The organism is Rhodococcus sp. PAMC28707 (assembly GCF_004795915.1).
GTDB lineage: Bacteria > Actinomycetota > Actinomycetes > Mycobacteriales > Mycobacteriaceae > Rhodococcoides.
This window is the reverse complement of record NZ_CP039253.1, coordinates 2,588,962-2,704,304: the sequence shown is the minus strand read 5'-3', so window position 1 is coordinate 2,704,304 and position 115,343 is coordinate 2,588,962. Positions and strand designations below refer to the sequence as shown.

The 115,343-nt window shown below is 62.7% G+C and carries 102 protein-coding genes, 2 tRNA genes, 2 pseudogenes and 1 riboswitch (2 of these 107 only partly in view); of the genes and pseudogenes, 31 read left to right on the top strand and 75 right to left on the bottom strand.

Annotated elements, in window-relative coordinates:
- The 17 genes from E5720_RS12230 to E5720_RS12150 form a co-directional block, all read right to left on the bottom strand.
- Positions 1–778, bottom strand: partial view of an iron ABC transporter permease gene (locus E5720_RS12230; protein ID WP_136170877.1) — the 5' portion only. The gene continues 311 nt to the left of window position 1, outside the view; 778 of the gene's 1,089 nt are visible here — the first part of the coding sequence; its start codon is at positions 776–778; its stop codon lies off the left edge, out of view.
- Entirely contained in the window at positions 778–1,773 is a 996-nt protein-coding gene (locus E5720_RS12225; RefSeq protein WP_136170876.1) for an ABC transporter substrate-binding protein, read from the bottom strand. Before E5720_RS12225 ends, E5720_RS12230 begins: the two co-directional genes overlap by 1 nt.
- A gap of 98 nt (positions 1,774–1,871) precedes the next feature.
- A riboswitch (cobalamin riboswitch) is annotated at positions 1,872–2,021 on the bottom strand.
- A 41-nt stretch (positions 2,022–2,062) separates the two neighbouring features.
- Positions 2,063–3,364: a GAF domain-containing protein gene (locus E5720_RS12220; RefSeq protein WP_136170875.1), complete on the bottom strand. Its 1,302-nt coding sequence runs from the start codon at positions 3,362–3,364 to the stop codon at positions 2,063–2,065.
- 45 nt (positions 3,365–3,409) lie between these two features.
- Positions 3,410–4,261, bottom strand: coding sequence for an IclR family transcriptional regulator (locus E5720_RS12215; protein ID WP_136170874.1), 852 nt, complete (start codon positions 4,259–4,261; stop codon positions 3,410–3,412).
- 278 nt (positions 4,262–4,539) lie between these two features.
- Positions 4,540–6,156 carry an NAD(P)/FAD-dependent oxidoreductase gene (locus E5720_RS12210; RefSeq protein ID WP_136170873.1) on the bottom strand — a complete coding sequence of 539 codons (1,617 nt, stop codon included), beginning with the start codon at positions 6,154–6,156 and terminating at the stop codon, positions 4,540–4,542.
- 60 nt (positions 6,157–6,216) lie between these two features.
- Complete coding sequence (locus E5720_RS12205; RefSeq protein ID WP_136170872.1) at positions 6,217–6,933, bottom strand: SDR family NAD(P)-dependent oxidoreductase; 717 nt, start codon at positions 6,931–6,933, stop codon at positions 6,217–6,219.
- Entirely contained in the window at positions 6,930–7,730 is an 801-nt protein-coding gene (locus tag E5720_RS12200; RefSeq protein ID WP_136170871.1) for a mycofactocin-coupled SDR family oxidoreductase, read from the bottom strand. The genes E5720_RS12205 and E5720_RS12200 overlap by 4 nt, the downstream gene beginning before the upstream one ends.
- 15 nt (positions 7,731–7,745) lie before the next feature.
- On the bottom strand, positions 7,746–8,168 hold the full coding sequence (locus tag E5720_RS12195; RefSeq protein ID WP_136170870.1) for an OB-fold domain-containing protein: 423 nt from the start codon (positions 8,166–8,168) through the stop codon (positions 7,746–7,748).
- Between the two features lie 2 nt (positions 8,169–8,170).
- Entirely contained in the window at positions 8,171–9,373 is a 1,203-nt protein-coding gene (locus tag E5720_RS12190) for a thiolase family protein (protein WP_136170869.1), read from the bottom strand.
- Positions 9,373–9,813, bottom strand: a complete 441-nt coding sequence (locus tag E5720_RS12185) for a MaoC/PaaZ C-terminal domain-containing protein (protein WP_136170868.1) — start codon at positions 9,811–9,813, stop codon at positions 9,373–9,375. The genes E5720_RS12190 and E5720_RS12185 overlap by 1 nt, the downstream gene beginning before the upstream one ends.
- A gap of 29 nt (positions 9,814–9,842) precedes the next feature.
- A complete protein-coding gene (locus E5720_RS12180; protein WP_136170867.1) occupies positions 9,843–10,349 on the bottom strand; it encodes a MaoC family dehydratase N-terminal domain-containing protein in 507 nt (168 codons plus the stop codon).
- Between the two features lie 43 nt (positions 10,350–10,392).
- Positions 10,393–11,664, bottom strand: a complete 1,272-nt coding sequence (locus E5720_RS12175) for a CoA transferase (protein ID WP_136170866.1) — start codon at positions 11,662–11,664, stop codon at positions 10,393–10,395.
- The gene (locus E5720_RS12170) at positions 11,661–12,857 is read right to left on the bottom strand and encodes a CoA transferase (RefSeq protein ID WP_168708342.1); all 1,197 of its coding nucleotides are present in this window, start codon (positions 12,855–12,857) and stop codon (positions 11,661–11,663) included. Before E5720_RS12170 ends, E5720_RS12175 begins: the two co-directional genes overlap by 4 nt.
- Positions 12,847–13,992, bottom strand: a complete 1,146-nt coding sequence (locus tag E5720_RS12165; RefSeq protein WP_136170864.1) for an acyl-CoA dehydrogenase family protein — start codon at positions 13,990–13,992, stop codon at positions 12,847–12,849. The genes E5720_RS12170 and E5720_RS12165 overlap by 11 nt, the downstream gene beginning before the upstream one ends.
- A 37-nt stretch (positions 13,993–14,029) precedes the next feature.
- The gene (locus E5720_RS12160; RefSeq protein WP_136170863.1) at positions 14,030–15,208 is read right to left on the bottom strand and encodes an acyl-CoA dehydrogenase family protein; all 1,179 of its coding nucleotides are present in this window, start codon (positions 15,206–15,208) and stop codon (positions 14,030–14,032) included.
- Between the two features lie 56 nt (positions 15,209–15,264).
- On the bottom strand, positions 15,265–16,173 hold the full coding sequence (locus E5720_RS12155; RefSeq protein WP_136170862.1) for an NAD(P)-dependent oxidoreductase: 909 nt from the start codon (positions 16,171–16,173) through the stop codon (positions 15,265–15,267).
- Positions 16,170–16,925 carry a class II aldolase/adducin family protein gene (locus E5720_RS12150; RefSeq protein WP_136170861.1) on the bottom strand — a complete coding sequence of 252 codons (756 nt, stop codon included), beginning with the start codon at positions 16,923–16,925 and terminating at the stop codon, positions 16,170–16,172. Before E5720_RS12150 ends, E5720_RS12155 begins: the two co-directional genes overlap by 4 nt.
- 156 nt (positions 16,926–17,081) lie before the next feature.
- Here E5720_RS12150 and E5720_RS22350 point away from each other — a divergent pair.
- From E5720_RS22350 to E5720_RS12140, 3 genes and pseudogenes are all read left to right on the top strand, one after another.
- A pseudogene (locus E5720_RS22350) lies at positions 17,082–17,201 on the top strand (helix-turn-helix domain-containing protein); the annotation flags it as partial.
- A gap of 234 nt (positions 17,202–17,435) precedes the next feature.
- Complete coding sequence (locus tag E5720_RS22015; RefSeq protein WP_247595939.1) at positions 17,436–17,816, top strand: IclR family transcriptional regulator C-terminal domain-containing protein; 381 nt, start codon at positions 17,436–17,438, stop codon at positions 17,814–17,816.
- Positions 17,817–17,881: 65 nt separating this feature from the next.
- Positions 17,882–18,826 (top strand): alpha/beta hydrolase, encoded by a 945-nt coding sequence (locus tag E5720_RS12140; RefSeq protein WP_136170859.1) that lies wholly within the window; start codon positions 17,882–17,884, stop codon positions 18,824–18,826.
- Positions 18,827–18,875: 49 nt separating this feature from the next.
- Here E5720_RS12140 and E5720_RS12135 read toward each other — a convergent pair whose 3' ends face one another.
- Positions 18,876–19,811, bottom strand: coding sequence for a formylglycine-generating enzyme family protein (locus E5720_RS12135; RefSeq protein WP_136170858.1), 936 nt, complete (start codon positions 19,809–19,811; stop codon positions 18,876–18,878).
- Positions 19,808–20,410, bottom strand: a complete 603-nt coding sequence (locus tag E5720_RS12130; RefSeq protein ID WP_168708341.1) for a TetR/AcrR family transcriptional regulator — start codon at positions 20,408–20,410, stop codon at positions 19,808–19,810. The genes E5720_RS12135 and E5720_RS12130 overlap by 4 nt, the downstream gene beginning before the upstream one ends.
- Positions 20,411–20,490: 80 nt before the next feature.
- Between E5720_RS12130 and E5720_RS12125 the strand changes: the two genes are divergently transcribed.
- From E5720_RS12125 to E5720_RS12115, 3 genes are all read left to right on the top strand, one after another.
- The gene (locus E5720_RS12125) at positions 20,491–22,836 is read left to right on the top strand and encodes an arylsulfatase (RefSeq protein ID WP_136170856.1); all 2,346 of its coding nucleotides are present in this window, start codon (positions 20,491–20,493) and stop codon (positions 22,834–22,836) included.
- Positions 22,837–22,948: 112 nt separating this feature from the next.
- The gene (locus tag E5720_RS12120; RefSeq protein WP_136170855.1) at positions 22,949–24,520 is read left to right on the top strand and encodes an ABC transporter substrate-binding protein; all 1,572 of its coding nucleotides are present in this window, start codon (positions 22,949–22,951) and stop codon (positions 24,518–24,520) included.
- Positions 24,521–24,576: 56 nt separating this feature from the next.
- Positions 24,577–25,506 (top strand): TauD/TfdA family dioxygenase, encoded by a 930-nt coding sequence (locus E5720_RS12115; protein ID WP_247595938.1) that lies wholly within the window; start codon positions 24,577–24,579, stop codon positions 25,504–25,506.
- On the opposite strand, the gene E5720_RS21695 is transcribed toward E5720_RS12115, so the two are convergent.
- The 3 genes from E5720_RS21695 to E5720_RS12105 all read right to left on the bottom strand — a co-directional run bounded on the left by E5720_RS21695 (position 25,503) and on the right by E5720_RS12105 (position 27,571).
- On the bottom strand, positions 25,503–25,649 hold the full coding sequence (locus E5720_RS21695; RefSeq protein ID WP_168708340.1) for a hypothetical protein: 147 nt from the start codon (positions 25,647–25,649) through the stop codon (positions 25,503–25,505). The genes E5720_RS12115 and E5720_RS21695 overlap by 4 nt on opposite strands.
- Before the next feature lie 102 nt (positions 25,650–25,751).
- A complete protein-coding gene (locus E5720_RS12110) occupies positions 25,752–26,519 on the bottom strand; it encodes an acetoin reductase (protein WP_136170854.1) in 768 nt (255 codons plus the stop codon).
- Positions 26,516–27,571, bottom strand: coding sequence for a 2,3-butanediol dehydrogenase (locus E5720_RS12105; protein ID WP_136170853.1), 1,056 nt, complete (start codon positions 27,569–27,571; stop codon positions 26,516–26,518). The genes E5720_RS12110 and E5720_RS12105 overlap by 4 nt, the downstream gene beginning before the upstream one ends.
- Before the next feature lie 249 nt (positions 27,572–27,820).
- Between E5720_RS12105 and E5720_RS12100 the strand changes: the two genes are divergently transcribed.
- Positions 27,821–29,662 (top strand): NAD(P)/FAD-dependent oxidoreductase, encoded by a 1,842-nt coding sequence (locus E5720_RS12100; protein WP_136170852.1) that lies wholly within the window; start codon positions 27,821–27,823, stop codon positions 29,660–29,662.
- Positions 29,663–29,736: 74 nt separating this feature from the next.
- On the opposite strand, the gene E5720_RS12095 is transcribed toward E5720_RS12100, so the two are convergent.
- Together E5720_RS12095 and E5720_RS12090 are read right to left on the bottom strand one after the other, a co-directional pair.
- On the bottom strand, positions 29,737–31,089 hold the full coding sequence (locus tag E5720_RS12095) for an NAD(P)/FAD-dependent oxidoreductase (protein ID WP_136170851.1): 1,353 nt from the start codon (positions 31,087–31,089) through the stop codon (positions 29,737–29,739).
- A 20-nt stretch (positions 31,090–31,109) separates the two neighbouring features.
- Positions 31,110–32,111 carry an aldo/keto reductase family protein gene (locus tag E5720_RS12090; protein ID WP_136170850.1) on the bottom strand — a complete coding sequence of 334 codons (1,002 nt, stop codon included), beginning with the start codon at positions 32,109–32,111 and terminating at the stop codon, positions 31,110–31,112.
- A gap of 107 nt (positions 32,112–32,218) precedes the next feature.
- On the opposite strand from E5720_RS12090, the gene E5720_RS12085 reads away from it, so the two are divergent.
- Positions 32,219–33,835 (top strand): helix-turn-helix domain-containing protein, encoded by a 1,617-nt coding sequence (locus E5720_RS12085; protein ID WP_247595937.1) that lies wholly within the window; start codon positions 32,219–32,221, stop codon positions 33,833–33,835.
- Positions 33,836–33,921: 86 nt separating this feature from the next.
- A complete protein-coding gene (locus E5720_RS12080) occupies positions 33,922–35,031 on the top strand; it encodes an NDMA-dependent alcohol dehydrogenase (RefSeq protein ID WP_136170849.1) in 1,110 nt (369 codons plus the stop codon).
- 76 nt (positions 35,032–35,107) lie between these two features.
- Here E5720_RS12080 and E5720_RS12075 read toward each other — a convergent pair whose 3' ends face one another.
- Positions 35,108–36,313: an acyl-CoA dehydrogenase family protein gene (locus tag E5720_RS12075; protein WP_136170848.1), complete on the bottom strand. Its 1,206-nt coding sequence runs from the start codon at positions 36,311–36,313 to the stop codon at positions 35,108–35,110.
- 10 nt (positions 36,314–36,323) lie between these two features.
- Entirely contained in the window at positions 36,324–37,145 is an 822-nt protein-coding gene (locus E5720_RS12070; protein WP_136170847.1) for an SDR family oxidoreductase, read from the bottom strand.
- Positions 37,146–37,318: 173 nt separating this feature from the next.
- Here E5720_RS12070 and E5720_RS12065 point away from each other — a divergent pair, with 173 nt between their 5' ends.
- From E5720_RS12065 to E5720_RS12050, 4 genes are all read left to right on the top strand, one after another.
- A complete protein-coding gene (locus tag E5720_RS12065; protein ID WP_247596323.1) occupies positions 37,319–38,368 on the top strand; it encodes an NADH:flavin oxidoreductase in 1,050 nt (349 codons plus the stop codon).
- Positions 38,369–38,480: 112 nt separating this feature from the next.
- Entirely contained in the window at positions 38,481–40,151 is a 1,671-nt protein-coding gene (locus E5720_RS12060; RefSeq protein ID WP_136170846.1) for a phospholipase D family protein, read from the top strand.
- Between the two features lie 93 nt (positions 40,152–40,244).
- Complete coding sequence (locus E5720_RS12055) at positions 40,245–40,655, top strand: hypothetical protein (protein ID WP_136172640.1); 411 nt, start codon at positions 40,245–40,247, stop codon at positions 40,653–40,655.
- 272 nt (positions 40,656–40,927) lie between these two features.
- Positions 40,928–41,947, top strand: a complete 1,020-nt coding sequence (locus E5720_RS12050; RefSeq protein ID WP_136170845.1) for an LLM class flavin-dependent oxidoreductase — start codon at positions 40,928–40,930, stop codon at positions 41,945–41,947.
- Between the two features lie 39 nt (positions 41,948–41,986).
- Here the strand turns inward: E5720_RS12050 and E5720_RS12045 are convergent, their stop codons facing one another.
- From E5720_RS12045 to E5720_RS12030, 4 genes are all read right to left on the bottom strand, one after another.
- Positions 41,987–43,834: an APC family permease gene (locus E5720_RS12045; RefSeq protein ID WP_210729857.1), complete on the bottom strand. Its 1,848-nt coding sequence runs from the start codon at positions 43,832–43,834 to the stop codon at positions 41,987–41,989.
- A gap of 409 nt (positions 43,835–44,243) precedes the next feature.
- On the bottom strand, positions 44,244–45,119 hold the full coding sequence (locus tag E5720_RS12040; protein WP_247595936.1) for an IS3 family transposase: 876 nt from the start codon (positions 45,117–45,119) through the stop codon (positions 44,244–44,246).
- Between the two features lie 14 nt (positions 45,120–45,133).
- Complete coding sequence (locus E5720_RS12035) at positions 45,134–45,439, bottom strand: transposase (RefSeq protein ID WP_136170843.1); 306 nt, start codon at positions 45,437–45,439, stop codon at positions 45,134–45,136.
- A gap of 595 nt (positions 45,440–46,034) precedes the next feature.
- The gene (locus tag E5720_RS12030) at positions 46,035–46,841 is read right to left on the bottom strand and encodes a hypothetical protein (RefSeq protein ID WP_247595935.1); all 807 of its coding nucleotides are present in this window, start codon (positions 46,839–46,841) and stop codon (positions 46,035–46,037) included.
- 1,357 nt (positions 46,842–48,198) lie between these two features.
- Between E5720_RS12030 and E5720_RS12025 the strand changes: the two genes are divergently transcribed.
- The 3 genes from E5720_RS12025 to E5720_RS12015 all read left to right on the top strand — a co-directional run bounded on the left by E5720_RS12025 (position 48,199) and on the right by E5720_RS12015 (position 50,041).
- Positions 48,199–48,651 (top strand): hypothetical protein, encoded by a 453-nt coding sequence (locus tag E5720_RS12025; protein WP_136170841.1) that lies wholly within the window; start codon positions 48,199–48,201, stop codon positions 48,649–48,651.
- Between the two features lie 359 nt (positions 48,652–49,010).
- Positions 49,011–49,619 carry a DUF433 domain-containing protein gene (locus E5720_RS12020; RefSeq protein ID WP_136170840.1) on the top strand — a complete coding sequence of 203 codons (609 nt, stop codon included), beginning with the start codon at positions 49,011–49,013 and terminating at the stop codon, positions 49,617–49,619.
- Entirely contained in the window at positions 49,616–50,041 is a 426-nt protein-coding gene (locus tag E5720_RS12015; RefSeq protein WP_136170839.1) for a hypothetical protein, read from the top strand. Before E5720_RS12020 ends, E5720_RS12015 begins: the two co-directional genes overlap by 4 nt.
- Before the next feature lie 1,262 nt (positions 50,042–51,303).
- Here the strand turns inward: E5720_RS12015 and E5720_RS12010 are convergent.
- The 4 genes from E5720_RS12010 to E5720_RS11995 all read right to left on the bottom strand — a co-directional run bounded on the left by E5720_RS12010 (position 51,304) and on the right by E5720_RS11995 (position 54,612).
- Positions 51,304–51,376, bottom strand: a tRNA-Thr gene (locus E5720_RS12010).
- A 145-nt stretch (positions 51,377–51,521) separates the two neighbouring features.
- Entirely contained in the window at positions 51,522–52,709 is a 1,188-nt protein-coding gene (locus tag E5720_RS12005; protein WP_136170838.1) for a DNA polymerase III subunit delta', read from the bottom strand.
- Between the two features lie 73 nt (positions 52,710–52,782).
- Positions 52,783–53,259: a DUF3558 domain-containing protein gene (locus E5720_RS12000; protein WP_168708338.1), complete on the bottom strand. Its 477-nt coding sequence runs from the start codon at positions 53,257–53,259 to the stop codon at positions 52,783–52,785.
- 231 nt (positions 53,260–53,490) lie between these two features.
- Positions 53,491–54,612 (bottom strand): NAD(P)/FAD-dependent oxidoreductase, encoded by a 1,122-nt coding sequence (locus tag E5720_RS11995; protein ID WP_136170836.1) that lies wholly within the window; start codon positions 54,610–54,612, stop codon positions 53,491–53,493.
- A 69-nt stretch (positions 54,613–54,681) separates the two neighbouring features.
- Here E5720_RS11995 and E5720_RS11990 point away from each other — a divergent pair, with 69 nt between their 5' ends.
- Positions 54,682–55,329 (top strand): TetR/AcrR family transcriptional regulator C-terminal domain-containing protein, encoded by a 648-nt coding sequence (locus tag E5720_RS11990; protein WP_084345597.1) that lies wholly within the window; start codon positions 54,682–54,684, stop codon positions 55,327–55,329.
- Positions 55,330–55,479: 150 nt separating this feature from the next.
- Here E5720_RS11990 and topA read toward each other — a convergent pair whose 3' ends face one another.
- The 3 genes from topA to E5720_RS11975 all read right to left on the bottom strand — a co-directional run bounded on the left by topA (position 55,480) and on the right by E5720_RS11975 (position 59,602).
- Positions 55,480–58,491 carry a type I DNA topoisomerase gene (gene topA / locus E5720_RS11985; RefSeq protein WP_136170835.1) on the bottom strand — a complete coding sequence of 1,004 codons (3,012 nt, stop codon included), beginning with the start codon at positions 58,489–58,491 and terminating at the stop codon, positions 55,480–55,482.
- Between the two features lie 144 nt (positions 58,492–58,635).
- A complete protein-coding gene (locus E5720_RS11980) occupies positions 58,636–59,223 on the bottom strand; it encodes a hypothetical protein (RefSeq protein ID WP_136170834.1) in 588 nt (195 codons plus the stop codon).
- Between the two features lie 175 nt (positions 59,224–59,398).
- Complete coding sequence (locus E5720_RS11975) at positions 59,399–59,602, bottom strand: cold-shock protein (RefSeq protein ID WP_084345600.1); 204 nt, start codon at positions 59,600–59,602, stop codon at positions 59,399–59,401.
- A 430-nt stretch (positions 59,603–60,032) separates the two neighbouring features.
- On the opposite strand from E5720_RS11975, the gene E5720_RS11970 reads away from it, so the two are divergent.
- Both E5720_RS11970 and E5720_RS11965 read left to right on the top strand, forming a co-directional pair.
- Positions 60,033–62,390, top strand: a complete 2,358-nt coding sequence (locus E5720_RS11970) for a DEAD/DEAH box helicase (RefSeq protein WP_247595934.1) — start codon at positions 60,033–60,035, stop codon at positions 62,388–62,390.
- A gap of 297 nt (positions 62,391–62,687) precedes the next feature.
- Positions 62,688–64,289: an ABC transporter substrate-binding protein gene (locus E5720_RS11965; RefSeq protein WP_136170832.1), complete on the top strand. Its 1,602-nt coding sequence runs from the start codon at positions 62,688–62,690 to the stop codon at positions 64,287–64,289.
- A 592-nt stretch (positions 64,290–64,881) separates the two neighbouring features.
- On the opposite strand, the gene E5720_RS11960 is transcribed toward E5720_RS11965, so the two are convergent.
- From E5720_RS11960 to ssd, 12 genes are all read right to left on the bottom strand, one after another.
- The gene (locus E5720_RS11960) at positions 64,882–66,504 is read right to left on the bottom strand and encodes an ABC transporter substrate-binding protein (RefSeq protein ID WP_136170831.1); all 1,623 of its coding nucleotides are present in this window, start codon (positions 66,502–66,504) and stop codon (positions 64,882–64,884) included.
- A 97-nt stretch (positions 66,505–66,601) separates the two neighbouring features.
- Positions 66,602–67,588, bottom strand: a complete 987-nt coding sequence (locus tag E5720_RS11955; RefSeq protein WP_136170830.1) for an oligopeptide/dipeptide ABC transporter ATP-binding protein — start codon at positions 67,586–67,588, stop codon at positions 66,602–66,604.
- Entirely contained in the window at positions 67,588–68,706 is a 1,119-nt protein-coding gene (locus tag E5720_RS11950; RefSeq protein ID WP_136172638.1) for an ABC transporter ATP-binding protein, read from the bottom strand. Before E5720_RS11950 ends, E5720_RS11955 begins: the two co-directional genes overlap by 1 nt.
- A 91-nt stretch (positions 68,707–68,797) precedes the next feature.
- Complete coding sequence (locus E5720_RS11945; protein ID WP_247595933.1) at positions 68,798–69,934, bottom strand: ABC transporter permease; 1,137 nt, start codon at positions 69,932–69,934, stop codon at positions 68,798–68,800.
- Complete coding sequence (locus E5720_RS11940) at positions 69,927–70,883, bottom strand: ABC transporter permease (protein WP_136170829.1); 957 nt, start codon at positions 70,881–70,883, stop codon at positions 69,927–69,929. The genes E5720_RS11945 and E5720_RS11940 overlap by 8 nt, the downstream gene beginning before the upstream one ends.
- A 309-nt stretch (positions 70,884–71,192) precedes the next feature.
- Positions 71,193–71,540, bottom strand: a complete 348-nt coding sequence (locus tag E5720_RS11935; protein ID WP_136170828.1) for an Rv3654c family TadE-like protein — start codon at positions 71,538–71,540, stop codon at positions 71,193–71,195.
- Positions 71,537–71,833: a TadE family type IV pilus minor pilin gene (locus E5720_RS11930; protein WP_136172636.1), complete on the bottom strand. Its 297-nt coding sequence runs from the start codon at positions 71,831–71,833 to the stop codon at positions 71,537–71,539. Before E5720_RS11930 ends, E5720_RS11935 begins: the two co-directional genes overlap by 4 nt.
- Positions 71,834–71,853: 20 nt before the next feature.
- Positions 71,854–72,045 carry a DUF4244 domain-containing protein gene (locus E5720_RS11925; protein WP_247595932.1) on the bottom strand — a complete coding sequence of 64 codons (192 nt, stop codon included), beginning with the start codon at positions 72,043–72,045 and terminating at the stop codon, positions 71,854–71,856.
- A gap of 92 nt (positions 72,046–72,137) precedes the next feature.
- Positions 72,138–72,710 carry a type II secretion system F family protein gene (locus E5720_RS11920; protein WP_136172635.1) on the bottom strand — a complete coding sequence of 191 codons (573 nt, stop codon included), beginning with the start codon at positions 72,708–72,710 and terminating at the stop codon, positions 72,138–72,140.
- Positions 72,710–73,507 carry a type ii secretion system integral membrane subunit gene (locus E5720_RS11915; RefSeq protein ID WP_136170826.1) on the bottom strand — a complete coding sequence of 266 codons (798 nt, stop codon included), beginning with the start codon at positions 73,505–73,507 and terminating at the stop codon, positions 72,710–72,712. The genes E5720_RS11920 and E5720_RS11915 overlap by 1 nt, the downstream gene beginning before the upstream one ends.
- Entirely contained in the window at positions 73,504–74,685 is a 1,182-nt protein-coding gene (locus tag E5720_RS11910; protein ID WP_168708337.1) for a TadA family conjugal transfer-associated ATPase, read from the bottom strand. Before E5720_RS11910 ends, E5720_RS11915 begins: the two co-directional genes overlap by 4 nt.
- Entirely contained in the window at positions 74,682–75,809 is a 1,128-nt protein-coding gene (ssd, locus tag E5720_RS11905; RefSeq protein ID WP_136170824.1) for a septum site-determining protein Ssd, read from the bottom strand. Before ssd ends, E5720_RS11910 begins: the two co-directional genes overlap by 4 nt.
- A gap of 321 nt (positions 75,810–76,130) precedes the next feature.
- Between ssd and E5720_RS11900 the strand changes: the two genes are divergently transcribed.
- Positions 76,131–76,964: an HAD-IB family hydrolase gene (locus E5720_RS11900; RefSeq protein WP_136170823.1), complete on the top strand. Its 834-nt coding sequence runs from the start codon at positions 76,131–76,133 to the stop codon at positions 76,962–76,964.
- Positions 76,965–77,342: 378 nt separating this feature from the next.
- Here E5720_RS11900 and E5720_RS11895 read toward each other — a convergent pair whose 3' ends face one another.
- The 5 genes from E5720_RS11895 to E5720_RS11875 form a co-directional block, all read right to left on the bottom strand.
- On the bottom strand, positions 77,343–78,098 hold the full coding sequence (locus E5720_RS11895) for an oxidoreductase (protein WP_136170822.1): 756 nt from the start codon (positions 78,096–78,098) through the stop codon (positions 77,343–77,345).
- 61 nt (positions 78,099–78,159) lie between these two features.
- Entirely contained in the window at positions 78,160–79,869 is a 1,710-nt protein-coding gene (locus E5720_RS11890) for an ABC transporter ATP-binding protein (RefSeq protein WP_210729856.1), read from the bottom strand.
- Positions 79,870–79,892: 23 nt separating this feature from the next.
- Positions 79,893–80,852, bottom strand: coding sequence for an ABC transporter permease (locus E5720_RS11885; RefSeq protein WP_136170820.1), 960 nt, complete (start codon positions 80,850–80,852; stop codon positions 79,893–79,895).
- Entirely contained in the window at positions 80,845–81,771 is a 927-nt protein-coding gene (locus E5720_RS11880) for an ABC transporter permease (RefSeq protein WP_136170819.1), read from the bottom strand. Before E5720_RS11880 ends, E5720_RS11885 begins: the two co-directional genes overlap by 8 nt.
- Positions 81,772–81,917: 146 nt before the next feature.
- A complete protein-coding gene (locus E5720_RS11875) occupies positions 81,918–83,546 on the bottom strand; it encodes an ABC transporter substrate-binding protein (RefSeq protein WP_136170818.1) in 1,629 nt (542 codons plus the stop codon).
- A gap of 482 nt (positions 83,547–84,028) precedes the next feature.
- On the opposite strand from E5720_RS11875, the gene acs reads away from it, so the two are divergent.
- Entirely contained in the window at positions 84,029–85,975 is a 1,947-nt protein-coding gene (acs, locus tag E5720_RS11870) for an acetate--CoA ligase (RefSeq protein WP_136170817.1), read from the top strand.
- A 50-nt stretch (positions 85,976–86,025) separates the two neighbouring features.
- Here the strand turns inward: acs and E5720_RS11865 are convergent, their stop codons facing one another.
- The gene (locus E5720_RS11865; RefSeq protein WP_210729855.1) at positions 86,026–87,393 is read right to left on the bottom strand and encodes an MFS transporter; all 1,368 of its coding nucleotides are present in this window, start codon (positions 87,391–87,393) and stop codon (positions 86,026–86,028) included.
- A 253-nt stretch (positions 87,394–87,646) separates the two neighbouring features.
- Here E5720_RS11865 and E5720_RS11860 point away from each other — a divergent pair, with 253 nt between their 5' ends.
- Positions 87,647–88,150: a phage holin family protein gene (locus E5720_RS11860; RefSeq protein WP_136170816.1), complete on the top strand. Its 504-nt coding sequence runs from the start codon at positions 87,647–87,649 to the stop codon at positions 88,148–88,150.
- A gap of 26 nt (positions 88,151–88,176) precedes the next feature.
- Positions 88,177–89,106 carry an alpha/beta hydrolase gene (locus tag E5720_RS11855; RefSeq protein WP_136170815.1) on the top strand — a complete coding sequence of 310 codons (930 nt, stop codon included), beginning with the start codon at positions 88,177–88,179 and terminating at the stop codon, positions 89,104–89,106.
- Between the two features lie 26 nt (positions 89,107–89,132).
- Here E5720_RS11855 and E5720_RS11850 read toward each other — a convergent pair whose 3' ends face one another.
- The 4 genes from E5720_RS11850 to nth are packed head-to-tail and all read right to left on the bottom strand — an operon-like array spanning position 89,133 to position 92,387.
- Positions 89,133–90,323 carry a MarP family serine protease gene (locus E5720_RS11850; RefSeq protein ID WP_136170814.1) on the bottom strand — a complete coding sequence of 397 codons (1,191 nt, stop codon included), beginning with the start codon at positions 90,321–90,323 and terminating at the stop codon, positions 89,133–89,135.
- On the bottom strand, positions 90,320–91,033 hold the full coding sequence (locus E5720_RS11845) for a CoA pyrophosphatase (protein WP_136170813.1): 714 nt from the start codon (positions 91,031–91,033) through the stop codon (positions 90,320–90,322). The genes E5720_RS11850 and E5720_RS11845 overlap by 4 nt, the downstream gene beginning before the upstream one ends.
- Positions 91,030–91,704, bottom strand: coding sequence for a TlpA disulfide reductase family protein (locus E5720_RS11840; protein ID WP_136170812.1), 675 nt, complete (start codon positions 91,702–91,704; stop codon positions 91,030–91,032). The genes E5720_RS11845 and E5720_RS11840 overlap by 4 nt, the downstream gene beginning before the upstream one ends.
- Positions 91,701–92,387, bottom strand: a complete 687-nt coding sequence (gene nth, locus E5720_RS11835; protein WP_136172633.1) for an endonuclease III — start codon at positions 92,385–92,387, stop codon at positions 91,701–91,703. Before nth ends, E5720_RS11840 begins: the two co-directional genes overlap by 4 nt.
- 161 nt (positions 92,388–92,548) lie before the next feature.
- On the opposite strand from nth, the gene E5720_RS11830 reads away from it, so the two are divergent.
- Positions 92,549–92,809 (top strand): hypothetical protein, encoded by a 261-nt coding sequence (locus E5720_RS11830; RefSeq protein WP_136170811.1) that lies wholly within the window; start codon positions 92,549–92,551, stop codon positions 92,807–92,809.
- Between the two features lie 252 nt (positions 92,810–93,061).
- The gene (locus E5720_RS11825; RefSeq protein WP_019662947.1) at positions 93,062–93,736 is read left to right on the top strand and encodes a Crp/Fnr family transcriptional regulator; all 675 of its coding nucleotides are present in this window, start codon (positions 93,062–93,064) and stop codon (positions 93,734–93,736) included.
- Positions 93,737–93,780: 44 nt separating this feature from the next.
- Here E5720_RS11825 and E5720_RS11820 read toward each other — a convergent pair whose 3' ends face one another.
- The 3 genes from E5720_RS11820 to E5720_RS11810 are packed head-to-tail and all read right to left on the bottom strand — an operon-like array spanning position 93,781 to position 95,259.
- Entirely contained in the window at positions 93,781–94,563 is a 783-nt protein-coding gene (locus tag E5720_RS11820) for an MBL fold metallo-hydrolase (RefSeq protein ID WP_136170810.1), read from the bottom strand.
- 55 nt (positions 94,564–94,618) lie between these two features.
- Positions 94,619–95,086, bottom strand: a complete 468-nt coding sequence (locus E5720_RS11815) for a RidA family protein (RefSeq protein WP_136170809.1) — start codon at positions 95,084–95,086, stop codon at positions 94,619–94,621.
- A gap of 5 nt (positions 95,087–95,091) precedes the next feature.
- Positions 95,092–95,259, bottom strand: a complete 168-nt coding sequence (locus E5720_RS11810) for a DUF4177 domain-containing protein (protein WP_088944003.1) — start codon at positions 95,257–95,259, stop codon at positions 95,092–95,094.
- A 137-nt stretch (positions 95,260–95,396) separates the two neighbouring features.
- Here E5720_RS11810 and E5720_RS11805 point away from each other — a divergent pair, with 137 nt between their 5' ends.
- Both E5720_RS11805 and E5720_RS11800 read left to right on the top strand, forming a co-directional pair.
- Positions 95,397–96,404, top strand: a complete 1,008-nt coding sequence (locus tag E5720_RS11805) for an ArsA-related P-loop ATPase (protein WP_247595931.1) — start codon at positions 95,397–95,399, stop codon at positions 96,402–96,404.
- On the top strand, positions 96,401–97,531 hold the full coding sequence (locus tag E5720_RS11800) for an ArsA family ATPase (protein ID WP_136170808.1): 1,131 nt from the start codon (positions 96,401–96,403) through the stop codon (positions 97,529–97,531). Before E5720_RS11805 ends, E5720_RS11800 begins: the two co-directional genes overlap by 4 nt.
- A gap of 26 nt (positions 97,532–97,557) precedes the next feature.
- On the opposite strand, the gene E5720_RS11795 is transcribed toward E5720_RS11800, so the two are convergent.
- Complete coding sequence (locus E5720_RS11795; RefSeq protein ID WP_084345639.1) at positions 97,558–97,881, bottom strand: WhiB family transcriptional regulator; 324 nt, start codon at positions 97,879–97,881, stop codon at positions 97,558–97,560.
- A gap of 347 nt (positions 97,882–98,228) precedes the next feature.
- Between E5720_RS11795 and E5720_RS11790 the strand changes: the two genes are divergently transcribed.
- Positions 98,229–100,595, top strand: a complete 2,367-nt coding sequence (locus tag E5720_RS11790) for a transglycosylase domain-containing protein (RefSeq protein ID WP_136172631.1) — start codon at positions 98,229–98,231, stop codon at positions 100,593–100,595.
- A 69-nt stretch (positions 100,596–100,664) separates the two neighbouring features.
- On the opposite strand, the gene E5720_RS11785 is transcribed toward E5720_RS11790, so the two are convergent.
- The gene (locus tag E5720_RS11785; protein WP_136170807.1) at positions 100,665–101,129 is read right to left on the bottom strand and encodes a GatB/YqeY domain-containing protein; all 465 of its coding nucleotides are present in this window, start codon (positions 101,127–101,129) and stop codon (positions 100,665–100,667) included.
- A gap of 149 nt (positions 101,130–101,278) precedes the next feature.
- On the opposite strand from E5720_RS11785, the gene E5720_RS11780 reads away from it, so the two are divergent.
- Both E5720_RS11780 and E5720_RS11775 read left to right on the top strand, forming a co-directional pair.
- Positions 101,279–102,217, top strand: a complete 939-nt coding sequence (locus E5720_RS11780) for a metallophosphoesterase (RefSeq protein ID WP_247596320.1) — start codon at positions 101,279–101,281, stop codon at positions 102,215–102,217.
- Positions 102,218–102,235: 18 nt separating this feature from the next.
- Positions 102,236–102,309: transfer RNA gene (locus E5720_RS11775), tRNA-Pro, on the top strand.
- A 65-nt stretch (positions 102,310–102,374) separates the two neighbouring features.
- On the opposite strand, the gene E5720_RS11770 is transcribed toward E5720_RS11775, so the two are convergent.
- From E5720_RS11770 to E5720_RS11725, 11 genes and pseudogenes are all read right to left on the bottom strand, one after another.
- The gene (locus E5720_RS11770) at positions 102,375–103,346 is read right to left on the bottom strand and encodes an LLM class F420-dependent oxidoreductase (protein WP_136170806.1); all 972 of its coding nucleotides are present in this window, start codon (positions 103,344–103,346) and stop codon (positions 102,375–102,377) included.
- 85 nt (positions 103,347–103,431) lie between these two features.
- Entirely contained in the window at positions 103,432–105,216 is a 1,785-nt protein-coding gene (locus E5720_RS11765) for a glycoside hydrolase family 15 protein (protein WP_136170805.1), read from the bottom strand.
- An 8-nt stretch (positions 105,217–105,224) separates the two neighbouring features.
- Positions 105,225–105,347: pseudogene (locus E5720_RS21810) on the bottom strand (HAD family hydrolase); the annotation flags it as partial.
- Between the two features lie 89 nt (positions 105,348–105,436).
- Positions 105,437–105,910: a DNA starvation/stationary phase protection protein gene (locus tag E5720_RS11760; protein WP_136170804.1), complete on the bottom strand. Its 474-nt coding sequence runs from the start codon at positions 105,908–105,910 to the stop codon at positions 105,437–105,439.
- Positions 105,911–105,954: 44 nt separating this feature from the next.
- A complete protein-coding gene (locus E5720_RS11755; RefSeq protein ID WP_136170803.1) occupies positions 105,955–107,469 on the bottom strand; it encodes a catalase in 1,515 nt (504 codons plus the stop codon).
- A gap of 12 nt (positions 107,470–107,481) precedes the next feature.
- Entirely contained in the window at positions 107,482–108,030 is a 549-nt protein-coding gene (locus E5720_RS11750; RefSeq protein WP_281727922.1) for a Fur family transcriptional regulator, read from the bottom strand.
- A gap of 56 nt (positions 108,031–108,086) precedes the next feature.
- Positions 108,087–108,758, bottom strand: a complete 672-nt coding sequence (locus E5720_RS11745; RefSeq protein WP_136170801.1) for a hypothetical protein — start codon at positions 108,756–108,758, stop codon at positions 108,087–108,089.
- Entirely contained in the window at positions 108,746–110,464 is a 1,719-nt protein-coding gene (locus tag E5720_RS11740; RefSeq protein ID WP_136170800.1) for a GMC family oxidoreductase, read from the bottom strand. Before E5720_RS11740 ends, E5720_RS11745 begins: the two co-directional genes overlap by 13 nt.
- Positions 110,461–111,999 (bottom strand): NAD(P)/FAD-dependent oxidoreductase, encoded by a 1,539-nt coding sequence (locus tag E5720_RS11735; RefSeq protein WP_247595930.1) that lies wholly within the window; start codon positions 111,997–111,999, stop codon positions 110,461–110,463. Before E5720_RS11735 ends, E5720_RS11740 begins: the two co-directional genes overlap by 4 nt.
- A complete protein-coding gene (locus tag E5720_RS11730; RefSeq protein ID WP_136170799.1) occupies positions 111,996–112,577 on the bottom strand; it encodes a TetR/AcrR family transcriptional regulator in 582 nt (193 codons plus the stop codon). The genes E5720_RS11735 and E5720_RS11730 overlap by 4 nt, the downstream gene beginning before the upstream one ends.
- A 77-nt stretch (positions 112,578–112,654) precedes the next feature.
- Entirely contained in the window at positions 112,655–114,469 is a 1,815-nt protein-coding gene (locus E5720_RS11725) for a multicopper oxidase domain-containing protein (protein ID WP_136170798.1), read from the bottom strand.
- A 311-nt stretch (positions 114,470–114,780) separates the two neighbouring features.
- Here E5720_RS11725 and ugpC point away from each other — a divergent pair, with 311 nt between their 5' ends.
- Positions 114,781–115,343: the 5' portion of a sn-glycerol-3-phosphate ABC transporter ATP-binding protein UgpC gene (gene ugpC, locus E5720_RS11720; protein WP_136170797.1), read on the top strand. The gene runs 514 nt beyond the window's last position; the window shows 563 of its 1,077 coding nt (coding positions 1–563); the start codon lies at positions 114,781–114,783; its stop codon lies beyond the right edge, outside the window.

Genomic DNA, 115,343 nt, shown 5'->3' with positions numbered 1-115,343 from the left:
CATTCAATCCCAGAGCGGCGGCGCCGTCGTCACCTGTTTTGAGCAGGTCCATACGCGGCGCACTGAGCAACAGCACTGTGCCGACCACCAGGAGCGCGATCGTGGGGAAAGTCAACGTCGACCAACGCGCGTCGCCGAATCCTCCTGCAAGCCAATGCAAAACACCACTCAGGGTGTGTTCGTCGGCGAATACCAGAAGAGTGAACGTGATCAACGCCGAGAACACGGCGCCCAAGGCGACGCCGACGAGGACGATTGCCGTCGACTGTGGGTACCTGCCACCGATCAACAATGCCAGGAACAACGGGATCATCGCCCCGATGAATGCCGCTGCCGGGATGGTGAAAACTCCCAGTGCACCTGCCCCGATTCCCAGCGTCATCACCAACACGACGCCGAAGCCCGCTCCCGAGGACACTCCCAGCAGATACGGATCGGCAAGCGGGTTACGTGTGACGGCCTGTGCGACACCGCCCGCGATAGCAAGCGAGGCACCGACGACCGCTGCAGTCAACGACCGCGGAAGTCTGGAGTCGAGGACGATCACTGCGCGGGCCTCGGTCCACCAGGATTCGAACGTTCCCGGCATCACCTTGTGCATCACGATCGCCCAGACGTCACCGACGGGAATCCGTACCGACCCGAACGATGCTGCCGCTGCGATTGCAGCCAGAAGACCGACGATCAGCAGTGCAAGAATTACGCCGAGCGGAAAGCGTGAGCGTCGAGTCGACGTGGATTCGGAAGGCGCAGTGCGGGTTTCGACGGCGGTGGCCATCAGTCCTGGAACCGGTCCGGGTGCAGTGCGCGTGCGATGGTGTCCACGCTCGTCACCAGTCGCGGGCTCTCGAAGAAGTCGTCGAGCGGTACGACGATGAAGTTGTCGCGTTGGACGGCAGGCGTCGTCGCCATGATCGGTTGACTTTTCAGGAAGTCGATCTTGCCCTGCGCGGAGGTATCGCCGTAGTCGAGGACGACGATCGCCTGTGGTGCGCGTTCGCCGATGATCTCCCACGTCGTGTCCAGGTAGGGCCGCTCGCCTTCGGGGAAGATGTTTTCCGCCCCGGCGTAGTCAGCGATGACCTGCCCGACGCCGACGCCCCCGATGGTCGAGGGAACGTCTTCACCGGAGTCGTAGAAGAACGTCGGGGTCGGAGCCACGCCGGTCAATTTCTCGCTTACTGCATCAAGCCCCGACACGACGCCGTCGGTGACGTCTTTCGCTGCGTCCTCGGTTCCCAGGATTTCACCGAGTTGGGTGTAGTCCTTCTCGAGCATCCCGATGTCGGGGAATCCCGATCCGCAATACTCGGAGAACAGGAACGTCGCGACGCCGACGTCGGTGAACGATTCCCGGGAGCGGCCCTTCTTGTCGTTGAAGGCACTTCGCATGCCGCCCACGACGAGGTCCGGGTCGAGATCGAGGATCTGTTCTTTCGTCGGGTATTCGTCGGCGAGGCCGGTGATTCGTTCGAATGCAGCTGCCGTCTCCGCAGTCGGGGTGGCGTTCTGATAGCCCATCCCGACGATCCGATCCGCGGCACCCATCTCGATGAGCACCTCGGTGACGTGGTCGTTCATGGAAATGATGCGTTGCGGAGGGGCATCGAACTGCTGGGCGAGGCCGCAATTGGAAATGGTGACCGGCTCGTCGAACGCCGCCGCGGCCGAGGTGGCGTCTATCGAGTCGCCACGCGAACAGCCCGCGAAGAGCAACGCGGCTGCAGAACCGACCGCGACAATTCGGACGATGGAGGGAGTAGATGGTGACATATGAACCTCACTTGGAGCTCAGAGCCACGAAATTGAGAGTCGACGCGCAGCAAAATCAACCACGCGCAGGACTGCCGATTCGTAGACCACGACGAATAGGTGTCGCACACACAGCCGCTGGGTAATCGGACTTGCCATCTCCACGAGAGGAGACAGCCCACCGTTGCGGGTCAGCGCCGGATTTCGACCGGCTTCCCCCTACGACTGGCTTGCTAAGTGCTTCGTCCAGCAGTATGCACGAGAGGCTTCGGCAGCGGTCGAGCGCGCCTACCGAGGCCCACACATTCCGTCAGCTGATACGTCGTGACCGAACCGCGGGTGCCGAAGAATGCGGCAGCAATCTGCTGATGTCCTCCGGCAGCAAAATTTCGACGGTCGCCGACGCGTCGAACCGGTAGGGCTGGGTCATGACCACACCGGACAGCTGCTTGCGTAGACGCGACATTTCCGCCCTGACGGTGATCGCCCTTCCGCCGTCTCCGAAGAGATCCGCCGCCATCTGTGCCGCGGTCCGCCCCTCCCGATGGACTGCCAGCAGGTAGAGAATCTCTGCGTGACGCGGCGTCGGCTCGTGTGTCCATTCCCCGACCTCGCTACGGATCTGTACCCGCGTGTGCTGCGGATGGCGTAGATCGATACGGACCGTGGTGGCACCGGCGGTCTCGGAGATGGATGCCCTCTCCGCCACCCCGGTCGGCCGGACGAGCCATCCACCGGGCAAGGGCTCGACGTCACACACACCGAGCGTCGGCATCCAGAATCTCCCCGTGGCCAGATCCTCGGGCAACAGAACTCGAGTGCGCAACGCGACGGACGAGGTGGCCGCTACCCACCCGTTGGCGTCGACCGCCAATGCGGGGGAATGTAACCGAGCGAGCATGGGGGCCGCGACCGAGCGCAGCAGATCCAAATTCTGCCGATGATGCTCGCGCAGTTGGGATTCAGCAAGACGGGCAATGGCATCCACAAGCGCGAGCGTGGTCGGATGCACGCTACTCGCAGGCCCACTGACATCGACCGCGCCGATCACCTGACCGGTCCGCGGGTCCTTGATCGGCGCACCCGCACACGTCCATGGATGATGGCTTCGCACATAGTGTTCGGCGGAAAAAATCTGTACTGCTCGGCGCGAAACCAACGCAGTTCCGATCGCATTGGTACCCACCGAGTCCTCGGCCCAGCTGGCACCCTCGACGAACCCGAGTCCGTCGGCGCGATCGAGCACTGCCGTAGATCCACTGCGCCACAACACCCGCCCGTGACGGTCGGCCACAACGAGAATGTTGTTTCCGTCCTGAACGACCGATTCCAGCCCTCGAGCCAGATCGTCGAGTACGTCGATCAGACCCGAATCACGACGGCTCAGCTCGAGATCGGAGATGTCTACAAGTGAGGGTGAGATGGATTTTTGTTCGGGATCGATACCGAGAGTCTGCAACCGCCGCCACGAATCACCGATCACCTCGCGCGGCCGGGCGGGACCCTTGCCGCCTGCCATCGTCGCGTCGTAGACGGCCGTCAGTATCCGCGCGTAGCGGCGTGGATCCTCACCTGCCGCCAGCGCAGGCTCGGGACCTGTCGACTGAGTCATTGCCGACAATTGTGCGCCAGCTCACATAGAAGTGCAGAGGTGGGGTCAGTTCGCTCGCGTCGAGGGCGCCTTGCGGGCACTGCGGGGCGCTCCGCGTTTGGGGAACAGAGTGCGCGAAACCTCACGAGCGGCGTCCACGACCAAAGGTGCCACTCGCTCGAGTTGTGCGTTCCGCGTCTCTCCACACAGCGCGATACCACCGGCCGGGCCTTCGTAACCACGAATCGCAGACCCCACGCATGAGATCCCACGGACCGCCTCTTCGAGACCGAACGCCAGCCCCTGGCGCTGACGAATGCGGTTCAACTCCAGATGGAGGACCGCCCGCTCGGTGATGGTCTTGTCGGTGAAGCGAGGAAGGGTCGCGCCGAACAAGGTGTCTACATGCTCGGGATCCAGCCACGCCAACATCGCCTTCCCACCGGCCGTCGCGTGCGACGCGGCCCGGCCACCGACGCGGGACGGCAGCGCGGCAGCGAACCGTCCACCGACCTTGTCGAGGCAGACGCTTTTGGATCCGTCGAGAACAGATAGATGAACGACCATCCCGGTCTGCATGTGCAGCTCGTGCAGAATCGGCGCAGCAACCTCACGAATCTCACTGTGTCCGCCGTCGCCGCGGCCGAGCCCGAGCGCACGTGCACCGAGGCCATACCCGACCGAAGCGTGATCCACCCAGTCGAGCCTTACGAGTTGATCGAGAATGCGGTGAACGGTGGACCTCGGGAGCTGGGTGCAGACCGAAATCTCTTCGAGGGTCAGCCGGGCTGCTTTACCCCCGAACGCGTCGAGGATCAGTGTCATGCGTTCGACCATCGACGGCGGCAGGTCCGTCTTGGACTGCGCGGCGATTGCCCGGCCGGCGAACATTGTGTCGTTCGAGTCAACGATGGTCATGACACTCCCCCAGATAAGTTTCGAGTCGACTCAGCAGCTTTGGGTGTCTCGGTCGGGATGTACGAGTGTACCCAGAGGGAAATGGAAAATTCGGCTTGGGAAGATTCACCGGCGAACGAAAGGTGAGGTTCGGGGCACCACCTTCGGTCTGCAAACCGACTCGACCCGTCGACATGAATCACTGAGTGATACTTGGTATCTCATACCTGCCAAAGAGTAAGAGAGATTCAGATCACCGTCAAGCGGGTCCGCGTCGCCAGTGCGGACCCGCCGTGACGTCACTGCTGACTTGCAGCGAGCACGGTGAGTTCGAACCCCTTGTATCCCTCCGCAGCAACCTCCGCGATCTTCTTGCCGTAGTTGCCGAAACCACCCGCATACATCATGAAGACGCGCGGCTTGCCCTCGATATTTGCACCCATGTACCAGGAGTTGGCCTGAGGGAACAACGTTTTCGCGGCGACGGCGGCACACTCGGACATCCAGTCCGCAGCAGCTTGCTCGCCTGCCTCGATGATCGCGTAATCGTTACTATCGACGTACGCGATCGCGTCGGCGATCCAGTTCACGTGCTGCTCGGAGCCCAGCACCATGTTTGCCAGCACACCGGGGCTGCCGGGGCCGGTGATCAGGAACAGGTTGGGGAAGCCGGCCGCGGCGATGCCATGCAGTGTCTGCGGTCCTGCCGTCCATTTCTCACGCAGCAGTACCCCGTCGCGTCCACGGATGTCGATGCGGTCCAGTGAACCGGTGATCGCGTCGAAGCCCGTGGCGAACACGATCATGTCCAGGTCGTAGTGCGCGCCGGCAGTCGCGATGCCCGTCTCGTCGATGGCGGTGATCGGGGCCTCGCGGAGGTTCACCAACGTGACGTTGTCGCGGTTGTACGTCGCGAAGTAGCCGGAGTCGGTGACGATTCGCTTGGACCCGATCGGGTGGTCCGTAGGGATCAGTACGTCGGCGACAGCCTGATCTTCGATGACGGCGCGAATCTTGCGCTCGGCGAAGCCTCGGGCCAGGTTGTTGGCCTCGATGTCGCTCATCTGGTCCGCGAAAGTCTTGGCGAACAACACCCCGCCGAGCTCCCAATACTGCTCGAACTCCGCTTCCCGCTCATCCGCCGGGACCTCGAGCGCACTCTTCGGATTCGAGACGAAGGGGGAACCACCACCGCTGGCCCAACTCTTGCGTCGGCGCTCGGCGTAGGTCGCCTTCTGCTCACGGCGAGTCTCTTCGTCCAGCGGACGGTTGCTCGCGGGCACGGAGAAGTTCGGGGTGCGCTGGAAGACGTGCAGCGTCGCTGCCTGCTCGGCGATCAACGGGATGGACTGGATGCCCGAGGATCCGGTGCCGATGACACCGACCCGCTTTCCGGCGAAATCGACACCGGTGCGCGGCCAGTCGCCGGTATGCAGGATCTCGCCGCCGAAGCTGTCGCGGCCCGGGATGTTCGGCAGGTTCGTCGTGGACAGCGCGCCGGTGGCCAACACACAGAATCTCGCCGTCACCTTCTCACCCTTGTCGGTGACGATGTTCCACCGTGCGGCCTGTTCGTCGAACGTCGCGGACACCACTCGGGTGTCGAACTCGAAGCCGCTACGCAGGTCGAATCGGTCCGCGACGTGTTCGAGGTATGCCAGGATTTCTGGCTGCGTGGCATAGCGCTCGGACCAGTCCCACTCCTGCTGCAGTTCATCGTCGAAGGAATACGAGTAGTCGACGCTTTCCACATCGCAGCGAGCACCCGGGTAGCGGTTGAAGTACCACGTGCCACCGACGTCGGAAGCTGCTTCGAAGCCCTGGACGTCGAGTCCCTGCCCGCGGAACTTGTGCATCGCGTACAGGCCGGCCAGGCCGGCTCCGACAACCACCACGTCCACATTGGTTCGCGTCATGATCGATTCCTTCTTTCTGAAGAGTGTGTTGGTTCGACAGGCACGCCGGTCACCGGGCTCTCACGCGTAGGCCATGTCGAGAGGCATCGTGATCCCGGTGATGGAGCGGGCCTCGTCGGAGGCCAGGAACAGGCTCACGTCGGCGATGTCCTGGCTCGCCCTTCCGTCCGTGCTCATGGGCGGGTTCACGATGTTGATTCGGATACTGTGCGGCGCGAGCTCTTTCGCCAGCGATCGCATCAGTCCGACCAGCCCGTGCTCGGCCGCGGCGACGTGGCCCATGCCGTTCAGGCCCCGCACGCCTGCCGTGGAGCTGACCAGGACGAGCGAACCACCGCGCCCGCCCTCGATCAGGTGTGGAACAGCGGCCTTGCAGGTCTTCCACATCCCCGTGAGGTTCACATCCAGCATCGTCTGCCAGACCTGAGCCGAGAGCTCCATCGTCTTGCCGGTGGAACTGATGCCGGCGCCGGCGCAGACGATGTCGAGCCGACCGAGTGCGCCGACGCCGCGGGCCAACGCCGCATCGAGCGCGCCCTGCTCGCGGACATCGGCCTCGATGGCGACGATCCGTCGCCCGAGCAGTTCGACCTGTCGGACAGTCTCCGCCAGGTCCTCGCTGCTTGCGGCAGGGGTCGTCGAGTGCACTACCGCGGTGCAACAGTCCACCACGATCAGGTCGGCACCCTCCTGAGCGAATCGCACCGCCTGCGCGCGTCCGATCCCCCGGGCTCCGCTGGTGATCAATGCCGTCTTGCCCGCCAATCGCCCACTCATGACATCGCTTTCTGGGTAAGTCCGGCGTCGACCACCAGTTGCGTACCGGTGATGTACCGCGCCTCGTCCGAGGCCAAGAACACCACCGCGTTGCTCACATCCACCGACTCCACCCACGGCACCGGCAACAGGTGCCGCGCGGCGAGCACATCGACGACGTCCTCGACTGTTGGATCCGCAAGGTCCGGGCGAAGCCGGGCGAACGTGGCCGGGTTGAGTGTCATCGCCGTGTCCACCGCGCCTGGGTGGACGGTATTGACGCGAATCGACTGCGGGCCGAGCTCGTTGGCCAGCGTCCTGGCCAGTCCGACCACCGCATGTTTGGCTGCGCTGTAGTGCGAGGCGCCGGGGGCCGCGCTGATGCCGGCCGTCGAGCTGATGATGATCACCGAACCGCCGGCGACCTCCAACGCCGCCACGCCCGCCAGCACGGTGTGCCAGACCCCGGTGAGGTTGACGGCCATCGACCGCTCCCACAGAGTCTCGTCGATCGTCCACGACGGGCCGACGTTCTCGGTCACTCCGGCATTGGCGACCACCGTATCCAACCTGCCGAGCTCGGCCACCCCGAGTGCGACTGCATCCTTCGTCGCGGCCAGATCTCGCACGTCCGCAACACCGGTGACGGTTCGACGGCCCTCGGCCCGAACGAGCGCCGCTGTCTCGGCAAGGCCTGCCTCGACGAGATCGAGCGCGATGATGTCCGCGCCCTCCTGGGCCAACCGCACCGCGTGCATACGGCCCATTCCTCCGCCTGCGCCGGTGATCAACGCGACCTTGCCTGCCATCCGTGACATCTGTGACTCCTCTCGTCAGTCTCGGTTGGCGACAGGGCGGTAACGCAGGAGCGTGATGTCGCGGTCGGGATAGTCGCAGAACACCGGCTCGACGCGCATGCCGATTTCCAGGTCTGCCGGGTCGACCTCCACCATTTCCGTGCTCAGCCGCGGGCCCACGTCCCACTGAACGACGGCCAGGATCTGTGGGAGCGAGTCCGCCCATGGCGGCGCAGTCGGGCGATCGGCCACGGTGTAGGTGTAAAGCGTGCCCAGCCCGGTGATCTCGCGCCATTCGAGATCGTCGGCCAGGGTCCGCGGTGCCAGCACCCGCGGATAGAACACGTACTCGTCCGAGGACGGCGAGTACTGGATCTCGATCCGGTGCTCGCGGAGGCTGTCCCAGAATGGCTTGGTGACCGGGGTGGGCTCGGGAAACGGCTTTTCTGCGGTGCTCATACTCATTCTCCTTGCAGGATCAAAGCGACCTGCTCGCTCATGATTCCGCCGTTGCCGGTGACGAACGCGGTGTTGCAGTCCTCGACCTGTGCCTCGCCTGCTCGTCCCATCAGTTGCCGGACGCCGTCGACCACGTGGTGCATGCCGCCTGCCATGCCTGCCTGCCCGAAGGAGAGCTGGCCGCCTGCGGTGTTCAGCGGGAAGTCGCCGCGGAAGGTCAGGTCGCGCTGCTTGACCCACTCCATGCCGGTGCCCTTCTCGCAGAACCCTGCATCTTCCAGACTCATCAGCACGGTGATCGTGTAGCAGTCGTAGATCGACGCCACGTCGATGTCGGAGCGCTCGACGCCCGCCATCGCGAAGGCTCTGTCCGCAGCCGCCTTGATGGGCGTGCGGACCATATCCTCGGCGTAAGTGGGAGTCTTGAACGAGATCCGCTCGCCGAAGCCCTTGACCCACACGGGACGGTTCTTCGACTTGCGCGCCACGTCGGCGTTGCCGACGATCACACCCGCGCCGCCCTGCACCCGCATGACGACCTCGAGCATCCGGATGGGATCCGCGATCATCGGGCTCGCAAGCACGTCGTCGAGAGTGATCGGCTTACCGTGGAACACCGCACCGGGGGTGGCACACGCGTTCGTCCGCTGGTCGACGGCTATCTTCGCGGTCGCCTCCGGGTCGTAGCCGAACTCGGCGGCGTAGCGCCGAGCGATCTGCGCGTACGGCGCGTTCTGCCCGAGGTTGCCATAGGGGATCTCGAACTCCGCCTGAGGTGAGCCGAAGTTGTTGCTCGACGCGCCGAAGTAACCGGGATCCTTGGCCGGGCGTTGCTGCGAGCGCGGCAACATGTACGAGCCCGGGACCACCACGAGCACGGATTCACACAGGCCCAACTCCACGGCCGCAGCCGCACGCCACACCATGCCTGCTGCAGTGGCGCCGCCGAGGTCCACCCGCTCGCCGAAGTTCAACGGCATTCCCAGGTATTCCGACAGCGTGGCCGGGACGAACATGTCCGACTCCGCCAGGCCGTGCGCGACGATGCCGTCGACCTGTGAGGCGTCGATGCCCGCGTCGTCGATCGCCATCTTCGACAGCGTCGCCCACTGCTCGATGGTGAACTGCTCCGGTCGAGTCTGTTTCCGCTGAGAGGGCAGCTCGCAGAAGCCGAGGATGGCTGCTTCGCCGCGTAGTCCGCTCATCACGCAGCCTCGGTCCGGCGTGGCAGGGTGACCGTGGCGGTGCCCGGCATCAGCAGCTCGCCGTCGCGCTCACCGCGAATCTCCAAGTCCACCAACGCGCGTCCGTCTTCCTCGCGCTTGGCCGTCACCGTTCCCACGAAGTCCAGTTCCTGGCCGGCGAAGGCCACGGCACGGTTCTGGGCCGAGTACGTCACCAAGGTGCCGGCGCCGCCGATCCAATCGGTGACGGCACGAGCCAGTAGTGCGGCCTGTAGTGGCCCCTGTACCAATGGCCCCGAGTAACCCTCGACATCCACTGCCCAGGACTTGTCGTAATGGATCCGGTGCGCGTTGTACGTCGCAGCACTGAACAAGAACATCTGGATCTCGTCGACGCTCGTGCGCAGGGTGGTGATCTGATCCCCTACCGTGACGTCTTCGAAGTGCAGCTGGCCTGCCATCGCGTTCTCCCTCAACTCTTTTCCTTCTCTCATGGCCGCGCGATCATCGACGTCGTTGCTTCGGCGACCAGTTCGCGTCGTTGATTGGTGTACGCGGTCTTCCACGTCACCAGCACGAAACGCCCTGAGCGGCCTCGCTTCTCCACGATCGACTCCACTGTGCGGACCGAGGTAATGACATCGCCGTCGTAGGAGGGGCGCAGGAACGTGGTGCTCTCGCCGCCCGCCATCCGCTTGGGGCACTTAGGAAACGTCAGATTGCCGGATGCGGCACCGGAGGAGCCGTCGACGCGCAGGGTGTCGATCGGGGTGACGCCGAGGATCGCGTACTGCACGTAGAGCGGTGGACAGATGACGTCGGCGTAGCCGTGTTCGCGTGCGTAGTCCGCGTCGAAGTACAGCGGGTTGTCCTCGCGGACCGATACAGCCCAACGCTGCCAATCGCGCTGAACGACAGCACCTGTCGCGGTCGCGACGACCGTTCCGATCCGGGCCGCGACCTCGTCCGGGATCAACGACTCTGCTATTTCTGGCATCGGTTGCCCGCCTGACTGTGTTGTGTTCGAATGCATCTGTCTGTCAAGCAATCTGGTGGTCGGTGATCAAGCCACGAGCCACCTGATCCGCGTACTGCTCGGCGGAGTAGCCGAGCAACTCCTTGTAGAGGTACTCGTTGTCCTCCCCGAAACCTGGAACCGCCCGGCCGAATGCCAGGTCGAAACCCTCTGCTCGCCAAGGGTGCCCGGGGTAGCGGTGCGTGCCCACCGACGGGTGGCTGCGCTCCTGGAACCAGCCGCGTGCAGCCAAGTGCGGATCCTCGAGCAGCCGAGTTTCGCTCATGACCTCGCCCGCCGGCACGCCGACGGCCTGCAGTTCCTGCACGGCCTGCTCCGCCGTCCGCTTGCGGCACCAACCCGCCAGCACCGCACGGATTGCGGCGGAGTTTTCCGCGCGCAACGCGGCGGTCTCGCCCATCCCGGCCAGTCCTTCGGGGTCGACGAGTGCTGCCATCGAGGCCCAATCCCGGTCGTCGCGAACAGATACCGCGAGCCAGCGGTCCTCATCGGCGGAGAGGAACACGTCCTGAAGCATATGCAGGTCGGTGTTGCCGAGCACCTGTGGGTTCCGATCATTCATCTGGTAATCCAGGACGAATTCGCCGATCTCCGCCATCACGGCCTCCGCCTGCGGGAACTCGACGAGGCCGCCGAGCCCGGTGCGTTCGCGATCCCACAGCGCTGCCATCACCGCGAACGCGACGCCCGCGGGGGCCGCCTCGTCCATGTGGTAATTCTCGCCTGCCGAATCAGGCTCTTCGCCCTCGTATCCGTCCATTGCTGCGATGCCGACGAGTGAGTTGAAGTTCGGCCCGTAACCGAGGTAGTCGCTCATGGGTCCGCTCATTCCCATCGGCGGCATCCGCACCACGATCAGGCGTGGGTTGATCTCCAGCAGCGCCTCGTGGCCCAGGCCCAGCTTCTCGAGCGTGCCGTTGGAGTTGTTCTCCACCAGCACATCACTGATCTCGAGCAGCGCGATTGCGGCGGCATACCCCTCAGGGGTTTCCAGGTTCGCGCACGCGGCCAGTTTGTTCCGTGAATGCCAATTGAAGAGCGCGGTGCGCTCGTACGGCCGTTCGCCCGGGTCCTTGTCCGGGTACGTGCCGCCGTGGTAACCGGTGGAGGCGATCAGTTCCTTGGTCGTCTTCGCCGAGACCTGCCTGCTGGCGCGGTTGTTGCCCTCGAGCCGGATCACCTCGGCGCCGAGATCGCCCAACAGTGCCGTCGAACCCGGACCGGACCACACGACCGTCAGATCGACTACGCGGATACCTTCGAGTGGATAGCTCATGCCAGGCTCGCCTTCTGCTCGTTCTGCTCCCGGATCTGCGCGCCGTGCTGGTCCAGCAGCGGCGCTGCAGTGCGCACGGCGTGGCCGTTGCGCATGCGCCACGGGGCTCCCGTATAGGTCAGGGTTCCCGCGACGGGATGCTCCACCTCGGTGAACGCCCCGCGGCCGCGGAAGTGCTCGTGTGCCAGCAACTCCGAGACCTCCATGAAGGCGGTGACCGGGATACGAGCCGCCTCACAGCGCTCCATCAGGTCCATCTTGGTGTTCGCCAGGCACCAGGCCTCGATGTACGCCATGAAGTCCTCGCGGTCCTGGCCGCTCACGGTCGGCATGTTGTGGAAACGCTCGTGGAACTCCGGGTCCTCGGCGCCGGCGAGATCGATCAGCCGGTTCCAGAACACCTGGTTGGTCACGTAGATCATCACGAAGCCGTCGTTGGTGCGGAACGGCCCGGTGAAGGTCGCGCCGTGCCGGTGCGGGCTACGGACACCTCGCGGCGCCACCATTCCCGAGTAGGCCGCCGAGAGCAGGTACGACGCGCGGCGGTCTGCCCCAGCAAGCAATACTTCCTGCCCGGACACATCGATCACCGAACCCGAACCTGTACGCCGGGCATGGAAGATGCCGGCCATCGTGGCCTCGCCCGCCGAGCGCCCGATCGTGTAGTGCTCGAGCAGACCCGGCTTACGCAGCGGAGCGCGGTCGGCCGCGCCCGTCGCGTTCATCGGGCCGCCGGCTGCCTGCAGAGTGATGCCGGTGGCCTCGCGGTCCCGGTTGGGCCCGGTCTGGCCGAAGGCACTGATACGGGTGATCACCAGCCGTGGGTTCCGCGCGCGCAGCACGTCGGGACCGATACCGAGACTCTCGAGATGTCCTGGACGGAACGACTCGACCACCGCGTCGGCGGTCTCGATCAAGGTGAGCAGGACCTCCACATCGGCGGGGTCGTGCAGATCGAGTGCCACGGACTGTTTGTTGGTGTTCAGGTGCAGGAACAGCGCGCTGGCCTCGAGATCCGGCAGGTCACCGGGGAAGGGACCCCAGCGACGAGTCAGGCTGCCTTCGCCGGGCCGTTCGATCTTGATGACCTCCGCGCCGAAGTCCGCGAACAATTTCGTCGCGTACTCACCCGCCACCCACCGAGACAGGTCGATGACACGGAGTCCTGAAAGTGCTTGCTGCTCAATGGACAAGGCCAATCTCCTCCTCTAGCCAGCGTGCAGCCACATCTGCCGTACCGCCGCGGATCTCCGATACTTTGGCCCGCTCGGACCACAGATGCAGGTCCGTCTCTCGGACGTAACCCATTCCGCCGTGAACCTGGTGCGCGTTGAGCGTTGCCCACTTGTAGGCCTCGCTGGCGTGCATCTTCGCAATCGCAACCTTGCGACCGGCATGTTCTCCGCGGGCGAGCCACCAGACTGCCGAATCTGCGGACAGTCGCGAAGCCTCGAGTGCGATGTGAATGTCGGCCACGATGTGCTGGACGGCTTGGAACATGCCGATCGGCTTACCGAACTGCTCGCGGGTGCGCACGTAATCCACGGTCCGCTCCAGTACAGCAGCTCCGCCACCGGCCATGTCCACGCACTGCAAAGCGGTGACAACGTCTGCCACCCAACGCACCTCGGCGAGCGCCAGCCCGCCGCCGTCGAGAACTCGCTCGTCCGGCACGAAGAGCCCGTCGAGCTCGACGCGATACTGATGCTCACCTGCGATAGTCGGCTGCCACGTGCTCGTCCACCCTTGCCCGCCGGGCTCGGCGAGCAAGCCGAGCACTCGGTTCGGCTCCGCGAACACGGTCGCGGTGGCCGTCACGAGCAGGAGTTCGGCCAGCTCCGCGTTCTCTACGAACGGCAGGAGTCCGCTCAGCGTCCAGCCTCCGTCAGCGCGCGTCGCCGTCAGGGTGGGACTCACCTTGTGCGCGTCGGCGGCGTCCCAGAGGGCAACCCCGGCCCGCAGTTCGCCCGCTGCGAGACGCGGAAGGTACTGCTCGCGCATCTCCTGACCTGCCAGTCGGTCCAGCGCGATGCCGAACGCCAGCGTGCTGTAGACGATGGACGGGCACAGTGCCCGCCCGGCCTCGGAGTAGAAGATGCCGAGCTCGTTGAGCGTGGCACCTGCCCCGCCGAGCTCTTCTTCGAGCGCCAAACCGAACACGCCCATCTCCGTCAGTGCGCGCCAGAGCGAGTCCGGGAACACCGTCCCGGCCGATTCGGAACCGGCAGCTTTCCACTCACGCACCAGCTCGGGCGTGCACTCCTTGACGAACAGCGAACGGAGAACCGCTCGCAATTCCGACTGCTCCTCCGTGGGAACGAGTCTCATGACTTTCTCCTCTTGATCTCGTCTACGCAGCTCATGGTCATCGTCCGCCGCGCGGCAAGCCGTGCCCACGCTGGGCGATGACGTCTCTGAGCACTTCGTTGGCGCCTGCACCGAACCGCAGCAGCGGTGCGGCGCGGTAGAGCCGTTCGAACTTTCCGTCGAGCGGGGCGCCCTCGGTACCGATCGCGAGAACACCCGCCATGCCGAGTACCTGGGTACCGACGTCGGCGATGCGCTGGCGCAGCTCACTCGAGTAGATCTTCTCGGCGCTGACCAGTACCGACGGAATGATGCCGTCCTCGAGCAGTGACGATGCTTCGAAGCCCATCAGACGAGCAGCCTCCACCTCGGCGTCGAGCTGTGCGATCTTGCGACGTAGCGCCGGGTCGTCGATCGGGCGAAGGCCGTCTGCGCGCTCGTCCTTGGCCAGGCCGATGAGCTCGTCCACCGAGCGACGCAGGTCGCCGACGTTGGTCAGCGCGCCGCGCTCGAGGTCCAGTGCGCCGATGATGTAGCGCCAGCCCTGGTTGACCTCACCGATCAGGTTGGTCACCGGCACCCGGACGTTGTCGAAGAACGTCTCGTTGGTGCGGTAGTCCGACCACGCCATGATCGGACGGATGGTGATGCCGGGTGCGTCGATGGGCACGATGATCACCGAGATGCCCTTGTGCTTGGGCACGTCCTTGTCGGTGCGCACGCACAGCCACTCGTGGGTGACGCGCTGCGCCATACTGTTCCAGATCTTGGATCCATTGATCACCCACTCGTCGCCGTCGAGCACCGCGGTAGTCCGCAGGCTTGCAAGGTCGGTACCAGCGTCGGGCTCGGAATAGCCGACCGCACAGGTCATCTCACCGCGCGCGATCGGTGGCAAGAACTCCTCCCGGTTGCGAGCGGTGCCATTTCGCATGATCATCGGTGCTACCGAGGTGACGGTGAGGTCAGGCCCGGGGACGCCCCAGTACTCGAACTCACTGACCAGAAGATGCTGATAGACCGCACCCAGCCCCAGTCCACCGAACTCCTTGGGCCAGTTCAGCCCGAACCAGCCTTTGTCGCCGATCTTCTTACGGAACGCGGTGACCTCGCCACCGAGGAACTCGATGTCGTGCTCTGCCATTTCGGCGCGCAATGCGGGGGTGACATTCTCGCCGAGGAACGCGCGTACCTCCTCGAGCCAGCGCTTCTGGTCTGCGTCCAACTGGAAATCCATGCCTCACAGCTTTCGATAGGGTGAAAGATCAAGAAGTTCATACAAACTGGCTGACGCTACGAATTCGCTGACGTTACGAATTCACTGACGTTTCGGACGATGGCGTCCCAGCAGCGGTTGGCAGTGCCATCGGTTATGGCCGCACTGTGCGGTGTGATCACCACGCCCGGAGCGCTCCAGAGCGGATGCCCGGACGGCAGTGGTTCCGGGTCGGTGACGTCGAGGATGGCGTGGATCCGTTGTTCCTCGAGCGCGGCGAGCAGGGCGTCGGTATCGACGAGCGGTCCTCGGCCTGCGTTGACCAGCACACTGCCGGAGCGCATTGCAGCCAGGAAAGACCCGTCGACCAAGTGGTGTGTGTCCGCGGTGAGTGGGAGCGCCAGGACGACGACATCCTGCTCGGGCAGCATCGCCCGCGCTTCGACGAGATCGACGACGCCCTCTCGTGCGGTGCGAGCCGCCAACGTCACCTCGGCGCCGAAGGGCACAGTTCTACGTTGGACGTTCAGCCCGATGTCACCGGCTCCGAGTACGAGTACTCGTTTGCCTGCGAGCGTGCCGGTGGGGTGCCGTTCCCACAACTGCGCACTCTGCTTCGCGCGGTAACTCACCAAGTCCCGGTAATGGTTGAGCAGTTGTGCCACAACCCATTCCGCGACCGGACCGCCATGCGCCCGATCCGCTCCGGAAATCACCACGCCCGCCGGGACGATACCGGTCCACGCATCTCGCCCGGCGCTGAACAGCTGAACCATCCGTAGGTTCGGTAGCTCGGTGTGTATCTGCGCAGCGAACTCCGGGGAAACCCCGCGGCTCACCAGGACCTTGGCCTGGTCGGCTCCGGCCGGGCGCGGGCTCGACAGGTCCCAGAGAATCGGTTCGATTCCGGGCAGTTCATCGAAGGCTTCGATCCCCCGCTGATCCGGCACCAGTACTACGACTGCGCTGGGGGGCGCAGGTGTCACTCCGACACCGAGGCAATCTTTTCGAGCAGCTCGGGCTCGGTGCGCAACGCCGCCCGAACTGCTGCCTCCCAGAAGCCGTGGTAGCCGTTTCCGTCGCTACGAGCCTGGTTGTTGACCCACCAGTCGGGCAGCGAGGACTTCGCTGGTCCACCCGCGACGCGTGTCAGCCAGGCATTCTTGCAGCGAATCTCGAGGCTCACCGCGCGCAGGTAGATCGCGCGGGCGGTGCTACCGAGGACGAACACGCCGTGGCCACCGAGTAGTGCGACATCCGCATCGCCGACGCCCTGGATTGCAGCCGCGGCTGCGGTCATGTTGTCCACTCCGCCGTCGTACTCGTCGACGAGGACGAGCTCGCCTCCGCCCAGGCTCGAGCTCTGGTCGTGCATCGGCGGGATCTCTTTGAGATCGGCCCAGACGGTCCCGTACTCCGAGTGATTGTGCAGCGCGAACGTTACATCGGGGCGCGCCTTGTGCAGGGCGAGGTGCAGCGGGATTCCCAGCGGTACCGGCCAGTTGCCCTCGAGCAGATTTCCGTCGAGGTCGATGCGCAGTACATCCTCGGGACCGAATTCTTCCCAGGTCAGCAGCCATGGGTTGCAGAGCAGAGTGCCGTCGCCGACCGCGTAGGTGATGTGTCCCGCGAGGTGGTCGCAGTAGCCTTCGGCCCACAGGGTGCGGGCAAGCATGACGATCTCTTCTGCGGGGGTCAGTTCGGGCATCAGGCGATCTGCGGTCGGGATGAATCCCATCGATGGCTCCTTTTCGATTCAAGTCGAATGTCCATCGACCCGGCCATGGCCGACCCCGGCGGGCCGTTCACGACCCGACAGCTCGAATGGTCGACACTATGACTGGCAACACTGTGGTATCGTAAAGTGATACCGTGTATCACTTTCAATTGAAGGATAGGTGGGATTCAAATCACAGTCAAGACGATCCGCAGTCTGACTCGCGGCCTCGAGATTCTCGAGGCGATCGCTGCCCACCAGCCGATCGGCCTCACTGCGCTGTGTACGGCCACGGGCGAGGACAAAAGCGCACTTCAGCGGACACTTGCCACGCTGCACGAGGCCGGCTGGATCCAACCCGCGCCCGGTTCCTCACCCCAGTGGGAACTCGGAGCCAAAGCGATCGTCGTCTCCGGACGGGCGCGTCAATCGTCATCACTACAGGGCCGAGCACGCCAACTGCTCGGCCCACTGCGAGATGCGACCGGCGAGACAGTCCATCTCGCTCTGCTGACCAACACCAACCTCGTCGTGGCCGACGTCGCAGAGGGCATGCAGGTGGTTCGGACCGCGATACCGATCGGAGCGTTTCACCCATTCGAAATGAGCGCCGCCGGCCGAGCCATCTTCGCCCACTCGAGTCCGGCACAGCGCCTGGAGCGAACGCACGCACCCGAGAAGATGCTGACAGCTGCAGAATACGAGCAGATTCGCCAACGGGGTTGGGCCTCTAGCGCAGGTGCCGTTCTCGAGGGGTCGAACAGCATCGGTGCAGCGATACTAGATGCCGCGGGAACGCCGATGGGTGCGATAGTGATCAGCGGCCCAGCATCCCGTCTCACGCCGGACCGATGCGAGGAGTTGGGCGTGGCACTGACCGAGACGATTCACGCACTGTCCCACCACCACTGAACTCGCGCTCACGGAATTCCCCCTACTCGACCCGCTGAGAAGTACACCCCGAGAAACGGAGCACCATGCGTCTCACCGACGAGGTCCAAACCCTGCTCGATACTTTGAACGCCGGATTTCCGCGCGTGGAGGAGATGACGGGCGCTGACGCACGTGCTGCGGTACTGGCCCGCAAGCAGATTGCTCCAAATCCGGAACCCGTTGGCTCGGTATCCGATACAGACATCGAAGGCCCTGGTGGCCCGCTCCCGCTACGCATCTACCAACCGCTCTCGAGCACCACGCACGCAGCAGCGAAGCGGCCCGTCATCGTCTTCGCACACGGCGGCGGTTTCGTGTTCTGCGACCTGGACACTCACGACGAACTGTGCCGAGCCATGACGAATGCTGTTGATGCAGTGGTCGTCTCGGTCGACTACCGATTGGCTCCAGAACATCCAGCGCCTGCTGCGGCCATGGACGTACACGCGGCGCTCGAATGGGTTCGCGCGCACGCCGACGAGCTGGGGGCAGACCTCGATCGGGTCGTCGTCGCCGGAGACAGTGCAGGCGGAAACTTGGCGGCGGTGACCGCTCTGATGGATCGCGACGCCGCGTGGCCCGCGATCGCCGGCCAGGTCCTGATCTACCCGGTGATCGACGACAACTTCGACACCCCCTCGTACGTGGAATACGGCGAGGGCTACTTCAACACTCGGAACGCGATGCAGTGGTACTGGGAGCAATACGCACCCGGGGGCATCCGCAATTCCGAGCACCCCCATCACATCTCCCCTACCCGAGCCGACACGCTCGCAGGCCTACCGCCTGCCATCGTCATCACCGCCGGGTGCGATCCACTCGACCACGAGGGAACTGCCTACGCAGAACAACTCAGAGCCGCCGGAGTGCCCACCACCCATCGCCGCTACGACGGCATCTTCCACGGCTTCCTGACCATTCCCTCCCTCACGATCACCGCCGAAGCGCGAACCCAACTGTGGGCCGACCTCACCGAGCTGCTCTCCTGAGTCTCTTTCCTTGCCGCACAACCAGTTTCACTGAGATAACGGTCGGGGCTCAGGCGTCGTTTGCGCAGCGGAAACCGAGGTTGGCCGAGGCTGAGTCCGGGGTGTTCGACGCGCGCGCGGCCACCCGGTAGCGGTTGCAATACGAGTCGTGGCACAGGAACGATCCACCGCGCATGACGCGATTCTCGCCGGCGTCCGGGCCTGCGGGGTTCTGCACGGGTGAGCGCTGGTAGTAAGCGGGGTCGAAGAAGTCGGCGCACCACTCCCACACGTTGCCGGCCATGTTGTAGAGCCCGAACCCGTTGGGCCGGTACATCTTCACGGGAGCGGTGGTGAGGAACCCGTCCTCCTCGGTGTTCACGTCCGGGAACTGGCCCTGCCAGATGTTGCAACGCCACTGCCCGCGCGGGGTCAGTTCGTCGCCCCAGGCGTACCGCTTGCCGGCCAGTCCGCCCCGGGCGGCGTATTCCCACTCTGCTTCGGTGGGTAGGCGCTTGCCCGCCCACGCGGCGTAGGCCTGCGCGTCGTGCCAGGACACGTGCGTCACGGGATGATTGGATACGTTGCCGATGCCGGAGAGTCGGCCCTCGGGATGGCGCCAATCTGCGCCGCGCACCGTGAGCCACCAGGGCGTGGTGTCGAGCCTGTGGAGCACGTCCGCACGGTCCGCGGACATGGCAAGGTGGAAGACGGCGGAGCTGCCATGAATTTCGGACTCGGTGACGTACCCGGTGGTTTTGACGAACTTTGCGAAAGCGCTGTTGGTGACTGCGGTGGCATCGAGATAGAACGATGCGAGTTCGACAGTATGCACGGGGACCTCGCCGTCAGCGGGGTAGCCCTCGCCGAACGCGTCGCCCATCTCGAAGGCTCCGCCGGGGATCAAAATCTGCCCCTTGGTGCTACGAGGCGAGCGGGGAGCGGCAGCCTCCGGGGCGAGTGAACCTGCGCGAGCTGCGCCTGCGCAGCAGGGGGAGGTGCTCATGCTGATTCCGAGGGTTCGGTGACAATGTGGGCCAGCAGTTCGGCGAGGCGGCGCTCGATGTCCTCACGGCCGGACGGCTCGATATCGAACGCGGACAACATCTCCTGGCTGAAGATCGACCAGCCGAAAATCACGGTGAGCGCGGCCATCAGGCGTAGATCATGGTCCGGCTTCTGCGGCGACATGGCACGCACCTGACCGATAACCCGCTGCTGAGCGCTCGCAAGTGGGCCAGGCGAGTCCCCGTCACCTTCGAGCGCCAGCCACGCGAGCATGCGCACGAAATCGGTGTTACCCGTGGAGCCGAGAAACATTTGCTGGATCGCTTCCGGGGCGCTCGTGCTCGAATCCAGACGTTTGACGCCCTGTTCGAGGGTGTCGGCGATAACTTCTTGCACCAGTTCGTCTTTGCGGCCGAAGTGGCGGTGAATCAGCCCGACGTTGACCCGGGCGGCCGCTGCAATGTCGCGCAACGAGCCGCGGGTGCCTTCTCTGGCGAAACGCACACGCGCAGCCCGCAGGATCGAGCTGCGCACGGCGTCGCGGCCCTGCGGACGCGCGTCTGCCGAAGACTGGTCTCGTTCTTTTTCGGAATCCACTGTACGAACTGTAGTCGATCGGCTACATTCGATCGATGTAGTCGACCGACTACAGTTGAGGAAGCGGGAGTTCAGCAGTGGTGAACCGGTATTCGATTCCCATCCAGCAAAAGCCGTCGACGGTCTCTGCGGCCTACGACTATCGGACGCAGAACCCTCAGTTCAGCCGTCCGGAGAAGATCCGCCCGCCGTCGGGCGCGCCGAACGTGCTGCTCGTGATGGTCGACGACGTCGGCTTCGGCGCCGCCTCGGCCTTCGGCGGCCCGTGCCGCACGCCCACCGCCGAGCGGCTGGCCGACGGCGGCATCAAGTACTCGCGTTTTCACACCACCGCGCTGTGCTCGCCTACGCGCTCCGCGACGCTGACCGGCCGCAACCACCACAGCGTCGGCTTCGGCGTCATCGCCGAGCAGGCGGGAACCTCACCCGGCTACAACGGCACCCGGCCCGACTCCGCCGCCACCGTCGCGCGAGTACTGCAGGGCAACGGCTACGCGACCGGCGCGTTCGGCAAAATGCACCAGACCCCGCCGTGGGAGATCACGCCCGCCGGCCCCTTCGACCGCTGGCCGCTGCGCGAGGGTTTCGAGAAGTTCTACGGCTTCCTCGGCGCGGAGTCGGACCAGTTCGAGCCGGTGCTGGTGGACGGCTTCACGGTCATCGACCCGCCGAAGACGCCCGAAGAGGGCTACCACATGACCGAGGACCTGGTGGACCAGACGCTGAACTGGGTCGAGGGGGTCAAGACGATGGACCCGGACAAACCCTGGTTCGCGTATGTTCCGTTCGGCGCCTGCCACGCCCCACTGCAGATCCCGGATAGCTACCTGTACAAGTACCGCGGCGAGTTCGACCACGGCTGGGACCGCCAGCGTGAGCTCACCCTCGAGAAGCAGATCGAGCTGGGCGTCGTCGGGCCGGACACCGTCCTCGCGCCGTGGGCGCCGGGCCTGCCGCACTGGGACGAGCTGGACGAGGACCAGAAGAAGGTCTCCGCCCGGCTGATGGAGATCTACGCGGCGTTCCTGGAGCACACCGACGACGAGGTGGGCCGCCTGGTCGACACCCTCGAATCACGCGGCGAGCTCGAGAACACGCTGATCATCTACATGCTCGGTGACAACGGGGCCTCTGCCGAGGGCGGCATGGAGGGCTCGTTCAACTACCTGGCCGGGCTCAACGGCTTCAAGAGCACCACGGCCGAGGTGCTCGCGCGCCTCGACGAGCTGGGCCAGCCCTCGAGCTACCCGCACTACCCGGCCTCCTGGGCGATGGCCCTGGACACCCCGTACCAGTGGGCCAAGCAGGTGGCCTCGCACTACGGTGGCACCCGTAACGGCCTGATCATGCACTGGCCCAAGGGGATTGCCGAGACCGGCCAGGTCCGGCACCAGTGGCACCACTGCATCGACATCACGCCGACGATCCTCGAGGCGGCCGGCATCCCCGCGCCGCACATGGTCGACGGCACCCCGCAGACGCCGATGGAGGGCGTCGCGATGAACTACACGTTCACCGACCCCGACGCGGAGGATCGCCACACCACCCAGTATTTCGAGATCTTCGGGAACCGTGGCATCTACGACCACGGCTGGACCGCGGTCACCGCACACCGCCCCCCGTGGCTGATGGCGACGCGCGGGGTGAAGCTGCCGACGATGGACGAGGACCGCTGGGAGCTCTACGACACCACCCAGGACTGGTCGCAGGCGGCGGACCTGGCCGAGGTGTATCCGGAGAAGCTGGCCGAGCTGAAGCAGAAGTTCGTCATGGAGGCCTCGAAGTTCCAGGTCTTCCCGCTCGACGACCGAACCGTCAGCCGTTTCCCCACCGAGGAGTCCCGGCCGCCGCATCCGATGCGTGGGCGCACGCGGATGAAGCTCTACCCGCACATGGACGGCCTCAACGAGAAGGCCGCGCCGAACTTCTTCAACCGCTCCTTCTCGATGACCGCACGGATCGACGGCGATTGCAGCGCGGCCAGCGGCGTGCTGGCGAGCATCGGCGGCCGCTTCGGCGGTCTGTCCTTCTACGTGCTCGAGGGCAAGCCGGTGTACTGCTACAACTACAGCGGCGGCGGAGTCACCCACGTCCGCGCCGAGCAGACGATCGCCGCGGACGCGAAGGTCCTCGCCGTCGACTTCGATTACGACGGCAAGGGCTTCGGTATGGGCGGCGACGTGACGATTTCGGTCGACGGCGCGGTAGTGGCTCAGGGCCGGGTCGAGGCCACCGCGCGCGGCATCTTCAGCATGAACGAGCAGTTCGACATCGGCCGTAACCGTGGCAGCGCGGTCTCGCCGGATTACCAACGCAAGGGCCCCTTCGCGTTTACCGGCACGCTCACCTACCTCGAGGTGGATCTGCCTGCGGCGGAGGACATCTCTGCGGCGGAGCGTGCCCAGATCGAGATGGCGACACACTAGCGGCCACGCTCCACCCAGCCCATCGACCCATCCCGCGGTAATCGATCGCGGTTCGGTCTCCACAATTCGAAGGAACTCAATGACTGTTTTCAGGCAACGGCGACTGGGCACTATGGCGATCGCCGCCATGGCGAGCGGCCTGCTCCTGGTCGGCTGCGCGAGCAACAACGGTGGCGGGTCGGGACCGGAGACCGAACCTGGCGCTGTCGGCATCATCGGCGACCAGGCCGACGGCGGCACCCCGGTGGACGGCGGCACCCTCAGCTTCGCCGGCTATTCCCCGGTCGCCAGCCTGGACCCGACCAAAACCCAGCCGGCCGGTTCCACCGGCGGCACCGAGATGGCCGCTGTATACGACCTCCTCGTGCGCTACGACGCCGAATCCCAGTCCTACAAGCCACAGCTTGCGGAATCGCTCACTTCGAGCGAGGACTACACAACCTGGACCATCACGTTGCGCGACGGCGTCACCTTCAGCGACGGCACCCCCCTGGACGCCGCCGCCGTGGTCGCCAGCACCAACCGCTTCAACGAAAAACGTGGCGCCAACACCCAGGCATTCCAGGCCGGCGTCAAGTCTGTCGAGGCCACCGATGCATCCACGGTCGTCTACACGATGAACCAGCCGTGGAGCGAGTTTCCGTCGATACTCGTCTTCGGCCACGGCATGATCGTCGCGGCCGGCTCGGACCAGCCGGATGGCACGTTCACGCCGGTCGGCGCCGGTCCGTTCGCCTTCGAGTCCATGGCCCCGGGCAGTGAACTCGTGCTCACCGCCCGCGAGGACTACTGGAACGGCAAGCCACATCTGGACACCCTGAAGTTCGTCGACATCAAGGATGATCGGCCCAAGATCGAAGCCCTCGACACCGGCGGCATTCAGATGGGTTTCCTGCTCAACGCCGCATCCATCGACGAGGCCAAGGCCACCCTGCCGGGGTTTTACGAGACTCTGGGCCTGTCCAACCCCGTCGTGCAAATCAATCAACGTGACGGCCGCCCCGGCGCCGACCTGCGGGTACGCAAAGCCATGCAGCTGGCGATCGACCCCGAGGTCATCGACATGCGCGCCAAAGACGGCAAGGGCATGCCCGGCACGGAAATCTTCCAATCCTGGTCCAAATGGCACAACGACGTCCCTCCCGTGGCGCTGAATACCGGCGAGGCCACCGAGCTCGTCGACGCCGCCAAGACAGACGGCTTCGACGGCACGATCACGTACTTCACTTCGCAGACGCAGGCCGGGCAGGCCGCAGCCCTGGCCATCCAGGCGATGCTCGCGCCGGTCGGCATCGATGTGAACATCGAGTACGGTGCCTCGATCACCGACATCGTCAAACGCATCTATGTCGACAAGGACTTCGACATAGCCACCGGCGCCTACAGCATCTCGGACGCCGCGCCGTTCCTGCGTTTGTTCAATTCGCTGCACAGCACGTCCACCAACAACATCCTCGGCGTCGACGACCCGAAGATGGACCAGCTTCTCAGCGACGTCCAGACTGCGAAGGACGACGACACCAAGCGTGCGGCTATGGCCAGCTTGCAGACCGAGGTCAACGAAACTGCCCCGTACCTGGCGCTTTCTGCGGGTGCGAACTTCGTGCCGTGGACCGACAACGTGCACGGCGCGGTCCCGAGCCTGGACAGCATCATCTTGCTCGATCAGGCGTGGATCCAATAATCCAGACCACACGCTTTGCCCCCACGTTCCCCAGCATTCAAAAGGAGCTTGTACCAGTGAGTAATAACGACACAGTTGCTACGGCGGCACCGGCAGCCCCAGCCAGGCGGAGCCCCTTGTCCGCGGTGTATGTGCGACCTCTGCACCGGACCGCCGACGACAGCGCGCAGGCTCCCTACACCCTCTTCGATGTAGTCCCGTACTCCCGGACGATCGGCGCAGAAATCCGCGGAGTGGATCTGTCTGCGAAGATCGATCCGCAACTGCAGGCCGAACTGCACCGATGCCTACTCGAGTGGAAGGTCATTTTCTTCCGTGACCAGAGGCTCGACTCGCGCGCCCACCGCGATATGGCCTCGCTGTGGGGGAAACCAGAGGTCCACCCCTTCCTTCCCAAGGCCGATCACCCCGAGGTGGTCCTGCTCCAACGTGGCGAGCACGATATCCCGGTAGAAAATGTGTGGCACAGCGACGTCTCTTTCATGAAGGCACCTGCGATGGGATCCATTCTCAAAGCCGTCCAGGTACCACAAACCGGCGGCGATACCCTCTGGGCCGACATGGCGGTGGCTTACGACGGGCTGTCTGATGCTGTGAAGGAGCGAGTCGAGGGCAAGATGGCCGTCCACAGACATCAGTTCGGACGAGGTCTGGCACCGGAGGAAAAGGCGAAGAAGGATCGGGAGAACCCGCCTCAGGAGCACCCTGTTGTTCGCACACATCCAGAGACCGGACAGAAGCTGATCTACGTCAACAAGGTGTTCACTTCACACATCCTGGGGATGGACCGTGACGAAAGCGACGAGTTGCTGGAGATCTTGATGCGCGAGGCGACCCACCCCGAGTACCAGTGCCGCTTTCACTGGGAGCCCGGTTCCGTCGCATTCTGGGACAACCGTGCGACACAGCACTATGCGTGCGGTGACTACTACCCTGATCCCCGCACGATGCAGCGCGTGACGATCACCGGTGATGTCCCGTTCTAGCCCCCAGCGTGTGACTCGACACTGGGCAGCGGCCCGAAGGTGAGACGAACATCGTGGTGGTGCTCGTCGAAGACATGGGTCACTCGGATTCCGCAGCACGCGAGAGTCTGCAGGAAGTACATCACCTGAAGTAGCTTCGCCACCTTGTGCGCACCCTCGGGTGCGCACAAGGTGGCGCGCTGTTGCCGCGTGCGCTTGCACGCGAGCCAAAGGCTTTGCAACACCGTCGACGCACGCCGAGGGGATCAGCGGAAAACGAGACCACCGTCGATGAGGGCGGCTTGCCCTGTCATGTAGTCCGAATCGGGACCGGACAGGTAGGACACGAATGCTGCGACGTCTTCGGGTGTCTGCGCGCGTCCGAGCGCGATTCCGCCGACGAATTTATCGTAGGTTTCCCCTTCGGCCGCACCGGTGAGTTCGGCGAACCGTTTGTCGATGGTCACCCACATGTCGGTCCCGACAACTCCCGGGCAATACGCGTTGACGGTGATGCCGTGCGCCGCGTACTCCTTCGCGGCGGTCTGGGTAAGCGCGCGGACCGCAAACTTGGTGGCGCTGTAGACCCCGAGCATCGCGAAGCCGTCATGACCTGCGATGGACGACGCGTTGACGATCTTGCCCTTCTGCTGCAACGACCTGAATTTCGCTGCAGCAGCTTGGATTCCCCACAGCACACCGTCGACGTTGACCGCCCAGATTTTCCTCGTATCCTCCGGACGAACGTCATCGAGAGGAGCAACCTGCGCAATTCCGGCATTGTTGATCATCACGTCGAACCCACCGAGCGCCTCGTGCGCATGATCCACCGCCGCGAACACCTGGTCCCGATCGCTGACATCGGCGACGAATATGGTTGCCTTCCTGCCGATCTCGCGGACCTCGTCGGCGACACCGAGAATCTTGGCCTCGTCCAGGTCGACCAGCGCGATGTCGTGCCCGTCATGGGCGAGTCGAAGTGCGATTCCGCGACCGATGCCTTGGCCCGCGCCGGTGATCAGTGCAACGCTCATGCCGCACCTTCGTTCGGATCGACGAGCACCTTCATCTTCGTACCCGCGTGCAACGCTTCGAATCCGTCGTCGATGACGGATTCGAGTGCGATCTTGTCCACCCAACCGGTCGTGTCGTATTTGCCCTGCGACATGAGATCGATGACCGCGTCGTAGTCCGCCGAGGTGTAGCACAGCGAGCCTTGAATGCGAGACTCGTTCATCACGATCTTCTGAAGTGGTGTCATCAAAGGCTTTTCGTAGATCGCGACACTGATCAGCGGTTTGCGGGCACCGATGCACCCCAGGGCCGTCTCGACGGCGGGTTGCACGCCTGCCGCATCGTAGATCGCGTCGGCGCCGCGGCCGTCGGTGTTGTCGGCGATGAAGGCCGGCACGTCGACGGCCAAAGGGTCGAGCGTTTTGGCGCCCAGAGCCTCGATCGATGCGCGACGGGTGGGCGAGGGCTCCACCACGTAGACGTCTTCGAGTCCCTTGCCACGGAGAGCGAACCAGAGACCGATTCCGATCGGTCCGGCGCCGAAAACCATGGCGGTATCGTCGGGTTTCGGTTCACCGAGAGTTGCAGCGTGATAGGCGACGGACATCGGTTCGACGAGCGCCCCCAACTCCATCGAGACGTTCGCGGGGAGTGCGTGAATCATGTTCGTGGGCACTACCGTGTACTCGGCCATTCCGCCGTCGGACATCAATCCGTGGAAGCCGATCTGCTGGCAGATATTGTAGTTGCCCGCCCGGCATGGACCGCAGTGGCCGCATCGATAGAGGGGTTCGATGGCGACGCGATCACCGATCTTCGTCCCGGTGACGCCTTTGCCCACCTCGGTGACCGTTCCCGAGAATTCATGGCCGAGGACGAGCGGGAGCTTCTGACCGGTGAGGGGATGCGGTTCGGTCGGGATGAAAATCGGTCCTGCGTAGTACTCGTGCAGATCGGTACCGCAGATACCGTTGTATCCGACCTTCAGTTTGACCTGCCCCTCACCGGGTGAGGGTTCGGGTACGTCGGCGATCTCCACTTTGTTCGGGCCGTAGTACACAGCTGCGCGCATCGGGTACTCCTGAGTTGACGAGGGTCGATGCACGTATGTCTATGTGACCTGAGGCGCAGGCGACAGGGTTGCAGCGCGTTGCATTTCTAACGATCGTCAGCGCAAGTACCCTTTCGCCGCCCCGCACATCCTGAAGAAACTTCGGCTCGCAAACACCGCCGCATGCAACCCATTGCAACTCTCGACCAACGCGCGCCTGCGGTGTGTGCTGGATCACAGAACACGCACACGAGCAACAAGGGAGTTGGCATGACCCAGACCATCGAGCCTGTAGAAGCAACACGGTTTCAGAGCCCCCAGGAACGCGTCGACGCATGGTTGGCCGACTTCGAGGCCGCACTGACGGCCCGGGATATAGAGCGGGTCACTGCCAAGTTCACCGTGAGCAGTTTCTGGCGAGATCTGGTCACGTTCACGTGGAACCTGAAGACCGTCGAGGGCCGTGAGGGAATCGCGGCCATGTTGGAGGACCGTCTCGACGACACCGACCCGTCGAATTTTCGGACGATCGAAGCCCCCGACGAGGCCGACGGTGTCACTTCGGCGTGGATCGAGTTCGAGACCGCGACCAGCCGCGGCAAGGGGCATCTGCGTTTGAAGAACGACCCGGAAACCGGGGAGGACACGGCCTGGACGCTGCTCACCACGATGCAGGAACTCAAAGGCTACGAGGAGCGCCAGGGCCACACCCGCATCAAGGGCGCGGTGCACGGCTCCAACGCCGACACCCAGAACTGGGCGGAGAAGAAGGAGATCGAGGAAAAGGAACTCGGCTACACGGTCCAGCCGTACGCATTGATCGTCGGCGGTGGCCAGGGCGGAATTGCTCTCGGCGCACGATTCCGCCAAATGGGTGTGCCCGCGATCGTCGTCGATCGCGCGAACCGGCCCGGGGATCAGTGGCGCGGACGCTACAAGTCCCTGTGCCTGCACGATCCGGTCTGGTACGACCACCTGCCGTACTTGCCGTTCCCAGCCAACTGGCCGGTCTTCGCCCCGAAGGACAAGATCGGCGATTGGCTCGAGATGTACACCAAGGTCATGGAGGTTCCGTACTGGAGCCGGACCACCGCGAAGTCCGCAACATACGACGAGGCCACCGAAGAATGGACCGTCATCCTCGACCGCGACGGCGAGGAAGTGATCCTGCGACCCAAGCAGTTGGTGATGGCCACCGGAATGTCCGGTAAGAAGAACGTTCCGAACTTCCCAGGAATGGACGAATTCGAAGGCGAGCAGCACCATTCGAGCGAACACCCCGGTCCCGACGCGTACGTCGGCAAGAAGGTCGTCGTCGTCGGATCGAACAATTCAGCGCACGACATCTGCAAGGCACTGTACGAAACAGGCGTCGACGTGACGATGCTGCAGCGATCGTCCACACACATCGTCAAGTCCGATTCGTTGTGCGAGATCGCCCTCGGTGACCTGTATTCCGAGCGTGCCGTCGAATCCGGAATGACGACGCAGAAGGCCGACTTGACGTTCGCCTCGCTGCCGTACCGGATAATGCACGAGTTCCAGATCCCGGTGTACCAGCAGATCGCGGAGAAGGACAAGGACTTCTACGATCGACTGGAGAAGGCCGGCTTTCAGCATGATTTCGGCGACGACGGTTCAGGGTTGTTCATGAAGTACCTGCGCCGGGGTTCGGGATATTACATCGATGTCGGCGCCTCGGAACTCGTCGCCGACGGAAAGATCAAACTTGTTGCTGGACAGGTCGATCGGATCAGTAAGACCGGTGTCGTGCTGGCCGACGGCAAAGAACTGCCCGCGGACCTCATCGTCTACGCGACCGGTTACGGGTCGATGAACGGCTGGGTCACCGACCTGATCGATCAGGAGACCGCGGACAAGGTCGGCAAGTGCTGGGGCCTCGGCTCGGACACCACCAAGGACCCTGGCCCGTGGGAGGGAGAGCAGCGCAACATGTGGAAGCCGACGCAGCAGAAGAACCTGTGGTTCCATGGCGGCAATCTCCACCAATCACGACACTATTCGCTGTACCTGGCACTGCAGATCAAGGCACGCTACGAGGGCATCGACACCCCGACCTTCGGCCTGCAGGAAGTGCATCACCTGAAGTAACCTTTCAGCGGTCTTGTGCGCACCCTCGGGTGCGCACAAGACCGTTCGAGTTACTGTCCCTTCGCTTTCGCGAGCTACTGCCCCTGCGCTTTCGCGATCAGCGCGTCCTCGGCGCGTACCTGGTCCAGATTGACCACCCGAGTCGGCAGGATCGTCGAGTACAGCCAGTCAGTGGCAACTCGAACTCTCGCCGCGGCGGTCGGCAACGCATAGAGGTGATAGCTGCGGGCAACGAACTTCGCGACCGGCCCCTTCAGCGGTATCCCCAAAGGCTTTGCAACACCGTCGAATCCGCCCAAATCCGCAACGAGTCCGAGATCCTTGTGGAAATACGGCTTCGATTCTCCGACGCCGAGGCTTGCCGCCACATTCTTCGCAACCTGCACCCCTTGCCGCTGCGCATGTTGAGCGGTCGGCGGTGTGGGTTTCGACGCATCCAATGCGAGATCGGGCACCGCAGCCGCGTCGCCGATGGCCCAGACGTTCGGCACTCCCGCCACTGTCATGTCGGGTTCCACGACGAGACGACCCTTCTCGGTCGGCAGGTCCAGCTTGGCGATCAGCGGACTCGGCGCCACTCCCGCGCCCCACACGAGAGTCCTCGACGGCACGACGGTTCCGTCGGTCAGCGTCACCGAGGTTGCGGTGGCCGACGCTACCGACACCTCGAGCCGGATCTCGACCCCACGTGCGGTCAATACGTCCATCGCTTCCTTGCCGAGCTTGTCCCCCAGCTCCGGTAGAACTGCAGGCGCCAGGTCGACGAGAAGCCATCGAACATCACTCGGGTCGATGCTCGCCCAGCGGGTCGCTATTCCTTTGACCCAGTTCTGCATCTGCGCAACAAATTCCGTGCCCGTGTACCCCGCGCCGACAGCGACGACGGTGAGCCGCTCGATCCGCTCTGCGCGACCGGCCGGAGTATCGGGCAACGAGTCGGCGGCATCGAGCTGCGCGAGGACATGGTTGCGGATGAACGTTGCCTCGCTCAAGGTCTTGAGCCCGTGCGCGTTCTCGGCGACACCTGGTATGTCGAATTGTCTGGTGACCGATCCTGGCGCGAGAATCAGCTTGTCCCACTCGATTTCGGTGATCCCGTCCCTGCCCTCGACTCTCAGCGTGCGTTCGCCGAAGTCGATCGAGGAGACATGACCGAGCACGGTGCGAGTGCGTCGCAACGTCTGCCTGATGGAGACGGCGATGTCACGCGGGTCCAGTACGCCCGTCGCGACCTCCGGCAGGAGTGGGCTGTACAGGAGATAGTCGGTCGGTGCGACGAGCGTCAGGCTCACTCGTTCGGGTTCGAGAAGTTTCTGTAAACGCCTCAATGCGTGAAATCCACCGAACCCGCCTCCGACGACGACAATCCTCGCGGGAGCCAGGGGCAGCGGCGTTTTCGTTCGGGAGCCACGACCGAATGTGCGCATGAACGTCACCTTACTGCGGGTCAGAGGCGGGCGTCGGGAGACCGCGTCAGTTTCGGATCGGTGACGATGGATCCGGCAAGGGCGTCGTCGATCTTCCCCAACACCTCCGCGTCCAGGACGACTTCGGAGGCTTTGACGTTCTCCGCGATCTGTTCCGGCCGCGAGGCGCCGACCAGTGCCGCGGCCACGTTGTCGTTCGCCAAGACCCAGGCGACGGCGAGCTGAGCCATGGTGATGCCGAGGTCTGCGGCGATCGGCGCGAGTTTTTGCACCCGGGTGAGCGTCTTGTCTTCGAGGTAGCGGGAGATCATCTTGTCTCCGCCCTTGTCGTCGGTCGCTCGCGAGCCCTCCGGCAGCGGCTGCCCGGGCAGGTATTTGCCGGTGAGCACGCCCTGCGCGATGGGTGACCAGACGATCTGCGAGATACCGAGCTTCTTCGACGTCGGGACCACGTCTTTTTCGATGACCCGCCACAGTGCCGAGTACTGCGGCTGATTGGAGACGATGGAGAATCCATTTTCCTTGGCCAGCGACTGGCCTCGCCGCAACTGGTCGGCGTCCCACTCGGAGACACCGATGTACAGCGCTTTGCCCTGACGGACGATGTCGCCGAACGCGGCGATTGTCTCCTCGAGCGGGGTCTCGACGTCGTATCGATGTGCTTGATAGAGGTCGACGTAGTCGGTGCCCAGCCTGCGCAACGATGCGTCGATGCCTTCGAAGATATGCTTGCGTGACAATCCGGTGTCGTTGGGGCCTTTCGGTCCGACCGGGAAGTAGACCTTGGTGAAGATCTCGAGCGATTCCCGACGTACCCCTTTCAGAGCCTCCCCGAGGACCGATTCTGCAGCGCCGTTAGCGTAGACGTCGGCGGTGTCGAAGGTGGTGATGCCCGCGTCGAGAGCCGCGTGCACGCACTTGGTGGCGACGTCGTTCTCCACTTGCGAACCGTGTGTCAGCCAGTTTCCATAGGTGATCTCGGAAACTTTGAATCCGCTGTTGCCCAGAAATCTGTATGCCATGAGAAAAACGCTACCCGCGAACCCGGTTGGTTACAGGAAGAACCGAGTTTGCGCAGAAGCCCCCGGAGCTCGTATGCCTTCGATACCGTCAGGTGAGGGTGCACCGAGTGGAGAACACCGTGGAACTGGTTCGTGAACAGATCGCACAGTCGTGGAGTCGAGCCAGGCTCAGCGGCCTCGACCCGTCGGACACATTGGAGGATTTCAGCGTCTCCGAAGTGGACCGGCGCTCACGCTTGCTGTCCGCTGCCGACCCCGTCCTCGACCGTATGGACAGCGTCCTGCGCGGCAGTCGATACTGCGTCATCCTCGCCGACCGCGACGCAAAGCTCGTCGACATCAGATTCGGTACCGACGCTGTCCGCACTCTGGTGGAGTCGACGGGCACGGTGGTGGGTCGGACTTTCACCGAGAACACCTCGGGCACCAATTCGATCGCGACGGTGCACGAGCTCAGAAAGCCGGTATCGGTGCGTGGCGACGAGCATTACATGGAATCGATGAAGATGTTCAGCTGCTATGGATATCCGATCGTCCACCCCGTCACCCGCCGGATCGAGGGCGTACTCGACATCACCTTCCTCGAGCCGGACGACAATCCGTTGCTCGAGCCGATGCTCGGAAATGCTGTCTCGGATATTCAGGACCGACTGTTCGAGGAAACCCGGTGGAGCGAACAGCTCCTCTTCGGAGCGTTCCAGCGCGCCTCGGCACGCAGACGCGGCGCACCGGCCATCGCGATAGCCGACGAAATATTCTTGGAGAACACCAGCGCAGGAACACTTCTCGATGCTGTCGATCACGCCGCCTTGCGGGCACTGACCGACGATCCGGTGCACCGCCAAGGCGTCGTCCGATCGATGACGTTGAGTTCGGGGGTGCGTGCCGCGGTGCGATGGGAACGTCCGGCTTCCGGTGCGGGCATCGTGATCGAGATCGATCCGCTGCGCGAAGGGTCGTGCAGCAGACCGGCTGCACCGTTGATCCGCGCCGAGAAGAAGCGTGGAGCCACCGCCAGTGTCAGCGGCGAACCCGGCTCCGGGCGCACTACGGTGCTGTCCGAGCTTGCCGGTGACGCGAAGTTCTTCGACGCCGTCGATCTCGTGACCAGTGATCCGCACGAGTGGATGACGCTCGTGGGTGCCGCACTCGCCGACTCTGCCGGCGCGGTGGTGATCGAGCATGTCCATCTGCTCACGCCGATGATTGCGCGAAGTCTCTATGTACAGCTTCAAAGCGCAGCTGCGTGGTTTGCCGTGTCTTCGAGTCCCACGCCTTCAGCGTCCGCTGAGCACCGTCAACTCCTCACCGCATGTAGTTCGACGATCGAACTGTCCCCACTTCGAACGCGTAAGCACGAGATCCCCGGCTTCGTGCGCACCTTCCTGGCACAGGTACCGGGCGGAAGCGACCGTCGCATCACGGCGGCCGCGATGACCGCGCTGATGGGTTACGACTGGCCTGGCAATCTGACCGAATTGCGGAGCGAGGTGGCCGAGGTTGCCGCCACCCGTTCGGTCGGTGACATCACGGCGCGGGATCTGATCAGGCCGACGTCGCGAGCGCCTACCGCTTGCCTGGGGGCCCTCGATGCCGCGATGCGCGAGGCGATCGTTCGCGAACTCGAACGCCACGGGGGCAACAAGCGCACCACCGCAGAGCAGCTTGGTATCAGCCGGACCACGCTGTACAAGCGAATGAAAGGCCTCGGCATCGTGGGCTGAAAAAGGTTGTCCAATATCTGAACACTCGCCGGGCGTGATCCAGGTCACGATGGTGTACGAGCGCCATCTACCGGTAGGAGACTTTTGTGAAAATCAAAGCAGCTGTTCTGTTCGAGCCTCACAAGCCGTTCGAGATCATCGAACTCGACATGGATGGTCCCGGACCCGGCGAGGTACTCATCAAGTACGTTGCCGCCGGGCTGTGCCATTCGGATCTACACCTCCTCGACGGGGACCTACCCCCACGTTTCCCGATCGTCGGCGGCCACGAAGGCTCCGGCATCATCGAAGAAGTCGGGCCAGGCGTCACCAAGGTCAAGCCCGGCGATCACGTCGTATGCTCGTTCATCCCGAACTGCGGCACCTGCCGCTACTGTTCGACCGGCCGACAAAGCCTGTGCGACATGGGCGCAACCATTCTCGAAGGCAGCATGACCGACGGCAGCTTCCGCCGTCGTGACAGCAAGGGTACCGAGTTCGGCGCCATGTGCATGCTCGGCACCTTCGCCGATCGCGCCACCATTTCCCAACACTCGGTCGTCAAGGTCGACGACTGGCTGCCGTTGGAAGTCGCCGTGCTCGTCGGCTGCGGCGTCCCCTCCGGTTGGGGAACCGCTGTCTACGCAGGCGGGGTTCGAGCGGGTGATTCGGTCATCATCTACGGCATCGGTGGCCTAGGCATCAACGCCGTGCAAGGCGCTGTTCACTCCGGCGCCAAGCACGTCATCGTCGTCGACCCGCTCGAATTCAAGCGCAACCAAGCACTGAAATTCGGTGCCACACATGCTTTCGCGGACTACGCATCAGCGCAGGAGAAGCTCACCGAGCTCACCTGGGGACAGGGTGCCGATCAAGCGCTGATCCTCGTCGGGACCGTCGACGAAGAGGTCGTCCAGGCTGCGACCGCCGCGATCGGCAAAGGCGGAACCGTCGTCATCACCGGTCTTGCCGATCCTGCGGCCCTGACCGTCCACGTCTCGGGCACCGATCTCACGCTCAATCAGAAGACGATCAAGGGCACTCTGTTCGGGTCGGCGAACCCGCAGTACGACATCGTTCGACTTCTGCGCCTCTACGACGCCGGGCAGCTGAAATTGGACGAGTTGATCACCACGACGTACAGCCTCGAGCAGGTCAACGAGGGATACCAGGACCTACGCGACGGCAAGAACATGCGAGGTGTCATCCACTTCTAGGCACCCGGAGCAGGTGAGCGGAAATACTTCCCCCAGGAAGTATTTCCGCTCTCGTGCGTCATCACTCGGATGCGGTTCACATGTATTTGCGTAACTCCATCTTCGCGATGGACATCTTGTGCACCTCGTCGGGACCGTCGGCGAGTCGCAGGGCCCGAATGTGGGCGTACATCATGGCCAGTGGAAAGTCGTCGCTGACGCCGCCGCCGCCGTGGACCTGGATGGCGCGGTCGATGATCTTCAGTGCCATCTCGGGCGCAGCAACCTTGATGGCTGCGATCTCGGTACGCGCTTGTTTGTTGCCGACCGTGTCCATCAGGTATGCGGCCTTCAATGTCAGTAGTCGCGTCATCTCGATATCGATGCGCGCCTCGGCTATCCAGTCCTGAATGTTGGCGCGTGTCGCAATCGGCTTTCCGAACGTGACTCGCGATACCGCACGGCGACAGAGCAATTCGAGTGCACGCTCGGCCACGCCGATGGTGCGCATCGCGTGGTGGATGCGACCGGGTCCGAGACGTGCCTGGCTGATGGCGAAACCTTCACCCGGGCCTTTCAACACGTCCTTCGAGGGCACTCGAACATTCTCGAAGAGCACCTCGGCATGACCTTCTCGGTCGATGTAGCCGAAGACCGGGAGATTGCGGACGACCGTGACGCCGGGAGCATCGATCGGGACGACCAACATCGACTGCTGACGGTGGGTGGCCGCATCCGGATCGGTCTTGCCCATGACGATGAGCACCTTGCAATTCTTGTGCAACGCGTTGGACGTCCACCACTTGCGGCCGTTGAGGATGTAGTCGTCACCGTCTTCCACCATGCTCATCTCGATGTTGGTGGCATCGGAACTGGCAACTGCAGGTTCGGTCATGGCGAATGCGGATCGAATTGTGCCGTCCAGCAGGGGCTTCAGGTACTTCTCTTTGTGCTCTTCGGTCCCGAAAAGCGTCAAGACCTCCATGTTGCCGGTGTCGGGGGCGTTGCAATTGCACGCCTCGGGCGCGAGCAGGCTTCGACCCATGATCTCGGCGAGCGGGGCATATTCGAGGTTGGTGAGCCCTGGCCCCCATTCGGGGTGCGGGTGGAAGAGATTCCAGAGTCCCCGTGACCGGGCTTCCTTCTTGAGGTCCTCGATGATCTGAGGTTGACCGTGTGGATCGCCGAGTTCTCGCATTTGTTCGCTGTACACGGTCTCGGCCGGGTAGATGTGCGAGTCCATGAACTCGAGCAGGTCGGTTTCGTACTTCTTGGCTCGGTCGGTAGTTTCGAAGAACGACACGTGTTTCCCCTCAGTTGTTTTCGCCCATGAGGGCGGTTTGGTAGCGGCGCATTCCGCGAAGCCACCGGTCGTAATCGGATCCTTTGTTGCGGTACATGTCCAACACGTTGGCGTGCGGGAGGATAAGGAACTGTTCTGCGTCCATCGCGGCGAGCACGATCTCGGCGACATCGGCCGGCTCGAGGACGTCACCGGCGGCCAACACTGCCTTGGTCGCAGCGGCACCCAAGGCGCTTCCGGACTCTTGCCCCTCGTAGAGCAACTTGGTGTTGACGCCCATGGGGCACAGGCAGCTGACTCTGATGCCACGATCACCGTAGGTAACATTGAGCCACTCCGAGAATCCCACGGCCGCATGTTTGGTGACCGAGTATGTGGCAGAACCTATTTGAGTGAGCAGCCCTGCAGCAGAAGCAGTACTGACGAAGTATCCCTCACCGCGTTCGATCCACGTGGGCATCAGCAGCTGCGCGGCTCTGATGTGCGCACGAAGATTGACGTCGATGGACAGATCCCAGTCGGCCTCGCTGGCGTCCAATCCCGGGGCGCCGCCGATCCCGGCGTTCGCAAAATAAAGGTCTACCGGGCCGAAAGTATCCTCGGCGAGCGCAATGAGTGCAGTGATGTCCTCGACGACGGATGCATCCCCGCCGAGGGATACCGCCGCGCCCGGACTTGTCTGCTCGATACGGGAGACAACCTCCGAAGCAGCCGTTGCGTTCAGATCGGATACGACGACGCGGGCACCTTCGGCGACCAGTCGCTCGGCGAGCGCTCCGCCGATTCCTCCGCCGCCACCGGTGACGATCGCGACCTTGTCTGTAACCTTCATCACCCAGGTATAGCACGCCCCCTCTCGCACATTGCCTCGAAGGAATAGCGGTCACGCCCTATCAGTTGGACCGCTACGTGACCCAACCCGCAGTGAGCAACCTCGACCTCGACGCATCCGGACTCTTCACCCCCATCGAGGTGAAGTCGTTGAAGTTGAGCAATCGTTTCGCGATGGCACCGATGACACGCGCGTTCTCTCCAGGCGGAGTGCCCCGCGAAAATGTCGCCGAGTACTACCGCAAGCGGGCCGCAGGTGGAACCTCGCTGATCATCACCGAGGGCACCCTGATCCCCGACCCGGCCGCGGGCCCGGACTCCCGAGTCCCCCACCTCCACGGCGACGAAAGCCTCGAAGGCTGGAAGGGCGTCGTCGACGCAGTCCACGCCGAGGGCAGCGCGATCATCCCTCAGCTCTGGCATCTCGGTGTCGAACGAGGCGCGAGCCCGAGGTTCAACCCCGAAGTCGTCACCGTCAGCCCGTCCGGAATTGCTCTCGACGGCTCGCCGGTCGGCCGAGAGTTCACCGCCGCCGATCTGGAAGAGCAGAAGCAGTTCTGGGTCGATGCCGCGGTGAATGCCAAGAAGACCGGATTCGACGGCGTCGAACTGCACGGTGCGCACGGGTACCTTCTCGACGAGTTCCTGTGGGAGCAGACCAACACTCGCGAAGACGGATACGGCGGTTCGCTGGAGGCCCGCACCCGTTTCCCTGCCGAGGTGGTCGCAGCCATTCGCGCTGCCGTCGGACCGGAGTTTGCGATCGTCTACCGATTCTCGCAGTGGAAGTCGGGTCACTACGACGCCCGCCTGGCCCAGACTCCGCAGCAACTCGAACGCATCCTCGCTCCGCTGGTTCACGCGGGTGTCGATGTCCTGCACCCCTCGACGCGACGTCACTGGGAGCCCGCCTTCCCTGAGCTGTCCGGGGTGGAAGGTGAACGCGGACTTGCCGGTTGGACGAAGTCCATCACCGGATTGCCGACCATCACAGTCGGTTCGGTCGGCCTCGACCAGGTATTCACCGGTGCGTGGGGCAAAGATTCCACCGCAGCAACAACCAGTCTCGACCCACTGCTCGCGCAGTTCGAGCGTGGAGAGTTCGACATCGTCGCCGTCGGCCGGGCATTACTGTCCGACCCCGAATGGGTCAACAAGGTTCAGCAGGGACGTCTCGACGACCGCATCCCGTTCGCACGCGAGCACATCACCGCGCTGAACTGATTTCAGGCCCGGGCGATAGCGCCGCGCAGACTTCGACAGCGCCTGCCGCGGGAATGACCGCGCACACCGGATGCGGCATCTCGCGGCGGGCTCTGACAGAATCTCGTGCGTGATGACGCAGCGGGCACGCCGCATGATCGACGTGGTGGCGAAGCGACTCGGACGCAGCATCACCGCTCTCGACGACGAGGTTCGCGGTTTCGATTCGGCCCATCCGTGGTTCCTGAGCGCCGAGGAACGCGACAATCCAGATACCCGGATCGCGGCGTGGACCGAGGGCAATCGCGTCACGCCGCTGGTGCACGGGAAGACTTACTTCGCGCATCTAGCCGAGGCCTTGTCCAAAGCGGGGCGTGACGACCTGGTCTTCTTCACCGATTGGCGCGGCGATCCGGAGCAGCTCCTCACCGACGACGGCGAGACAGTCGACGATGCATTGTCCGGCGTCGCCGAGCGCGGCGGGATCGTCAAGGGCATGGTGTGGCGCTCGCACATCGAGACTCTCGGGTTCACGGGACGTAAGAACCGCAAGCTCGCCGAGCGACTGGAAGAGTCGGGTGGCGAGGTAATCCTCGACCAGCGAGTTCTGATGCTGGGAAGCCACCATCAAAAGTTCGTCGTCATTCGCTACGTCGGCAAAGACCTCGAGGACGTCGCGTTCGTCGGGGGTATCGATCTCGCACGCGCCCGCCGGGACGACGCCGATCACTTCGGCGACCCCGTCAGTCGGCCGTTCCCCCCGGAGTACGGCGAGACTCCCGCGTGGCACGACATGCAGGTGCAGCTCGAGGGCCCCGCGGTCCGCGACGTCGAGGATGTGTTTCGAGAACGCTGGGAGGACCCAGCCGCACTGTCACGGCTGCCGTGGCATGCTGTTCCGGACATTCTCCGGGGAGTGACGCGCGAGCCTTCGGAGCTCCCGGAGTCACCGGCCGGCCCCGAGCCGCTGGGCACGTGCTCGGTGCAGCTACTCCGGACGTACCCTCGTCGTCGACCGGCATATCCGTTCGCCACCAAAGGCGAGCGCAGTGCAGCTCGTGCGTATGCGAAAGCCCTGCGTCGCGCTCGCCAGCTGGTGTACGTGGAGGATCAGTACCTGTGGTCCGTGGACGTAGCGCGCGTCTTCGCCGCCGCCCTACGTCGTTCACCCGACCTTCGACTCGTCATCGTCGTACCGAAGCATCTCGACGACGACAGCGCGATCACCATCCCGTCGGCGCTGCTCGGTCACTCGGCGGCGCTGGATGTCATTCGAGAGTCCGGTGGCGACCGAGTGTTGGTGCTGGATATCGAAAACGACCGCGGCATACCGGTGTACGTGCATTCGAAGGTCTGCATCATCGACGACGTGTGGGCGGCTGTGGGCTCGGACAACTTCAATCGCCGCTCGTGGACGCATGATTCGGAGTTGACGGCCGCAATCATCGACGAAGATGTCGACCGCCGTGAGCCGGTCGACCCGGGTGGTCATGGCGACCGTGCCCGGGTATTCGCTCGTTCACTACGCCTCGAGTTGATGCGTGAGCACCTCGATCGCGCGCCGGGGGACGACTCGGATCTTCTCGATCCCGGCTCGTTCTTCGACGTTGCCCGTGCGAGTGCCGATCGTCTCGATGCCTGGCATCGCGCACCGGGGGCGACGCCACGGCCAGCAGGAAGGTTGCGCGCACACAATATCGACGTGCCACCGGAATGGCAGCAACGGCTCGCATCGCTGGCATACAGGTTGTTCGTCGACCCCGACGGTCGACCTTTCGGGATGCGGCTGCGGAGACATTTCTGAATCCGACCGGGTGTCCGCGCGACCCACTGGAAGCATGAGATCGTGGGGCATGACGAGTGCGTGGCAGCAGACTTTGCGAAAAGTGACCTGATCGTGAAGGTGACACTGACGTACCTTTCGGCCCTCACGGTGCTGTGCACGGTGTTGGTCTTGCTGTACTGCGTACCTCAACTGGTCGTCTCCGGTGTGATCGAACCTGGGCCGCTGTTCGAGCTGATGGTGGTGTTTCCGACGATTGTCGGCGTAGCTGCTTCCCTGATCGGAGCAGTCGCGGGGGCGATCGCTCTTCCGCGCGTGGTGCGCGGCGGCCAGTACGCAACCGCAGTTATGGCCACAGGTCAGATCATCACTTGCACAATCGCTTTCGCGATCGTTCTCTGGGCTGGCTACTTCGCCACGACAGGCTGGGAGTTGTTGATGCTGCCTCTCGCACTGTTCATCGGCCAAGCCGTCGTCGCCGGGGGTCTTGTGGCGCGATTGCGGCAGGTGCGTCGTGCCACTTAGCGCGAAAACCGCACTCGATACCTGCCGGTATTTCGGTTTCGAACATATGCACTAACAGGGTGTGGATGAAACTGTGGATAACTCGAGGACCAAGGCCTTCAGGCTGTGGATGGCTTGTGGATAGATCTGACGCCCATCACTCTTTCCGCAGGTAGGACTAGGTAAAACTGAATTACACGGCTGTGAGTAACTTTTGGTTGAAGCTAGAACCTAACCTGTGTATGTTGGGGTTTGCAGCCATCTTTTGTCGGACTCCGAGGAAGTAGACGCATATGAAGAACATCGGGTTCTTGTCCTTCGGCCATTGGACGCCAAACCCCCGGTCGCAGACTCGATCGGCCTCCGACGTCCTACTGCAATCCATCGATCTCGCCGTTGCTGCCGAGGAACTGGGTGCCGATGGTGCCTACTTCCGCGTCCACCATTTCGCCAACCAACTTTCTTCACCGTTCCCGCTACTCGCTGCAGTCGGTGCCAAAACGAGCAAGATCGAGATCGGCACCGGCGTCATCGACATGCGCTACGAGAACCCGTTCTACATGACGGAGGACGCCGGTTCCGCGGATCTCATCTCGGGCGGCCGGCTTCAGCTAGGGATCAGCCGGGGATCGCCCGAGCAGGTCATCGAGGGATACCGCCACTTCGGGCACACGCCGCCGGAGGGGTCCGACCACGCGGCGATGGCTCGCGCGCACACCCGACAGTTCCTCGAGCTACTGGAAGGCAAGGGATTCGCCGAACCGAATCCGTCGCCGATGTTCCCCAATCCTCCCGGATTGTTGCGCCTGGAGCCGCACTCCGAGGGCCTTCGCAATCGAATCTGGTGGGGAGCCGGCACCCGGCAGACCGCCGAATGGGCTGCCGAGCAGGGTATGAACCTGATGAGTTCGACACTCCTCAGCGAAGACACCGGAGTCCCGTTCCATCAACTCCAGGCCGAGCAGATCGTTCGATTCCGCAAAGCCTGGTCCGACGCAGGCCACGCGCACGAGCCCCGGGTCTCGGTCAGCCGCAGCATCTTTCCCATCGTCAGCGATCTCGACCGCGCCTACTTCGGCCGCGAAGGCACCGGCCAGGACCAGGTGGGTTACCTCGACGGCGGCAAAGCGCGCTTCGGCAAAACATATGCCGGAGAGCCTGATCGCCTCATCGCGGACCTGGCTGAGGACGAGGCCATCGCTGCCGCCGATACCCTGCTGCTGACCATCCCCAATCAACTGGGCGTCGACTACTGCGCCCATGTCCTCGACGCGCTACTCACCGAAGTTGCTCCAGCACTAGGGTGGCGGTAGCGCGCCGATTCGCAGAGGTTCTCGGCGGCGACTTGGTCGTCAGGCGCGCAAGGAGCGGTATCGGTCTGCAGGATCGATGCGGACCGGTATCTGGCACACCACCGCTTCGGTGTGTTTGCGTAGTGCACCGGCGATTTCGTCGGTGCGTTGACTAGGCAGGAACTTGTGCCACCCGGTGGCCGGGTCGATGGTGGCGACCACCGCGAATGTTTCCTGGTGTGGGAAGTGGGTCCGGATATACCGGGCAAGGGACAGCCCAACCGAGTTTTCGGTGTCTTCGATGACGATCAGATGCGAATCGGGATAGCGGGTTTCCCAGCGATGCCTGAAGTCTGCCGTCGACTCGTCGCCCATGCAGACGTGGATCGCGATCGGCTCCGATGACATGGCAGTCGCTGCAGCCATCGCCCGCACGGACAGTGCCGTGAGTTCCGCTACCGGAACCAGCACAGCAGGTTCGACTCGGACGCCGCGGTAGGTCTCACTACCGTCGACGGTAGTGAGTCGCGTGCCGATGTGCGTGTACGCACCTCGAATGCGTTCCATCCCGAGGATCAGTGCCGGCAGGGCAAGCGCGATCAGCCACGCTCCCTCGGTGAACTTCATTGCGGTAGTCACCACAGCAGCCACGGCCGTCAACAACGCGCCGAAACCGTTGAGCGCCAAACGCCATTTCCAACCGGGAGTGCGCTCCGCCAGCCAATGCCGCACCATGCCGAACTGAGCGAGAGTAAATCCGATGAAGACTCCGATAGCGAACAGCGGGACCAACGTGTTCATGTGTCCGCCGGAGGCGAGGAGCAGCAGAGCCGCGACGCCACCAAGGGACAGAACACCGTAGGTGAAGACTTCGCGTCGCGACTTCCGGCTGAAACGATGAGGAAGGACATTGTCCTCGGCGAGCAGTCGCATCAGGTTGGGAAGTCCGCCGTACGAGGTGTTCGCTGCCAGTGCAAGAAGTATCACCGTGGAGAATTGCACGACGTAGTAGCCCACACCATTTCCGAGTGATGCGGAGGTGAGCTGCGATAGGACCGTCGTACCGTGCACCGGCGTCAAGGAGAACTTCTCGATCAGCACCGCGAGCCCGATCAGCATGGTGCCCAACAGAATTCCAAGGACGACCTCGGCGCGCTGAGCATTGCGCACCCGAGGCGTCTTGAAGCTCGGTACCGCATTCGCGATCGCTTCGACACCTGTCAGTGCAGCACAGCCACTCGAAAATGCCTTGAGGAGAAGAAGAATACCGATCGAATGTGCATTGTCGGCGAGAAACGGAGCCTCGACCGCGGCGGGCTGATCACGAAACAGTCCCGCAATGATGACGGTGAAGATACTCACGACGAAGATCGCAGTCGGGAGCATGAACACCCGCGCCGACTCCGCGATTCCACGTAGGTTCAACGCAGTGATCCCACCGAGTATCGCCAGCGCAATCCAGACCGTATAAGGAAGCAGTGCGGGGAAAGCCGAGGTCAAAGCCGCCACACCAGCGGCGATCGACACCGCGACGTTGAGGGTGTAATCCACGATCAACGACGCGGCGGCCGCCAAGCTTGCACGAGGACTCAGATGCTTCTTCGCGACGGCGTAGGCACCACCACCTTGGGGAAACGCAGCGATCACCTGACGGTACGACGCCACCAGAACCGCAAGCAACACCGCGATCGCGATGGTCACCGGCAAAGTGAACCCGATACCGGCACCACCGGCGAGGGCGAGAACGAGCACGATGGCCTCGGGGCCATACGACACCGAGGCCATCGCGTCGAGCGACAACCCCGCCAATCCTGTTGCGACGGAAAGCTTGTGCTTTTCGGTGTTTCGCGCCGGCCGTGGTGTTGCCGATACGGCCCCACGGTGCCCGAGCATCACTGAATGTCTCATCGCTCGAGACTCGCACGGACCATCGGCGTCGAATCGTTTCCTGTCGAAATATTGACGGGATAGCCGACAATATCGACGGCATTGATCGGATAGCGCCCCGATCAGGGCGAGGCGACCTTGGTTCTTACAAATTCCTGCGGGGCAGCAAGGTGCGTGCGAAACGGAATCGAGCACCTTTCGACCGGCGGGGCGTAGCAGTGACCCACTCCAACTTCGCTCTCTGCTGGTCACCGAAATGCGCCTCTTACCCCTCCATCCACGGTGTCCGCGAGACACGCAATCGAGTACTGCCGATGCGGACGTGAAGCGTTAGAACGGAACCCGTGCCAGATGCCAATTAGCGGCTACGAGCGCCGGACCAGAGAGTTTATGACAAAAAGTGAGGTTCCCCCCGAAAAGTGGACAGTGGTCACGCGGCCATGATGGGCGCGATCAGTGACTGTTCGTACGTGGTGGGGCTGAGCATCCCGATCGTGGAGTGCCTACGGCGAGTGTTGTAGAAGTTCATCCAGTTGTCAACTGCAGCAACCAATTCAGTGGCTTGAACGAAGGTGTGCCGGTAGTAGTACTCGTGCTTGAACGTCGACCACAGACTCTCCGCGCCGGCGTTGTCCCAGCAAATACCGGTTGCCCCCATCGAACGCCGCAACCCGTACCGTTCACACGCCTGCTTCATGATGTCAGCAGTGTACTGAGATCCCCTGTCCAAGTGCATGATTGTTCCCGCGACATCGCCGCCACGTTCGGCGACCGCCATATCCAACGCCTCGACAACCAGCTCGGTGCGCATGTGATCGGCCACGGCCCACCCGAGCACCTTCTTCGAGTGCTCGTCCTTGATCGCACACAGATACATATCACCCTCCCCGCAGGTCAGATACGTGATGTCCGAAGTCCACACCGCGTCGAGTTCGCCCTGATCGAAGCGGCGCTGAACCAGATCATCAGGGAACGAGGCGAACGGATCGACCACGGTGGTGCGGACCTTGAACATGCGCGGACTGATACCGACGACACCGAGCGACCGCATGATCTTGGCGACGGTTTTCTCGGTGATCACCTCGCCTCGGTCGTGAAGTTCGGCGGTGATGCGCGGTGCCCCGTACACGCCCTTCGACTCCTGATGGACCGCGAGGATCTTGATCTCCAGATCAGCTCTACGTTGCTGCCGTTCTGCCAATCTGGTTGTCACCCTGCGTCCTTGGTGCTTGTAGAAACCGGAGGCCGACACTTCGAGTAGTCGTGCCATCCGGGCAACGGCGGAGTTCGCGTACTCCGCGGCCATCAACGAGTAGAGCTCTACTTTTGTTGATTGGCGGCGAAGTACGCGGACGCTTTTTTCAGGAACGCGATGTCTTTCTCCTGCTCGGAGACCTGCCGGCGTAACCGTGCCAGCTCGGTGCGTTCCGCGGCCGTGAGCGGTTGATCGCCGGATGCTGCCGCGGCTTCGATCCGGCGGCGCTCATCGGCGACCCACCGACCGAGTAGGGCTTCGTTGATGCCCAGTTCGCGGGCGACCTCGGCGATGGTGCGGCCGGAATCGATCACCCTGCGGGCGGCCTCGACCTTGTACTCGGTCGTGAAAGACCTGCGTTTGCGGGACATGAGGACATCCTTCCAGCGGAACCATCGATCCCGCTATCTCGGTGTCCACCATCCGGGGGGAGCCTCAAAGTCTCGCTGACACCCGACAGCGGTTCATGGAGTGTCGATCCGAGAACCTCACGCGAGGGGCATTGCCGCTAAGCGACTTTTGGCCACGTATTGGATTGATTCCCACAGCAGTGTCGTGACCAGCATCGGGAGTGAACAAGCGCTCCTGACTACCGGGGTGCTCGGATGACCAATACCGTTTCAGCGGTCATATCGCACGAACCGCACACCGGCGGGCTCCCCGCACGTTCTACGACACAAAAGCACACGAGGCCGGCGTCACCCTTGAGACCGAAGACGAGGCACTTATCGAGCAGGCCGCGAGCACGCTCGATCTTGTTGCCGAGTTGCACCGCGATCTCGACTCACACGGCGCGATGCTCACCAACTCCGCAGGAATGACACTCACGAGGCCCGCTGCGACAGAGATCCGCCAACAGCGCCTGCTGCTCGCAAAATTAACCGCGCAAGTCGGACACCGAATCTAGACCACTGCCAGCAGTACGCAACCTCGAGATTAGTCAAAGGGCACCGGGCTCATCCAGAACTACCCGGCAATCTCATCGAGGATTGCCGAGTACAGCGGGATCAACGTCGGATCGGTCGGATTGCTTCCGTCCTCGGTGAAGCGCATAAACAGCACGCCCACCTGGTGGGTCAGTGGGTAAACAGTCGCCTGGCGGGTGGCGGCAGTCTCATCGACGTATTGGTAGACGGAGAAATCGTCGGTCGTTACGAGTTGCACGCAACCTGAATCGACGCAGAACGAGGTATTGACGCGGGGGTCTCGTGCGGGGAGCCCGGCAGCGGTGACGGCATCGACGACAGCCCGAGCGCTTACCGCGCCCGCTGGCGCTTCAGCAGTTGGGCACGCCGCGGGCGTGTCGACCATTTCGAATTCAGATCCGCCGCGCTGGAGCCCCGTTTGTGCAGCACCTAGCGAATCCAAAGCGAACTTACCGTTGGCGAGGCGTCCGCCACCTTCGGCGTTCATTCCCTTGCCGCAATCAATGGAGACGAACCACCCTCCCGATTCTTTTATGCTGGTATACCGATCGCGCACGTCCCTGAACGCCGCTTCGAGTTGCGCTGCGGTATAGCTTCCCCAAACGTTGAGTGTTATATAACCGTCACGGTCGACGCGTTGCCAGTACTCGGCGATATCCAGTTCAACTGCCGCGGTCGACATCGTCTCGGGTTTGGCACTGGTCGTAGATTGAGTCGTGGTGGTTGGTGCCGTCCTAGTCGTCTCGGTAACGGTCAATTTCTCAGCAGAAGCAGCGCGGGTGTCCGGACGGATGTCGTCTGCTTTTTGCCAAGCGGTTGTCCCGATGGTTGCGGCGACTACCACCACCGCTAGTCCGCCGAGGATATATTTCCGTCGCCTGTCCATGGGTGTTTGCGGGGTGTGTTCCCCTGCAGGCGATGGCGTCTGTCGCTGAGGTGACAGCTCTGTGGCTGACGTCCATTGCCGTCCATCCCACCAACGAAGTAGTCCGGAGCCTTCAGGGTCGGGGTGCCATCCGGCCGGAGTAGTCATGCGCTGATTCTGCCGTAACCAGGAGCTCCTCGATACCAGGCATAAGTTTGCGCTGAGCTCAATTGTGGGTGCTGAACTCACTGCAGCTCATCGTCGTATCGCCGAACTGGAGACCGAGATTGCTCGTGCCAAACGTTCCACCGAGCTGCTTAAGTCGGCGGTGCTCCCAAAGGCGGTTCGAAGCGATTGGGGTGTGGCCGGGAGGGACTACCCGCCCAGACGACGTACCGCGTTCTGGAGCTATCGTCGTCCGGTTTCTATGAGTGGCGAACCGGTCAACCTCGGAACGCTCACTGCGATGGCCCTCGATAACGCAGCTGATCACAGAAGCGCACTCGATATCGAACGGATACCTGCGGCACCCGCCGCGGCCAGACCGAACTCACCCTTGGGCACCAAATTGCCGTGGGGCACGGCTGTGTAAAAACATTTTTGAAAGCTGCTGGTGTGAAAAGACTTCGGGAAAAACGCTCTGCGCGTTCCACGTATATGACCCCGACCGCGAGCGATCTCGTGGACCGTCAGTTCACCCGCTACGAGCAAAATAAGCTGTGGGTCAATTATATTAAGGAACATCCCACGCGCGAAGAAAGGGGTTTATTGTGCCGTTGCCTTGCATACGTTTCCGACACGGGCCGTCGGTGGTCTATCGACCGTTCTCAGACGGCGACGTTGGTGACGAACGCTTCGGAAAGGGCAGTTCGGATCGGGCCCGACCCCGGCACTTTTATTCTTCCCGAACACGGAGTGCAATCCACATCGTGGGCGTTCATACGCCGGGCACAGGACTCAGGACTGGTCTCGTCGATGGGATCGATCGGCGATTGAGGTGTCAACGCCGTAATCGAATCTTTCTGGGGCCGAAATCAAACTGAGCTTCTGAACTGGCAACGATGGATAACGTGGATCGAATTGGCCAATGCTGTGTTTGAGTACCTTAAGACCTTCCACAACCGCCAAACGCCGGCACAGTTACCTCGGATGCTGGCATCGATCGAGTTCGAAGAACGTACATTTCACACGTCAACCCGTCGCGTGGAGTCAAATTTCACGACTCTACGAAACTCGTTGCATATCAAGCCTACGGACACGCCGGGGTGATTCAAGATGTGGTTCATTCGGACGAATGAACGACTAACTATTTCGCGGACAAGGGTGCTACAAACACCCCATGACACGACTTCTCGCGTTTGCCGTTTTCGGCTCCGCCCTTGCATTCACTCTCGTCAGCTGCAGCAGCGACACCTCCGACAGTGCGCCCGAGTCAACGTTCGAGCCCCGCCCAGGCACTCAGTCCTACGACAGTGCCCAAGCGATCACCGATGACCTCGCCGCCGGCGGATTCCCCTGCGAGACCCCCTTCGAGATTGACTCCACCTCGCGGATGGCAGCCAACGCAGGCCGGTGCAGTATCGGGGGAACCGAAACTGTGTTGTCGGTGTACACCTCCACCACCGACAGGGACGACTCCGTCAACGTCCAGTCCTCACTGCTCGGCCCAGCCGGAATCGAATACGGGCTTCTCGTCGGCGCGAACTGGACTGTGAACTGCGGCTCCGAAGCAACATGCATTGCAATGAAGGTTCCGATGGGTGGAAAGATCGTCGCCGAGGACGGAAAATGAGCCGCTGAGATTGGCAACGCCGCTAGTGTCCGACAGGATGGTCGACATCTCGAAGACTCTGTCAGTTGCGCACGCGGCCAAGCGCCGCGATTGCTCAGCTGACAATCTTCGTAACCTCATCTCGGACCCCGCGATTCACTATCTCGGCATCGGGCGAGCTCGACCGAAGATCTGCATCCCAATCGCAGACCTCGACGAGAACAGAGGGTCACTACTCAAATGACAGATGCCGTCTACTTCAGTTCGGAGTGATAAGAATGACCGCACGCGTGCAAGTTGCACGCCAGCCGCGAAAGAACCTGCCACACTCGATCTATGAGCAGCGCGCTGGAACGAAGCCGAGAAGGGGGTGAATTGCCATGGCATTTCCAGTCGATCTGACCGCTGTTCTCACTGGTGCGAGCGTGAACACACTCCGCCGCTGGAGTCGCGAGGAACTCGTTGTGCCGGAAATTCGGGTTCGCCGCCCAATGTTGTACTCATTTCGCGATCTCCACGCCCTGCGCAGCGTCTGCTACCTCCGATCGGAGGTCTCCCTGCAGAAGATCAAGACTGCATTCGCCAACCTCCCGGAGCAGGATCTACTCGATCACCCATCCGAGCATCGATTCGCCACGGACGGCAAAACAGTCGTTGTGTGGACTGAGGACGGCTTCATTGATCTCGTCAACAATCCAGGTCAGTTCAACCTGGTAACCATGAACGACATCTACCGCTCGTTCCAGCGAGGCAAGCGGCGAGTCGTCGACTTTCGTCATCCTCGCAAGCACCTGGAGGTTCACCAGGACAGACTCGGTGGTTGGCCAACTATTCTAGGCACACGCGTCCCGTTCGATGCCGTTGCGAACCTCTTCGCAGACGGAGACGTCTCTGCGGACGAGGTGACGGAGTTCTATCCGACCGTCGGCCCCGGTGCCGTCGAGGACGCAATTTCCTTTCAGCAGGAAGTCAGGGAGATGTCAGCGTGAACATCTTCCTCGACGAGAACATGAACAAGAAGATGCTTCGTTCACTCCAATCGCTCTACCCACGACACCGCTTCATCGTGGGCGGGGTCGACACCCCTTCTGGCATGCTGGACATCCCGCTCTTCGCCGAGGTAGCAAGAGTGGGCGGCGAAGTCTTCGTCACGAACGACATCAAGCAACTCGCCGAGCGACCGGCTGAACGTCGAGCCTGCTGCATAGCCGGCCTTCACTGGCTTGGCATTCCTCGGGTAACTGCAAAAGGCAGATTGGCCTTGTACGGCGAATGCTCGTACCTCTTCGGAATGCTCGAGCATGTCGTCCGGGACATCGAGGCAAACGCAGCGAGCGGACCACGGTACTACCAAATGCTGCGCGGACACGCAGCCCTCCCTGGCGACGTAGACGACTCAGGGTTGCTCTGACCGCTTTCCTCAATCCCGACCGCCCTGATCGAAAGGCTCTCACCCGCAGCAGTGGGAGACTGTCTTACCCGGGGTGCCGGGCGGGCCCACCCAGGGGGCTCCCACCCCACCCGGGGTGCGGTCACGGCAGTCTCGTCAGACACTGGCTGCGTGAGATCACCGCCCAACCTGCTCACGCCGATCGTGATTGAGGACGAGTTTCTTGTAGCCAGAAGCGTTGTAAACCAACGTCTCCGACTCCCACTCGCCACCGGTATCGAAGAATTTCGGAGTCTGGGCGAGGAGGCCTTTGGTTATCAATTCGAGCCATGCCGGTGTTCCTGGGGTTGCAGGTAATTGGCCACAGATCTCGTCAGGGGTTGATGGTGGTGCGGAGTTGACGATCTTCGCGTTCTCCTCCAGTTGCTGTTACTGGGTATCAGCGACACCCGTGACGACCGCGCCGACCAGCTTTCGCGAACGGCCTCATCTGGCCGGCGCCGTCGTACCCGAGGATGTCGCCGAGTGAATCCGAGACGATGTCGCCGGCGGTTTCCGAAGAACTGGGAATACCTCTCACCGTGAACGCACCGGTGCCTGAACTGAATCCAGACGATGACCTATCCGTGAAGCCGTTCTTCGATCACTCGAGGGCCAGGCAGCGTCGGACCGGTCTTCAGGAGTGGAGTCGATCAATGCGTAGACCTCGTTTCGTTCGCAATTCGCGTCCGCCACTGCTGCTTCTGCAACGAGCTGCGAGAACTGGTCGTCGGTGTAGTTAGTCGTTAGGTCGGGTGCCTGCGGTGCCGGTGGGGCGTCGAGGCCCCGAGCGGCTGCGTCCTTCTTGGCTTCAAGGTCCTTGCTCGCTGCTTGGCACGCTCGACCTTCGATGCTGCCTGGTCGCGGGCGGCCCGCCGATCTCTTCGGGTTCGACTGTTTGTGTTCCCGTCGAGCTTGGGCACGCCCTGGTGGCCGGCAAACGCGCTAACGCCAAGGCGTAAGGTCCGCGGCGATGACTACAAGTGGATAGAGCCCCATAGCTTCCGGTAGACGGTCGGAACAATGGTCGAGCGTCTACCGGATTGAGTGCCGCGTCGGCACAGCTCGGTCACTCGGGTAGCGCGGTGATCGAGAAGCACTACATCGAGCGAGCAGGATGGTGCCAGACGTCAGCAGCGTGCTCGACAAGCTGGCACCGATTCAATCCGTGCCATAAACGTGCCCTGGATACGAAAAAGGGCAGGACCGAGGTGTAAAAATCACCTCTGACCTGCCCTCTTGCGAGCCGCCTAAGAGAATCGAACTCTTGACCTTTTCATTACGAGTGAAATGCTCTACCGACTGAGCTAAGGCGGCGTGCCTTTCGGCGATCGTGAGTCTAACGGAGCATCCCGCCCAAATGAAAATCGGCTGCTTGAATGGCCGCTTCAAGCTATTTGTCAGCCTGAATGAACCATCGAAGCGATGGGGCCGGCCTCGATGAAGCACCCAAGCGATGGGGTCAGCTCAGCGCCGAACCCAACGACGCCACCATGGCGTACACCGCGAACTTCGGTTTGGCGTTGAGGGCCAGAGACTCGCGGCAGCGAAGGATGGCCTCGATGCTCTTCAGCAGTGCCTCCGGTGAGGCACCTTTGGCCATCCGTTCGATCTGTTCGGCCATGTCGGGGTGATTGAGCACGGCCGTCGACCCGTACGAGCGGGCCAACGCATCGCGGTACAGGCCGGCGAGGTCGATCAGTGCTCGGTCGTAGGAGTCGCGCACGTTGCGGGTGCGACGCGACTTCTGCCGCGCTTCGAGTTCTTTGATGACCCCTGCAGACCCGCGTAGCGCCCCCGCTGCGCCCTTGCCGGTACCGCCGGCGCCCAGTGCGGTGCGAAGCTCTTCCATCTCGACGCCGTCGAGCGCAGCGCTGATCTCCGCTGCTTCCGTTTCGGCGGCCTTCACCATCTCCTCGGCTGCGAGATAAGCCTGCGTGGGGCGAGCAGCGGCCGATGCGAGCCCCAGCGCACGCGTTCGTCGAGCACGGGCATCCTCGTCTTTGGCGAGGCGTCGAGCGCGCCCGACATGACCGCCACTGATCGACGCGGCCCACTCCGCTGTTTTCTGGTCCAGCTTGTCGCGGGTCTGCAGCACTCCTGCGATGGCCGACGCGGTAGGCGTCACCAAGGGGATGTGGCGGCAGCGCGACCGCAGGGTCACCGACATGTCCTCCGGATCGGTCGACGGCGCACACAGCAGCATGACGGTCCGCGTCGGTGGTTCCTCGACGACCTTGAGCAGCGCGTTGGCGGCGGCCTCGCTGAGACGGTCCGCGTCCTCGATCACGACGATCTGCCACCGGCCGGTGCTCGGACGTCTCGACGCTATCGAGACGATGTCACGCATTTCCTTGACGCTGATGCTCAACCCTTGCGGGATGATGCGTCGAACATCGCCGTGGGTTCCTGCCATCGTCGTCGAACAGGCATGGCACTCGCCGCAGCCCGGTGAGCCTTCCGACGTGCATTGGAGGGCGGCGGCGAAACACAGTGCGGCCACCGAACGTCCTGAGCCGGGAGGCCCGGTGAAAAGCCAGGCGTGAGTCATGGCGGACCCGGTATCGCCATTGCGTGCACCGACGGCTGCAGTGGTCAGCTGCAACTCGACGTCCTCTTGGCCGATCAGCCGATCGAATACTCCTGCCATGGGTGGTGATCCTAGTCGTCGAGTAGGACGCCGTAGACGGTTGCGGTACTGCCGGATGGACGGATCCCCCGACCTAGATGTCCTCGACGAGCATTCTCGCCGCGACGCTCAATCTGATACAGAACGAGTTGAAGTCCTTCTCCATCATGACGAACTGAAGCGCTCGGCCGTCGATATCGACCACCGCCACACAAGAATCACCCTTGTACGCGAAGATTTGAACCCTTCGCGTACCTACGTCGAAGTAGGTCAGGTCGGTGACACCGGACGTCCCCTCGATCGAATCCAGCGGGAGACCTGCCTTGATCGTGGCAGTGAACGCAACATCCTCACCCGTCCAGACGCACCCGCCCGACATCGGCACGACCGTCTCCGGATCCACACCTACCGCTACCGTCAGCGTGATTTCGTCGAAATCGCATGGGTCGAACTCCGCAGGAGTTACCGCCTCGGTCGTCGATGGCGTCGCCGAACTCGATTGGCCTTGCCCATGCCACGGGTCCTCGACGACAGCTTTGCCCTCGACCGATCGAGCGCACCCCGACAACACAAGTAGACAGCATGCAGCTACGGCTAGTTTCTTCCTCACAACCACTTGGACGTAGCGAATGCCCCGCTGGTTCCAGCGTTACCCAGTCGCGTTCGGTCGGCACCCATCCGCTTCAATGGTTCATTCAAGATGACAGATAGCTTGAATGGTCCATTCACGTTGGCAGACAACAGTACTGAACACCCAAGAGCTCCCATCACTGCCGGCATTGGGCCCGCGCCAGTGCTAGTGCTAGTGTGCACCCGAAATGAGCTCGATCAGCCCGAAGGGTGCGCTGTCGCCGATAACCAGATCCAACGTCTCGTGTGCCTCGGCGGCGACTGCTGCGCTGCGCGGGAACAGCTCCCCCTCGTAGGCCGTCAGCGCTGCCTCGATATCACCCGGATGTGCGGCGATCGACTTCCCCAGCTCGGAACCGTCGAACATCGCCAGGTTCGCGCCGTCGCCGGATGGCGGCATGAGATGCGCCGCGTCACCGAGGAGCGTCACACCAGGAACGCGATTCCATCGGTGCTCGTTCGGGAGCGTGTAGATCATCCGCGCAACCGGCGGGGCCTCACCATCGGTGATCAGTGAAGTGAGTTCGGGTGCCCAGCCTTCGAATTCGGCTGCGATCCGGCGCGGTGCGGTGTCGTCGGAGAAGTCGATTTGGGCGTACCAATCCTCGGATCGCTTCAGCTGAACGTAGGTGTGCAGAATGCCCCCTGCCTCGCGGTGCACCGAAATCCCTTTACCGGGGGTGAGCGCGAACATCGCACCACTGCCGACGGCCGCGGCTGCGGCAGAGTGCCTTTCGTCGACGTCGGTCAAATAGGTCTCGACGAAAGTAACGCCGGAGTATTCCGGTATTGAATCCGAGAGTAGAGGCCGCACCCGTGACCAGGCACCGTCTGCGCCCACGAGAAATGGAGTGACAACCGTCGACCCGTCTGTGAATGCCAGTTCATGCGTGCCGTCACCGCGGGACGTGACGCCCGCGAGCTTCCTTCCCCACTGAACAGTGCCGTCGGGCAAGGATTCGATGAGGATTCGTCGGAGATCGCCGCGAAGAACCTCGGGGCGGGTTCCGTTGCCGACGTCCTTGTCTTCGTACAGCACCACGCCCTGTGCGTCGACCGCACGCGTCGCTTCGCCACCCTCGTGAATGATCGCCTGGAACTGGTCCGTGAGACCGGCCTCGGCAAGCGCCGCTTGCCCGTCGGCGACGTGAATATCGAGCTGCCCGCCCTGGGTGCGGGCCTGAGGGGAGGCGTCGGACTCATAGACGACCGCGGAGATCCCGTTCGTGTGGAGCACGCGAGCGAGGACGAGCCCGCCTAGCCCCGCGCCGACGATGGTTACTTGGAATTTCAAGTCCTACCCCTTCTATGGAACGTTGTTCCACAATGATGGAACAACGTTCCAAACATGTCAAGATAGGGCATGGCCACCAAACCGAAGCTCTCCAAGGAACGCATCGTCGAGGCCGCGATCGACATCCTCGACGCCGACGGCGAGGCAGCGCTCACCTTCCGCGCGCTCGCCCTCCGCCTGAGCACCGGAAGCGGCGCGATCTACTGGCACATCGACAACAAACGCGACCTACTTACCGCAGCCACCGAAGACGTCATCACCCACGCAGTGACAGTGACGGTCGGCGAGGAAGACCCCAGAGAGGCAATCCGCGCGATGGCCTCGGGACTGTTCGACGCCATCGACGCCCACCCATGGGCGGGCACCCAACTGGCCGGCGAACCCTGGCAACCGGCTGTCACCCAGATCATCGACGGGATCGGCCGACAGCTTCGGGCACTGAAAGTTCCACAAGACGCACAGTTCGACGCGGTCTCCGCGGTACTGAACTACATCATCGGACTTGCGGCCCAACATGCAGCGGTCGCAAAGCTTCTCACCAGGGAAACCGACCGATCGACATTCCTCGGCAGTATCGCCGATCGGTGGACACAGCTCGATCCCGCGAAGTTTCCGTTCCTGCATCAGGTATCACCGCAGCTACGCGAACACGACGACCGTGAACAATTTCTCGCGGGTATCGACATCTTTCTGGCGGGCGTAGTCACCGCCGATTGAGCAGCCGGGGCGGTTACGCACATGGCGGATGTCTACAACTTTCGGACCCGTCGCCTCAATGGTTCATTCAAGATGACAGATAGCTTGAATGGTCCATTCACGTTGGCAGAGAACATGAATGGACCATTCAAGCAAAAAAGGGACGAGCGGCTAACCCTCAGCCGGCGGCGTCTTCTTCGCGACGGTTTTCTTGGCGGCAACCTTCTTCACCGCGGCCTTCTTCGCGGGCGCCTTCTTGGCTGCAGCCTTCTTGGCCGGTGCCTTCTTGGCCGCAGTCTTCGTTGCGGTCTTGGTGGCGGTGGCCTTCTTGGTCGTCGCCTTCTTGGTGGCCTTCTTCTTCACCGGGCCACGAGCACGCCTGTCCGCCAGCAACTCCGACGCACGATCGTCGGTGATGTCGGCGACGTCGTCGTCCTTGCGCAGGCTGGCGTTGGTTTCCCCGTCGGTCACGTACGGTCCGAATCGGCCGTCCTTGATGACCATCGGCGCTTCGCTGACCGGGTCGATCCCGAGCTCGCGGAGCGGTGGCTTCGCTTCACCCTGGCGTCCGCGACGCTTCGGTTCGGCGTAGATCTTAAGCGCATCTTCCAACGTGACGGTGAACAGTTGTTCCTCGTCGGTGAGCGAGCGGGAGTCGGTGCCCTTCTTCAGATATGGGCCGTAGCGGCCGTTCTGAGCGGTGATCTCCTCTTTCGACTCGGGGTCCACGCCGACCACTCGCGGCAGCGACAGCAACTTGAGCGCGTCGTCGAGCGTGATGGTCGCGAGGTCCATCGACTTGAGTAGTGAGCCTGTACGCGGTTTCGGGCCGGTGGCCTTCTTCGCAGCCTTCTTGGCAGGTGCCTTTTTCGCAGCAGCCTTCTTGACTGCAGTTTTGGTGCCGCCGCCACCGTCTTCACCCTGCGGGATGGGAACGATGTCCGGCTCGGGAGGTGTCGGTTCGGCTGGCGGCTCGGGCAGTATCTCCGTCACGTAAGGACCGAAACGGCCTTCTTTCGCGACGATGTCGTTGCCTGTGAGCGGGTCGGCGCCGAGCTTGCGGCCCTCCTGCGGGGTCGCGAACAGCTTTTCCGCGAACTCGAGCGTCAGATCGTCAGGGGGAAGGTCGTCGGGCAGGTTGGCGCGCTGCGAGATCGGATCCCCGTCGGGATCGTCGTCGTTGCGGACCATCCGCTCGAGATACGGACCGTAGCGGCCGACGCGTACGTGGACTTCGCGTCCCTCGCTGTCGTCGAACAGCCTGATCGAGTTGATCTCGCGTGCGTCGATGGACTCGAGGTTGGTGCCGACCATCTTCTTCAGTCCGCCCGAACGCGCAACAGAACCTTCGGCACCGGTGTCGCCACCGAAGTAGAAGCTGTTGAGCCAATCACCGCGACGTTCGCGACCACCGGCGATGGCGTCGAGATCGTCTTCCATCCCGGCAGTGAAGTCGAAGTCCACGAGTCGACCGAAGTGTGTCTCGAGGAGTGCGACGACCGAGAACGCCACCCACGCCGGCACCAACGCGCTGCCACGTTTGTAGACGTATCCGCGGTCGAGAATGGTCTTGATGATCGAGGCGTACGTCGACGGTCGACCGATCCCCAACTCTTCGAGGGTCTTGATCAGCGAGGCCTCGGTGTACCGTGCCGGCGGGTTGGTCGTATGCCCATCCGGATCGAGCGCGGTAGCGGTCACCGCATGCCCGGCTTTCAACGCAGGAAGTCTGGATTCTGCGTCGTCGGACTGGCCGCCGGCCTCGTCGTCGACACTCTCGACATAGGCCTTCAAGAAGCCTGCGAAAGTGATGGTGCGACCAGCCGCGGAGAACGTGCACTCTTCGCCGGTGCCTGCTGTTCCGGTGATGCGCAACGTAAGAGTCGTGCCGCGAAGGTCCGCCATCTGTGATGCGACCGTGCGCTGCCAGATCAGCTCGTACAGACGGAACTCGTCGGTCTGCAGCGCAGAATGGAGCTGGCCTGGCGTTTGGAATACGTCACCCGCAGGCCTGATGGCCTCGTGTGCCTCCTGCGCGTTCTTGACCTTGCGTGTGTACTGCCTCGGCGACGGATGGACGTACTCTGCACCGTACAGATCGGTTGCCTGCGCCCGCGCTGCTGCAATCGCGGACTCCGACAGGTTCGTGGAGTCGGTACGCATGTAGGTGATGTAGCCGTTTTCGTACAACCGCTGCGCAACGCGCATGGTTCGTTCCGAGCTGAAACGCAGTTTGCGGCCGGCTTCCTGCTGCAGCGTCGACGTCATGAACGGTGGGTACGGTTTGCGGGTGTACGGCTTGTCCTCGGCAGACGCGACGGTCAGGTCGACGCCTTGAAGTGCGTCGGCGAGCCTGCGTGCACGTGGTTCGTCGAGAACGGTCACGGCGTCGGTCTTGAGCTTGCCGTCGGCTCCGAAGTCTCGACCCGACGCGACACGATTGCCATCGACGTTGACCAGACGGGCACCGAAACTGCGCGGTGCCGCATCGGCTCCGGCGTCGAGTGTCGCCGAGATGTCCCAGTACTCGGCTGTGCGGAACGCCATCCGGTCACGCTCACGCTGCACGATGATGCGAGTCGCGACGGACTGGACACGGCCCGCCGAGAGCTTCGGCATGACCTTCTTCCACAGGACCGGACTGACCTCGTAGCCGTACAGGCGATCGAGGATTCGGCGGGTTTCCTGCGCGTCGACAAGGTCCTGGTCGAGTTCACGGGTGTCGGCGGCCGCTGCCAGAATGGCCGGTTTGGTGATCTCGTTGAACACCATGCGTCGAACTGGGATCTTCGGGTTCAGGGTCTCGAGGAGGTGCCAAGCAATGGCTTCACCCTCGCGGTCAGGGTCAGTGGCCAGGTAAAGTTCGTCGGCGTCCTTGAGCAGACTCTTGAGCTCGGCGACCTTGCTTCGCTTCTCCGGCGACACCACGTACAGAGCTTCGAAGTCGTGATCGACATCCACGCCGAGCCTGGCCCAGGGTTCACCCTTGTATTTGGCAGGCACATCGGCCGCTCCACGAGGGAGGTCTCTGATGTGCCCGACGGATGCCTCGACCACGTAGTTCGGACCGAGGTACGGGGCAATCTTCTTCGCCTTGGTCGGGGACTCGACGATGACAAGACGGCGCGGCTCAACAGAGCTGCCGGTGGACCCGTCCCCCGTGCCGTTATTCCGTGTTGCCACCTTGTTGCCGAACCTTTCCTATTGCATTGACTCGAAGCACTCCGTGTGCATTTTTACCGGTCGAATCCGACATTTTCTTTCGGTCCGCCTGGTAACAGAGTGACATACGCCGTCGAAATTCTCGCAGATCGGCTTCTGAACGACCTAGTCGGCGTGCGGCCAGCTGGCACGAGCGTCCGCGTTTTCCGGAGGGGGGCCCACGTTCTCGACCAGCCTCATCATGCGCCTTCGCCCGGAAATTCTCAGGCCCGGCGTCGGACCGCGAGTGCCTATCTGGGTCGGCGCTATTCCGGCACGCATCAGGGCCTGCGCGAGTGGGGCATGTGTTTCCGGGGCATGCGGATCGAGGCCGAGGACGTAACGTTCGCCCTCCGCCTCCGGCTTGCCGGAGGCCAGAACCCAGGCCCGTAACTCACGGGATCCGGGAACCCAGCCGGGTGGCATCGCCTTCACCGCGCCTTTGGTCCATAGCGAGGCCAGCGGTGCCAGGTCCGCGACCGATGCCGTACGAACCAGTGGACGATTTTCTTCCGACCGGCTCAATTCCGAGACCAACCCACATTCGGCGATCAGATCTGCGATCGCCGCGGCGCGCCATTCACTGTCGACGACGACAGATATACGCGCGCCCGCAGCTGACACGACGACCTGTCCCGTCGACGCCAGCAGTCCGCTCAAGTCGGTCACCGATGGGGGCAACGACTCGGCGGAGAAGAACGACAGCTGGTTCACAGTGTGGACAGTAGGACATTGCCGGTCGAACCGACGCCTCATGTGCGCGTTTCGCCCGAGCAGATGACGCGTCGACCCGAAAACAACTCATCCCCCTCTTGTCGTTCGCAGAAAATGCGAACGTTAGAGGGGGATGATGATTGTCGACTCGACCCGTATTGCGGGCGATTGTCGATCAGACCGCGTGAACTCCGGTTGCCTGAGGCCCCTTGGTGCCCTGGCCGACCTCGAACTCGACGCGCTGATTCTCCTCGAGGGTACGGAATCCGTTGCCCTGAATCTCGGAGTAGTGAACGAAGACGTCAGCGGACCCGTCTTCTGGTGCGATGAATCCAAAGCCTTTTTCGGCGTTGAACCACTTCACAGTTCCCTGTGCCATGCTGTTCCTTCTCTTTCTAACACCGGATGCGGTGGACGGCGCATACAGCCCACCGGGCCGGTTCCGACCGTTGTACTTCCTGAATCCCCCTCGTGAGAACCCCTGCAAAACAGAGATCCCTCCAGGAAATGCTCTGAAAAGCACACCGTTCGCAACATTAGTTTCTGCGAACGTGAAACGAACACAGAAGCTGCGACCAAGGCAAGTGAACCATGTTCCCTGCAATCGCAACAGTCAGAATGCGCACTTTCCGAACATTTTGTCGATCTTGACGACCGCGGAGCCGCCCGACGACACCCTCGCATGCCTTCACCAGCAGCGATACCGTCCCACTGCAGGTGACCAACCGACTGACCGATAGCATGAAAACCGCAGGTCGTGGCCCTCGCAAATGTATGCTGTTCGTTCGATTTTCAAGTATGGAGAGCACGTGACCCAACCGGTTCCACAGCAGAGCTACGGTCGCGCACTACTGGACCGAGTGCTCGCCGGCACCCCCTCCGATGAGGATCCGTTGACCCACATCGCGGAGTTACCGGGCCGGGCTTCGCAATTCGTCGACTGGCCGTCGTGGCTGAAGCCCGAAGTAAGCCGCACGCTGATTTCCCGAGGAATCACCCGACCGTGGAGCCATCAGGCTCACGCCGCGACACTTGCCATCGGTGGTCAGCACGTCGTCTTGTCCACCGGTACGGCTTCGGGAAAGTCACTGGCATACCAGATGCCGATCTTGTCGACCCTTCTCGACGAACCTCGCGCGACGGCGCTGTATCTGGCACCGACGAAGGCACTGGGCGCAGACCAACTCCGCAGCACCATCTCCATCACCGACGAGTTACGCACCGAAGCGCCGGAATCGAGTGAGGTCTTCCCGAGCTCGTACGACGGCGACACCCCCATCGAAACCCGACAGTGGGCCCGCGCCAACGCACGCTGGATCTTCACGAACCCAGACATGGTGCACATCGGAATTCTCGGCGCGCACGAGCGGTGGGCAAGATTCTTGCGGAACTTGAAATTCGTGGTCGTCGACGAATGCCACTACTACCGTGGTGTGTTCGGTTCCAATGTGGCACTGATCCTTCGGCGCCTTCGACGCATCTGCGCGCGTTACGGCGCCACACCCACCTTCGTTCTGGCGAGTGCAACGACGGCCGATCCGGGAGCAGCGGCCACCCGCCTCGTCGGCGCTCCCTGTGCACAGGTCACCGAGGACGGATCTCCGCACGGCCCCCGCACAGTGGCATTGTGGGAACCGCCGCTACTGAAAGCGATCACGGGCGAGAACGGGGCGCCGGTTCGCCGGTCGGCAGGCGCTGAAGCGTCGCGGATCATGGCCGACCTCATTATAGAAGGCGCTCGCACACTGACATTCGTCCGATCCAGGCGAGGAGCCGAGGTCACCGCACTCGGCACTCAACGCGTGCTCGCCGACGTCGATCGAGACCTACCAACTCGCGTTGCCGCGTATCGTGCGGGATATCTCGCGGACGATCGACGGAAATTGGAGTCGGATCTTTCCGACGGTACTTTACTCGGCGTCGCCACTACCAACGCTCTCGAATTGGGCGTCGACATCGCCGGTCTCGACGCTGTCATCGTCGCAGGATTTCCCGGGACCGTCGCCTCGTTCTGGCAGCAGGCAGGCCGCTCGGGAAGGCGAGGAGAGGGATCTCTCGTCGTCCTCGTCGGCCGCGACGATCCACTCGACACGTACCTGGTTCACCATCCCGCAGCATTGTTGGACAAGCCCATCGAGGCGACGGTCACCGATCCGACCAACCCGTACATTCTCCGCCCGCAAATACTCTGCGCTGCAGCCGAATTACCGATAACTGCCGAAGAGGCGGTGGAGCTGCAGGCCGAGTCGGTGCTCACCGCTCTGGCTGCCGAAGGGCTGGTTCGCAAACGCCCGCACGGATGGTTCATCACACCCGAGGGACAGAAGAGGACTCCGCATGCCGCCGTGAACATCCGCGGCGGCATCGGCGTTCAGGTCGCCATCGTCGACGGCGGCTCGGGTCGCATGCTCGGGACCGTCGATGGTGGCCGTGCCCCTGCCACAGCGCATCCCGGCGCCGTCCACATTCACCAGGGTGAATCGTTCGTCGTCGACGAGCTCGATCTCGAGGACGGAATAGCACTCGTCCATCCGGAACAGCCCGACTGGAGTACCTCTGCCCGCGAGAGAACCGACATCGTAGTCACGGCCGTGCACTCCCAACAGGATTTCGGCGAGGTGACCACCGCGCTCGCCCAGGTGAACGTCACTCATCAGGTAGTCGGCTATCTTCGACGTCTGCACTCCGGCGAGGTCCTCGATTCCATCGATCTCGACATGCCCGAACAGACATTGGATACACGCGCGGTGATGTACACGATCACACCGGAGCTGCTCGAGGCCAGAGGGATACCGGCGGAACGATTCCCGGGATCACTTCACGCCGCGGAACACGCTGCCATCGGCCTACTTCCGCTCATTGCAACCTGCGATCGCTGGGACATCGGCGGCGTATCGACGGCCCTGCACCCGGACACCGGACTGCCCACGATCTTTGTCTACGACGGTTACGACGGCGGTGCAGGATTCGCGGACCGGGGGCACAGCGCGCTCCGCGAATGGCTGGCCGCGACGAAAGATGCCATCGAATCATGTGAGTGCCAGACCGGCTGTCCCTCCTGCATTCAGTCGCCGAAATGCGGCAACGGTAACGATCCGCTGGACAAGCCTGGCGCCGTCGTGGTGTTGGAAACGGTCCTCGGTGCCCTCCGGGCCGGGCCACGCTGAGGTAACTCCTACCGCGGGTCAGAAGACGTCTGGTTCAATTGCGAACCACTCCGGCGGACCCATCCGCAGTACGAAGGATCCAGGCTGGAGGCATCTTCCTCCAGCCTCTACAACTGCCCCGCCGGGTCGGTGTCCACGATCCCGGGAGCGGTGCCAACGACTTCCGAACGACTTCGTCCCGGTGACAGAGACTGTGTTCTGATTATCGTGATTCAGGTCATAGGGTGGTTCGCCTATGGCGAGCGCGACACTTTCCACCGAGACCGTTCGTCTCGACACAATCCAGGAGGTTCTCAGGTGACACTTTCAAGGCAACGCCGGCGCGGCACGGTGGCCTTTGCCGTCTTGACCAGCGGCCTGTTGTTGGCGGGCTGTGCGAGCGGTGGAGGTAGCAGTTCCGGCCCACAGACCGACCCCGGCGCTGTCGGCGTGATCGGCGATCAGACCGAGGGCGGCACCCCCGTGCAGGGTGGCACGTTGAGCTTTGCCGGTTATGCACCGGTGGCCAGCCTCGACCCGACCAAGACCCAGGCCACTGGCTCGACCGGTGGCACCGAAATGGCAGCGGTCTACGATCTCCTCGTTCGCTACGATTCCGCCTCCGATTCTTACGAGCCGCAACTGGCCAAAGCGCTCACCTCGAGCGACGACTTCAAGACGTGGACCCTGGAGTTGCGCGACGGCGTCACCTTCAGTGACGGCACACCACTCGACGCCAAGGCCGTAGTCGCCAGTACCAATCGCTTCAACGAACGCAAGGGCGGCGGCAGTCAGGCATTCACCGCCGGCGTGAAGTCCGTGGAGGCCACCAACGACTCCACCGTGGTCTACACCATGAACCAGTCGTGGTCCGAGTTCCCCGCGCTTCTCGTCTACGGCCACGGCATGGTCGTCGCACCCAGCTCGGATCAGCCCGACGGCACGTTCAAGCCGATCGGAGCAGGTGCTTTCACATTGGAAAGCCTGACCCCCGGCGCGGACGTGGTAATGAAGGCCCGGCCGGACTACTTCAACGGCAAGCCGCCCCTGGACACACTGAAGTTCGTCACGATCAGTGACGAACAGCCCAAGGTCGACGCCCTCAACGCGGGCGGCCTCGATATGGCATACCTACGCGACGCTGCAGTCGTCGACGAGGCGTCGGCTAACCTTCCGGGTTACTACGAGACGAGCAGTCTCTCCGCGGTGGTCAGTATCAACCAGCGTGAAGGCCGTCCCGCCGCCGACTTACGGGTACGCAAGGCGATGCAGCTGGCCGTCGATCCCGTCGCAATCGATCAGCGCGCACGGGGCGGCAAGGGCATGCCCGGCACCGAGATTTTCCAGCCATGGTCCAAGTGGCACAACGACATTGCACCCGTGGAGATGAACACTGAGGAGGCCAAGGCTCTCGTCGACGCCGCGAAGGCAGACGGCTTCAGCGGCAACATGACCTACTTCACCGCCCAGACGCAGGCGGCCCAGGCCACCGCACTGACAATCCAGGCGATGCTGGCACCGATCGGTATCAACGTCGAAATCGACTACGCGGCATCGGTCACGGACATCGTCAAGCGCCTGTACATCGACAAGGACTTCGACATCGCCACCGGCGCACTCAGCATCCAGGACACGGCGCCTTTCCAGCGCCTGTACGGGGCGTTGAACTCCACATCGACGAACAATATCGGCGGCGTCAACGACCCGAAGATGGACGAGATCGTCGCCAGTGTCCAAACCGCAACTAACGACGAGGCGAAACTCGAGGCGTTGAGCAACCTACAGGTAGAGGTCAACGAGAACGTGCCGTTCCTGGCACTTGCCTCCGGTGCCAACTTCTTGGCGTGGACCGACAGCGTGCACGGCGCAGTGCCAAGCCTGGACGCGATGGTGCTGCTGGACAAGGCCTGGATCGAGTAGTAACCGCTCACCCGTGTCACCTCAACGGCGAGGTGACATGAGCTGGAAAACTGTATATAGAAGGCCGCCTGCCCGGTACGTCAACGCTAGTTGACGTACCGGGCAGTCTGCTGTCCCCACTGTTCGACGGCGTCGGCGGGCCAGCCTTCCTGCTTCACGTCACGGACTGAATGTCTCGTCGAATCACTCAGAGCAACAACATAATCTGGTATTTGGTTCGCCGGAACGAATCTCCGAGTACGCCGGCCGCGAGTGGTCGCCTGCGGCATGGTGCTTGGATGCAACTCAGTCGAAACGATTCCTTCGCCCTTGTCGGCGTCCGCAGTTTCCATCGCAGTCGGGGTGGCGCGGCAGTGGCAGGTGGTAGGAGATACGTTGCGGGCCGCTGGTCCTGTTGCGGTCGGCCCATCTCTTCGCCACGGGTAGGGCATCAGCGACAAACAGCGAGGGCCTCTCGGCTATCGGGGTGCGTGGTACGCACACCGACACCGAGAGGCCCTCGCCTTTCGTCACATCATCCACTACTATCTCGGGAACTACACCTCGTTGGCGCGCTTGCCTTCCCCTGGATTTCCAAACTTCGTGTGCGCGTTCAGGACTCGACCCATGCCTTGTCGAACAGCATGATGCCAGTGGCAGTGGGCACGACTTCGTGCACGTCCGTCTGCCACGCCCAGAACGCGGCAAGCCCGCTGATGGGCACCGATGGCACAGTGTCGTTCCAGAGGGTCTGAACCTGTGCGATCACATCGCGCGCAGCGTCGTCATCGGGAGCCGCTTGCAGCTCCTTCAGCAAGCTATCCATCTCCGGATTCGCATACCCGGCTGTGTTCCTCAACGATGTGCTGGAGAGGACGGACTGCAAACCCGCGTCTGGAATCGACTCGTACAGACCGATCCCGGCATGGGCCAGATCGAACTCATGTTTGACATAGACGCTGTTCAGTAGATCCCCAGCATTGTTGGCGAAGGCAATGTCCACAGTGAAACCGACGGCCTGCAACAACGACTGAACGGCTAGGCCGATCGCTTGATCCTTGGGTTCGTTGAGAACGGTGTACCTCAGACGCCCGTCATAGCCGTCGGCCTTTGCCTCGTTCAGCAACTCGGTGGCCTTGGCCGGATCGTAGACAGGGCCGGCAACATCGGTATGCCATTGCGACGTCTCTCCGAACAGCTCGGATCCGGGAAGGCCCTGACCCTCTTCGGCGCGCTGGTCGATGAGGTCAGGGTCGATGGCCTGCGCAATCGCTTGTCGCACCCGCACATCTGCGCCTGGATAACCCTCGCGGTTGTTGATCAGCTCGGCTCCGCCGGCGTTGAGGACATCGACGAATCCGGGGTAGCCGGCTTCTTTCGCCGAGTTTATTGCTGATCCCAGACCACGGATGTAGGCAACGTCGAGTTGACCGGCTTCCAGCGACTCGAAGTTTGCTTGCGGGCCGTTCAACGCCACCATGCGCAAAGTGTCCAGATGAGGGCGCCCGCCGTAATATTCAGGGTTCGCCGCGAACGTGCGCTCCTCCCCGGGGAGAAATCCTGCCTCGACGAAGGGGCCGGCCCCAACAGCAGTGAACTTCTCACCTTGCTGTGAACCTGGGGCGACGATCATCCCGTGGCCAAACGCCAGCATCGACGGAAACCTAGGCCATGAATTTGCGAGACGGAAGACTACCGTGGAGTTGTCCTGCGCCTCCATCGATTTCACCGACTGCATCCATAGATCTGCACCATTGCCGCCGCCGGAGTTGTAGCGCTCGATACTCGCGACTACCGCTGCAGCATCCAACGGCGTGCCGTCGCTGAAGCGCACTCCCTCACGTAGACGCAGAGTCCATGTCGTGTTGTCTGTGCTTTCCAATGATTCGGCGAGCTGGGGTGAGAACTCCCCGGACTCGGTGTCGTACTTCATGAGCACGTCGTAAACGGCTGCGAGTGCCTCGCCGCCCTGGCCGCCGCGGGCCGTGGCTCGGACCGGGTCCAGCGTCGTGGTGAGAAGTTGTACACCGTAGGTGAGGGTGCCGCCGTCCACCGGATCGCCTGCTTCGGATTGGACGTTCACCAGGCCGGTCTCGTACGTGCCACTACCGGAACCGCCGCCCTCACCGTCGGCCCCGCCCGAGCAAGCTGCGAGTACAACGCTGGCTCCGACCAGAGCGACCGCGAAGCGGCCGGGTCGTCTGATGGCCCGCTGTAGATAATTCACTGAGATCATATGGGTTCCTTATATGTGCGGGCGGTACGACGGTTGAGAACGCCAGACAACGACCCTCTGGGACAGTTCGCCGCGAGGGTGCAGGTGAAAGCTGGGTTTACACGTTGTGGCAGGCCACGAAGTGATCTTTGCCAATCTCCCGCAACAGTGGCTCTTCGGCTGCGCACTGCTCAGTCGCGAGTGGACAGCGGGTCCGAAAACGGCAACCCGACGGTGGGTTCAGGGGAGAGGGCAGGTCGCCCTCGATGATCTCGATCTCGTCCTCCCCATCCCGCGATCGGTTCGGATCCGGAATCGAGTCGAGCAGCAAGCGGGTGTACGGATGTTTGGCGGTGTCTTGGACATTTCCGGTGGGCGCGACCTCACACACCTTGCCCAGGTACATCACCATTATCCGGTCGCTGATGTTCTTCACCACGGCCATGTTGTGGGCGATGAAGATCATCGAGAACTCGAATTCCTTCTTGGTTTTCTCCAGAAGGTTCAAGATCTGTGCCTGCACAGACACATCGAGGCTCGAAACCGGCTCGTCACAGATCAGCAGCTTCGGCCGGAGCATCAATGCGCGTGCGATGCACACACGCTGGCATTGGCCGCCCGACAGTTCGCCCGCCGTCTTCTCCATCACCGCATCTGGATCCAAGCCCACTGCGGTCAACAAATCACGGGTCATGGCCTCGAGCTTGGCCTTGTTCTTCGTCCCCCAGATGCGAGGTCCCTCGGTGACAAGATGTTTGACCTTGCGCCGCGGGTTCAGCGATGAAATCGGGTCCTGCATGATCATCTGCATCTGGTTGCGGGTGATCCGCAGACTCGACGCGGACATGTCTCCGAGGATCATGTCATCGAGCGTCACCTTGCCGGACGTGGGCTTGGGCAACTGCAGGACCGCGCGCCCGGCGGTGGACTTCCCACAGCCCGACTCCCCGACTATGCCCAGTGTCTCCCCTGGGACGAGGTCGAAGCTGATGCCGGAGACCGCGTGCACGGTCTGTTTGCCTGCGGGGAATTCCACCATCAGGTTCTCGACGGTCAAGACCCGCTTCTCGTTTTCGCGCATGTGTGCGGTACCGCTGCCAGCCATTACACAGTCTCCAAGTCCAGCTTGCGTCCGGCCGCGGTGCGCCCGGCCTTCTCGTTGGCGGCCAACGCCGCTGCACCCTCGGCTGTGCCGACGGGGAAGTGACATGCGGCCTCGTGTGGATGCACCGCCGCGGCAGAGTCTGCAGTGGCGACCAGTTCCGGCGGCACCGTAAGACACTTCTCCTGTGCGTACCGGCACCGAGTCGCGAATGAACAACCCTCAGCTGGCTTCGTCATATCCGGCAACCCACCTTCGATGGCCTCGAGGACCGTGTGCGGCGCATCCTCGATTCGCGGGATCGCCGACAACAGCGCCTCGGTGTACGGATGACGCGGCTGCGCGAACAACTGCTGTGTTGGCGCGGTCTCCACAATTCGGCCCGCATACATCACGGCGACGCGGTCCGTCTGGCCGGCGACGACGCCCAGGTCGTGGCTGATCAAGATCCCCGCCATCCCCGTCTCCTTACGGAGCGAGTCGAGCAACGCGAGAATTTGCTTTTGCACCGTCACATCGAGCGCCGTCGTCGGCTCGTCTGCGATGGTCAGGATGGGGTCGCATGCCAACGCCATCGCAATAACTACACGCTGGCGCATACCTCCCGAGAGCTCATGTGGGTATTGGTCCACCCGTCGGGTCGGCTCAGGAATCCGCACCTTACGCAGCAACTCGATCGCCCGCTCTCGGGCCTGCTTCTTGTCCAGGCCCAGATGGGCTCGGATCGACTCGGTAAGGTGCGTGCCGATGTGCTTGAACGGGTTGAGCGCCGTCATCGGGTCCTGGAACACCATCGCGATGTCCTTGCCCCACAGACCCTGCTGTTCCTTGCGGGTAAGCGCCTGCATATCGCGGCCCTGGAACCGAATCTCGCCGGCGACAGTGGTCGCGCCACCGTTGGAGACCAGGCCCATGATGGTCTGCCCGAGCACCGATTTACCGGACCCGGACTCGCCGACCAGGCCCAGGGTCTCGCCCGCGGCGAGGGTCAAGCTCACACGGTCGACGGCGCGCAACTGGCCCCGCTTGGTGCGAAAGTGCGTGGACACATTCTCCACTGTCAGCAGCGGTCCCGCCGCCGCATGGTCTGGCGTTCCGGCGCCTGCCGTCGTAGCGCCCATGCCAGGCTTTTCGTGCTTATTCATCGGTGAACTCCCGCTTTGCCATGTAGGGCCAGGACTGAGGCGATACGGACACTGTCCGCTCTCGCCATCACAGCTTTGCCCGGCGTGAGCCGCCGGTGACCTTCTGCGCCTTTTCGCCGACAATGTTGAACGAGAACACTGTCAAGAACAGGAACATGCCCGGGACCAGTACGACGAACGCGTGCTTCTCGAACACCCCGCCCTGGCCCTCGGCGATCATGTTTCCCCACGTCGGGATCGGCGGCTGGATGCCGAGGCCCAAGAAGCTCAGCGATGCCTCGGCGACAATCATCACCGAGATCATCACCATGCCGAGCGAGGCCAGCGGCAGCGCCACGTTCGGCGCCAGCTCGCGCACCATCACCCGCCAGCGGCTCGCGCCCATCGCGCGGGCTGCGAGGACGAATTCACGTTGGGCGAATGTCAAAGTGTTCGCCCGCGCTATTCGAATCATCGACGGCACCGCAAGCACCGCCAGTGCGAACGCGATGTTGCGCAGGTTCGGCTTGAGCACCGACGCCAACGCGATCAGCAGGATCAACGCGGGTACTGCGAGCAGCGAGTTCGTGAAGATCCCGACGATCGAGTCGACTTTCCCGCCGAAGTAGCCGGCGAGGATGCCGATCGCGCCTCCGACAATCACGCCGATCAGCACAGCGCCGACCGCGACGACGAGGGAGGACCGTGCACCGTAGACGGACCTAGCAAGGAGGTCCAGGCCGAAGTTGTTCGTCCCCAGCGGGTGGCTGGAGAATAGATCCGGCGGGACGTAGCCCTTTGATCCGAGAGTCTTGGAGGTGTCCTGGTACTCAGCAAACGGCAACAGCGGCGCGATGATCGCTACGCCGATGATCAACGCTAGCCACACACACGAGATCACGAACGTCAGATCGAAGTCCGGGCCGAATCGGGCGAGTCCGATCCGTCGCGCGCCCATGTAGATGCCGGCAAGCCCGATGAGACCGACGACGAGACGCACGGCCATCACGACTGGGCCTGCGCCGAGCGCGAAGCCGAGCGCGATCACGCCGATTGCCAGCAGAATGCCGCCACGGACGTACAGCTTTCGGCGTCCGGGCTCGCCGGCAGCCGTGACTGCGGAGTCCTTCACGACCGGATCGGCGACGACCACCGCAGCGCCCTGCGCCATCGCAGGCATGACCTGTTCGGGGTCGTTGAGGTCGGGGTGGGAGATATTAGACATGGGCTCGTCGGCTCCTCGGGTCGAGATATCCATAGGAGATATCGATGATGCCGTTAGCCACCACGTAGATGAGCGCGATCACCAGTACAGCTCCCTGCACCATCGGCATATCGCCCTGCTGCGCGGCCCGCACGATCAGCGAACCCATTCCCGGCAGCGAGAACAACGTCTCGATGATGACGGTGGAGCCGATCATGGAACCCAGCACCAGACCGAGCATCGTGATCAGGGAAAACGAGGATGGACGGAACGCATCGGAGATCAGCAGCCTCAGGTTCGAGGTGCCCTTCGCCTTCGATACCAGGATGAAGTTCTCCTGCAGGGTCGTGATCAGGTCACTGCGCAAGATGCGCAGGAACATCGCCATCTCCAGCAGGCTGATCGTAACGGCCGGCAGGATCGCGTGGTACAGGTTGTCGGCAAGTCCCCCCTCGGACACACGAACCCACTGCGAGCGCGGAAACCAGCCGAGGTTGTTGACGAACAACATGATCAGCAGCAAGCCGGACAGGAAGGTCGGGATCGACAGGACGCCGAACGTAGTGGCACTGATGACGCGGTCGATCAGACCACCGCTATGACGCGCGGACCACATCGCCAACGGGATAGACACTGCCAGTGCAATGAACAGCCCCATGGCCGCCAACTGCACACTTACCGGCAGCGCTGCGACGATGCGCTCCGTCACGTCCGACTGCGGCGGCACCAGAGAACGGCCCAGATCGCCCTGCAAAGCGGACGAGAGCCAATCCCAGTAGCGGCTGAGGAACGAATTGTCCAAGCCCATTTCGAAGCGTGCCTGGGCGTACTCCTCAGGGGTACGCCCCTCGCCCAGTGCCGCCACCGAGGGGTCACCGGGAATCAGCGACACAAGTCCGAACGTGCCGAGACTGACGACGAACAGCACAACAATCAGCTCGCCAATTTTTTTGAACACAACCTTGGTCATTGCTGGCGTTGCCTCCTTTCTCTGTTCATCCGTTCATCCTCACTTCAATACGATTGCTCCGCTGGCCGCGCTTGCGGCAACGAAGACTTGGGCGGGTATTTGCCGGCACCGCGTTGGTACAGGGCCGAGATGAAAACGACAGCTTTCGCTGTGCCGTGCGTCTCATTATGACTGCTCACATACTTCTCTCACATTCAGTCTCACTGGGCGGGACTGCCCACGATCGGTTAGGTCACGAAGGGAACCGAGTCAAGCCAGGCGTGGTCACCGGGCACGCCTTCTACGTGATTGCGCCCCCCATCGACACCTTCACGCCGGCCCTGCCCGTGCCGACGCGACCGCGTCGGCGATCCCGAATCGCCCGAGCGGGAGGGTGATCGTCACGGTGACCACGACGTCCCAGCCGTCCACGGCGCAGTCCGTCATCTCGCCCTTCGAGCGCCCTACGATCTCCTGCGCCGCCGCACACGCATCCCCGATGCCTCGGCTCAACTCCCCTGCTGCCGCGAGAGCAGACAGGTCCGCAGCCGACTGTGCCTGATGCCGGGCACCGACCGCCGAACCGACGTGAACGATCGCCACCACGAGCACCAGCAATGCGGCCAGTGCAGCTGCAGCAAGAACCGTCACCCCGCCTTCCTCGCTGGACACCGTCATTCCACAGCGTCCGGTTCGATCGCGGCGACCGCTTCGGCACCGACCGTCAGACCCGGCAGCGGAGTATCGGACTGCACGCGGGCTGTCACGAACCCGTCGTGTTCGGTGACGGTGATCCGCGCCCCGCTCGGCGCCACCGACTGGGCAACCGATACCGCATCACCCCTGGCCGCCAATCGCGCCGCCTCCCGCGCCGCGTCCACACAGCGGATATGCATCGACACAGCAAGTATCGCTCCGATACAGGTCACGACGACCGTGACGATGGACGCGATGGCGATAGCCGCCTCCACCGTCACGGCGCCATCGTCGGCTAGACAGCTGTCTTGAGTGCTCGGTCGATGATTCCGGTCAACGAACTCACGATCGAATCGCCCGTCACCACTGTGTAGAGAATCGCTCCGAACGCCGCAGCGGCGATCGTGCCGATTGCGTACTCTGCCGTCGACATTCCATCGTCCTCTGCCGCGGCCAAGATCAATCTCGTCTGAAACTCTCGAATCATCCTGTGCACCATACCCATTCCCTCCCTCGACCTCCGAGACGGCGGTTCCGCCTCGGAATCCTCTGTGTCTCGTCACAGCGATACTTGGGTGCTCACAGCAGTCCCCCACCCAGTACGTTCCCGGCGAGTCCGATGACGACGGGAACGATCCCGAGGCACACGAACGCCGGTAGAAAGCACAGGCCGAGCGGCCCACTGATCAATACCCCTGCACGTTCGGCCGCGGCTGCCGACGAGTCCTCGGTCTGTGCACGCTGTGCCTCGGCAAGCTCGGAAATCCCCTGCGCCAACGACGCTCCCGATCTCGCCGATCGCCGCGCCATTCGCGCGAGCGACTCGATGTCGGGCCTGGCGGCTACTGGCTCCCACGCGGCAGCGGGGTCCGCGCCCAGCGCGAGTAGGTCTGCGGTGGTCCGCAATGCCCGGGCGAAGGGCTCGTTCGTCGACTCGGAAACCGCAGCGGCTGCGATGCCCACTGGAAGCCCGCCGCGCAAACATGCAGCCAACAGATCGAACGTGGTCGCAACCGAATGCGGATCGGCGCTGTCGGTGTCGTCTACGCCCTTCTCGACGAGTGGTTCCTTGGACGCGATACGAGAGACGTACGAGGGAGTTGTTGGGATCACGGCGAGAGATGCCGCCGCGCACACCGCCGCCACCCACATCACCGACACACCTTTTCGGTGATCGCATCGGTCCACATCAGCCCGGCGCACGCCAACATCGAGCCGAGCACCAGAAGGACTCCACCCAGGCCGCCGCCGAACAACACACCGATCGGGGATGCCCCCATGAATTGACCAAGGATGACCCCGAGGACCGGCAGACCCGACAACACCGTTCCCGTCGCACGGGCACCCGCCAGGCTCGCCTCGGTTCGATCGCGAAATCGACTCCTACCCAACAGGTCCTGCCGCGCTGCGCCGAGCAGATCGGCAAGTCCCAATCCGCGGGTGTCCGCGATGCTCCAGGCTGCGGACAATCGTGAAAGTTCCACTCGGACCGGCGAATCCTGGACGAACAAGCCCGCACTCGCATCACCACCCAGACGCGCACGCCCAGCTGCGGTTTCGAACGCGAGAGCCACGCTTCCACTGCAATCGGCAGCAGCACTCGCACAGGCCAGCGCCGGATGTGAGCCGACTCGAAGCTCACCGATGACGACGTCGAGTCCAGCAATGAGCGAGTCGAGCTCTCTGCGATGCGCCCTGCGCCGCTGAGCCTTCTTCCTCCGGCGGGCCACCGTTGCGCCGACGACAATGGCTGCGCAGAGCGCATGCAGGCCACCCGCCACCACGGCGAGGACGAGCCCCATCGCCAGCGTCGACGCGAGACCCACTGCCCGAGAGCGTGTTCGATCTACACCGGCGGCTTTGCCCATCAGCAACGAAGGCACTCGCACTCGTGGGCGCGGTAGCACCAGAAGTGCTGCCGCACAGGAGAGAACACCCAATGCAGTCATAACCGTGTCAACCGTTGTTCGAGGAGTGCGTCCAGCCTTTCTCGGCCGCGGTGCACACCGCCGTCCACACTCCACGCGGACACCATCTGCACACGACCGGAATCATCGGGAACGACCACGGCAATTTCCCGCAACCGACGCCGACCATCGAATGAGCGATGCACATGCAGGACCACCTGTACCGCGGCCGCGAGTTGACTGTGCAGAGCCGCACGATCCAACCCACCCAGTGCGGCAAGAGCTTCCAGGCGTGCGGGCACCTCGGCGGGAGAGTTGGCGTGAATCGTGCCCGCTCCGCCGTCATGACCGGTGTTCAGCGCGGTGAGCAGGTCGACGACCTCTGCACCGCGAACCTCTCCGACAACGAGCCGGTCCGGCCGCATCCGCAGCGCTTGACGAACAAGCTGCCGAACGGTGACCTCGCCGACGCCCTCGACGTTGGGCGCCCGAGCAACCATTCGAACGACGTGCGGATGCGACGGCGCCAACTCGGCAGCATCCTCGACGCACACGATGCGCTCGCTGCGCGCGACCTCGCCCAACATGGCAGCCAGCAACGTGGTCTTTCCGGCGCCGGTGCCGCCGATGACCAGAAATGCCAAGCGCGCCTCGATGATCCGCTTCACCAGAGCGAGAGCACTCGGCTCGAGTGCTCCACGGTCGGCCAAGGCTGCGAGCCCCTGGGTGGTCGGGCGCAACACGCGCAGCGACAGACAGGTACCGCCTCGCGCGACGGGCGACAGCACCGCATGCAGTCGGACACCGAAAGTGCCGTCGCCCACTCCGGGTAGCTGCCCGTCGACCCACGGTTGAGCGTCGTCGAGCCGTCGGCCCGCGGACAGTGCCAGTCGCTGCGCGAGGCGTCGTACCGCAGCCTCGTCGGCGAAACGTATGTCGGCGCGCTCGAGTCCCGCGCCGCGGTCGACCCATACTTCGTCCGGTGCCGTGACCAGAACGTCGGCGACACTGGCATCGAGTAGCAGAGTCTCCAGCGGCCCGGCACCGGTCAACTCGGTCTGCAGGACACGGAGCGCCGCCAAGAGATCGGTATCGCTCAGTACCCCGCCCGCTTCGATTCTGATGGCTGCAGCGACCAACGCGGGCGTCGGTTCACCCGTCGTGTGGACGAGCCTGTCGCGAACGCGGTCCAACAACTCCGGCGTGACGACAGCGCTCATGCCGCCCACCGCCTCGGTGCCGGCTTGCGCGCGAAAGTCGCGAGAATCGACTCGGTGGCATCGGTGAGAGGCGATCGACGTCCGAGCCCGAGGCCTCCACGTTCGATGCGCTGCGCCAAGCCTGGCTCGGGTCGCATCGTGGCCAGCAGGGGCAACCGGAGGGCGTCGGCGATGTCGGCGCCGCGCAATCCCCCGGGCGCGGGCCCTCGCACGACCAGTCCAACGTTCGAATTACGGCCACGGAGGTAACCGAGAAGGTTCTCTGCGCCCGCGACGGCTGCGATCTCGGCGGGGACGACCAATACCACCAGGTCCGCGGCGTCGTGGAAGACGTCCGTGTGCGGACCGGGGTGCCGTGGAACGTCGCACACGACCAGATCTCCGGATCGGCGTCCGGCATCGACCACCGCGGCACATGCCGTTGCGTCCAGGCCCGAAGATCCCGAGTCTGCTCGGCCGGCCGACAGGACCGCCAACGAGGCGCTCGACGGCAACGCACCATGTAGGGCGTCACCGGAGATCCGGCCTGCCTCGACGACGAGCCCGGACCATCGCAGGCCCGGCCGATCTTCCCAGCCGAGCAGGAGGTCGAGTCCTGGGCCGTAGCTGTCACCGTCGACCAACAGCGTTCGAGATCCTGACGCGGACGCCGACAGTGCCAACGCCACGGCGAGCGTCGACGTTCCAGCACCACCTCTGCCACCGACGACAGTGATAACTCCGCCGTCGCCCTCGGTCCGATCGTGTTCTCGTCCGAGGAGCCCGATCAACGTTGCTTCGTCTTGCGGAAGTCCCAGGACGTGTGATGCTCCGACGGCAGTGGCAGCACGCCATTGCTCGACGCCCGGTTCTCTTCGGCCCAACACGAAAATCGCGTCGCGGCGGGGCAGTCTTCGGGACGATGCCTCGCGTGCGTGGTCGACATCGAGGAGTATCGCGTCGGCTTCATCCCACTCGATCCTGCTCGGCGGAGTCCCTAACCCGGCGTTACCGACTGGTAAGTTCCTTTCCAGCACAGCGCATTCGGCTGCCGCAGCGATCCTGAGTACTTCGTCGCGCAGCACGGGGTCGCCGGTGGACAACACAATCGGGCGCCGAGCCGGCGACTTGTCCTGGAATTCCATGAGTGCGAGCCTGCAGCGAATTGCGCTCGAAGAACACAGTGTTCATACCGAATGTGGACAACTCGCAAGGTGTGGATGCAATTCTGCACACCCGTACCAATTCGCGACTTTCCCCTACAACGAGGACGACCCTCGCCAGGGGGGAGGAGGCGAGGGCCGTCGAGTTCAGCCCCGGGGGGTCGGGCTGAACTTGCCCGGACGAATCCGGACAGGTCGATACTACACCTGGCGAAGACGGTGTTTGCAAGTTCAACATTCGTTCTTACTCAGTGAGACAAACCGGGAAATCGCCGAAAAAATGAACGCTCTAGTCTTGAGTCCGTGACCACCAGCGCCGGCATCGACAACGCCGAAACCCACCGCCCAGTTGGAAAAATCGCAGCATTCTTCGACCTGGACAAGACGATCATCGCCAAGTCGAGCACGCTCGCCTTCAGTAAACCGTTTTTCGATCAGGGACTGATAAACAGGCGAGCCGTACTCAAAAGCAGCTATGCGCAATTCTTGTTCCTGTTATCCGGTGCCGATCACGACCAAATGGAGCGAATGCGCGCCCATATCGCCGCAATGTCCGCCGGATGGGACGTCGAACAAATTCGGTCGATCGTTGCAGAAACATTGCACGACATAGTGGATCCGCTGGTATTCGCCGAAGCAGCGGACTTGATCGCAGACCACAAACTCCGCGGACACGACATCGTGATCGTCTCCGCATCCGGTGAAGAGATCGTCGGCCCAATCGCCGAAGCACTCGGTGCAGACATCAGTACCGCCACGCAGATGGAGGTCGAGAACGGCCGATACAACGGAACCGTCGCCTTCTACTGCTACGGTGAGGGCAAGGTCGAAGCGATGAACGAACTCGCCGAGTCCCGAAATTACGACCTGTCAAGGTGTTTCGCGTATTCGGACTCGATCACGGACCTTCCCATGCTTCATGCCGTCGGCAATCCGACTGCCGTCAATCCCGACCGGGCGCTCCGCAAGGAGGCCGCGTCGCTCGGCTGGCCGATTCTGACTTTTTCCAATCCGGTCTCACTTCGATCACGCATCCAAGCACCATCGGGCACAACCGTGGCAGCAAGTGCCGCAGTCTTTTTCAGTGCACTGCTGGCCGGGACGGTTACTTACGGATTGTTGAAAAGAAAACGGTGACGCACCCCTTGCTGTGAGCGCCGTCACGGGGTACAAAGGACTTACGGAAGAACGGAAGGCCAAGATCGAACCGGAAGAGAAGGTTCCCTCTCCCAACCGCGATTCCCAGCACGGACACCAGGCACCCACGCTGAGCTCGCCGCTGACATGGCAAAAGCGCTGTGGGTCTGCGAGATTCGGGAAGTAGCAGCAAGAACCCTGCACCGGTTGCAGGGATGACCTCCTACCTCACCGGGCCATCGCCGAGGCCATGCGATCCTAGCGATCGTGACAGCCCACCAATGCACGCTTGGTTACCCGGCAGTCCGTGCTAACGGGCGGCGAAGTCGACTCAGGTCGGCGGCGCCGCCCTTTTAATGCGTCGGCACAGGCAGGTGGTTACTTGTCGGAGCCTGCAGCCTCAGCGATCGACGTCGCTTCCATCGCCCCGGCCTCGAGTGCACCGCAGCAGAGAATGACCCAGCTGCCGACACCGGTGGCAGTACCGGAAGCGAACCCTGCCGCTCCGTCTCGGTAGGCCTGCGATCGGCGCAGCCAACTCACTTCGGGTACGCCGAGATTGTGTGGGTCCAAACCCGAAGACGCCGCCACGAGCCGAGAAGCTGCCCGGGCGACAACACCATCGGCCGACTCGAACGGCTTCAACGTCAACAGCTCACCGTGCACGATCGCCGCGATGACCGGGGCCGGCGCGGAGGATCCGCCGGTGACCAGTTGGGCCAGGAAGTCCAGGCGCTCACCGATTCCGTCGTCCGAACGTGGCCGTCCGAGTGCGGACTGGTCCTCGACCAGGTCTGCTGCGGCCAGTAGGTGAAGTCGAGCGAGCGCCTGAAGCGGCGCGCTCTTCCACGTCGAGAGCATGATGGACAGCGCATCCCCGTCGAGCGCCGCACCCACCCGCAAAGCACCGGCCAGAATCGGGTCGCCGTCTTCACCTTCGCGCGGGAATTCCATCGATCCACCTTCGAGGGCGGACGACGATCGAGCTGCACGTACTGCGGCTTCGGCCGCCGTGGCAGGCCAGCCCCGACGGTTGGTCTTGTGCCGATGTACTGCTCCGAGTGCGTCGCGGGCTCGTTCGGCGGCGTCGATGACACCGGGGAGTTCGAGCAGCGGGGCGAGAGGGTCCGTCACGATAGCCGACGGTACCCCCTCGCAGGCAGGAGCAGACTCGCCGGACTGCCCCCGCCGATCCCTATACGCCGAGCTGAACCGAACCGCCGGGGATGGCGGCGAGCAGTCGCTGTGTGTACTCCTGCTGCGGGTTGTCGAACACCTCGTCGGTCGTGGCGGCCTCGACGATCTCTCCCGATCGCATGACGAGCACATCATCGGCGATCTGCCGCACCACGGCAAGATCGTGCGTGATGAAGAGGTATGTCAGACCGAGCTCTGCCTGCAGATCGTTCAGCAAGGACAGAATCTGCGCCTGAACGAGCACGTCGAGAGCCGACACTGCCTCGTCGCAGATCACCATCTCCGGCGAGAGAGCCAGAGCGCGCGCAATAGCTACTCGTTGGCGCTGGCCACCGGAAAGCTCGTTCGGGAATCGGCGCATGACCGAAGTCGGCAACGCCACCTTGTCCAGCAGATCACGGACCCGAGCCTCGCGTTCCTTCTTGCTGCCGACCTTGTGGGTCCGCAGCGGCTCCTCGATAGTGCGGTAGATCGAGTACATCGGATCCAGCGACCCATAGGGGTTCTGGAAGATCGGCTGTACACGACGCCGGAACGCGAACGCCTCCTTGTTGTTCAAACCCGCGACATCACGTCCGTCGAACTGAACGGATCCGGACGTCGGTTCCAGTAGCCCCAGAACCATTTGTGCCACAGTCGATTTACCGGATCCCGACTCACCGACGATGGCGGTGGTCGTGCCGCGGGCAACGGTGAACGAGACGTCCTTGACGGCAGTGAACACCGACGACCTGAAGGGACTGCCACCACGAAGCTTGAACTCCTTGGTCAGCTTGTCGACCACGAGCACAGTATCTTTTGCCGGTTCGAAATCGCCTTCACCGTGGACGGTCTTCTCGGCGACGACCTCCTCGGCAGCCTGCTTTGCATGTGCGACGATGTCCCCACGCACCACGGAGGACTTCAGCCGTTGCGACGCAAGCGACGGCGCCGCGGCGACCAACTTCTGGGTGTACGGATGCTGCGGATTCTGCAGAATTTCCAGCGCCGGACCGGATTCCACGATTCGCCCCTTGCTCATGACGACCAGATGCGAAGCTCGCTCAGCGGCGAGACCGAGGTCGTGCGTGATCAGTAGAACCGCTGTGCCCAGTTCCTTCGTCAGCCCCTCGAGGTGGTCGAGAATCTGACGCTGGACCGTGACGTCGAGAGCGGAGGTGGGTTCGTCGGCGATCAACAGTTTGGGCCGCGCGGACAACCCGATTGCAATCAGCGCCCGCTGGCGCATACCACCGGAAAATTCGTGCGGGTACTGATTGACACGATTCTCCGAGTCCGTCAACCCAGCCTCGTCGAGGAGTTCGACGGCACGGGCGCGTGCCGCCTTCCCTTTGGCGATTCCATTGGCTGCCAACGCTTCTTCGATCTGGTAGCCGATCTTCCACACCGGGTTCAGGTTCGACATAGGGTCCTGCGGGACCAACCCGATCTGGCTTCCGCGGACCGCGACGAAGTCCTTCTCCCTCGCGTTCGTCAGGTTATTTCCGTCGAACCAGATCTCGCCCGCTGTCACCTTGCCGGTACCCGGGAGGAGATTGATGATCGCGTGCGCAGTCGTGGATTTGCCGCTGCCGGACTCGCCCACGATTGCTACCGTCTGGCCGGGATAGACCGTCAGGCTGACACCTCGAACAGCTGGCACTGCACCGGAATTGGACTGAAACGACACCTCGAGGTCCTTGATGTCGAGCAAGGGTTGCTCACTCATCGCAACTTCTCCTTCGTGTTCGCTCATCGTTTCCGGGCCTTGGGATCGAGGGCGTCGCGTAGTGCATCGCCCATCATGATGAAGCCCAACACTGTGATCGCCAGTGCGGCAGCGGGATAGAACAGAATTGTCGATCCCTGACGAAGGGTGACCTGGGCTGCGCTGATATCGCCACCCCAGGACACTTCGGTGGGCGGCAGACCGATTCCGAGGAACGACAGGGTGGCCTCGGCGACGATGAAGGTGCCGAGCGAAATCGTCGTGATGACGATGATCGGCGCCATCGAGTTCGGTAGGACATGCCGAATCAAGGTGCGCACCTTCGATACTCCGAGAGCGCGAGATGCCATGACGTAGTCGTTGCTCTTGGCCGACAACACCGCTCCACGAGTGATACGGGCCATCTGCGGCCAGCCGAACAACGCCAACACCACGATGACGGTGAAAATCGTCCGGTCGGTGAACAACTGCATGAGGACGATCGCGGCGAGGATGAGCGGGACACCGAAGAAGATGTCCGTCAACCGTGACAGCAGAGAGTCGGCCCAGCCGCCGTAGAAGCCCGCGAAGGCACCGAAGAGCACTCCGACCACGACCACCAGGAACGTAACGCCTACGCCGGTGACCACCGAAGCCCGCGCGCCGAAGATGACACGGGAGTAGATGTCGCAACCTTGACGGTCGAACCCGAAGATGTGACCGGATCCGGGGCCCTGCATGCTGAACGCCAGGTCGCAGTACCGCGGATCGGTATTCGTGAACAGACTCGGAAACGCTGCGACCAAGATGACCACGAAGATGATGATGGCCGAGATGATGAAGAGCGGGCGCTTGCGCAGACTGTGCCAAGCATCCTTCCAGATACTCGTGGGAGCCTCGTCGATGTTCACGACGTCGGTCTGGCTGACGTCGACAACTTCGTCGGATTCCACGAAGCGTGCTTGACGGACCTCACGTCCGCCTTCGGGAGTCGTGTTAGGCATAGCGGATCCTTGGGTCGAGCGCGGCGTACAGGAGGTCGACGACGAGATTCGCGATGAGGTAGACCACGATCAGGACCGTCACGAACGAGACGACCGTGGGCGCCTCGCCCCTGATGACCGCCTGGTAGATGGTGCCACCGACGCCATTGATGTTGAAGATGCCCTCGGTGATGATCGCGCCACCCATGAGTGCAGCAAGATCGGCACCGAGGAACGTGACGACGGGGATCAACGAGTTGCGTAGCACGTGAACGTTGACGACTCGCCTGCGTGAAAGGCCTTTGGCTGTCGCTGTTCTGACGAAGTCGGCACTCAGGTTTTCTGCCACCGAGGTACGGGTCAGCCGGACCACGTAGGCGAACGACACCGAACCGAGCACGAACGCCGGCAGCAGCAGGTTCTTGAAACTTGTGTTGCCACCGACTGTGGGAGGCACTATGCCCCATTTGATCCCGATGAAGAACTGCGCGAGGAAGCCGATGACGAAAATCGGGACGGCGATGATGACGAGGCTGACGAGGAGGACCGAGCTGTCGAACAGCTTGCCCTTACGTAGACCGGCGATGAGACCGAAGCCGATACCGAAGACGCCTTCGATCACGAGTGCCATCGCAGCAAGTTTCGCGGTGATCGGGAACGCTTGCAGCAGAACCTCACTGACCGGGCGGCCCGAGAACGACATACCGAAATCGAAGGTGAAGATGCCCTTGAGATACAGCAGATACTGCACGATGAACGGCTCGTCGAGGTTGTAGCGTGCGCGCAGCTGGTCGGCCACCGCGGGGCTGATCGCCTTGTCTCCGGCGAGCGCAGCAATCGGGTCCCCTGGGAGCAGGAAGACCATTGCGTAGATCAGGAATGTGGCCCCGATGAAAACAGGGACCATCTGAAGTATTCGGCGTCCGATGTACCAGAGCACCGGATCACCTCCTTAGGAGGAAGGAGGACGTCACAGCGGTATTCAGCGTGGGCGTCGTACGAGGCGAGCGAGGCAAGCAGCCGAGCAGGGCAGTAGGCAACAGGCCTACTGCCCTGCTCGGCTGAATCAAGAGCCGTGAGAAAAGATCAGTTCTTCTCGATCTGGCTGTAGATCGGGACTCCGTCCCAACCGATCTTGACGTTGGTGACATTCTCCGACCAGCCACTGGCCGCGTTGCGGTACCAGGTCGGTACTGCAGGCAGATCGTTCAGGAGGATTTCCTGTGCCTGGTTGATCAGGTCCTGCGCCTTGCCCTTGTCGGTCTCGCTTGCCGACTCACGCAGCAGACGATCGAACTCGGGGTTGGAGTACTCGCCGTCGTTGGAGCTGCCACCGGTCTGGTAGTTCTGGGCAAGGAAGCCGTACTGCTGCGGGTAGTCACCCTGCCAGCCCGAACGGAACGCCGTCGGGATGGTGCGGTTCGTGGCCTCGGTCCGCAGCTGCGCAAACGTCGGGTAGGGAGCACCCTGTGCCTCGATACCGAGGGTGTTGCGGATGCTGTTGCTGACCGCGTCGACCCATTCCTGGTGTCCGCCATCGGAGTTGTAGGCGATCGCGAAGCTACCTGACCACGGCGCAATTGCGTCGGCCTGCGCCCACAGTGCCTTGGCTCCGTCTTTGTCGTAGTCGACGTTGTCGACGTCACTGAGATCCCCGGTCCAGCCTGCGATTGCGGGGCTGGTGAAATCCTGTGCAGGCGTGCGGGTGTTGTTGAAGATCTGCTTGGTGATCTGATCGCGATCGATCGCCTTGGAGATCGCCTGACGACGCAGCACACCCTCTTCGCCACCGAAGTGCGGCAGACGGCCCGGGATGGTGAAGGTTTCGATGCTCGCGGACGGCTGATTGACCGTACGGCCGGGCAGATCCGACTCGAACGTCGTCACTGCACTGGACGGGACCTGGTCGAGGACGTCGACGTTGTTCGACAAAAGATCCGTGTACGCGGTGTCGAGGTTGCTGTAGAGGATGAAGTTGATGCCGCCGTTGACAGGCTTGCGATTGCCGTCGTAGTCCGGGTTGGTCACCAGATCGATGCGGACGTTGTGCTGCCACGCACCTTCCTGCGCAAACTTGTACGGTCCGTTACCGATCGGGTTCTCCCCGAACGCTGCCATGTCGGCGTATGCGACCTCGGGCAGTGGATAGTACGCGGCGAAGCCGAGTCGATCGGGGAACGCTGCCTCGGGCTGCTTGAGTTCGATGGTGAACGTCTTGTCGTCGACGACCTTCAGCCCGGACATCGTCTGGACCGTCGGGTTCTCGCCTGCGACCTCGTCGTAACCGAGAATCGGATCGAAGAACGACCCCTGCAGCTGCGCATTGGTGGACAGCGCGCCGTAGTTCCAGGCGTCGACGAAGGATTTCGCTGTCACCGGCGTGCCGTCGGTGAACTTCCAACCGTCCTTCAACGTCACGGTGTAGTTCTGGCCGTCGGCGGAATCGATCGAGTCGGCGACCTCGTTCTCGATACCGCCCTCGGAGGTGTACGAAACCAGTCCGGCGAAGACCGAGTCCACGACTCGCCCACCGGTGTTCTCACTCGTGTTGGTGGGAACCAGCGGATTCTGCGGCTCACCACTCCACGCGTTGATAATTGCAGCGCCGTCACCGGACCCACCGCCGCTGGTCGAATCACTCGATGAGCACGCCGTCACCAGCGCCGCTCCCACGACCACTGCAACTGCAGCCGTCGCGATGCGTGTTCTGCGCAAGACAAATCCTCCATCTTTGGTTTGACCACGGTGTCAACCGTGATCGACCCCGGGGCGTCACGCCCACGGGGATATGTGGGGCGACCGCCGGCCACAGCTCGATGAGCCGAAGCAACGATCCAATGGTTGAAACTTTAGACACACCCTGAAACGAACCTGTGAACTCCCCCAGAAACAGGAGACCCTCACACAGGCTCGCTACATGTTCGAAACGATTCGGCAACCGATTTCCCACGTGGTGAGAGCGATCTCCCGACAACCTCTCCGACTGAACCGCACCCTGGACCGTCCATCGCTCGAAACCTACCGATCACCGCAGATCAGAGGGTTGCAGGCGAATGCAACGGTGCGACAGCCCTCACATGTGACTACCCTCACAAGGGCTCGCGCGGAGGCTGCAGAGCGACTGTTCAGCTCGTTCGTGATGGCATAGGTAGCTGCCCGAGCGCGAAGAGAACCACGACGAAAGAGAGCCATTCGAGATGACGACCAGTACCTCCGGTGACCACGACACTGCCGCCGAGGAGACCTACCCGCCGTCGGCGGAATTCGCCGCGCAGGCGAACGCCACAGCAGATCTCTACGACGTCGCCGCGAAGGACCGCCTCGCGTTCTGGGCCGAGCAGGCACGACGACTGCACTGGCATACCCCGTTCACCGAGGTGCTCGATTGGTCCGACGCTCCCGTCGCCAAATGGTTCGCCGACGGAAAGCTCAACGTCGCCTACAACTGCGTGGATCGACATGTTCTCGACGGCCATGGCGAGCAGGTTGCCATTCACTGGGAAGGCGAACCCGGTGACAGTCGCGACCTCACCTACGCCGACCTGCTCGCAGAGGTCAGTCAAGCGGCCAACACCCTGACCGACCTCGGACTGGTCTCCGGCGACCGCGTCGCCATCTACATGCCGATGATCCCCGAGGCCATCATCTCGATCCTCGCCTGCGCCCGCCTGGGCCTGACGCATTCGGTCGTCTTCGCCGGCTTCTCCGCCACGGCACTGCGTTCACGCATCGACGACGCCGAGGCCAAACTGGTCATCACCACCGACGGGCAGTGGCGTCGCGGTAAGCCCGCGCCGATCAAGGACACCGTCGACGAGGCCGTGGACGGAGCCGCCTCGATCCAACACGTATTGGTCGTCAAGCGGACCGACTCCGAGGTCGCCTGGACCGAAGGCCGCGACATCTGGTGGCACGAGAGCGTCGCCCGGGCTTCGAAAGAGCATGAGGCGCAGCCATTCCCGGCCGAGCACCCCCTGTTCATCCTGTACACCTCCGGCACGACGGGTAAGCCGAAAGGCATCGTGCACACCTCCGGTGGCTACCTGACTCAGACCTCGTACACCCACCACAACGTCTTCGATCACAAGGCGGGCCAGGATGTCTTCTGGTGCACCGCCGACGTCGGTTGGGTCACCGGCCACTCGTACATCGTCTACGGACCGCTCTCGAACCGCGCGACGCAAGTCGTCTACGAGGGCACCCCGAATTCCCCTGACGAGCACCGGCACTGGAACATCATCGAGAAGTACAAGGTCTCGATCTACTACACCTCCCCCACTCTCGTGCGTACCTTCATGAAGTGGGGCAAGGAGATTCCCGAGGCACACGACCTGACATCGATCCGGCTGCTCGGCTCCGTCGGTGAGCCGATCAACCCGGAGGCGTGGCGTTGGTTCCGCGACGTCGTAGGCGGCGGTACCGCGCCCATCGTCGACACCTGGTGGCAGACCGAGACCGGTGCGATCATGATTTCACCGCTGCCCGGCGTGACATCCACCAAGCCCGGCTCCGCGATGGCGCCGCTACCCGGGATCTCCGCGAAGATCGTCGACGACGACGCGAAGCCACTGGGCAACGGCGGCAACGGATATCTGATCCTCGACGAGCCGTGGCCGGCGATGCTCCGCGGGATCTGGGGCGACATGGAGCGCTACAAGGACACGTACTGGTCCCGCTACGCCGAAGAAGGCTGGTACTTCGCCGGCGACGGCGCCAAGTACGACGAGGACGGCGCTCTCTGGGTCCTCGGACGCGTCGACGACGTCATGAACGTCTCCGGACACCGGATCTCCACCTCCGAGGTGGAATCAGCGCTCGTGAGCCATCACGGTGTCGCCGAGGCGGCAGTCGTCGGTGCCGCCGACGAGACCACCGGTCAGGGCATCGTCGCGTTCGTGATCCTGCGCGCAGGCATCGAGAATACCGGTGACGATCTGATCAAGGAGCTCAAAGCTCAAGTATCGAAAGAGATTTCACCGATCGCTCGCCCTCGCGAGATCTCGATCGTTCCCGAACTCCCGAAGACTCGCTCCGGCAAGATCATGCGACGCCTGCTGCGTGATGTCGCCGAAGGCCGCGAACTCGGTGACGTCTCGACTCTCGTCGATCCGAAGGTCTTCGATTCGATCAAGAAGGGTCGCTAGCGACCGGTGAACGGGCATACATCCTTTACGGGACGTATGCCCGTTCACGCCTAGTCCGTCAGTGACTGATCGCGGGTTTCCTTCATGAGGATCAACGCGATCAACGTCAGCACCGCGGCGACGGCAAGGTAGACCCCGACCCATCCGACGCCGTAGCTGCTCACCAGCCAGGTCGCGATGAACGGCGCCACAGCCGCGCCGAGGATCGACGCCGTGTTGTACGAGATCCCCGATCCCGTGTATCGCACGTTGGTCGGGAAAAGTTCGGGCAGCACGGCACTCATCGGACCGAAGGTAAGACCCATCAATCCGAGTCCGATGCACATGAAGACAAGCATCCGACCGGCCGTCGCGCTTTCCGGTGCGGCGAACCAGTGGAACGACAGACCGAACGCAATGATCGCGATCGTGATGACGATGAGGGTCGGTCGCCGTCCGTATTTGTCGGCGAGCAAGCCTGCCACCGGAATCAGCGCGGCGAAGAAGAGCACTGCGATCAGCTGAAGCTCGAGGAAATCGGTGTACGCGATGGTGATCTTCGGGCCACCTGCGTCGGAGACTTTGCCGGTTCCGTAACTGACTACCCAGGTCGTCATGATGTAGAAGAGCGTGTAGGTGGCGAGCATGATGAACGTACCGAGGATCAGCTGGCGCCAGCTCGTACGGAAGACCTGGGCGAGCGGAGTCTTAACCTTCTGCCCACGCGCGACGGCCAGCTTGAACACCGGCGTCTCTTCCAGTTTGAGGCGCACATAGAGGCCGATGATGACGATGACGGCGCTCAGCAGGAACGGCACGCGCCATCCCCAGGTGAGGAATGCGTGGTCCGTTGCGGAGTTTGCGGAGTCGTAGCCGGTGATGACGACCAACAGCAGGAAGATCCCGTTGGCGAAGAAGAAGCCGATAGGTGCACCCAACTGTGGATACATTGCGGCCCAGGCGCGTTTGCCGGGCTTGGCGGTTTCGGTCGCGAGCAGCGCTGCGCCGCTCCACTCACCACCGAGTCCGACGCCCTGCGTGAACCGCATGATCGCGAGCAGTGCGGGAGCCCACAGGCCTGCCGCCGCATAGGTCGGCAGCAATCCGATCGCGAAGGTCGCCGCCCCCATCGTCAGCAGTGAACCGACGAGCGTCGCTTTGCGCCCGATGCGGTCGCCGAAATGGCCGAACAGAACCGATCCGATGGGGCGTGCAACGAAAGCGAGTCCGAACGTCGCGAACGACGCCAGCAGCGCGGTCGTCTCGTTGCCCGCGGGGAAGAACAGCTTGGGGAAGACCAGTACTGCGGCAGTCGCGTAGATGTAGAAGTCGAAGAATTCGATCGACGTGCCGACCATGGATGCGACGACGATGCGAGACCGTGGTACCTCCGGGGCAGCAGCGATGCCGTCACTTGGGACGGCCGAGGTAGTGCTCACGGTTAGGACTCCTGAAGAGAGGGGTATGTAGAACGCAAATTACCTGATGAAAACCTGAGAATTACAGTGGACGCCTGAATGCACCGCCGACGTATTCACCGTTGATCTGAGAGCGCCATCGCAAGGCGAGCTGTGACTGTGAGGCGAAGTGCGTCGGGTCGGCACTAGTGTTAACCGAAGAATGCAGTCGAGACGGCGTCGCAGGACGACGTCTCGGAACCAATCATCACCAGCAAGTGGAGGGGTCGAGAAGTTGAGCGTGACCAATCGCGGTAATGGCAGTGCTTATCCGGACGGGGTGCCGAACACGATTTCGTCCATTCCACTTACGGACGTAGACCACCGCGCACCAGGAACCGGCAGCATCGGGAACCTTGTCAAGGATGCGACGACGCAGGTGTCGACGCTGGTCCGCGCCGAGGTCGAACTGGCCAAGGCCGAGGTCACGGGCGAGATCAAGAAGGGGCTGCAGGGCAGCCTCTTTTTCATCCTGGCTCTCGCCGTCGTCGTCTTCAGCGCATTTTTCTTCTTCTTCTTCTTGGCCGAGACGCTCGATATCTGGTTGCCGCGCTGGGCTGCCTTCCTCATCGTGTTCGTTTTCATGCTGCTCGTGGCTGCCCTGCTCGGGTTCCTCGGCTATCGGCGCGTCAAGAAGCTTCGTAAGCCGGAGAAGACGATCGAGTCGCTCAAGCAGGCCTCGACTGTCTTGCCGAACCAGCACGGGTCGACACCGGCAATTCCCGGGTACAAGCAATAGCGAGGTCGGTAGCGGGGCAAGAAAGAATGAGTCGGCCTGATCCGTCCACTGTCCGTTTCGCCGGTCCGTGGACGCACCGCGACATTCATGCCAACGGCATTCGGTTCCACGTCGTCGAGACCGACGACGCGCCAGCCGATGCCCCGCTGGTAGTTCTACTGCACGGCTTCGCAGATTTCTGGTGGTCGTGGCGTCACCAACTGACCTCGCTGACCGAGGCGGGGTTCCGCGCTGTGGCTGTCGACCTCCGTGGATACGGAGACACCGACAAGCCACCGCGTGGGTACGACGGGTGGACGCTGGCCGGCGATGTGGTCGGCCTGATCCGGGCACTGGGATATGGCGAAGCGACTCTCGTCGGGCACGCCGATGGCGGTCTGGTGTGTTGGGCTACTGCCGCGCTGCATCCACGGATGGTCCGGTCGATCGGTTTGGTCGGGTCCCCGCATCCCATTGCGTTGCGCAGGGCAGTCCTGCGCAACAAGGCCCAACGAGCTGCACTGCTCCCGCAGTTCTTGCGATACCAGATGCCGCTGGTGCCCGAACGCACTCTGACCAAGCACAATGGCGCCGCCGTCGAGCAACTCCTCCGAGCGCGGTCGGGGGCCGGCTGGTTGGATTCGGACGAGTTCGTCGACACAGCGAAGCAGATGCGCTCGGCGATGCGCATTCCAGGCGCGGCACATTGCGCGTTGGAGTACCAACGATGGGCATTTCGAAGTCAGTTTCGTTCCGACGGGCGAAAGTTCATGCAGGCTATGGACACCCGGTTGCGCATTCCGGTACTCCAGATCAGAGGCGAACTCGATCCGTACGTGCTACCTCGATCGGTGGCCACCGAGGCTCACTGGGCCCCTGATCAGCGCTTACACACTGTGCTCGGGGCCGGTCATTACGCGCACCAGGAAGCTCCTGCCGAGGTCACCGCACAGTTGCTGGCCTTGTTGACGCTCTAGGTTCGACGCGTCTCCCGCACCCGAATCTAGAGAATGCAGTTGCCTGTTCCGACTGCGACCGGGCTCTCGCGGCTCAGCTCGAGCTCGTCGGATACTTCGGGTGCGGTGAGCACGAATCCGGTATCGGGATCGTCGACGGCGGCACCGAAGACCAGCCCGAGGACCTGCCCGTCTTCCGCGACGAGTGGGCCACCCGAATTGCCCTGCCGCACGCTGCCTCGCACGGTGTAGACCTGACGTTGAACCGTTCCGGTTCGGTAGATGTCCGGGCCCTTCAAGTTCAAAGTTTCTCGAATGCGGGCTGGGCTCGCCGTGTACGGTCCACCGCCCGGGTATCCCAGGACAAGTGCACTGTCTCCGGTGACGCCCGGGTCGGGCGCAAAGTTCAACACCGGAGCGCGAAGACCCGGCACCCGCAGGATCGCCACATCTTCCTGGGGGTCGAAGAGCACGACCTGGGCGTCGAACACCGTGCCTAGCGAGTCGACGGTGACGCCTTCGGTGCCGGCGACGACATGCGCGTTGGTCATCACAAGTTCGGGGGCCACGACGAATCCCGAGCCCTCCAACGCCTTCTGGCAGCTCGGAGCCAGGCCGCTGACCTTGAGGACGCTGGCGTGCAGCTGATCCACCAGGGGGTTCGCCTGCAGCGTTGGGTCCGGGTCGGCAACTTCCGCTACCGGGGTTTTGCCGAACGGTCCGATGACGTCGGGAAGCCCGGAGGTGTCGAGCAGTGCCGAGAATTCCTTGGGTACTTCACGAAGCCACTGTGGGGCCACTTCGTCGACCTTGCCCAGCACCTTCGACCCACGAACCGCGCCGGCAACCTCGGGCTGCGAAGACGACGTCAACGGAATAGCGAGCAACCACGCAGCAGCGAGGACGGCCATGGCTTGCAGGCCGGCGCCGACGACGCTGTCGACCGACCGAGCGCCACGTGAATGGATTCCACTGCGTAGCGCACGGCCGAGCACCATGCCCGACACTTCGCCGACGATCACCAACACCACGATCAGCGCAATTCCGACGAATACTCGCATTCGAGCGCCGTCGACGTGCAACAGAACATGCGGCGCGATCAGAATTCCCGCGACGGCACCGAGTACGACACCGAGAAATGCCAACGCCGACGCCACTGCACCCTGTCGCCATCCCGACATCGCTGCCAGCAATGCCACCGCGAGGACGACGAGATCTACCCAACCGGACCCGCTCACTGATCGAGCCCCGCTCCTACAGCTGCCAAGCTGGCCTCCAGATCACGAATGTCGCCGGTGTCCCACTCGGTCTCCCAGCCGGACACTGCGAGCAGGCCCGCCAGAATACCGCCTGTGAAACCCCACACCAGCATTCCGTCGACGGCGAAGGCCGGACCTTGATAGCCCGCCGGGTGGCGGACCTGGAAACGGTTGTCGGGATCCAGTAGTGTTTGGATCGGCACCCTGACGACTCGGGCGGACTCGCCGGTGTCGACGACGCGGACGTCGCTCGGCCTTCGCCAGTACGCAAGCACTGGGATTACGTCGAATCGCGACGGCGGCACATAGATGCCCGGCATCGTCGCGAGCGGTTGCACACCGGCAGGATCCAAACCGGTCTCTTCCTCGGCTTCACGCAGAGCTGTTGCGACCGGAGATACGTCGCCTGGATCCGTGGCGCCACCAGGGAAAGCGATCTGTCCGCTGTGCTGGCGCAGCGTCGACGCCCGCTGCGTCAGCAGCACATCTGCGTCGGCGGGAAGTCCGCCCCGCGCGGTGTGGTCCGGCTCGGGCGAGCCACCGAACAGTACGAGGACCGATGCCGGACGGGTCGACTCACCGGCGGCGGCCGTGCGCTGCAGTACCGGGTTGATGCCTGTCGTATCCAGCAAGCCGCGTTCACCGCCGACCGCCTCGACGACACCGCGAAGCCACTCCGGGGCGCTCATCTCACGAGTCCGAGATCGTTCTCGACTGCATCTGCTATCTCTTCGACACTTCGAAACGGTTGCGGCAACACTTTGGCGACATTGCCATCCGCATCGATCAGAATCGATACCGGGAGGACGGGCGGCGCGCCGACGGCTGCTGCTATGCGACCGGCTTCGTCCTGGACCCCGGGAAGCGTTACGCCGTAGTCGGCGAGCTTGGCGAGGCCGTTGCCTTCGTTGCGATCCTGGTGAACGGTGAGGACGGTCAGTCGGTCGGCCACAGTGTCGGCGTACTGCTGAAGATAAGGGAGTTCCTCCGCGCACGGTCCACACCAGTACGCCCACAGATTGATCAATGCGGGCTTACCTGCCAGCGCCTGGCCTACGTCGATACTGCTGCCGTCGGCGACACACTCGAGCACGATCCCCGTCAACGGGCCGGCCGGTACGGGCGATCCTGGATCGGGAGTCGGGCACGGCGCAAGCTGCGCCCGCTCCCGCAACGCGGCGAGCCCCTCGTCGGAAGCGACAGAACCGCCGGGGGAGCCCGCAGTGGGCGCTTGACCGGTAGCGAGGCCGCCGACCGGCGCCTGCAGACCGGGGTTCGTATCGCGCGGCCACAGGGCGTAGATCATCCCGACAACGACGATCAGTGCTACCAGCGACCAGCGCAGTGCGGATTTGTTCACGGTGTGATTCCGGCGAGCGCGAGAAGATCTTCGGTCTCCGGACCCTTGACCAGGGCGGCGGCCTGGGCCTTGTCCACCGGACCGATTCCGTAGGACGGGCAGTCCTTGGCCAGAATGCACACCCCGCAGGCAGGCTTGCGGGCGTGGCATATGCGGCGTCCATGAAAGATCACGCGGTGCGAGAGCAGTGTCCATTCTTTGCGCTCGATGAGCTCGCCGGCGGCGTGTTCGATCTTGACCGGGTCTTCCAGGTCCGTCCATTGCCAGCGTCGAACGAGTCGAGCGAAGTGGGTATCGACGGTGATGCCGGGAACGTCGAATGCATTTCCGAGGACCACATTGGCCGTCTTCCGGCCGATGCCGGGCAGCGTCACCAGGTCCTTCAGATTGGCTGGAACTTCTCCGTCGAACCGCTCGATAAGAGCAGCTCCGAGGCCGATCAGTGAGTTCGTCTTGTTGCGGAAGAAACCGGTTGTGCGGATGTACTCCTCCAGTTCCGTTCTGTCCGCTTCGGCGTAGTCGCGCGCAGTGCGATATCTCACGAATAAAGCCGGCGTGACGAGATTGACGCGCTTGTCGGTGCACTGGGCCGACAGGATCGTTGCGACGGCAAGTTCGAGGGGGGTCGTGAAGTCGAGTTCGCAGTAGACATGCGGGAACGCCCTCCCCAGCTCCCGATTCATCCGGCGGGCGCGCCTGACGAGCCCAAGTCTTGTCTCTTCGCGTTTACGCACGTCGAAGGCCTTCGAGGCTGTCGAATCCACTCCACAACTGTACGGACAAGAATCGGCATCTAATTCGCTCTGTGTTCTTATCGAGACTTTTTCGGTGTTAACTTTCCCGTATGCAAGGACTCGCCGTGGTGCTTTTTCCAGTACTCCTGATGCTCTTCTCGCTCGCTATGGAGCGTGTCGAAGGCAAACTGAGCAAGCTGACGGTTCGGGAGCACGACGTGGAGGAGTTTCTCGATCAGGCCAGTAGCTCCGAGGTGGCGACGCTCGCCAACGACGGGTTCCCGCACGCCCTCGCCAAGCTCAACAATCGCAAGAAGCGCCCGCACGTGGTGAAGGATTCCGAGGCACTGCTGGACCAGCGCGCCAGTTGACCGGTCCGTAACGTCCGGCATGCCCGTTTCGAGATGAAGATCCGGTGAACTACCCCTGGTCCGTTCATTCTCTTCGCGGGTTCCGTGGCGCCGATCACTCGATATCAGGTTCGGCGAAGTAGACTTCACCGAGATTCTTGTCATGTTCGATTATTGGTGTGGCGTTGCTGGCCTTCGGGTAAGTGGCCCGCGCCGTTTGAAACGCTTGTCGATCCGGAAAACTGAATCGACGACATCCCAAAAGGAGCGCAAGTGGACGACGTCCTGGCACGGGCCGGCATCTTCCAAGGAGTCGAGCCCTCTGCGGTAGCAGCGCTGACCAAGCAGCTGCAGCCGGTCGATTTCCCCCGAGGACATGTGGTCTTCAACGAGGGTGAGCCGGGTGATCGGCTGTACATCATCGTTTCCGGCAAGATCAAGCTCGGCCGCCGCTCCCCCGACGGTCGTGAAAACCTGCTGACCATCATGGGTCCGTCGGACATGTTCGGTGAGCTCTCGATCTTCGACCCGGGCCCACGTACGTCCACGGCGACCACGGTCACCGAAGTTCGTGCCGTCAGCATGGATCGCGACGCACTGAAAGCGTGGATCGATCAGCGTCCGGAGATTGCCGAGCAGCTTCTTCGCGTGCTGGCCCGTCGACTCCGCCGCACCAACAACAACCTCGCGGACCTCATCTTCACCGATGTGCCCGGACGCGTCGCCAAAGCACTACTCCAACTCGCTCAGCGCTTCGGAACCCAGGAAGCCGGGTCACTTCGCGTCACCCACGACCTGACGCAGGAAGAGATCGCCCAGCTCGTCGGCGCATCACGTGAGACCGTCAACAAGGCATTGGCCGATTTCGCGCACCGCGGATGGCTGCGCCTCGAAGGCAAGAGCGTACTGATCTCGGACTCCGAGCGCCTCGCTCGCCGGGCACGCTAGAACCACATAGCTCGCTGGAAACGTCGAGCTATCCGGAAATGCTGCTAGTTCTCGCGTAGGTACGCCAGCTGTGTTTTGACCGACATGCGGGCGGCAGGCCACAGCTTTTTGTCCACGTCCGAGTAGACATGTTTGACCACCTGCATCGGCTTCGCATCGGCACCAAGTTCGTGCAGTGCGGCACGAACTTGGGCCAGCCGTTCGAGTCGGTGCTTTCGGTAGAACCTCACTACCTCGGGAAAGTCTGCGATCTCGGCTCCATGCCCTGGCAGCGCGACCTTGCCCTCACTCATTTCTTCGAGACGGTCCAGCGAGGACAGGTAGTCGGCGAGAGAGCCGTCCTTCGGGTCGAGCACCGTAGTTCCTCGACCCAAAATGGTGTCACCGGTCAGGACGGCGTCGTCGAGGACGAAGCACAACGAATCGGCTGTATGCCCCGGCGTCGCCAGTACCGAGATGGACAGGCCTGCCGCGACGATCACCTCTCCGTCGGTCAACGGTGAGGTGTCGCCATGGACATACTTGGACTCGAATGCTCGGATCGGCGCGCCGCTCTTGCGGTGAAACCTCTTCAGCCCTGCCGTGTGGTCCCGATGCCGATGCGTGACAAGCGTGAGAACCACGTTGCCCACCCCCGCAACCGCGTCGAGATGCTCGGAATCCTTCGGACCAGGGTCGACGACGACGCAATCCTGGCTGCCAGGGGCCCGGAGGATCCAGGTATTGGTGCCATCGAGCGTCATCTGTCCTGGATTGTCGGCGAGCAACACAGCAGCTGTGTCGGTCACCTGTCGTAGCTTTCCGTAGGCAGGGTGAGCAAGGGTCATAGACGTACCTTAGGACGAAGAGAGAAGTGGCACGAGAATCTTTATCTCGCGGCGCTCAGGCCTCGGGTGTGAGCTCCACGATGAGCTCGACCTCGACTGCTGCGCCCAAAGGCAATTCGGCTACACCGACCGCGGAGCGCGCATGCACGCCTGCATCTCCGAATATTTCACCGAGCAGGTTCGACGCCCCGTTCATCACCGGAGGTTGGCCGGTGAAGCCGGTCGCCGACGCAACGAAGCCGACAACTTTGACTATGCGCTCGATGCGATCGATCCCGACGAGCGAGTGGATCGCCGCCAGCGCATTGAGTGCGCACGTCCGCGCTGCTGCTGTGGCTTCCTCCGGCGAGACCTCCGCACCGACCTTGCCGGTGCAGGTCAACTTGCCGTCGACCATCGGCAGCTGACCGGAGGTATAGACGTACATTCCCGTCTGGACCGCAGGCGTGTATGCCGCCAACGGAGGGACGACGGCGGGTAGTTCGATGCCCAGTTCGGCCAGTCGCGCGGACCAGTCGGCCATACCGGTCAGGCCTTCGGACGCTTGAAGTAGGCCACGAGCGAGTCCCCGCCATTGGGGCCCGACATGATGGTCACGAGCTCCCAGCCCTCGGAACCGTAGTTGTCCAGAATCTGCTTCGTGGCGTGAATCAGAACCGGTGCGGTGAAGTACTCCCAGATAATCTTTTCGCTCATACCGACAAGCCTAGTCGGCCTCGAGGATGCACCGGCGTCCCATCCGTCCTGCATCACGGACCACGTCATGACCGGAGATGATGAGCTCGTGTCGTGTTCCCGGGAGACAATGGGCGATTCGTCTATATGGTCGTGATGTGGGTACCTCTAGTTTGTCAGTCTGGCCGGACAAGGCCGCAGCCGCTCGCTTGCATTTCGTTTCCGGCAAAGGCGGCACCGGCAAGTCGACGGTGGCCGCCGCTCTCGCACTTTCACTCGCCGCGGGCGGTCGACGCGTTTTGCTTGTGGAGGTAGAGGGCAGGCAGGGCATCGCGCAACTCTTCGACGTGCCGCCGCTGCCGCCTGTCGAGACCCGCGTTGCTTCGGCAGAGGGTGGCGGTGAGGTCTTCGCGCTCGCTGTCGACATCGAGACTGCATTTCTCGAGTACCTCGACATGTTCTACAACCTCGGCTTCGCCGGCCGAGCGATGCGCAAGATCGGTGCCATAGAGTTCGCTACGACCATTGCACCCGGGCTACGTGACGTTCTCCTTACCGGCAAGGTGAAGGAGTGCGTCGTCAGAACCGACAGGGCGGGAAACCGCGCGTACGACGAGGTTGTTGTCGACTCACCGCCGACGGGGCGCATCGGCAATTTTCTCGATGTGACCAAGGCGATGGCAGATTTGGCCAAGGGCGGCCCTGTTCGAGCGCAGAGTGAAGGTGTTGTCCGCCTGCTGCATTCGGCAGAGACCGTCGTCCATCTGGTGACACTGCTCGAGGCTCTTCCGGTGCAGGAAACTGCCGACGCCGTCCGGGAACTCGAGGCCGCAGATCTGAGGCTGGGAACCGTCATCGTCAACCGTACGGAGCCGACCTTCCTTCCTCCGGACGCACTCGCGGACGCAGCCGAGGGTGTAATCGACGCCGAGCTGATCCACCAGGGACTGAAACGGGCTGGAATAGCATTGTCCGACAGTGACTTTGCCGGCCTTCTCACGGAAACGATCGAACATGCTTCGACGCTTGCTGCGCAGGTGGAGAGCGGAACCCAACTCGACGAGCTGGACACGGCACGAATGCATCTGCCGATGCTCGGCGGGGGAATCGACCTCGGCGGACTGTACGAACTAGCAGCCAAGCTCACAGAACAGGGTGTCAAATGAGTTCTCCCGCAACGGATGTCCTCGACGTCTCCAGAATTCTCCTCCAGGACTCCTCACGCATCGTGGTGGTGTGTGGCGCCGGCGGTGTCGGCAAGACGACAACGGCAGCGGCAATGGCCCTCCGCGCGGCCGAGCAGGGCAGGAAGGTCGTGGTACTCACCATCGATCCAGCCAAACGACTCGCGCAGGCTCTCGGCGTCGGTGAACTCGACAACACCCCGCAGCCGGTGAAACTCGCGGCGGGCGCAACGGGCGAACTGCACGCGATGATGCTGAACATGCGTCGAACATTCGACGAGATGGTCATCGAGCACTCGACTCCGGAGAAAGCGGAACAAGTGTTGGCCAACCCCTTCTACCAAACTGTCGCATCCTCGTTCTCCGGCACGCAGGAATACATGGCGATGGAGAAACTGGGGCAGCTCGCGGCCGATTCGACGTGGGATCTCATCGTCGTCGACACTCCTCCGTCACGTAACGCTCTCGACTTCCTCGACGCCCCACAGCGCCTCGGATCATTCTTGGACGGTCGATTCATCCGCCTACTGATGGCACCCGGTCGAGGTTTGACGAGGATTGTCACCAGCGCGATGGGCTTGGCGTTGAGAGGGGTCTCGACCGTCATCGGAAGCCAGATGCTCAACGACGCGTCGGCGTTCGTTCAATCACTGGATTCGATGTTCGGCGGGTTCAGGGAACGCGCGACACTTACTTACCAACTGCTGCGTGAGAGCGGAACGAGCTTCGTGGTCGTCGCCGTGGCAGAGCCCGACGCGTTGCGGGAGGCTGCGTTCTTCGTGGATCGCCTCAGTAGCGAGGGCATGCCATTGGCGGGGCTTATCCTCAACCGAACCCATCCGACCCTGTCGGCGTTGCCCGCCGACCATGCCGCCACGGCCGCTGATCAGCTCGACGACAACGACGATGCCTCGGCCGTTCTGACCGCTGCAGTGCTGCGGATACACGCTGCTCGCGCGGTCACCGCCACGCGCGAGCTTCGACTCCTGCGCCGCTTCACAGCGGCTCACCCCCGGGTCCCGATCGTCGGGGTCCCGTCGCTGCCCTTCGAAGTCTCGGACCTACATGCCCTACGTGCCGTGGCCGACCAACTCACCGGCACCGCATAGCGCAGCACATGACGTAAGAAGCCGCTTCAGATGGCTGCTTGTGTTTGTCGTTGACTTTCGAAGAACTCGGACCACGAGTCGACCTCGGGATGCTGCTTGAGCAGCGCGCGGCGCTGTCGCTCCGTCATTCCACCCCACACCCCGAACTCGACGCGGTTGTCCAGCGCATCCGCGCCGCACTGCATCAATACCGGGCAGTGCCTGCAGATCGTTGCAGCCTTGCGCTGCGCTGCACCCCTCACGAATAGCTGGTCCGGGTCCATGCCCGAGCACCTAGCCTGCGCCACCCACGCAATACGCGCTTCGGCTTCTTCCACATCGAGCCGCGTCGGCGCTGCTGTCATGTTCATGTGCGGATCCCCTTTGCAGTTCGAACATCCTTGCTGGACGTTCCACAAGCTCTTTCGACCTCGAACTTCACCTCGAAGCACATGGATCTAAGAGCTGCCCCACATTCATATACAAGTGTTATGTGAATCACACCGTGCTCACAATTTAGGTAAAATCCGTCGCGAACGCAAGGCGAGCTGGGCAACTTTCTGGTACGGCCGTCTCTACCTGCGGCTGAGCAAATGTTCGAGGGTCTGCGCCGGGGTTCGAGGCGTGCGGAGGAGCGCAAATCGGGGCCGCAGATCCATGGCCACTGGGAGAGACGGCGTCGTCCACGTACGCTGTGCCTGTGTCAGTTGGAAAAACCGTGGCGAAGCTCGCCGGATGTTCAGCCCTTGCGGGTGCGTTGTTGGCCGGCGTCATGTTTCCGCTGGCAGGCGGGTTCGGATACGCATCCAACCGAGCCGCCGATACCGTCGACAATGTTTCGGCCGAATTAGTCGAGGGATCCGTCCCTGCGGTCTCGACGATGGTCGACAGTGCAGGCAACCCCATTGCATGGTTGTACGAGCAACGCAGATTCGAAGTGCCGAGCGAGAAGATCTCGAACGAGATGAAGCTCGCCATCGTCTCGATCGAGGACAAGCGGTTCGCCGAACACAAGGGCGTCGACTGGCAGGGCACACTGCGCGCGTTTCTGACCAACACCACCAGCGGTCAGGTCGAGCAGGGTGCGTCGACACTGGATCAGCAGTACGTCAAGAACTATCACCTGCTCGTCGTGGCCAAGACCGACGCCGAGCGTCGGGCAGCTATCGAGACGACGCCTGCCCGCAAGATCCGCGAGATCCGGATGGCGCTCACCCTCGACAAAGAGCTGACCAAGGACGAGATCCTTACCCGCTACCTGAACCTCGTCCCGTTCGGTAACTCGTCGTTCGGGATTCAGGACGCCGCACAGACCTATTTCGGCATCGACGCCAGCAAGCTCGACGCGAAACAGTCGGCAATGCTCGCGGGCATGGTGCAGTCGAGTTCGGCACTCAATCCGTATACCAACGAGCAAGGCGTCCTCGAACGGCGCAACACCGTCCTGGACACGATGATCCAGAACATCCCGGAACGCGCTGCGGAATTCCAGGCCGCGAGGGCCGAGCCGCTCGGTGTACTCCCCGAACCGCAAATCCTGCCCCGCGGGTGCATTTCGGCCGGCGATCGTGGGTTCTTCTGCGACTACGCGCTGCAATACCTTGCCAATGCAGGTATCAGCCGAGAACAGATCGACCAGGGTGGATATTTGATCAAGACCACCCTCGATCCCGCCGTCCAGAACTCGACCAAAGCCTCGCTGGTCGCCAACACCAGACCGACACTCGACGGCGTCGCGACCGTCATGAACGTCATCGCACCCGGCCAAGATGACCACCGTGTCCTGGCGATGGGCAGCAGCCGAACGTACGGTCTCGATTCCGGCGCAGACGAGACGGTGCAGCCGCAGCCGTACTCGCTGGTAGGACACGGCGCAGGATCCATTTTCAAAGTGTTCACCACGGCCGCCGCGATGGAGCGCGGCCTCGGTACCAGCGCAACCTTGCAGGTCCCCAGACGCGCCGAGGTCCGAGGCATGGGCGACGGTGGCGCAAAGGGTTGCCCCGCCAACACGTATTGCGTGGAGAACGTCGGCGACTACCCTGCGTCACTCTCGGTCACCGATGCACTCGCGAAGTCTCCGAACACGGCGTTCGTCAAGTTGATCGAGTCCGTCGGAGTGACGCCGACGGTGGACATGGCGGTGCGCCTCGGCCTACGGTCCTACGCCGCACCGAGCACATCCGGCTTCGACGAGCGAAGTATGGCCGACTTCCAGAAGGACCAGAATCTCGGTTCTTTCACCCTCGGACCCACCTGGGTCAATCCACTCGAGTTGTCGAATGTGGCGGCAACCCTCGCGTCTTCGGGCAAGTGGTGCCCACCGACACCGATCGATTCGGTGTTCGACCGCAAGGGCAAGCAAGTACCCGTGACGCAGCAGGCATGCGAGCAGGTCGTCGAGCCAGGCTTGGCCAACACTCTGGCCAATGCGATGAGCAAGGACGACCAGCCGGGTGGCACGTCGGCATCCGCGGCAGGATCGGTGGGTTGGAACTTGCCGATGTCCGGCAAGACGGGCACTACCGAGTCGCACATGTCCTCGGGGTTCCTCGGTTACACCAACAATTACGCCGCCGCGGTTTACACCTACGGAGACTCCCCGAGCCCCGGCGAAATCTGCTCGTTCCCGTTGCGCCCGTGTGGCGACGGAAACCTGTACGGCGGCAACGAGCCGGCTCGTACCTGGTACGACGCCATCAATCCAGTCGCCAACAACTTCGGTCCGGTCTCGCTGCCTGCCGTCGATCAGAAATATGTTCGTGGATCCGCCAATGGTCAGGTTCCTGACGTGACCGGCTCGACCCAGTCGTCCGCGACCGCGACCCTGCAGGCGGCAGGTTTTCAGGTCACCGTGGTGAGCACCTCCGACGCTGCAGCACGAGGAACGGTTACCGGAATGTCCCCCTCGGGATCGGCTATTCCCGGTGCGATGATCACGATCTACGTGAGCGATGGATCCGTTCGACAGGCGCCACCGGCTCCGTCGCTTCCAGCGCTACCGGAGCTTCCCAACATCCAGATTCCGGCAATACCGCCCAACCTTCCGATCCCGGCCATCCCCGGGCTCACGGCGCCCCGCTAGGGCGGAATCCATCGCACGAGATACACCCGCGTCGTGGACGTATCTCGTGCGGATTCCCAGCGTTCGAAATTACAAGCGGTCCTTGACTGCCTTGGAGATCCGAGTGCCGTCGGCCTTGCCCTTGGCGAGTTCGGTCGCAACTTTCATTACCTGACCCATCTGCCGGACCCCGGGACGCTCGCCCAATTGCTCGGCGACCTGAGCAAGTGCGGTGTCCGCGATATCGGCCAGTTCGGCGTCGGTCAATGGCGTCGGCAGGTATTCGTCGATGATCTGTGCCTCGGCATGTTCGGTAGCCGCTAACTCACCTCGGCCGTTCTGGGTGTAGATCTCTGCGGACTCACCGCGCTTCTTCGATTCCTTGGCAAGAATCTTGATCACCTGGTCGTCGGTGAGATCGTGGGCTTGTTTGCCGGATACTTCCTCTGTTTGGATCGCGGCGAGGAGCATGCGGATGGTCGCGGTTCGAAGTTTGTCTCTGGCCTTCATGGAGGTGGTCAGGTCGGTTCGCAGCTGGGACTTCAGTTCGGACATGTATCAGAACGCTACGCGGGCAGTGCCCTGGCCCGCACGTCGATTGCACCACCTGACGTATCGTGGAAGACGTGTCCGTGAAAATCACTACATCGGCCCGACTCCTCGCAGCAGCAGAACGTACTCGCGCCGCTGCCTCGGAGGCCCCCATCAGAAGCGCGGCGATTGCGACGGCGGGCGCGGCGGCACTGGGTATCGGATATGCGACCCTCATCGAACGTAATGCCTTCACCTTGCGGGAGACGTCGATGGCTGTGCTCGAACCTGGCTCGTCTTCGCTTCGGGTGCTGCACATCAGCGATCTGCACATGATGCCCGGTCAGCGTTCGAAACAGAATTGGCTCCGCGAGCTCGACAGCCTGGAACCGGATCTGGTGGTCAACACAGGTGACAACCTGTCGCACCTACGCTCGGTTCCTGCCGTCGTTCAAGCTCTCGGTCCCTTGCTGTCCCGGCCGGGGCTGTTCGTCTTCGGCAGCAACGACTACTTTGCGCCCAAGCCGAAGAATCCACTCCTGTACTTCAAGAAGGATCGCAAGAAGATCCTCGGCGAAGCACTGCCGTGGCGTGATCTGCGGGCCGCCTTCTCCGAACGCGGTTGGCACGACGTGACGCACGTGCGCAGAGAACTCGAGGTTGCGGGCGTGCGTATCGCCTCGGCCGGTGTCGACGATCCTCATCTCGAGCGCGACAGGTACGACACCATCGCAGGCCAGCCGAATCCCCTCGCAGACCTTCGGCTGGGAATCACGCACTCCCCCGAGCCACGCGTGCTCGATCGTTTCGCCGAAGACGGATACGACTTGGTTCTTGCCGGACACACGCACGGCGGTCAGGTGTGCCTACCGTTCTACGGTGCCCTCGTCACCAACTGCGAGCTCGATCGGTCTCGGGTGAAGGGTCCGTCGAAGTGGGGCGCACATACCCAGCTGCATGTCTCGGCAGGCGTCGGCACATCTCCATATGCGCCGGCCCGGTTCTGCTGCCGGCCCGAAGCAACACTGTTGACGCTGACCCCCGCTCCGCGTCAGGGTCCGCGCGAAGGTTCGAACGAGGGCGTTTCGCGTTCTGAGGCAGTCGTGAGCTAGACTCTCCGAGGCGGTACACGGGGTGTGGCGCAGCTTGGTAGCGCGCTTCGTTCGGGACGAAGAGGTCGTGGGTTCGAATCCCGCCACCCCGACAAAGTATCGGTGTAATACAAAAGTCCTGGCCTTTCCACAAGGCCAGGACTTTTGCGTTGTCGACTCAATGTGCGGCTGCGCGCAGCTTCTCCAACAGCGGACCTGCGGCCTCGGCGAGGAATCGCTCCTGGGTTTCGTCGCCGACCTGCACAAGTGCGATGTCGGTGAAACCCGCCTCCCAGTACGGCTTGACGGACTCGACGATCTCATCGAGGTCCGGCCCACAAGGAATTGTTTCCGCTACATCTTCTTTGCGGACGAATTGCGTCGCTCCAGCGAACCCGGCCGTCGTCGGGAGGTCCGCGTTGACGGCCCAGCCGCCGGCGAACCAGCGAAAGCGGTCGTGCGCGCGGTCGATTGCTGCATCCTTGTCCGGGTCCCAGGAGATCGGGATCTGACCGATGGTGCGCGAGCGTCCGGAGTGCTTCTCGGTCCATTGCTTCACCAGGTCGCCATTGGGTTCTACGGCGATCAGATGGTTCCCGTACGGGGCGAATCTCTCGACGGATTTTTCTCCCGAAACGGCGATTCCGATCGGGACGCCAGCGTCGGGCATATCCCAGATCTTGGCGGAGTCGACGCGAAAGCGCTTACCCTCGTAAGTGATCAGCTCGCCTGTGTGAAGCTGCTCGATGATCTCCAAAGCTTCGACGAACATGTCCTGTCGCTTGTCGATCGACGGCCACCCCTCACCGACGACGTGCTCGTTGAGATTCTCCCCGCTGCCGAGTCCGAGCGTGAACCTGCCGTCGGCGAGTATCTGCATGGTCGCGGCTTTCTGTGCGACGACGGCAGGGTGGTAACGAATGATCGGACACGTCACGTAGGTCATGAGCTCGACACGCTCGGTCGCCTGCGCGACGGCTCCGAGTGTGGTCCAGACATAAGGCGCGTGTCCCATCGAGGACAGCCAGGGCGAATAGTGGTCGCTGGCGACCTCGAAGTCGAAACCGACTTTCTCGGCACCGACCGCATACTTCACGAGTTCTTTGGGACCGCTCTGCTCGGTCATCAATGTGTAGCCGAAGTTCGTCATCGGTTTCTCCTGGATGTTTGCGCAGCCGTGGCTCCGGAAGACTGACCCGGAATGACTTTATCGCTCAGCACTTTTCATCACTCCCCTATCGGTTCGTGGTGGCATCGTGCGAGCGCGCGATGGTCAGCGCCGCGTTCACGAGCGCCAGATGGCTCAATCCCTGCGGGAAGTTACCCAGGAAGGAGCCATCCGATGCGTCGATCATTTCGCTGTACAGGCCGACGTCGTTGGACATGGAAACCAGCTCGTCCATCAAGTTCATCGCTTCGTCGTCGCGACCGACGTGGGAGAGTGCGGAGACCCGCCAGAAAGCACAGGCGACGAAGGTCGCTTCTTCTGCATCGACACCGGTGTAGCGGTAGAGCAGTGGTCCGGCGCCGAGTTCGGCGCCGAGCGCATCGATGGTCGAGGACATGCGCTCGCCGCGATCGAAATCCATCTCCGCCGCCAGCAGTACCGACGCGTCCAGCCCTTCCGCGCCTGGATAAGCCATGTAGGACTGCCGCTCCTCCGACCAGCATTTCTCTTCGATGTACGCCCTGATTCGCTCTCGCTCGGCTCTCCACCTGTCGGGGATGCCGGGGATCTGGCCGTCCTCGGCGAGGTAGACAGCGCAGTCGAGTGCCTGCCAGCAACCTAGCTTCGAACTCGTGAAATGCTGCTCGTCCTCGAGTTCCCAGATGCCTGCATCTCGCTGCTGCCAGGAATCGCACGTCTGGTCTGCGATCGTCGCGAGGAGTCGACCAGTGGAAGCGTCGAGCACATTGCCCGCATCGACGTACAACCGAACGATCGAGAATAGATCTCCGAAGATGCTCAGCTGCAGTTGATCTGCAGCCCGATTACCGTTCACGACGGGCCCGATGCCACGCCAACCCGGCACGTCGGGTTGTTCGGTCCCGCCAGGCAATTCACCACCGAGGGTGTAAAAGACATTGACCAGAGGATCGTTGGCCCGGATAACTTTCAGTAACCACGCAACGGCGGCGTGTACTTCTTCGCGCAGCCCGAACCGAATCAAAGCTCTGAGTGTGTATGCGGTGTCACGGACCCACGCGTAACGGTAGTCCCAGTTCTTCCCTCCCGCAGGATTCTCCGGCAACGAGGTCGTCGCTGCGGCAGCAATGGCCCCGGAGGGGCTGTGAATCAACAACTTCAGCGCGAGTGCACTCCGAGCAACGTGTGCCGCCCATGGGCCGTCGTACTGGAATTTCTCGGTCCACGCCCGCCAGTTCGCGATGGTTCGGTCGACACCTTCGTCGAGCTCCCGAGGGTCGGGGATATTCAGTGGTTCATTTTCGGTGCCGGTCAGGCCTACCAGATGCCGCGATCCAGCACTCGTGGTGAAGACGCCGTGGATGTTCTGTTCTTCGACGGTCACGTCGTCGGCCTCGAGGGTTCGCACGGCCAACGTCACGCCGTCGACACGCAGAACGGTCCCATGGGAAGTGTCGTAGGCCCATGGGGATGCCTTGCCCAGCATCGTTCCCGGCGCAACCCTCCACTCCATGTCGACCACACCTTCGAGACCGTCTGTTCGACGGGCCAATTCGAGCCACGGCAAGCGACCCGCCACTCCGGTGTTGAGTGAATCGGTGACTCGTACCGATCCGGTTGGGGTTCGGTAGGTAGAGGCCAAAACGTTGGTCCCTTCGACGAATTCACGTTCGACCGTGAACGGACCCACCGGTGACAGTTCGAATCTTCCGCCATGCTCGGCATCGAGAAGTGCCGCAAACGTCGGTGGCGAGTCGAGATTGGGGATGGGAAGCCAATCGATCCGGCCGTCCGTTGCGATCAGGGCCACCGTTCGCCCGTCTCCGATGGCGGCATAGTTCTCGATTGCGGTGTATCCGTGCTCACGACTCATGGCGCGGTCAGCCCTGCCTCGAAGAATGCCCGGGACCAGGCATCGACATGAATGTAGTTCGAGTCGACGAGTGTGCCGTCGATGTCGAACAGCACCGCAGTTGAACCTTGACCACGCGAGGGTTCGCTCATTCCACCGTCGTACCCGACGCGTACGGCCACGAAACACGAAAGAGGGCCCCTCGGCATGCGAGGGGCCCTCTTTCGTGGCGTTGGGTCGTTCAGCCGACCTGTGCCTGCCACATCCAGTGCAGCTGCTCGAGTCGCGCGGTGATCGCGATCAGCAGATCCTGGGTGACCGGGTCGGCCGCCTCGGTATCGGCGATGCGACCGCGCAGGCGATCGATCACAGCGGTGAGGTTGTCGACCACTGCGGCGATGACCTGCTCGTCCTTGGTCCAACCGTCACCGATTCCCTTGGTTCCCGCCGTCGCCGAAACCGTGGCGGAGCGGCCGTCCGGGCTGACCCCGATCGCGGTGGCGCGCTCGGCCGACGAATCGGTGAACTCGCGAGCTGCGGCTACGAGCTCGTCCAGAGCGAGGTGGACCGAACGGAAGTTCTTTCCGATGACGTTCCAGTGGGCCTGCTTGGCGATCAAGGACAAGTCGATCAGGTCCACGACGGTGCCCTGTAGCGCGTCGCCTGCGATCTTCTGCTGTCCGGCGTCGAGTGAACTGGTAATGGGGTTGTTCATGATGTGCCTCCTAATGAGAGTCGGAGAGAAGGAGCCGTGAGCGACTAGACCTTTGCGGCCTCGTCGCCAGGAGCGGTCGGTGACTGACTCGTCGTCGGCTCGGCGTCTGACTGACCTGCACGGACACCTTCTTCGACCTTCTTGCCGAGTTCTGGGTCCACGTTCGACCAGTACTGGAAGACTCGAACCAGCACTTCCTCGGTCACGCCGTTGAGCGCATGTCCGACGATGTTGCCTACCAAGCGCTCCCGCGCCGCATCATCCATGACCTCGCGGTACAGCGTCCCTGGCTGAACGAAGTCACCGTCCTCGGGATGCTCGATGTAACCGGTGCGCACGAACCGTGGCTCGAAGTCCCAGGATCCGTCGTCGCCGTACGTATTCGTGTCGGCCTTCGGTCCGCCGTACGAATTCGGTGCGTACACAGGGGTGTCGGCGGAATTGAACGAGTACCGCATCGACCCGTCCTTGGAGTACGAATTGACCGGAACCTTCGGTGCATTGACGGGCAGCTGCGCGTAGTTGGCGCCGATCCGGTAACGGTGTGCATCGGCGTAGGAGAAGACCCGGCCGAGCAGCATCTTGTCCGGGCTGAACCCGATGCCGGGAACGATGTTCGACGGCTCGAAGGAGCTCTGCTCGATCTGGGCGTGGAAGTTCTCGGGGTTGCGATCGAGGGTCATCTTACCGACCTCGATCAGCGGGTAATCCCTCTGCGACCAGGTCTTGGTGAGGTCGAACGGGTTGAACTTGTAGTCTTCTGCCTCGTTGTACGGCATGATCTGCACCTTGAGCGTCCAGCTGGGGAAGTCACCCTTCTTGATGGAGCCGAACAGATCCTGACGGTGATGATCGGGCGAGGTTCCGGCGAGTTCGTCGGCCTTGGCCTGCGTCAAGAATTCGATGCCCTGGTCGGTCTTGAAGTGGAACTTCACCCAGTTGCGTTCACCGGCCTCGTTGATCAGCTGGTAGGTGTGCGAACCGAATCCGTCCATGTGGCGGAACGACTTCGGGATGCCGCGGTCCCCCATGAGCCACGTAACCTGATGCGCGGTCTCGGGAGAGAGCGTCCAGAAGTCCCACTGCATATTGTTGTCGCGCAATCCGGAGTCCGGCATGCGCTTCTGGCTCCGAATGAAGTCCTGGAACTTCATCGGATCCCTCATGAAGAAAACCGGGGTGTTGTTGCCCACGAGGTCCCAGTTGCCTTCCTCGGTATAGAACTTGAGCGAGAATCCGCGCGGATCGCGCCAGGTGTCAGGGCTACCCTGCTCGCCCGCCACCGTGGAGAAACGCGCCAACATCTCGGTCTTCGCACCGGGCTGGAGAACCTTGGCCTTCGTGAATTTGCTTATGTCACCGGTGATTTCGAGTTCACCGAATGCACCTGCGCCCTTGGCGTGGACGACACGCTCCGGGACACGCTCACGGTTGAACTGCGCCATCTTCTCGATGAGGTAATGATCATGTAGCAGGATCGGACCCTGCGTGCCTGCAGTGAGCGAATGCTCATCGCTGGCCACTGGGATTCCGCCATTGGTGGTGGTTGGCTTCGTCATATGCACAGCCTCCTAAGTTGATGAGTGGTTGCCGACCGAGGGACTGACCCGGCGGGCATCGTTGGACGCCGTATGGCTTGGAATGGCGCTTGGAGCAGATGTAGCCGAATGTGCGATGCCCGAATCCTGCGCATCCACTGACGGCGCACAGTCGGAGCAGAGCCCCCAGAACACGATCTCGGCTTCCTCTACGACGAATCCATGAGACTCCGACGGCTCGAGGCATGGTGATCGGCCGACGACGCAATCGACGTCGACCACTGTTGTGCATACTCGGCAGACCAGGTGGTGGTGATTGTCGCCGGTTCTGCTTTCGTACAGCGCAGACGAACCTGCAGGCTCGATCCGCCGGAGGAGTCCGGCACCGACGCAGGCACGAAGAACGTCGTACACCGCCTGTGTGGACACCGAGCCGATGCGGGATCGCACCACTGCTGCGACCTCATCTGCATCCGAATGCGGTTGGGCTGCAACCGCAGTCAGAACCGCCACCCGTGGCGCCGTCACTCTCAGACCCACCGAGCGCAATTGCGCGGTGGGTTCGAGAGTTGCGTCGTTCAGTGGCATGTATTCGAGTATGCCCCTTTTCTGGAATTAGTCAAGAAAAGGAAGGCTAACTACACATGACCACCGCTGAGCAGGGACGACGGCCCAGTGGCCATCCGGCCGGAAACAATCTGCAGCCCGAAATGGGTGCCCGGGGCAATCCACTCGCCCAAGCTCGGACCCGACGCCGCGACCTGGACCCGCGCCAGCCGAGCCTTACCCGTCAACCGAGCAGTCGCCAGAAGCGAACCCTCGTCCGAAGGCTGTGCGAACCCGAGCGCACCCTTGATGGGGAAGCTCGGGCCGATACCTTTCGCCTGCGTGCTTACCGACCATCCGTCTCCCGTCGCCCCTTCACCTGATACCGAGGCGTCGGCAAGTACCTCGCCGCCGAACTCCGCAAGAACTTTGGGTAGATGCCAGTGTGTGCGGCCACCGTGCACCGAAGTCTCGGAGTCGACAGCGATGAACGGAACCGATATTCGTGGCATCGGTCCCATTCCACGACCCGGACGCTGCAAGACCGGACTGGCGAGAATCTCACGGTACGGCCCGACCGGTGAGTTCAGGTAATCGATGACCATCACCAACGTGATCGGAATCGTCCGACCCCTCTGTAGCGCACGCCCGGCGGGCCGAGCCCGGTGCCACCAGATGGTGGCTTTCACTTCGGCAGGCCACGGCGGCGGCGGACTCTCCGGCCACTCGGTTCTCGCCGATTCGGATTCGGTCACGCTCCACATGTCGTACCTCCAGGAGCGTCGACCGAAACGACGGTCAACGGCAGTCGCAGTGCGCCTGGAGCAGCGGCAGGTACAACCGGGCTTCTCGGCGACGTCGGGAGGATCTCGCGGTACCCGTCTCCCAGTTCTGGGCGTCGGTCCGGCTCACCCTTGTTCGGCCACAACGCCATAGCGCGCTCGGCCTGGGCGGTAATGGTGAGCGATGGGTTGACACCGAGGTTGGCGCTGACGGCCGAACCGTCCACCACATGGAGACCAACGTGTCCGTAGACACGGTGATAGGCGTCGACGACGCCCGTGTCGGCCGAGTCTCCGATAGCGCATCCGCCGAGAAAGTGGGCAGTCATCGGGATGTTGACGATCTCGGCCATGGACCCTCCCGGGTCGCCGCCGATCTTGTCCGCGAGCAGCCTGATTGCTTCGTGGCCCTGCGGGATCCACTGCGGTGGCGGATCGCCGGCGCCGGGCCTGCTGGTGAGCCGTCTGCCGAAGAAACCCTTCGTCGATCCCAGCTCGAGCGAGTTGTCGTCGGTCTGCATCACCAGCGCAATCACCGTCCGCTCCGACCAATGGCGGACCGACAGGCTGCGGAACGCCGCTCCCGGATGGCGTAGCGCCACGCCGAGCGTTTTCAGCATGCGAGGCGTTCTACCTCCGCCGTCGCTCAGCACGGTCTGTAGCAGCCCGATCGCGTTGCTGCCCTTGCCATAGCGAACTGGTTCGATATGCGTGTGGTCATCGGGATGGAACGATGAGGTGATCGCGACGCCTTCGGTGTAGTCGACCTCGCGGCCCCGTGCGGTCGCGGCAAGCACAGCCTCCGAATTGGTCCGGACCAGTGAGCCGATCCTGTTCGACAGATTAGGGAGTCCAGCAGTGTCCTTCATCGCCAACATCAGCTTTTGGGTTCCGTACGTACCTGCTGCGAAGACCACTTGGTCTGCCGTCAGCACGGTGACACTTCGGCGAAGCTTGCCACCGGTCCTGCGTGTGGAAATCTCGTATCCGCCGCCTGGCACGGGCCGAACAGCCGTCACAGTTGTCAGTGGAAGTACCTGTGCGCCAGCTTTTTCTGCCAGGTACAGATAGTTCTTGACAAGAGTGTTCTTGGCCCCGACCCGGCATCCCGTCATGCACGATCCGCACTCGGTACACCCGGTCCGCGCTGGTCCGACTCCACCGAAGAACGGATCCGGTGACTCCTGCCCTGGCGTTCCGAAGAAGACGCCGACCGGCGTACTGGTGAAGGTGTCCCCCACTCCCATGTCCTCGGCCACTTCTTTCATGACTTTGTCCGAGGGCGTGATGGTCGGGTTCGTCTCCACGCCCAACATCCGTTTGGCCTGGTCGTAGTACGGCGCGAGTTCCCGATGCCAGTCGGTGATGTGCCCCCATTGCGGATCCTCGAAGAATCGGCGCGGAGGTTGGTACAGCGTGTTGGCATAGTTGAGCGAACCACCGCCGACGCCCGCGCCTGCCATCACCAGAACATCGGGGAGAAGATGGATTCTTTGGACGCCATAGCATCCGATAGCGGGCGCCCACAAGTACTTTCGGAGCCGCCAACTGGTCTTCGGTAATTCTTCGTCGGTGAAGCGTCGGCCGGATTCGAGCACTCCGACGCGGTATCCCTTCTCCACTGCGCGCAGGGCCGCCACACTACCGCCGAACCCTGATCCGATGACGAGGACGTCGTAATCGCTCATACCCGAACGCCTTTCCGTGCTGTCGTACTCGCATAGTCCACAATGTCGAAGGTGCGAGTCGAGTTCCGGAAGGTGAAGGTGTACGTCGGCCACATGACCGGGTTGCGGCCTTCCGCATCCAGATACCAACTCGAGCACCCGCCCGAATTCCATACCGTTCCTGCCAACGAATCGTGAATCCACGAATTATATTGCCGCTGAGCCGCTTCGGTGACCTCCACGCTGACGATCCCGCCCTCTCGCATCTGTTCGAGTGCGGAGGCGAGATAGTTCGCCTGCGACTCGAGCATGTACACGATCGAACTGTGACCGAGGTTGGTGTTGGGCCCGTACATGAGGAACAGGTTGGGGAAACCATGCACCGTGGTGCCGCGGAACGCATTCGGACTGCCGTCCCAATGCTCGGCAAGGGTGCGCCCGTCGAGGCCGGTCAGCGCGTGCGATACCGGAGGCTCTGTCGGGGTGAATCCGGTGGCAAAGATGATCGTGTCTACCGGATACGAGTTGCCTGCCGCATCGGTCACCGAATCTTCGGTGACCGAAGTAAGCGCGCTCGTGACGAGATCGACATCGTTCCGATCGAGGGTAGAGAGCCAATCGTTGGAAAGAAGCATCCTCTTGCAGCCGATCGTGAAGTCCGGCGTCAGCGCAGCTCGGGTCAGAGGGTTCTTCACCTGTCTGCGCAGATGAGCCTTGGCGACCACCGACACCGCCGGTAGCACCCAGGGGTTGTGCGCCAGCGCGGTGACGTAGAGCTCGCGGTAGCTGTATATCGTTCCGCGTACTGTTTTTTGGACAGCCGGGAACTTCCGGTACAACATGCGTTCGATCTTGCCGAGGGTGCGGTCCAGCCTGGGAACTACCCAAGCGGGCGTTCGCTGAAATACCGTCAGCCGTTCGACACGGTCGACGATCTCGGGAACGAACTGGACAGCGGACGCGCCGGTACCGATGACCGCCACGCGGCGGCCGGTCAGGTCCTGCTCGTGATCCCACGTCGCCGAGTGGAATACCGTGCCAGTGAACTTCTTCAGACCGGGTACGTCAGGAAACTTCGGGGTCGATAACGCACCGGTGGCGGCAACGAGGATATCGGCGTGCACGATGCCCTTGCTCGTCTCTACGATCCAGATGTTCTGCGCCGCATCCCATCGCGCCGCGTCGAGCGAACAGTCGGTGATGATCCTGCTGCCCAGACCCGACTTGTCGACGACTCCGCGCAGGTAGCGGTAGATCTCCGGTTGACGCGCGAAGGTGTGCGACCACTCGGGGCTCGGTGCGAAGGAAAAGGAGTACAGCGAGGTCGGGACGTCGCAGGCGCATCCCGGATACGTGTTGTCACGCCACGTTCCGCCGATATCGTGTGCTCGTTCGATGACGAGAACATCGGCGTCGGGGTCGTCCTGCAGGATCCGGGAGACCGCGGCGATACCGGCAAATCCAGCCCCCACGACAAGTACGTGCACCGATTTCGGCAACATAGATTTTTCAGGGAAAGTGGATTCCTCGGCAAGGACTGATTCGGTACTCGTCATGACTGGATCACCTTTGCCTCCCATACCGGGAGAAGTCGGGCCCGCAGCTGGGCGTCGGCGTCGGAAGTGCGGAATATCGACGACACCGCCAGTCCGCGAGCGAGTTCTACGCTCAGCTCGATGGATTCGGGCGACATCGTCTTACCCATGATCTCGGCGGCACCGCCGGCAATGGCGTCGGCGACCTTCCGTTCCAACGGGACCATGGCCTCGTGCAATATCGGATCGGTTCGCGCGGCCACCCATAGTTCGAGGGCGGCGTAGAACAGCGGTCCGGAGAACGCTTCGCTGAGGAGTTCGACGCCCCGGGTGCCATCGGTGTTCGCCTCGAGAATTTCGGCCAGCCGCTTGTCCACCAGATGTTCGACGGCGGCAGTGACAAGCGATTCTTTGGTCGGGAAGTGGTGTAGTTGCGCTCCGCGGGACACGCCGGCACGCCGTGCGATCTCCTGCGTGCTGGTCCTTGCGAACCCCTTTTCGACCAGGCAGTCGATTGCCGCGTCGAGCAGTTTCGTCTGCGTTCCGGCAGTGCGTTGTGCCTGCGTGCGCCGCTCTTGCGGCTTGGTGCTCTGGGTCACACGAGCGACTGTAACCCGAAATCAACAAACAGTCCAGACTGACTGTAAGTTTCTTTTCAACCCCGCCGGGAGGGGATCTAGGCGCGGAGTCGGTAACGCAGCATCATCTCGTGATCCTCGTGATCGAGCATGTGACAGTGCCACATGTAACCCTGCAGCTCGGTAGAACCACCCTGCCCACCAGCAGCCTCGTGAGCACCGTGGCCGCCATCGTGCACAGGTGCAGGGCCTGCGAAAGTCGCGTCAGGGTCGAATTCGAGCTCATCAGCGGTGGGGAATCGCACCAGAATTCGCGTGACGGTCCCCGGGTACGTGTTGACGGTGTCCTTCGCACCCGACTCCCATGCGGCCGGCGGAGACAGCGGCCCGGTCACATACCGCTCGACGTCGGGAGCCCACTTGACGCCGACGTCCGGGCGCGGGCTGTCACGCATGTACGCCGTCAGATCCACAGGCGCTCGACCGAGCGTGCGAAAGTGCACCAGATGCAGGTGAATCGGGTGGGGTTCGAGGGTGGTGTTGACGATGTTCCATTGTTCGACGACGCCCTGCGTCGGCATCTCGATATCCGGGTCGCTGTATCGAAGGTTGTTGAGCGTCATCATCGGCGGCGCCAATGACAACCCTGCCGAAGGCTGATTGACGGTCACCGTCCGCTGCACCTGAGCAGCAGGAACCGTCGGGAGCAGTGGTGGCTGGCCCTTGCCGCCGCGATACATCGTCATGACGTCACCGAGAAATCCTCGGCCCGACGCCACCCTGAACTGACAGAACAATGGCATCGGCACCGCTCCCAACGATGCAGCCTGGGCGGGTGGCGGCTCGTCGTTGCGGAGCTCGACCAGTTCGCCGGGTGCCAGCGAGCCGAAATCGACCAGCACATCGACCCGTTCGGCCGGCGCCAGTCGAATACTGTCGGTCTGCACCGGCGCATCGAGAAGCCCGCCGTCGTTCCCGATCACCCAGAACCGCATTCTGTTGCCGAAGAACAGATTCCACACGCTGTAGGAGCCGGCGTTGACGATACGAAAGCGGTAGAGCCCACGCGCGACTTCCATCGTCGGCCAGATCTTCCCATTGACGACGCCGACGTCTCCGGTCGCGCCGCCTTCCCATTTTCCCTGAGGAACAGTGATATTGGATCTGATGCTCATGCTGCCGTCGGGATTCATGATCTTTTCCTGCAGCACCAACGGTACTTCGAACTCACCGGACGGTAACCCCAGAGAATTGTCGGCGAAGCCCGAATCGAATTGATCCCGAACCAGATTCGTTCCGACCAAACCCGCGTAGACATTGATGCGCGTCATCGACATCGCGTGATCGTGGTACCAGAGCCCTGCAGCCTCGTTGAGCCCCGGAAACCTATGAGTGAGAGATTCACCCGGGCGGACGAGCATCTCGGAGTTACCGTCACTGTCCGGCGGAGTGATACTCCCATGCAGATGCAACGACGTCGGAGTCATCTGCCGGTCCTGCTCGCTCATCCCGTGCAGCGAAGTATCCACATCGGCTGCGAGCGGATTGCCTTCGGTGCGATTGGTGTAATTCAACGTCCACGGCTGACCCTGCACGGACTCGATGGTCGGGCCCAGATAATCGACTTCGCCGTATCCGAACGTCGGACCGGCCGGGAGATCGGCATGGAACGAATGCATCGCGCTGCGCGCATCGAGCGACACCTGCGAACCCCCGACAACCGGCAGCCTCGGCAACTCGTCACGAAACGGAGCAAGCGTGGGCGAATGGAACAGCAAAGGGCTACGGCCGCCGAAGATATCGTCGGCGAAAGCCCGCCGAGCTACCGAACTCGACGGCAGCGCTGCACCCCCGGCAACGGCAGCAACCAAAGCGAGGCTCCGAAAGACCGACCTGCGCGAAATACCGTCCACATCCACACCCTTCGTGTCGCTCCGCGGGCTACCCTCCCGCCAACCTGGGTCGTTCCGCGGGCTACCCTCCCGCCAACCTGGGTCGTTCCGCGGGCTACCCTCCCGCCAACCTGGGTCGCTCCGCGGGCTACCCTCCCGCCCACCTGGGTCGCTCCGCGGGCTACCCTCCCGCCCACCTGGGTCGCTCCGCGGGCTACCCTCCCGCCAACCAGTGTGACCGCGCCCATACTATGTTCCTTCGTCGGCACCCGTCGATACCCCACACTCGGATCGTCCGGCACGTTCCTGCCGGTGGAGGGATTTCACAGAACATGGCATCGATTACCTTCGATCGCGCGAGCAGGCTTTTCCCGGGCTCGGATGCGCCTGCAGTGGACGCACTGGACCTGGAGATAGAGGACGGCGAGTTCCTCGTCCTCGTCGGCCCCTCCGGTTGCGGCAAGTCCACCTCGCTCCGCATGCTTGCCGGTCTCGAAGAAGTGAACAGCGGACGGATCCTCATCGGGGGCAAGGACGTCACCGACGCCGAGCCCAAGGATCGCGATATCGCGATGGTGTTCCAAAACTATGCGCTCTATCCGCACATGAGCGTCGCCGAGAACATGGGCTTCGCGCTCAAGCTGGCCAAGGCGAGCAAGGAAGAGATCAACACGCGAGTGCTCGAGGCTGCGAGGCTGCTCGACCTGGAGGACTACCTCGACCGGAAGCCGAAGGCACTCTCCGGTGGTCAACGGCAGCGAGTCGCCATGGGGCGCGCCATCGTGCGTCAGCCGCAGGTATTTCTCATGGACGAACCACTGTCCAACCTCGACGCCAAGTTGCGGGTGCAGACGCGTACCCAGATCGCCCAACTGCAACGGCGGTTGGCCACCAC

Bases quoted from the DNA above. Each gene is read 5' to 3' on its own strand.
- E5720_RS12225 (WP_136170876.1), bottom strand. From the start codon at position 1,773: ATGTCACCATCTACTCCCTCCATCGTCCGAATTGTCGCGGTCGGTTCT.
- E5720_RS12220 (WP_136170875.1), bottom strand. From the start codon at position 3,364: ATGACTCAGTCGACAGGTCCCGAGCCTGCGCTGGCGGCAGGTGAGGAT.
- E5720_RS12215 (WP_136170874.1), bottom strand. From the start codon at position 4,261: ATGACCATCGTTGACTCGAACGACACAATGTTCGCCGGCCGGGCAATC.
- E5720_RS12210 (WP_136170873.1), bottom strand. From the start codon at position 6,156: ATGACGCGAACCAATGTGGACGTGGTGGTTGTCGGAGCCGGCCTGGCC.
- E5720_RS12205 (WP_136170872.1), bottom strand. From the start codon at position 6,933: ATGAGTGGGCGATTGGCGGGCAAGACGGCATTGATCACCAGCGGAGCC.
- E5720_RS12200 (WP_136170871.1), bottom strand. From the start codon at position 7,730: ATGTCACGGATGGCAGGCAAGGTCGCGTTGATCACCGGCGCAGGCGGA.
- E5720_RS12195 (WP_136170870.1), bottom strand. From the start codon at position 8,168: ATGAGCACCGCAGAAAAGCCGTTTCCCGAGCCCACCCCGGTCACCAAG.
- E5720_RS12190 (WP_136170869.1), bottom strand. From the start codon at position 9,373: ATGAGCGGACTACGCGGCGAAGCAGCCATCCTCGGCTTCTGCGAGCTG.
- E5720_RS12185 (WP_136170868.1), bottom strand. From the start codon at position 9,813: ATGGCAGGCCAGCTGCACTTCGAAGACGTCACGGTAGGGGATCAGATC.
- E5720_RS12180 (WP_136170867.1), bottom strand. From the start codon at position 10,349: ATGCCAGAAATAGCAGAGTCGTTGATCCCGGACGAGGTCGCGGCCCGG.
- E5720_RS12175 (WP_136170866.1), bottom strand. From the start codon at position 11,664: ATGAGCTATCCACTCGAAGGTATCCGCGTAGTCGATCTGACGGTCGTG.
- E5720_RS12165 (WP_136170864.1), bottom strand. From the start codon at position 13,992: ATGAGACTCGTTCCCACGGAGGAGCAGTCGGAATTGCGAGCGGTTCTC.
- E5720_RS12160 (WP_136170863.1), bottom strand. From the start codon at position 15,208: ATGGATTTCCAGTTGGACGCAGACCAGAAGCGCTGGCTCGAGGAGGTA.
- E5720_RS12150 (WP_136170861.1), bottom strand. From the start codon at position 16,925: ATGGGATTCATCCCGACCGCAGATCGCCTGATGCCCGAACTGACCCCC.
- E5720_RS12140 (WP_136170859.1), top strand. From the start codon at position 17,882: ATGCGTCTCACCGACGAGGTCCAAACCCTGCTCGATACTTTGAACGCC.
- E5720_RS12135 (WP_136170858.1), bottom strand. From the start codon at position 19,811: ATGAGCACCTCCCCCTGCTGCGCAGGCGCAGCTCGCGCAGGTTCACTC.
- E5720_RS12120 (WP_136170855.1), top strand. From the start codon at position 22,949: ATGGCGATCGCCGCCATGGCGAGCGGCCTGCTCCTGGTCGGCTGCGCG.
- E5720_RS12110 (WP_136170854.1), bottom strand. From the start codon at position 26,519: ATGAGCGTTGCACTGATCACCGGCGCGGGCCAAGGCATCGGTCGCGGA.
- E5720_RS12105 (WP_136170853.1), bottom strand. From the start codon at position 27,571: ATGCGCGCAGCTGTGTACTACGGCCCGAACAAAGTGGAGATCGCCGAC.
- E5720_RS12100 (WP_136170852.1), top strand. From the start codon at position 27,821: ATGACCCAGACCATCGAGCCTGTAGAAGCAACACGGTTTCAGAGCCCC.
- E5720_RS12095 (WP_136170851.1), bottom strand. From the start codon at position 31,089: ATGCGCACATTCGGTCGTGGCTCCCGAACGAAAACGCCGCTGCCCCTG.
- E5720_RS12090 (WP_136170850.1), bottom strand. From the start codon at position 32,111: ATGGCATACAGATTTCTGGGCAACAGCGGATTCAAAGTTTCCGAGATC.
- E5720_RS12070 (WP_136170847.1), bottom strand. From the start codon at position 37,145: ATGAAGGTTACAGACAAGGTCGCGATCGTCACCGGTGGCGGCGGAGGA.
- E5720_RS12065 (WP_247596323.1), top strand. From the start codon at position 37,319: ATGGCACCGATGACACGCGCGTTCTCTCCAGGCGGAGTGCCCCGCGAA.
- E5720_RS12060 (WP_136170846.1), top strand. From the start codon at position 38,481: ATGACGCAGCGGGCACGCCGCATGATCGACGTGGTGGCGAAGCGACTC.
- E5720_RS12050 (WP_136170845.1), top strand. From the start codon at position 40,928: ATGAAGAACATCGGGTTCTTGTCCTTCGGCCATTGGACGCCAAACCCC.
- E5720_RS12045 (WP_210729857.1), bottom strand. From the start codon at position 43,834: ATGAGACATTCAGTGATGCTCGGGCACCGTGGGGCCGTATCGGCAACA.
- E5720_RS12040 (WP_247595936.1), bottom strand. From the start codon at position 45,119: ATGGCCGCGGAGTACGCGAACTCCGCCGTTGCCCGGATGGCACGACTA.
- E5720_RS12035 (WP_136170843.1), bottom strand. From the start codon at position 45,439: ATGTCCCGCAAACGCAGGTCTTTCACGACCGAGTACAAGGTCGAGGCC.
- E5720_RS12025 (WP_136170841.1), top strand. From the start codon at position 48,199: ATGACACGACTTCTCGCGTTTGCCGTTTTCGGCTCCGCCCTTGCATTC.
- E5720_RS12020 (WP_136170840.1), top strand. From the start codon at position 49,011: ATGGCATTTCCAGTCGATCTGACCGCTGTTCTCACTGGTGCGAGCGTG.
- E5720_RS12005 (WP_136170838.1), bottom strand. From the start codon at position 52,709: ATGGCAGGAGTATTCGATCGGCTGATCGGCCAAGAGGACGTCGAGTTG.
- E5720_RS11990 (WP_084345597.1), top strand. From the start codon at position 54,682: ATGGCCACCAAACCGAAGCTCTCCAAGGAACGCATCGTCGAGGCCGCG.
- E5720_RS11975 (WP_084345600.1), bottom strand. From the start codon at position 59,602: ATGGCACAGGGAACTGTGAAGTGGTTCAACGCCGAAAAAGGCTTTGGA.
- E5720_RS11960 (WP_136170831.1), bottom strand. From the start codon at position 66,504: ATGATCTCAGTGAATTATCTACAGCGGGCCATCAGACGACCCGGCCGC.
- E5720_RS11955 (WP_136170830.1), bottom strand. From the start codon at position 67,588: ATGGCTGGCAGCGGTACCGCACACATGCGCGAAAACGAGAAGCGGGTC.
- E5720_RS11950 (WP_136172638.1), bottom strand. From the start codon at position 68,706: ATGGGCGCTACGACGGCAGGCGCCGGAACGCCAGACCATGCGGCGGCG.
- E5720_RS11945 (WP_247595933.1), bottom strand. From the start codon at position 69,934: ATGTCTAATATCTCCCACCCCGACCTCAACGACCCCGAACAGGTCATG.
- E5720_RS11940 (WP_136170829.1), bottom strand. From the start codon at position 70,883: ATGACCAAGGTTGTGTTCAAAAAAATTGGCGAGCTGATTGTTGTGCTG.
- E5720_RS11935 (WP_136170828.1), bottom strand. From the start codon at position 71,540: ATGACGGTGTCCAGCGAGGAAGGCGGGGTGACGGTTCTTGCTGCAGCT.
- E5720_RS11925 (WP_247595932.1), bottom strand. From the start codon at position 72,045: ATGATTCGAGAGTTTCAGACGAGATTGATCTTGGCCGCGGCAGAGGAC.
- E5720_RS11920 (WP_136172635.1), bottom strand. From the start codon at position 72,710: ATGTGGGTGGCGGCGGTGTGCGCGGCGGCATCTCTCGCCGTGATCCCA.
- E5720_RS11915 (WP_136170826.1), bottom strand. From the start codon at position 73,507: ATGACTGCATTGGGTGTTCTCTCCTGTGCGGCAGCACTTCTGGTGCTA.
- E5720_RS11910 (WP_168708337.1), bottom strand. From the start codon at position 74,685: ATGAGCGCTGTCGTCACGCCGGAGTTGTTGGACCGCGTTCGCGACAGG.
- ssd (WP_136170824.1), bottom strand. From the start codon at position 75,809: ATGGAATTCCAGGACAAGTCGCCGGCTCGGCGCCCGATTGTGTTGTCC.
- E5720_RS11890 (WP_210729856.1), bottom strand. From the start codon at position 79,869: ATGAGTGAGCAACCCTTGCTCGACATCAAGGACCTCGAGGTGTCGTTT.
- E5720_RS11885 (WP_136170820.1), bottom strand. From the start codon at position 80,852: ATGCCTAACACGACTCCCGAAGGCGGACGTGAGGTCCGTCAAGCACGC.
- acs (WP_136170817.1), top strand. From the start codon at position 84,029: ATGACGACCAGTACCTCCGGTGACCACGACACTGCCGCCGAGGAGACC.
- E5720_RS11855 (WP_136170815.1), top strand. From the start codon at position 88,177: ATGAGTCGGCCTGATCCGTCCACTGTCCGTTTCGCCGGTCCGTGGACG.
- E5720_RS11845 (WP_136170813.1), bottom strand. From the start codon at position 91,033: ATGAGCGCCCCGGAGTGGCTTCGCGGTGTCGTCGAGGCGGTCGGCGGT.
- nth (WP_136172633.1), bottom strand. From the start codon at position 92,387: ATGAATCGGGAGCTGGGGAGGGCGTTCCCGCATGTCTACTGCGAACTC.
- E5720_RS11830 (WP_136170811.1), top strand. From the start codon at position 92,549: ATGCAAGGACTCGCCGTGGTGCTTTTTCCAGTACTCCTGATGCTCTTC.
- E5720_RS11820 (WP_136170810.1), bottom strand. From the start codon at position 94,563: ATGACCCTTGCTCACCCTGCCTACGGAAAGCTACGACAGGTGACCGAC.
- E5720_RS11815 (WP_136170809.1), bottom strand. From the start codon at position 95,086: ATGGCCGACTGGTCCGCGCGACTGGCCGAACTGGGCATCGAACTACCC.
- E5720_RS11810 (WP_088944003.1), bottom strand. From the start codon at position 95,259: ATGAGCGAAAAGATTATCTGGGAGTACTTCACCGCACCGGTTCTGATT.
- E5720_RS11800 (WP_136170808.1), top strand. From the start codon at position 96,401: ATGAGTTCTCCCGCAACGGATGTCCTCGACGTCTCCAGAATTCTCCTC.
- E5720_RS11795 (WP_084345639.1), bottom strand. From the start codon at position 97,881: ATGAACATGACAGCAGCGCCGACGCGGCTCGATGTGGAAGAAGCCGAA.
- E5720_RS11785 (WP_136170807.1), bottom strand. From the start codon at position 101,129: ATGTCCGAACTGAAGTCCCAGCTGCGAACCGACCTGACCACCTCCATG.
- E5720_RS11770 (WP_136170806.1), bottom strand. From the start codon at position 103,346: ATGACGAACTTCGGCTACACATTGATGACCGAGCAGAGCGGTCCCAAA.
- E5720_RS11765 (WP_136170805.1), bottom strand. From the start codon at position 105,216: ATGAGTCGTGAGCACGGATACACCGCAATCGAGAACTATGCCGCCATC.
- E5720_RS11760 (WP_136170804.1), bottom strand. From the start codon at position 105,910: ATGAACAACCCCATTACCAGTTCACTCGACGCCGGACAGCAGAAGATC.
- E5720_RS11755 (WP_136170803.1), bottom strand. From the start codon at position 107,469: ATGACGAAGCCAACCACCACCAATGGCGGAATCCCAGTGGCCAGCGAT.
- E5720_RS11745 (WP_136170801.1), bottom strand. From the start codon at position 108,758: ATGTGGAGCGTGACCGAATCCGAATCGGCGAGAACCGAGTGGCCGGAG.
- E5720_RS11740 (WP_136170800.1), bottom strand. From the start codon at position 110,464: ATGAGCGATTACGACGTCCTCGTCATCGGATCAGGGTTCGGCGGTAGT.
- E5720_RS11735 (WP_247595930.1), bottom strand. From the start codon at position 111,999: ATGACGAGTACCGAATCAGTCCTTGCCGAGGAATCCACTTTCCCTGAA.